The sequence below is a fragment of the Nonlabens dokdonensis DSW-6 genome, from assembly GCF_000332115.1.
Taxonomy (GTDB): Bacteria; Bacteroidota; Bacteroidia; order Flavobacteriales; family Flavobacteriaceae; genus Nonlabens; species Nonlabens dokdonensis.
The window spans coordinates 3431616-3546958 of record NC_020156.1; the positions used below are offsets into that span (position 1 = coordinate 3431616).

A 115343-nucleotide genomic window follows, 5' to 3' on the forward strand; every position below is an offset into this window, starting at 1 on the left:
TGGAAGAGTTAGGCTTTGAAAAAGCAGCAGAATGGGTAGAGTTTAAATTTAAACCACCTAATCCTATTCCTGATAAGATCAATCGTTTTGCAGATATTATTGCCGAACGTTATAAACTGAAGACGCTACAATTTAGTACTACCAAAGAGATCTTACCTTATGTAGATGAAATGTTTGACCTGCTGAACAAAACCTACAGTAATCTTGTGACATACGTTCCTATACAGCAATACCAAATTGATTTATATAAGGAAAAGTATTTGCCTTTTATCAATCCAGATTTTATAGAATTGGTTGTAGATCAACAGAATAAGCTTATAGGTTTTGCGATTACAATGCCTTCATTTTCTAAAGCTTTACAAAAGGCAAATGGAAAATTATTCCCATTCGGATTTTTACATTTATTAAAAGCCAAAAAGAAAAATAACGAAGCAGCTTTTTATTTGATAGGTATTGATCCAGAGTATCAAGGAAAAGGTGTGACTGCAATGATGTTTAGAAATGTTACTCAAAACTTTATGAATTACGGAGTAACAAAATGTGAGACTAATCCAGAACTTGAAGACAATCTTGCCGTGCAGGCATCATGGAAAAATTACGATCCTATTCTTCATAAAAGAAGAAGAACTTATAAAAAATCTTTGTAGGAATCTATTCTAAATTTGGGTAATCATAAAGTAATTACAATTTTGTAGAATATTGTAATGAACCACGTGATCGATTGACCTAGAAGAAAAAAATATGAAACTAACCTTACAACTAGCCGCTGTCTATAATTTAATTTGGGGCGCTTGGGTCGTACTTTTTCCCAATCATTTCTTTGAACTAGTAGGTATGGAACCATTAAACCATCCTATGGTATGGCAAGGTATGGGAATGGTGATAGGTGTTTATGGTCTAGGTTACTGGTGGGCGAGTTACAACCCTTTGAAACACTGGCCTATTGTAGCTGTAGGATTTCTAGGTAAGATTTTTGGACCCATAGGTTTCTTGTTTAATTATCTGCAAGACATCGTTCCTTTTGAGTTCATTTATACGTTGGTTACAAATGATTTCATTTGGTGGATTCCATTTTTCTTGATTCTTAAAAAAGTTCATACCGATTATAAATGGCAACTACGTTAAAAAGAAAGCTACTCCTCTACTCTTTTGTAGCGTTTTATGCGTTTGCAGGAATCATGCATTTTATTACGCCAGAAGTATATTTAAAAGTCATCCCAGACTGGCTAGGTAATAAAACACTTCTCAATTACGCAGCTGGAGCTGTAGAAATAGCGGTTGCACTACTAGCATTGTTTCCTGCTACAAGAAAGTTTGCTGGCTATCTAGCAATTGCTATGCTGGCCGCCTTTATTATTTCTCATGTATATTTTATTCAGTTAGGAAGTTGCGCTGGCGACCTTTGTATTCCAGAATGGATAGGATATTTCAGGTTAATTGTAATACATCCATTGTTGATGTACTGGGCATGGAAAATATCTAAATTATGAGCAATTTACCATTAATTCAGTTATTGATTGATTTTGGGCTTATTGTTCTTATTTGGATGGTACAGCTTATCATTTACCCTAGTTTCCTTCGTTATGAGAGTCATTCTTTAGGAAAATGGCATTTGACTTATACAGGGCGAATTACTGTTATTGTAGCTCCGTTGATGATTGCACAAATTGCATTAGCGTCCTATCTATTGATCAACACTGCTAGTTATCATTATTTAGAGATCATTGCTCTAGGTCTTATTATTTTGAATTGGTTGCTCACCTTTTCTATTTTTATTCCGTTTCATGAAAAAATTGATAAAGACCCAACCGATAGAAAAGTACAGCGTCGATTAGTGCAAAGCAATTGGATGAGAGTCGTACTGTTTTGTCTGACATTTATTTGTCATGTTTTCTATTATTTATTGGTCTGACAGGTTTTTCTCTATTTATTATTAATTTATTTCAAGTAAGATTGTTGAGATTCCGCTTTCGCGAAAGCGGGAAAAAGACCAGCCACATCCCTTTTCTTAGAAATTTTTAAAAATAATGTGGAGTCTTTATTCCCTTAAATCATAGGCTTTTTACTCAATTGTATAACATTATGCTAACTTTTACGTTACTTCATTTGTAACAGTTTTATATTTTTACCGACTTATAAAATGTAGTGAATGTCGCACTATTACTAGTCTGATCATATGTCAGAAAGAGTAGCTTTGGTATGATTTTTGCTATGTATAATACATCTGACAAAAGCTGTCAGGTCATTAATTTTTTAATCTTTATTATTTAAATGAGACAACTCAAAATCACCAAACAGGTTACAAACCGTGAATCAAAATCGCTGGATAAGTACCTACAAGACATCTCTAAAATTGACTTGATCACTGCAGAGGAAGAAGTGGAACTGGCACAGCGCATTAAGAAAGGTGATCAGAGAGCTCTTGAGAAGTTGACCACCGCAAACTTACGTTTTGTAGTTTCTGTTGCAAAGCAGTATCAAAATCAAGGGCTTAAACTTCCCGATCTCATAAATGAAGGTAACGCCGGACTCGTAAAGGCTGCAAAAAGATTTGATGAGACACGTGGTTTTAAATTCATCTCCTACGCGGTATGGTGGATACGCCAGTCCATCTTACAAGCACTAGCAGAGCAGTCACGTATCGTGCGTCTTCCATTGAACAAGATCGGTTCCATTAACAAGATTAATAAGGCTTTTTCTCATCTTGAGCAATTGCATGAGCGTCCACCATCACCAGAAGAACTTGCAAAAGAACTGGACATGACGGTAAGCGATGTAAAGCAATCCCTTAAGAATGCTGGTCGTCACGTATCCATGGATGCGCCTCTTAAAGAAGGAGAGACTTCTAACCTTTACGACGTTGTACGTAGTGGTGAGTCTCCTAATCCTGACAGAGAGCTATTGCATGAATCTCTTACACTAGAGATTACTCGTGCGTTAGAAACGCTATCTCAAAAAGAAGCAGACGTGATTTCTCTTTACTTCGGTATAGGAAATCAACAACCTATGAGTCTAGAAGAAATCGGTGAGACTTTTGATTTAACTCGTGAGCGCGTGCGCCAGATTAAAGAAAAAGGTATCAAAAGATTACGTCAAAACTCAAGAAGTAAAATCCTTAAGTCATATTTAGGATAGAAATTCCTGAAATAGTTAACTTAAGCGCTTTCTTTAATTAGAAAGCGCTTTTTTTATCACTAAATAATTATTGGGCCGAATTTTAATTTTAGGCTTTTCTACTAAACGACTTTAAGCATTCGCCCATTTCACTATCTGTCATAACATCAGTTCGATTTAAGGTTCGAATAAAATTACTGATCTTCAATTATTAACGAATTAGTCAAGTCGAGCGCAGTCGAGACTGTTTATAAATTTGCCATTATTACTCGTTTTCGACTTAAGTTTACACTGAGCGATAGTCGAAATGCTCAAACTGACCTCTCAACTCTTTATTTATTATTTAATTGATTGATATACATTGCAAACTTTTTTACAACGAACTCACGTTATTATAATAAATCAACTCATTTTATGAAGTTCTTGCTAGTAAGCCTCTTTATTTTAGCACCTATAACAGGCATACTCGCTTTTATAAAAGTAGTAGTATCTATGAATCATCGAGGAATTCAAAAACCTCCTATTTTTGAATTGATAGCCGTTTTCTTTAATTACGGTGGTTTATTATTAATAATCCTTTCAGAACTCGCTGATATATGGTCTGCACTTTCAACATTAGGCGCACTTTACATTGTATTTGTCGCGCCTATTGTAATGCTCGTTATCATCTATAGGTTGCAAAAAACTAAAAAGAATAGCAATTATCACTTGTATATATTCATCGCTTCGAGTTTGTATTTTATCATTATGCCTGCCACTTTTTATTTGCTTCTTTCTTAAAGTTGAATATAAATCAGCACAAGTATTATGCATGTTCTCTTATCATTTGCATCTTTTGAAGCGCAGTATCTGGACTAGATAAAGAACCCCAAGTTTGTTCCATTTGACGAATTTTATCTTCGGCGCCATTTTGTTTTAAGATGTTCAATACTGCATTGTAAGCCGAATCAAGCGCTCCAACAATCCAGCCATGATGCACAGAACAACATTCTCCGGCAAGCAATAAAGAACCTTCAAACTCTGGTGTCAAAAGCGTAGGATACAAATTCTTGAATTGGCCTGGCTTGAATAAAGCAAAAGCTCCACCATTAGCATGATTATCCCAAAACCAAGTTTTAGTCGTTTCCTCTGGCTTGTAACCAGCAAAGAATTGGTAAATATCTATTTCTGGATATAAGAATTGGATTCCTTTTAAACACTCATTAACACGTTCTTCATCGGTCAGAGCTCCCATGTGCTCTGCATCTTGTGCCCAGCAATAGACTTGCAATACACCACTTTCAGATTTATATCCATAAGAAGGATACACGATCTGTCTATTAGACCGGTCTGAAGTCCCTACTCCTAAACCAGAATCTTGTCTTTTCCCAAGAATCGCCCAAAACTGCTGTGTAAACGTGATAAATGCTTTAAAGGAAGGCATATAATTAGATTCTCTTATTGCTCTTGCTTTACTAAAAGACAATCCTTCAAAGAAATTGCTGTCTTTCTCTCCATTTAAATAAGCGCCATTAGGCAAAGTGCTGATTACATAAGGATATTGCTTTTCAATTGATTCACCTTTATGCTTGATTCGCATATTCATGCCGCCTTGACCATTAAATAACTTTGGATCATAAGTCACTCCAGAAACACGATGATTCATATGCACACGTTCTCTTTTATAAGAAGGCTTGCCTTTGACAGGATCGCCGGCATGAGCTGGAGGAACCGTTTCTGGTGGCTCTGCAGCTGGTGTTAGATTATCCGGTGAATAGCCTTTTTTACCATTTGTTCCAGAAATCATACCTACTAAAATTTGAGCTCTATTTCCGTCGTCTGGTAAAACTCCATCTTCCAGATTCAATACTTCTTTACAAGCATCAGGAAAATGCTGCATTCCTTTATCTAGGGTTACCATATAAATATTAGGATCTGTAGGATCGTAAGAGTTTTTACTTCCATCCCAATCATAAGTAGCCAGAATCATTTCTACAAAAGAAACCGAATACATTCCTGTTCCTACGTTCAATGTTTCTAGGTAACTCGCCACATTATAAGGTAAATGATCTGTTTTACTACCCATTGCCGGATCATAATATTCATCCAGATCTTTTAGCTCAAAAACATTAGTCAAGTAAGCCCACATGGAATAGTTATCATAATCCATGAGCATCTTAAAACCATCAGAAAATGACTGATTGATTTTCTTAATAAATGGCTCATTGACTTTATCTAAAATTTTGTTGATAGGCAAGTAAGCTGGTCCATCCTTAGGCTTTACTGCTGTCATCCATACTTCTGCAATGTCGCCACCTTGTTCTCTATCAAAATTGAGCGTGTCCAGCGTAGCATCTTGCGCCATGATAGGCTTTTCCATATTATTGTAACGCATGCGTTGCTCTGGTGAGCTGTAATAAAATTTTCTCCAGTTGAGCATTTTATCATTCATACCATTGCGTTGGAGCACCGCATTTACTGCAAGTGTCAACTGTTGCACTGGTAACATATCTTCAGAAAATTGAGGGATGCGCATTCCGCCTACTTCTCCATAAAGACCGGCTTTATTTTTATCATTGGCATCATATTTTGTGGAATACCAGGTGTCAATGCGTCCTCCTACTCGATCAGATCCTTCAAAAAGTTCAAATTCGATTCCTAAGGACTGTAAAATCAATCCAGCATACAATCCTGCAAAACCACCACCTATAATTCCTACTAAAGGTTTTTGAATCGCGTCAGTTGTTATAGCTTTAGTTACTTCAGGCGCCATTTTTAAAGAACGCTGTTGCATCAAGCTTTTTTCGTAGTCAGTACCGTAGTTTTCTATCAACCATTCTGAGAACGCTTTGCGTGCTTTCCCTGTCTTTTTACGGTCTATTTGTGACGGTTCATGTTCTGGATGAAAGGATAAATAACTCATATAATTTTTTTAAAAAAGTTGGTTTAAATTGATGGGCGATCTAACAAAGTAAGACTATTACTACCTCTTATACATGAGTATATTTCGCCATTTTATGATTGAGTATTTTTACAAGAGTTTACCTTTCAATAGGTTAAGATCTTTTGATAGTTTTCAAATTCCTCGTTTTCATAGAAATTTTGATTAGAATATCGCTTTCGCGAAAGCGGAATCACAACTACCACATTCCTCAATTCAGGCGGCATATTTTCAAACCAAATTCATATAAAGACTTGCTTACGAGCTTTCCAAACAGAATAAAGTGCATTATCCAACTTCTTTACTACTTTGATAAGATAGGTTTGCTAAATGAATTAGTGTCTTATGCTGATTTATATGTCTTACATATGTTCATAATTTTAATTTGTTTACTAAAAAGGAAACTTTTATCTTTGAATCAAATGAGTTTTTGAATGACTGAAAAATTTAAAGTTGAGTTTTTTAAAGAAGTTTTTGATTTTCTACACCATATTTATAAAAAGCTCGGGAGAAAATCCTTTTCAATATTGACAAAGCGAAAGTTATAACCGACAACACGCTTTTTGAAAAACTGAATTCAGATATATGGGAATTTAGGACGTTATACAATAAAAAGCAGTACCGTCTTTTTGCTTTCTGGGACAAAACGGACAATAAAGTAACCATTGTCATTGCAACTCACGGAATTGTTAAAAAAACGCAGAAAACACCAAAAAAAGAAATTGATAAAGCGACTGAACTAATGAATAAATATTTTGACAGTAAAAACAAGAAGCGATGAAAACATACACACTGGAACAAGCAAAAGACAAATACATTGGAAAAAAAGGCACTAATGAAAGAAATGCCTACGAAAATGAATTGCGACTTGACTTAATTGGTGAAGCAATTAAACAAGCTCGAAAAGAACGTAAATTGACTCAATCGCAGCTTGGAGAATTGATTGGCGTTAAAAAAGCTCAAATCTCAAAAATTGAAAATAATTTGACCGATGCAAGATTTGAAACAATTTTGAAAGTGTTCAAGGCATTAAACGCAAAAATAAATTTTAATGTAGAATTACTGAACCAAAAAATGGACTTGGCAACCGAATAGAAAAGCTCCATACTTCTTTACGGCAATGAGTTATTTTTACAGTCTAATATTGATTTCTATGATCCCAAAGCTTCATTTTATCTCCAATGCCAAAACTGCAGCAGCACACAAAGAACACATCCAGAAAGCCTGCAGCTCTGGAATCGAAGCCGTGCAACTGGATTTAAAACACATTGCTAAAAGCGAGCGATTACCACTAGCAGAAGAAATTCACAACATCACCTCACATTTTCAAACGCGTTTATTTATAAAAACCGATTATAAACTTGCCATACAACTAAAAGCAGATGGCGTTTTCCTAGATCAAAAAGATGCGTCTCCTACTCTAGTGCGCAAAGAACTATTAGCATGGCAAAGTCTAGGTGCTGCTGCCAGCACTTTAGAAGAATGTCAGGAATTGATAAAGAAAGAAGTCGATTACATCGCTTTAGGACCATTTAAAAGCTCACAAGCCTCTCAAAAAGCTTTAGGCATCGATGGTTTTGCTGCTATCGCAAACGCATTAGAAACTGAAACACCTTTATTAGGTTTTGGTGGGATTACTACAGAAGATGTAAATGATATTCTAAAAACTGGAGTTGCAGGAATCTTAGCCTCAAACGCCATTCTAGCCGACTTCTCTATTATCAAAGAGTTTCATAAGTTGTTAGATGCAGGAAGTAGTCTAGAGATGAAGCATAGGTTTTAGGTGCCACAATTATTTTAGCACAGGAATATTTGATTCGAATACTTCCTTTATTGAATTTAATTTAGTTTTTAGATTTGGGTTTTCATCATCTATTATTAAATTAAAAGCTATTAATTCAACTAATTTCGAATTTACTGCATTTCCAAGAGCACTGAAGCAACTACCAAGATTTTCAGGTAGTTTTATACCATTCAACGACTGAATTTTGGCTCCTTCTCTTGGAGTTATATATCTATTTTCCCATGATAAAATTGGTATCTGAGTACTAACTGTTACCAAGGAAGGGAAAAAATCCGTTTTCTTGACTCTCACACCAGAACCTCTAAACTGAATAATATATTTTGACAAATCCCTTTCACCTCCTTTAACATTCCATTCAAATTTTTGCCAACTTGAAACCCCCAATTTTTGTATTTTTTCAACAACTGGTGCTAATTCCTTTTCATATTTTTTATAAAAACTTCTATTACTTCTTATATAATGCTTTTTCCAATTAGGAAATTGAATATTATGTCCCTTTTCATCCACCTGATTCTTTTTAACATAGTTAGGTAGATTTTGAAACTTCTCCTCTCTTGTCATTCCTTTTAAAGGTATACCAAACTTACCTTTACTTCTTCCCAATGCATTTGACGAAGCTCTAAATGGTATTTCTTTTTCAAATGGATAAGTTGCTCCAAACTCCATACTCCAAATAGGAAAACTGGGAAGATTATCTTCTGGAGGAATTTTTTCAATAAATTCCTGCCACAACTTAAGAACTTCCATTTTTTCAGATTCTAATTTAGTTGCGTTGGTTGGATTCTTTTCTAAAAAGTTAAAAATAGAATCGGTAGAGTTTGAGGATTTTGGCCATTCAAAATGGTTCAAGCCAGTTCTAGAACCAATAATAAAAATTCTTTCTCTATGTTGAGGAATGCCGTAGTTGTGTGGTGACATTATCTTATCATCGATAGTGTATCCAAGTGATTTTTCGAGTTTGTTTTTAATATATTTCCACGTCGCAAAATTATCATGACTTTTAAGGTTTCTTACGTTTTCAAGTATAAAATACTCAGGCTTATGATAATCTAAGATTTCAACTATTTTATCAAAGAGGTTTCCATTCTTTTTATCATTTAAACCAAATTGATCTCCGGCCTTTGAAAAAGGTTGACATGGAAATCCGGCACACAGAATATTAAATTTAGGAATTTCAGAAATTTTAATTTTAGTTATATCTCTATTCACCTCGATACTAAAATTTTCAGCATAAAGATTAGCTAAATTTTCTTTTTTCTCACTTGCGAAAACGCATTCGTGACCTAATTTTTCCAATGCTACATGAAATCCTCCCAAACCAGCAAATAAATCTATAAACTTCATTAACTTGCTATTAAGGTTAATCTTTCATTGCACCATTCAATAACATCACTACGAAGAGACGCGTCTAGTATTTCATCTTTATTGATTAAATATCTAAAAATGCGTAATCTGTCGAAGACAATCCCTCCTTCTTTACCAGTCTCGAAAAACAGTTCATCATCTACTACATGCACAAAACCAAATGCCCTTGTTGGACTGCATGCAAAACGTATATAATCTCTCCATACTTCTGGCTGTAATTCAGTAGTTTTTCCTCTCCAGTCATTTCCAGCTGCACATTGCATCAGTATCATAAGCTTATTCTTCCTGCTATCAATTTTTTTCCAACCTACTACATCTAATTTTCTATCTTTATATCTTTTAGGCAATTCTTGTATGTAATCTTCCTCAATATCTTTGCAAATTTCTTTTACACTTACCTTTTGCGGAAAACCTACTACTTTGGCTTGACCTCCAATGTACTCTTCTAAAACCTCTTTACAGATTCGTTCAAAAATAACAGCTGTATTTTGAGTTTCCCAGCCATTCCCCTCTAGGCTTAAAATTAGCATTAAAACATATTCTGGACAATCTTTCCAATTAAAATTGGATGTTACTGAAACACCATCAATTTCCATCGGTGTTACATCGTTGTACCTACGATTCCGGATTTTTAGTTCTCGCCACATGGAGTCAATGTAATCTTCTGTGTCTCTAAAGTAATTATTGTTATTCAAAAAGTGATCTACCTCTGATTTAGTAATTTCTCCATTAATTGCAACACATAATTCTATCCAGTCACAAATTGCCTTTAATGAAGTGAAATTTTTTAATTCAATCTTCATTTCTAAGACTATTTTTTATGGATTTAATTCTTTTTCTGATTTTACTAAAATATACTCTTCCCTCATCTGTAATACCATTGTCAACAATCAAAAGAAAAGCTTTATCCAGATACTTTATTGCATTTGCAAAATATTTATTAAGTAAAAGGTCATCGCCATCACTTCTATCATATGCTCCTTCTAAATCATTATACTCTTCTAGATATTTAGTAGCTTCTTCAAAGTTTAATACAGGACTTAGTTTATTTGTAATGTCCCTAGATTCTGTGATTACTGATAATTTATCACCATCACCATAGATCCATCGAAAAACTCTTTTTAATTTTTTTAAATTTTCTTTGGTAATAATTTTATTTGGATCAATATCGTTCCATTTTTCAGGCAAACCAATATATCTTTTGATAGACCCTTGTCCTGTAGCTAGCATAAGAAAAGAAAAATTTTCTTTAGAATCTTGACTATCATAACTATACTCATCTTCCATAATTTCTATAAGTCTATATGATGTATAAGTTTTTCTTGCTGAATTCGAAGTATCCCCAATTCGTTTTTGAACTTCATCAATCGAAATACCATGTTGCTCTATCATTTGAGCAATATATCTAGCCTTTTCATAAGCGCCCCATTTTCTAACTGGGTTAATATGGCGTACGCCTAAATATGTAAGTACACTATCCTTATTTGGATAAATTATTACTGGCAAAATTTCTAAATCTTCTCTGATTGCTTGGCTAGATGAAGTGTAATTTTGAAAACCACCTGAAAGAAGGAGTTTTACAGTGCTTAACCTTCTATTTCCCTCTACTACGGTAAAAGTAGTTGTATCATTTGTTATAAAATTTAAATAATCTTGATTATGTTTCAATTCATTTTCAGCAATCGCTTCAAATTTCTTAGGTAATTTATTTGGTATTGCTACTAAAGGTTCTTCATCTAAATATCCATTAACAGACATTGACTGGGCAAGTTCCTCTAAATAATAAGCTTTTTTTATATACTTTATTAAATCTGCCTCTGATTTACCTTGAATCTTAGATGGTAACCTAGGATTATTTGTATCTAAAAAAAGGTTTTTATAAGATACATTTAACTGAGGTCTTTTACGACCAATTCCTGGAAAATCACTCATTATAGTTGGTATTTCTTTTTATTTTAAAATCAAATATATAATTTATTATATCTCGTCTAAGATATTTTTCAATAATTATGCATTAGTTTATCTCTTACTTTAAATGTTCTAATCTCTCAATATTGAAAGATTTATGAACTGCAACTGGAATCATTTCTGCTCCAGTAAGATAGGCGGCAATTGTTCTATGTCGACCATCAATAATCCTGATCTTTTCTTCGTTATTTGCTAATGAGATAATAGGTGGATCAATGAATAAACCAATTTTCCATCTTTCAATTATTTCTACATATCTAAAATCATTTATATCATCCGTTATTAGTTTGTTTGGGTTTAGTTCAATAAAATTCGTTGATGAGATTAATTTGGGTAAGTTAAGTTGTATTATTACATAATCGCTATCTGGAAAAAATTTAGGGTCAGTACATTTAAGATGATTTTTTCCAAAAGCCCACTTGGGGCTAATTCTAGACAAATCATCCTTAGTCAACTCTTTGATCCTATTATATCTATCCTGATCATCTTGTTCATATTCATTTAAATCAATTTTCATGCATTCATATTCTATAATTTGTAAGTTATGAAATAGTTTATAATTTTATTAAAAAAGATTAATCTTGTCAACTACAATGATCAGTTATTTTTGAATATTTAATAAAATCGACAATTACGCAGCCTTAAATTAAACTTAAATAGAATATCATTTGTTCGTTTGACCTGTGATCTAATTATTAAATAACGATAGTAAAAACAGAAACCTACTCGAACCCCAAAACCTCCATTGTGAATATCTCTACTAAAAAACTTTAAAACCACCACCACTTTCCCTTTACATTTACCGTCCTAAAAAATAAAACGATGAGCGCAACCTGGTATGAGTGTAAAGTAAAATATAGAAAATTTGATGAGGCAAGCGGTACTCATAAAATCAAAACAGAACCTTTCTTAGTAGATGCGATTTCTTATACAGAGGCCGAAAGTAGAATCACGCAAGAAATGGCAGCCTACTTGCCAGACGATGAGGAAATTAAAATAACCAATATCAAAGTAGCCAACTTTGCTGAGATCCATCCTTTTGAGAATACAGATCGATGGTTCAAATCTCGTGTGTCTTTGATTGCCTTTGACGAAGAAAGCGGCAAAGAACGTAAGACCAATATGTACTTGCTCGTTCAGGCAAACGATGTTAAAGAAGCCTTTGATAACACGGTAAGCACCATGAAGGACACGATGGGAGAATACACCATTCCTGCCATTGCAGAGTCTCCTATTGTGGATGTATTCCCATATTTTACTGGCGAAGAAGAAGATATGGAACGTTTAAAATCTTTTGTAGCGATCAAGGATTCTGTTCCTACTCGCAACGATATGGATGATCAACTGGAGCAAGAAGACGTTCTAGCGCACGCTATGGAAGAAGAATAGCGGGAACAGGTCTATAAATACAAAACTCTTGTTAACTCTTGTTGTGATTACGTTAATTGGACGCTTTTTTCTACTGTGTTGTTTATCTTTAAGAAAAACACAAAGAAAATGAAGAAAGATAACAGCACAAACGACAAAGATTTAAAGTACAATCCTGAAATTACAAAGGAAGATAAAGACTTGCTGAGACAAGATAATGCGCATTTACACAGCGATGCCAGCTCTGACGAGTTGCTGAGAAACCGAAAAGACAAAGTTGATTTTGCTGGTAAAGACCTTGATATTCCTGGAAGAAATGAAGCCAAAAAAGGAAATGGTCCTAACGGCCTAAATGACGAGGAGAATAAAATCCACAGTCAAGGCGGCGAGCGCAACAACAACCTAGAACGCAACGACGCGTCTAGATAGACCAATTCTTACGAATTTAAAACTGTCTAAAAAGTAGAATATCAAGCTAATTGGTTTGTGTTTTTTAGACAGTTTGCTTTTAGGGTATTTTTGGCTCGGTATTCTTCTGATATGATAAATTAAATAGGTGTGATGGATGATAATTCCGCTTTCGCGAAAGCGAGATAACATAAACACTTAGAAAGAAACACGATCTGAAAATAACTTATCTATCAACAGAACCTTATTTTTGTATTTCATCTTACGATATCTAAATGAATCTAGTTTTTCTATGAAAATCGAACATATATTATATGATTATTTGATTGAAACAGGCGTTTCGGAAGCTACTGCTGGTTACCTCAATGCCGCTGCCCTACTCATTGGTTTATTGATCCTAGCACTATTGCTGGACGTCGTGATTAAAAGAATTATTATAGGTGTTTTTGCTCGGTTTGCTGGTAAAACGAGAACCAACTTTGATGATTTACTGATTCAGAATAATGTGCCGCGTAATGTGGCGCATATTGTGCCTTTACTACTGGTTTTGGAATTTATACCGCAAGTCTTGGTAGATTTTCCTTATGTAGAAAATTTGATAGAAAAAGGACTGCAGGTTTTTGGTATTATTCTAACATTGTGGATTGTACGAAGTATTCTAGGTACGTTTAAGGATTACTTTAAAACCTTACCACGATTTAATGACAAGCCTATAGATAGCTACATTCAGGTATTTATGATTTTTGCATGGATCATAGGGACATTATCGGCTTTTGCGATCATTACAGGAATCGAGTTCATCAAATTTGTTACGACTATAGGAACGGCATCTGCTATTATCATTCTTGTTTTTAGAGATACGATTCTAGGTTTTGTCGCAAGTATTCAAGTTTCGGTAAACGATATGGTGCGTATAGGTGATTGGGTCACCTTTGAAAAATATGGCGCCGATGGTGATGTGATCGAGATCAATTTATCTACGGTAAAGGTTCAAAATTTTGATTTGACTATCACTACCATTCCTACTTATGCATTGATTTCTGACTCGTTTAAAAACTGGCGAGGCATGCAAAATTCTGGTGGTCGACGCATCAAACGTGCCTTAAGTATTAAATTAGATAGCATATCTTATTTAACTTCAAATGAAGTAGATAAGTTAAAAGAAATAGAACTTATCAGTAGCTATTTAGAATCCCGTCAAGCAGATATTAATTCCTTTAACGAGAACAACGAAATCAACAAAGCAGCACTCATCAATGGTAGAAATTTAACTAACATAGGTGTCTTTAGAAAATACATGCAAACTTATATAGAGAATCATTCTGGTGTGAATAAAGACATGATGATTATGGTACGACAACTACCGCCAGGGGCTCATGGAATTCCTATCGAGATGTATGCCTTCAGTAGTGATAAACGATGGAAAAACTACGAGTACATCATGGCCGATATTTTTGATCACCTGATTGCCGCAGTTCCATATTTTAATCTAGAACTTTATGAATTGCCTAGTAATTCTAGTTTTAAAGGACTCATTTCTGAGCCAACTTCTAAATAACTTTTACTCGTCCTTAGAGGTTTTCTTCACGTATTCCGTAAGAATGACAATGTTAATACCATTTACACGACCTTCCACTTGACCAGCATTATCATAAACTAAAGTAATGTTGCGTACTGGCGTACCACGTTTTGCGGTAAAACCAGCACCTTTTACGTCGAGATCTTTAATTAAAACGATACTATCACCTCTTTGTAAAATATTACCGTTTACATCTTTGTGAATGATTTTTGGACCGCGCTGGATACCGTCTTCAGCCCATTGTTTGGTATCCTCTTCCATATACATCATATCGATGAGATCTACCGGCCAGCCGTGAGGTCTTAATTGGTCTAACATACGATATACCACAACTTGAACCGCAGGAACTGGACTCCACATAGAATCATTGAGCGCTCGCCAGTGATTAGGATCTACTAGGCTTTCATCTTCTAGCTGCGTTCTACAAGTCTCACAAGCTAGAATAGATGTGTCTTTTACGTTTTTAGGAGAATCGGGCACTTCATAAACGTCTAGGTGAACTTTTTGCTCTAGACTATCTGTTGCGCCGCATAATTCGCAAGCGTTTCCTGATCGTTCTTCCAATTGTTTAAGCAGTTCTGACATGTGTTAAATTTTTAAGATTGCAATATTACATTTTCTCTTAACAGTTTTACAAGTGATCCAGCTATTTGTTCCTTTGAATTCTTACGTTTAAACAATTTGATTTTATGTTTTTACTAATCGGAATGAAATTCTTGCAACAATTCCGGTCTTTAAATTCACTCACGTTCAAAGTGAGATTCATTTATTATAACTAAATTTCTCTTTTTACAAACACTATGAAAAGAACTCTATTCATTATCCTCCTAATTTGTATCAGTTGCAAAGAGAAAAAAGAAGATACACCTAAAGATCCAGTGAACGTTGAAATCATCTCCACTGAAGATTATGAATTACACAAAGTAAAAAAATCGACAAAATTATTGATCGTTTTTCCTGGTGGCGGAACTACATCTCAGGAAACTAAAGCCGATTTTAAAATATTAGACAAAGCGACAAGTCAAGGTATGTCTGTTTTGTTAATGAACTTTGGTAGATTATATCTAGATGAATCCACCACAACAGCACTATCTTCTTTGCTAGAAAAAGCTGTTGAAGATCATCAATTACCGACAGATCATATTATCATGGGCGGCATGTCCATAGGTGGTTCTACTTCTCTAATGCTTGCTAATCATCTTCATAAAACCGAATCCAAAGTTGCACCAGACAAGACATTTATAATAGATTCTCCCATTGATTTGTATGCCTTGTACGAAAGTTCTAAAAAAGATGTACTAAGAACAGATTTTAGTGAACGCCGACTAGCCGAACCTAAATTTCTAGTAGACCTATTTGAAAACAATTTTAAAGGTACAACTACCGTACTGGATAATATTCAAGAAGTATCTCCTGTAACTTTGAAAACCGACAATTTTGAGAACATCAAATATTTAAAAAACGAAAGTCTGCTTTTTTACACGGAGCCAGATACCTTGTGGCTTAAAGAAACAAGACAAGTTGATTTTGAAAGCAGCAATGCCTACACCATTCAAAAAACTGCAGCTTTATTGAACAAAAGTGGCTGGGAAAATGTAGAACTCATACAAACTAAAAACAAAGGTTTCCGTAGCGATGGAACTAGAAATCCGCATAGTTGGTCTATCGTGGATGTGGATGAATTCTTAGAATGGGTGGAGAAGAAATGATTGCTAGTATCATTGCGGGAGTCTTAATTATTACAGCAATTGTATTGGCTTACATAGGTAAGTCATCTCGTAAACTTACAGAAGTTCATAAAAGCTTTGATTTATTAGAAAGGCAAGAGGAATTTGAAAAAGAATTACTGGAGATACTATTTGAGCATCCTATTTATAGAACAGTTATTGTAGAATTTAATTCTTATTACGTTCAGTATTTAGTTACAGAAATCAAGCAAGGAAGAGAATTCTATTGTGAAATCATGAGTGAAACCTATCTAAGAGAATTAAATTTCTCCATAGATAATATTGATCTTCCCTATTCAGAAACTCTTGGTTTTAGTAAAAATCAGGATTTTGTAGAAACCGTTAATTTCAATAAAATATATCATCCGAAAAAAGAAGGAAATCAAGAAGAAATATTAAGTGATTTATATTTTATTATGGAGAACGTTTATAAAGTCTCCAAATCTACTCTTGTGCTACTAAAATATTTCTAAATCCTTTACAACAAAACACTTCCATCTATTTTACTCATCACCGCTTGTGCTGCGGCTTTTCCGTTGAGCATGGCGGCATTAAGCGATCCATTACTTAAGTGATCACCAGCTAGAAAAACATGCTCAGTAAGCTGGGTTTCTGTAGGATGCATGCAATTGTTGAGTGAATTTAATTGTGGTAAAGCTTTGTTGATGTGAAACATTTTAATCAAGCTGCTTGCTTTGATATCTGTTTCTTCTCTTAATTCTTTAATTACTCGCTCGGTTAATTGCTCGTTGTTCAATGTGTGCTTTTTTACCACTGAAACACTAATGATGTTTTTATGATCATCAAAAACGTCTTGAAGAAAATGGAAGTTATTGATCAAAGAATCTTCGTTTGTGACAAGTCCAATGATAGCCTCGTCAAAACCTGTATGATCGGTATCTAAATAAAGAACCGTTACTTGATGCCAGTTTTGCTCTTGATTTGCCAGATTAGGAACTAATTTTCCTGCAGGCGTAGCGATTATGGTAAAGTCGGCCGTTGCTTTTTCTCCGTTTTCAAAGGTGATTTCATTACCAACTATAGAAGACACGTTCTTGCCCAAAATCAGCGATTCCTTAGGTAATTGAGCAGCTAATTGCTCTGGAATGGCTTTAATTCCTTGCGCTGGAATCGTCGCGTTTCCTTCGGTAAACATTTTAAATACAAATTCAAACATTCTGCTACTGGTAGCAAGTTCTGTTTCAAGAAAGATTCCCGCATAAAATGGTTTGAAAAAACTATTGATCATTTTAGCCGAAAAACCATAGTCTTGAAGGTAAGCTAAGGTTGTTACCTCAGGAGATGAAAATATCTCTTGAACCGATTTTTGTTTCAGCTTTCGCGAAAGCGAGAACACCAGCCATTTATCTTTTATACTTCCTACTCCAGCAACAATGGTGCTCCATAAAAAACTTGAATTTCTAGAAGCATCGCCTAAACGGTATTTTTTACCATCTTTGAAGACGATAGAACCAGGAACAAATTTTCTCAATTTGAGCGCTTCTACATCTAGAAACTCTTGAACTGCAGGATAAGCGTCCAGCATGACTTGAAAGCCGTGATCAAGAATTTGAGATCTAGAAACATCACTATGCACGCGACCACCTACAAAGGAGTTGGCTTCATAAATAGTGGTTTGATAACCTGCTTTTTGCAATGTGATAGCCGCTGTAAGACCGCTTACTCCAGCTCCTATGATAGCTATAGATGGTTGGTTTTCTTTCATGCCGTAAAAATACATGAGAGTTTTCTATTATAAAGTTTTTAATTAATGCTTAACATAAAGATTTACGCTACAATTTATCTTTACATTAAAACCATAAAATGCTTTTACCATCCCAACCAGAAGATGTTGATCTGTCTCAAACGATTACAGAAACTACTGTTTCTTACTACGAACAATTTATTGCGTTCATACCTAGACTAGGTTTAGGGCTTGCGATCATAATTTTAGGAATTCTTATTGCGACACTTTTAGGGAATATTACTCGTAAAAGTGTGCGTTTTAGAACCAAAGATCCGCTAATGAGTCGCTTTTTAGGCAAGGCGATACGTGTCATGTTTATCATTATTTTTATCATGATTGCATTGCGAGCGGCTGGTTTAGGCGATATAAGTGCTGGAATTCTTGCTACTGCAGGTGCAAGTGCGGTAGTTCTAGGTTTTGCTTTTAAAGACATCGGTCAGAACTTTATTGCCGGAATAATTTTAAGTTTTAATCGTCCTTTTAATGTAAATGATACAGTAGAAATAGGCGATAACTTTGGCCGAATTAAAGAATTAGGGTTCCGTCATACAAAATTGAAGACCTTTGATGGTAAAGATGTTTACATTCCTAATTCTGACGTGATCACCACACCAGTTACTAATTATACTGAAGACGGTTTCTTTAGATGGGATTTTATTGTAGGTGTTGATTATGATGATGATATCAACGGCGCCAAAGCCACCATCATGGAAGCTCTTAATGCAGATCCAAAAGTCGTTACTGATGAGGAACATGTTAATTATGTGATTGAAGATGAATTGGCCACCAGTACGGTCAATTTAAAAGTCTTCTTTTGGGTAGATACCTTTGACTTTGGCCGTATTGCAAACACTACTCGAGGTCGCGTAATAGGAAATGTTATGAGAGCACTTATGAAAGAAGGTTACTATTTACCAGCAGATATTCAGGAAATCAAGCTCTATGGAAGAGATTCTGAATTACCTTTGTCACTTCAAGATAAAAGAGATACTAAAAATGCTTAAATTCTTTAAATACCTAGCTATAGTAGAAGGATATTCCTTCTTATTCATTTTATTTTTGACCATGCCTTTAAAATATTTAGGCGGTATTTTATTACCTAATAAAATTATGGGAATGGCTCACGGATTTCTATTTCTAGCCTATGTGGTAGTTGCTATAGTCGTAGGTCAAATGCTGAAATGGAAATTTAAAGACCAATTAATCGTCCTTGCGATGTCTGTTGTTCCTTTTGGAACCTTCTGGATGGAAGAAAAATACCTTGAAAAAGAGATAGAAAAAGCAGCTTAAATAGCATGAAACATATTTCTAGTCCTCATAATGCGATCGTACGTCATGTAGAACAATTACAACGTAAAAGTAAAACACGTAAAAAAGAAGGGCTTTTTATTATCGAAGGACATCGCGAGATTCAACTAGCTGTACGCGGTGGTTTTGAGATTGAAAAATTGTTAGTTTGCGGTTCCATTTTGCTAGAAAATGAAGATTATACGCCTCAAGATGTGTATCAGAAATTAGATATTGATACCACACCAGAAGTCATTTCTGTGACCAGTGAAGTGTACGAAAAGATTGCTTATCGAAGTGGTACGGAAGGTTGTATCGCTTTCGCGAAAGCGAAATCATTATCACTATCAGATTTACAATTAACAGAACAACCATTAATCCTCATAGCAGAGTCCGTTGAGAAACCTGGTAATCTGGGCGCTTTACTAAGAACTGCCGATGCTGCAAAAGTCGATGCCGTAATCATTGCAAATCCTACTGGAGATTTATATAATCCTAATGTTGTAAGATCGAGTTTAGGCTGTGTATTCACTGTTCCTACAGCAATGGGAACTACTAAAGAGGTAACTGATTTCTTGAAAAAATCCTCGATAGATTTATATGCGGCTACTTTGCAAAGTAGCGAGCGATATGATGCAATCGATTATAAAAAAGGTAGCGCCATCGCCGTAGGAACAGAAGCAACTGGACTTTCTGAAGAGTTGAGAGCCGCTGCTACTGCTAACATTATTATACCTATGTCTGGTGAAATTGATTCCATGAACGTGTCAGTTAGTGCCGCAATTTTGATCTTTGAAGCAAAAAGACAACGAGATTTTAAATAAACTATTTTATAGCTGAATGACTTATACAACCATTTTTTACACCATCATAGGAATTTTAATATTTGATTTTCTTCTTGAGCGCATTCTAGGTTTTTTAAATTATACTTGGTATTCAAAACCAGTTCCTAAAGAACTAGAAGATGTTTATGATGACGCTGAGTATCAAAAATCTCAAGATTATAAAAAGACCAACTTTAAATTTGGACTTATTTCTAGTACGTTTTCGTTTATAGGAATCTTGGTGTTCTTGTTTTTAGATGGATTTGCATTTGTTGATGAGCTTGCAAGAAGTTATGTAGATCATGAAATATGGGTAGCTTTAGTCTTTTTTGGAATTATCATGCTCGCAAGTGAGATCATTTCACTTCCTTTTTCCATATATGGAATTTTTGTGATTGAAGAACAATTTGGGTTTAATAAAACAACCGTAAAAACATTTATTCTAGATAAAATTAAAGGCTATTTACTGACAGCCGTTTTAGGTGGTGGACTTATTGCTCTTATTATTTTTTGTTACAATTGGGCTGGAGACAATTTCTGGTGGTATGTGTGGATCTTGATATTTGCCATCTCTTTGTTCATGAATATGTTTTATGCTAAGTTATTTGTTCCGCTTTTCAATAAGCAAGCGCCGCTAGAAGATGGAACATTAAAGGATAAGATAAGCGCCTACACTCAAACAGTAGGTTTTCAACTAGATAAGATATTTGTGATTGACGGCAGTAAAAGATCTACTAAAGCAAATGCATACTTCAGCGGTTTTGGAAGTGAGAAACGCGTGACTTTGTACGATACTTTAATTGACCAATTAAGTGAAGAAGAAATTGTTGCCGTGCTTGCTCATGAGGTAGGACATTATAAAAGAAAGCACATTATTTACAACTTGATCGCTGGAACTTTAACCACTGGATTTACCTTATGGCTATTTTCTATTTTTGTAGACAATACAGTGCTTGCCGAAGCCTTGGGAGTTGGTATACCATCGTTTCATATAGGACTAGTCGCCTTCGGACTGCTCTACTCTCCTATCTCAACGGTTACTGGGATTTTAATGAGCTTGCTTTCTAGGAGATTTGAATATCAAGCAGATTATTATGCTAAATCTACCTATAAAAAAGAACCACTCATTAGTGGTTTAAAAACGCTTAATAAAACTAGTCTAAGTAATTTAACACCACATCCTGCCTATGTATGGTTTCATTACTCGCATCCTAGTTTGCAACAACGTATTGCCGCTATGAATAGCGATAACATTTATTAGTTATGAGTATCAAAACAAAAATACTTTTTGCCTTAGTAGCATCGTTAACTTTAGGATTAGCACCATTTAGACCAGAACCACATATCTGGGGAAAAATAAAATGGATCGCCGGTGGTGCTGAAGGGATGCAATTACTAGATTATTGGGATACTTTTTTACATGGTGCTCCATGGATAGCTTTAATGTTTTTTACCATACAATTCATAGCTAAATCAATAAAAACTGATGAAAAGTAGCACTTAATTGCAACATATAATTAACGTAGGTTAGACTGAAAAGGAAGTAACTTAGTTGCATGAAAATTTTTGATCTCCTACTCTACTTTACCATCGCTTCATTCCTGTTTTTTGGGACGACTTGTTTATTTTCTAAACACTTGAGATTAGAGTTTACTAGATTTGGGCTTAACACCTTACAACGCCTATTAACTGGTGTTTTACAGCTTATAGGCGCTATGGGATTAATTGCAGGGATATTTTACACTAAGATAGGAATAGCTGCCTCAGCTGGACTAGCTCTTCTCATGCTGGCAGGTTTTATAGTTCGCCTTAAAATAAAGGATGGTATATATAAATCATCGCCTGCTTTTATCTATTTATTTCTAAGTTGTCTAATTTGCTATAAGTTTATCAAATTACTTTAAACTTAAATATAAATCACAAGTAATGATAATACTAGAAAGATAGCTGCTGGCAAGGACTTTTTCAAAGGATCATTAATTTTAATATGCATGATAATGGCTCCAGTCATTAAAGCTGCAATTCCTAAAGCTGCATAAAGTTCCAATTCATAAAAGTAAATTGATAGAATCAATAGAACAGCAAATAAACATTTTAGGGCACCTACTACAACCATCATGTTTTTGGACAGTCCATAAGCTTTGAATTCTTCTTCCATGCTACTGGCATTGCCACCTCTCCACTGAGAATCTTTATTGCGATTTATGAGCCAAACATTTAAAATACTTGCTCCGACTGCGATTTTTATAACTACTTCAATAATTTCTGATAATTCCATTATTTCTTTTTTTAAATATATAATTACCTTGAATGGTTTTGTCTAAATTTATGTAAAAAAGCATTTATTTAACAATGAGCCATATGATTATTCCGCTTTCGCGAAAGCATCTATAAAATATAGAATCAGTTACAAATAATTATAAGAATCCTAAAATATCATTTCCTTGAGCCAGAGATTATAATTCTGGTAAATAATAGTTATAAATCACCATAAATACTTTTTATTTGTACTCGTAAAACTAATTAATGATTGCTCCTCCTACACCTGATAATGAGACTAAAAGACAAGCTGCTGTTGAAAAATACAAATTGCTTGACACCATGCCAGAGGAAAATTATGATAATATCACATCTATAATTTCAAGCATTTGTAATGCTCCTATCTCACTTATCACTTTAATAGATAAGGATAGAAATTTCTTAAAATCTAGACATGGGATCGATATGTCAGAATCACCAAGGGAGTTGTCCTTTTGTGGTCATGCGATTGCCGGTGAAGAAGAAATAATGATAGTTAAGGACGCTCGTAAAGATGTAAGATTTAAAGGAAATCCATTGGTGACCGATTTTAAAGCAATATTCTATGCAGGTGTTCCCTTAGTGGATAGTAATGGTTATAAATTAGGTACTCTCTGTGTTTACGATCATGAACCTAGAGAATTAGATCAACACCAGATCAAGTCATTAAAAGCCATGGCAAAACAAGTCATGTCCCTTTTTGAAGAACGATACAAAACTTTTGAGCTAGAAAAGCTTCAAATTAAGTTGCAGGATCGTAACAATGAATTAAAGGATTTTGCCGGGATCGTATCACACGATTTAAAAGCACCGCTTTCTAACATTATTATGATCACTCAATTACTTAATGATGGTGATGAAAAATTATCTAAACAAGCCAAAGAATACCTAGGCTATTTAAAAGAAAGCTCTACAAGTATGAGCCGTTACATTGACGGTATGTTAATGTTTTATAGAAGTGATGAACTCGTTACAGATGAATATGATAGCGTAAGCTATGTAGATTTAATTGAGGACGTTATTTCTATGACTGTTTTAGATGATAGCACAAAGATTCACTACATTCCTGAAAACGATACTACGTTATTAACTAATGAGATAGCGTTAAAACAAATATTAATTAACCTTGTTACAAATGCTGTAAAATACGGTGATAAAGAACAAACAATTATAGATATCACACTTAAGGATCACCTGCATGAGTACGAAATTATCATAAAAGATAATGGTCGTGGGATTCCTACTGATAAAATAGACTCTGTATTTAAACTATTTTTTGTCGCTGCTGAAGAAGATAGACATGGAAAACAAGGTACAGGAATAGGTCTAGCAACAGTTTCAAGACTTTTAGAACATATGGATGGAACTATAAGTGTAAGCTCTGAAGTTGGTAAATGGACAGAATTTATAATTCACCTTCCTAAAAGAGAAATTTAATTGTAGAAAGCAAACAGAACTACTTGCCTTTTACTTTAGTACCATCTTTACGATACATGACATCCATATTTTTACCTTTCTGTTTAAATTCAATATCATAAAATTCACCTAATGTAGCACTCATTACATGTTCTGCCTCGGTGATTTTTCGGTCAGGAAATTCTTTCTTGATTGCCTTTTGAATGGCTTTTGGAATTTCTTTATCTTTTATAGAATTCTCGGTCTCTCTCCAAGTACCATCTTCATAAAAGTCTGCGCGGTACTTTTCTCCGTCTTTTTTAAAATGCGCTTCCCAGTAACCATGAGCATCTTGCTCAAAATCTGGATCGTGCTCATCAGGGTATTTTATAGCAAAAGCTTCTAAAACAGCTTTGGGAGCTTTACTATCATCATTTTTTTGACAACTCGCCGTTAAAGAAAGAAATAAGCATAGTATTATAAAAGAAATATTGCGCATCATAAATTTTTAAGCAAATTACTTTTTTTAAAGGAAAAGTTATTTAATACTATACTAATCTTTGTAATCCTAATGTTAAAGCAACCTACCAGCTAATAGGTTTATAGTCCTTCAAAAACTTACCACACCAGTGTTTACCAGTATTAATTCCATCAAATAGTGGATCCATCACACGAGCAGCACCATCTACAATATCAAGTGGCGGCTGGAAATCATGAACGTCTTGTTTACGTTTAGAAAGTTCTATAGGATCTTCATCGGTTACCCAACCGGTATCAACTGCATTCATGTAAATACCATATTTAGCAAGAGTTCCTGCTGAGGTATGTGTTAGCATATTCAAGGCTGCTTTTGCCATATTAGTATGTGGATGACGGTCCTCTTTATGAAAAGTATGAAACTTCCCTTCCATCGCACTTACATTGATGATGTGTTTTTGACCTGTATTTTCTTTCTTCATTATTTCAGAAAGTCTATTGCACAACACAAAAGGAGCTACAGAGTTAACAAGTTGCACCTCAATCATTTCGGTCGTTTCTATCTCTCCTAGTTTTAAACGCCAGCTATTTGTTTTTCTAAGGTCAACTTGTTGTAAATCGGCATCAAGTTCACCCTCTGGAAATACTTCTTGTGCGACTAGAGCTTTATCAAAACTATATGGAATTTGAGAAAGTTTTGCACTAGCGCGCAATCCAATGCCTGGCTCTGGACCATGCCAGGTAACTGGCATATTTTTATTAGGTGATGAACTAGGTGCTAAAAGTTGTAACTCTTTTAGGCAATTGTAATGATCTGTGAGTGTTTCTTGGGCAAATTCTGGTAATTCTTCAAAGGAAAGCTCTTCATTAGGCATTAGATGAGCATAAAAACCAGAAGGCCTGCGTACTGTTTGTGCAGCATTATTGATTAAAATATCTAGTCGATCATATTTTTGCTCGATATAATTACAAAAAATCTCTACACTTGGTATGTGACGCAAGTCTAATCCATGAATGTGCAAATTGTGTCCCCATTCTTTAAAATCATCTTCTTGAGAAAAGCGCAACGCACTATCATGTGGAAAACGAGTAGTTGCAATTACTGTCGCGCCACCACGTAATAGCATTAAGGTAATGTGATATCCTATTTTCAAACGAGATCCTGTAATTACGGCCACCTGACCTTTAACATCGGCGTTTTGAAATCGCTTTGCATAATTAAAATCACCACAATCCATACACATTTGATCATAAAAATGATGCAATTTGGTAAACATGGATTTACACACGTAGCAGTTCCTAGGAGTTGAAAGTTCGCCAGTTTCCTTTTGAGAAAGGTCTGCCGCAGCCAGTAATTTAGGAGCTTTAAAAACCACATCTTCACGAGCGCTTCTGATACCAGTTTCTTTGCGAGCATGTTTATCGCGTTCTATTTCTTTTCTTCTAGCTGCTTTTTTGGCGTCCTTTTTAGAACGCTTGTAATCTGCTTTTGAAGGTCGGGAAAGTTGTCCAGCTGCTTTTATTAAAGCAATGCGCTGCTTCTCTGGAAGATCAAAAATTTGCTTGGGATCTTCTATGAACTTTTGAAGTGTTGCGATACACGTATCAACTTCAGTCATTGAAGAGTCGTTTGCAACAGCGTCATTTTGATCTTTCATAGCTTCCAATTAAGGATGCAAATTTAATGCTAATACTATGATATTAAGAAATAATAAGTTCTAGAGTTATAGAGATAATTATAGTTACGCTTTCGCGAAAGCGAGAATAAAACAATTCTTATCAAACTCAGATTACCTTGGTTTTAGAGCAGGCTTCATATCATTTTTATCTCTTTTCCTGCTATTAATGAAGTATACACCTGTAAGCATCACTGCGGCAGCAATAATGGATTGAGTCGTGACTTCTTCATCCAGAAAATACCATCCTAAAAGTAAAGCGATCACTGGATTCACATAAGATGATGTGGCGACCTTTTCTGTAGAAATATTCTTAAGCAAGAAGTTGAAAGCTGTAAAAGCAGCAATTCCACCGAAAATAATCAAACAAATCATAGCGATATAAGTTGATGAGCTCCAATTCAATGGCGATTTCCATTCTTCACCAAAAAGCGAACTTCCTAAAGCGAGTAACAAACTGGCAGTAAGCATTTGATAACCTGTTGAGACGAAGAAATTCTTAGGAACGTCGGCTTTTGCAACATATAAGCTGCCCGTACTCCAACTTAAAATACAGGTAAGTATCATTATGATTCCCAAAACCATATTTTCTTGAGTGGTAATTTCCTTCTGACTTACGAGAATATACATTCCAGTCAACCCTAAAACTACTCCTACAACAGACTTCCATTGCAAAGCTTTACGCTGCACCAGCCTCATGAGTAATAAAATAAATAAAGGTTGTAAAGCGGCAAGCAACGCTGCAAAGCCCGTATCAACATATTTTAATGCCCATACCATTACCCCATTTCCATAAGCTAAAAACAAAAAACCTACGATTATCGAGTTAAAGAGTTGTTTTCTAGTTACTCGCAAACTGTAGCCTAATAATCTAGCCATTATAAAAATTATGGTCCCAGCAGATGCAAAACGCACACTTGGCATCATTAATGGTGGTAATTCTTGAACAGCCATTTTATTCCACAAAAAGGTAGAACCCCAAAAAACGTAGGTAGCAAAAAATGCCAAAATGATTAAAATTGTCTTTCTATTCATGGGTGCAAAGCTAGTCCAATAAAGAATTGAAAAAAGTACAAAGTAAAACTATGTCACAAGAAACTAAGCATAAAAAAAAGAAGCTGTCTCATTAATTTGAGGCAGTTTTTTTGTTTTCTACTTTGATAAATTGATGTTTATTCGTATCTTATTGATTGATAATCAGATATATGAATACTAATTTCAAAGACTATAATCAGCAGCAAAACTGGCTTTTTCCACCTAGTATTGAAGAGCTTATTCCAGAAGATCATCCAGTGCGTGTAGTTAATGGCGTGGTAGAACAGTTAGACCTAAATTTATTGATATCAGAATATAGTAAAGATGGTCAACCAAGTTACCATCCCAAGATGATGCTTAAAATTATGGTTTATGCCTATATGGATAATACCTACTCCAGTCGTAAGATTGAGAAAGCCATGGGTGAGAATATTAACTATATGTGGTTGAGTGGAAAGCAAGTTGCTGACCACAATACTATAGCTAGGTTTAGAAGTAAGAAACTAAAAACCATATTTAAAGATATCTTTAAGCAGGTAGTCTTACTGCTTGCTGATGAAGGTCTGGTTACTTTAAAAGAGGTCTTTACTGATGGAACTAAGATAGAGTCTGTGGCTGGTCGCTATACCTTTGTATGGGGTAATGCTATAAAGACTAGAAAGAAAAAAATGGTTGAGCAGTTAGAACAGATGTGGCAATATGCACAAAGCATCGCAGATGATGAAGATAAAGATCCCACACCACCAGACTTCAAAGAAATAGACCAAGACAAGGTAAAGCAAACGGCAAAGAAGATTAATAAAATCTTATCTAACAACCCAAAGGCTGGTAGCAAGCAAAAAGCTAAACTACGTTACATTGAAAAGAACTTTGCTAGCAATCTAGAGAAGTATGAGCAACAAGAAAAAATACTTGCCAAACGCAATAGTTACAGTAAGACCGATCCTGACGCTACCTTTATGCGCATGAAAGAAGACCACATGAAAAATGGTCAACTCAAACCAGGTTATAATGTTCAAATAAGTTCAGAATCACAATTTGTAATCCATTACTCCTTACATCAACAAACTACGGATTATCATACCCTAAAACCCCATTTACAGACTTACCAATACCTTTATGAATCCATGCCTGATCGAGTTGTCGCAGATGCTGGTTATGGAAGTGAAGAAAACTATGAATACTTAGAAGATAATAATGTTGAAGCCTATGTGAAGTATAACACCTTTGACAAAGAACATAAAAACTATAAGACCAAGAAAAAGGCTAGCGGAAAAGATGATTTTCATAGAGATAGCCTACACTATAATGAAAAGGGAGATTATTATGTATGCCCTATGGGACAACGCATGGAAAAACAAAACGATAAAAAACAGAGAACTAAATCTGGATATCTTCAATACACCAGTGTCTATCAAGCACAAAACTGTAATGGTTGCCCATTAAGAAGCTTATGCCATAAATCTGCTAACCATAGAACTATACAGCGCAATCATAAATTAGAGCGTCATAAAGAAATAGCTAGGCAGCGACTTAATACTGAGTTAGGAGAACAAAAAAGAATACAGCGCACCGCTGATGTAGAACCAGTTTTTGCTCACATTAAATCTAACCGTAACTTTGAAAGATTTACTCATAAAGGCATCCAAAAAGCTGAATTAGAGTTCGGATTACATGCTTTAGCTCATAACCTTAAGAAGAAAGTGGCATAGACAAGTCTAATCTTATTCGTCCTTATTTAAAATCAAACAAATCTTGAAACAAAATTTACAAATCTTAAAAACCGCCTCATTAATCTAAATGAGACGGCTTCCTTGTACTAATAAATTAAAGAATCGAATTAGTCGATTACTCTAACATTAACGGCGTTTAAGCCTTTCTTTCCTTCTTTAAGTTCAAATTCAACTTTGTCACCTTCACGGATCTCGTCGATTAAACCTGTTACGTGTGCAAAATGTTCCTGACCTGATCCTTCTTCTGTGATAAATCCAAATCCTTTTGCGTCATTGAAAAATTTTACTGTACCTGTACTCATTTGTAATAATTTAAATTAATAATACTTCTTATTTAGCTTCAAAAGCCGTGCCACAAGAGTATTCACCATGACTAAGCTCGTTATAACTAGAAAAATGATAAAAATTAAATAAGAAATCCTACTAATCTTTATGATCATATACTCCAATCACATTGCAAAACTAATCTTTTTATTTGATCTGCAATAACTTTTCCTCAAAATACCTTGATAATTTTCAATTTAGTAACACTTAAGTGGTTAAACTACTGTTTACTAAACATTTGAACTAGAGATAATCAAGAGTAATTTGATTTCTAAGCTTCTTGTAAATCTTTCTTTGATTTACGGTACAAATAGCTGGTAAAAATGTTACGCTTTGCAAAACGGTAACGATTATCGGCATTTATAAGCTTTTTGAAAATCTTTACGTCCACACCAAAATATTCATAAGTCTTTCCATCAGTAAAGGTTACTTCTAGAACGCGTCCTTTATGATCAAAATCTTGGAATCCTGTGTTTGTAATCGTTTCTGTGTACTCGTCTAGTTGCGCCTCTTTAGTTTCTGGCGCGATACTTACAAGAAAATGATAACCATCTATAATCTGACGGCTCATTACTTCTGCTTCTTCTTTTTTAGGATCTCCATCTTGAAATTTATCAGGATGCCATTCTTTAACAAGATTGCGGTAACTTTTCTTTAATTCTTTAAGGTTGATGTCTTTCTCTACGTTAAACATCTTTTTGTACTGATTAATACGCTTCATGTGCTCCTCTTTTTAAGGCGGCGCAAAAGTACATCTTTAATAATCATGTGTACGTTAAAATTTACAAGTCTATTTAACTGATTTCAAACTTTCTGGATGAATCTGTTTTTGAGATGGTTTTACAACAAAAGGAGTGAACCAGTCCCAAGTAAAACCTATCGTGAATCGAGGGAAACTATCTAAAAATCTATAATTATAATCATCTCGACCAAAAGAAAATTGAGCCATAATACCCAAATCATTATCACGAGGATACAAAATAGCACTTGTAACAGATCTATAAGGATCACTAGATGGATGCGACCCTAAAGTAACATTTAACTGCTGACTTATGGTGTAACGCATTTTTTTAAGATGAGATGTAAATTCATAACCTAACTCAAACTGATGACGTCCATAGATATCTATATCTCGAGGGTTATATCCTCCAAAATCAGCTACTCCAATAAACTTATTATGATATAACTGATATGTAGTGGTAAACGAATGTATTTTTTGAGGTACATTTTGATCATTAAACGTATTGATCCTATAATTAAGGCTTAACCTTGTTAAGTTAGTAGAAAAATTACCAGTACTTCTATTCAGTAAGGCAGCTAGATCAGTATTATCAGTAAAGCTGTCATATATAGCTATGCTTTCTTCAGAATTATCTTCAAACTCAGTACTAAAAGCACTTCCAGCTTGTCCATTGCTGTAATGACCAGATTCAATTCCAGCAGTAAAAAAATTATCCTCATTAGTTTTAAAAATCTTCTGCCATCCTATTAGGATTTTATAAGATGGTGTTTTCACAGGTTTAGATTCTTCATCATAAATTCTAAATTGGGGTTGAAAAGAAAAATAAACCGCGTCACCAGTAGTAATTGTATCTCTATTTAAGGCTTGACGCATGTCATTATATAGTCCATAATAAACCACAGGACTTGCTTCAATCAATATTTGCTCATATTGGTTATTTCCCAATCCTACAGATACATCTGGTCGTACTGAAATAGGATAATAATCCTTAAAGCCGCCACGAGTTTCGTTTTGACCAGCTGAATGATTGCAAGTAACAATTGTGATAAGAAGAAAAATAAAAAGTAATTTTCTATGCATACATAAAATTATTAAAATTTAGAATAGGTAAGTGATAACTAAAATGGAAGATAGAATTAAATTGAAATAGAATCCGCTTTCGCGAAAGCGAATCAATAATATCTCAATAACCACTAAAGTATAATGAATAGCAATGCGTGATTATGAAATCAACCACTATTAATTGTCACAAAACTAATATAATAGCTAGCTTTAACCGTTAAAACGATCATAAGCGCGTTTATTAATCTGCAAATAAGATGATTGTTTACTTTACAAGTCTTCTCAACGCAACCCATTGTTTGAGCATATCTCGAGAGTCTGCAGCTGGATAGCCTAAAACGGTTTGACCTGCTTTTACATTATTCATCACACCACTTCCTGCGCCTACCGTAGCTCCAGATTCAATAGTAGTATGATCTTTAATACTTGCGCTTCCACCTATGACTACTCCATCGCCTAATGTTACTGATCCCGCAAGTCCACTATGACCTGCCATAATGCAAGATCTTCCCATGATGCAATTATGAGCTATTTGTACCAAATTGTCGATTTTACAACCGTCACCGATAATAGTAGAGTTAAATTTAGCTCTATCCACACAAGAATTTGCTCCTATTTCCACGCCATTTCCTATCACAACGTTTCCTATATGCGGAATTTTTACTAGTCCGCGACCATCGTCTGCAGGTCGGTAACCGAAGCCGTCTGCGCCTATACTTACATTATTATGAAAGATACACTGTGCTCCTATTTGAGAACGCTCTCTTATCACTGTACCTGACCAGGCAACAGTTTGAGGACCGATGGTAGAATCGTCAAAAACACTAACGTTGTGATACAATATAACTCCATCACCTAGAGTGACATTTTTGCCTACATAACAATGTGCGCCTATTTGAACTCCTTTTCCTATAGTAGCCGTTTCATGAATGACTGCTGTGGGATGGATTTCTGTTTCAAAAACTGGCGTTTCTGGCTGGAAAGCTTCTAAAAGCTTTGCCATAGCAAGATCAGCATTTTTTACTTTTACAAAAGCACGATTTTCTCCAGGTTCTAAATCTATAGTATCATTTATAATAGCAACCGAGGCGTTAGAGTCTGCCCAGAATTTAGCATACTTTCTATTGCCTATAAACGTAAGATCAGTTTTTTTGGCATTTCTTATCTCTTCTACTCCAGTGATAGAATGAGTCGTATTACCTACTAACTCGCCTTGAAGAACTTCGTTTATTTGTTGTACTGTAAATGAATGCATAGATTATTTTTTAGGTAGATTTTACCGAATGCGGTAAAACAAAAAAGCTGCTTAATTAAAGAAAACTTCAATAAAGCAACAAATTTAAGCTATAAATATATTATCAGCTTTTCAAACTCTCCATATCGATAACAAAACGATATTTCACATCACTATTTTGAACTCTTTCAAAAGCGTTATCAATATCTTGCATATTGATCATTTCTACATCTGACACAATATTATGTTCTGCACAAAAGTCTAACATTTCTTGAGTTTCCTTAATTCCACCTATTAGTGAACCAGCTAGTCTTTTTCTTCTTAAAATAAGATTACCACCGTGAACATTTTCTAGAGGTTCAATTGCGCCTACTAGACACATGGTTTTATCTCTTTTTAATAAAGCGAGATAAGGATTCACATCGTGACCTACAGGAATGGTATTTAATATAAAGTCAAAGCTGTTATTGTGCTCTTTCATTTGATCTTTATCCTTTGAAATGATCACACTATCAGCACCTAGACGTTTTGCATCTTTAGATTTTTCTTCACTTGTGGTGATCATAACTGTTTCTGCTCCCATTGCTGCAGCAAACTTGATTCCCATGTGACCTAAACCACCTAAACCTACAATTCCTACTTTATCACCTTTTTGAATATTCCAGTGTTTTAAAGGAGAATAGGTTGTAATTCCAGCACATAATAAAGGTGCAACCGCTTTGATATCCAGGTCTTCAGAAACCGATAAAACAAATTCTTCTCTAACCACGATTGTAGTAGAATAACCACCTAGAGTGTGACCATCTAAAAATTTATCTTTACTGTTATACGTACTTGTAGAACCATTTTCACACCACATTTCCATATCTTCTTCACAAGCACTACATTCTTGACAAGAGTCTACCATACATCCTACTCCTACAAGGTCTCCTACTTTATATTTGGATACTTTACTTCCTACTTCTGTAACTTTACCTATGATTTCATGACCTGGAACAATAGGGTATTTTGCATTTCCCCAATCGTTTAATTTTGCGTGAATATCACTATGGCAAACTCCACAATACAGTATGTCAATCTTTACATCTATATCATGTAAATCTCTTCTATCGATGGTCATTTCCCCAAAATTTGCATCTGCACTTGATGCTCCGTAAGCTTTAGCTTCTAACATTATCTTTCTATTTTATGCTTGCAAATGTAAATCTATCGGGAGCCACCTTCGGTTAAGAGTGCGTTAAAGAGTACATCTTGTAAGTTGCTGATTGTAATTCCGCTTTCGCGAAAGCGGGAACTCAAAAAGACCAGCTAACTATTATATTTGCTTAAAAAAAAGCATGCACATCGTTTTAGTGGAACCAGAAATTCATACCAATACAGGAAATATAGGACGTCTAAGTCTTGCTACCGGATCGCATTTGCATCTAGTGAAACCATTCGGATTTGAACTTACCGATGCTCGACTGAAACGTGCAGGACTGGACTACTGGCAGCATATTGAGTTAACGATATATGAAAACTTTTTAGAGTTTTTTGAGAAAAATAAAGATCGTAATATGGCTTTTTTAAGCAGTCATGGTACTAAGGATTATACCGAGATTCCGTTTGATAATGAGGTGATGTTGGTTTTTGGCAAAGAATCTAAAGGTTTGTCAAGCGAGATTACAAATCAGTTCAAAGATCAATTATATACAATACCGCAATACAGTAAACACATAAGAAGTATCAACCTTGCTAACGCAGTTGCAGTGATCACCTATGAAGGATTACGCCAATTGCGAGCATAAAAAAGTCGTCTCACGTGATGACGTAAGACGACCTCGTTAATTAGAAATCAAATTGATTTACTTAAGAGAAATCATTCTCTTAGGCTGCGGAAGCGCTTCTTCTTTTTTAGGAAGACTTATAGTTAGAATTCCATTATCGTAAGCGGCGTTAATTTTATCTTGGTTCACCGTTTCTGGTAAATTAAAGCTTCTTTTAAATGACTGCTTACTGAACTCCTTTCTAGTAAACTGCTCTGTAGTTTCTTCATTAGTTTTCTCTACCTCAGATGAGATCGTCAATAAATCGTGATCTACCTCAATAGAAACTTCTTCTTTCTTAAAACCAGGAATACTCATTTCTAAAGTAAAAGAGTCGTCTTTCTCTGATACATTTACCGCTGGTAAGAATGATCTATTTGCAGGCTCGGTGCCTCCTAAATAATCGTTGTTAAACATCTCATCTATTAAAGATGGTAACCAGTTGTTTGCTGTTCTTGTTGCTAATTTCATAATATAATTTTTTAAGGTTTTTATTAATTACAAAATCAAATAGTCAAAGAAAATACCAAAGTAAAAAAGCGACATAATGTCGCTTATAAATCAAAAACAACTGACTAAACGTCATTAATTACTATTTATAGTATGAATTTGCATCAATTCTGACGGTGGAATCTCACCATGCGGATATTTCAGCATCGTTGCTAATAGACTATCAACTGTAGATTTCCTAAAACCGTATTGCAATGCTACACTGTGCAGCAATTGTAATTCTAACTCATCTACATGACCATCTATATGCATCATTAACATCATTCTGTGAAAATGAAGAATGCGCTTTGCAAACTTTTTAGGAATAACTGTTTCTAATTCTTCTGGATGTTTCATCATATAAATCACATCACTAGCATCTAGTTCCATTCTTTTACCGACTGAAATTATAAAAGCAACTTCTTCACTTTTCAGCTGATTATCTGCGTGGGCCATTAGAATTAGCTCACTTATGATATGTTTTTTTTCTTGTGTTGTATAAGTCATGATATTCAAATTGTTTGTGAAAATAAGAATTTGTTGTGAGTAACTTCTTTGCATTACTCCTACTTTTATCAAATGAAAGCATTAATCATAAGAATACGTTCCTTTATAAATACCATAACTGGTAGTATTGCCTTCTATCCTACTTTTTATGCCATAAGCGCAGTAGTTTTTGCTCTTATAATGAAATGGGCAGAAGAAATGAACATCTCTTCTTACCTCCAAGAACATCTTCCACAACTCGTTATTAATGACATAGAAACAGCAAGAACTATATTGACCACTCTAATTGCTGGCGGTATTTCAATGCTTGTCTTTTCTTTCTCCATGGTGATGCTGTTATTAAGTCAAGCGGCAGCAAATTATTCACCTCGTGTATTACCTAATTTAATATCTAATAGAAGGCATCAATTCATTTTAGGAACTTTTCTTGCTACTATTCTTTATAATATAATCACTGTTATAGGTCTGGAACCAACAGATCAAAAATACCAATTACCTGGATTTTCTGTGTTATTGGGAATTATTTCAGCTTTTTTAGCATTGGGTGCATTTGTTTATTTCATCCATAGTATATCAACTAGTATTCAAATCAATAATATTTTAGAAGATATTTTCAAAAAATCTTCAGATCGGTTAAAAATACTTATTGATGAAGAAAAATATGCCGAAGATTTTCCTGATACTTCTGATTGGCACGTTTATAAAACTAAAAAGAGCGGTACGATTCAAAATATAAGCGTCAACGGACTTAAAGAAGCAGTTGAGGAATTTGAAACAAAATTTGAGGTGTTAATTGTTAAAGGTCAATACATATTAACAGACTCTGATATGTTTCTATCAGAGAAAGAATTGAAAGATGAAGAATTAGAAGAAATCTATAAGAACTTTAATTATTCCGAATCTGAATTAGTTAGTGATAACTATGCTCTAGGTTTTAAACAAATTACAGAAATAGGAATAAAAGCTATGTCTCCAGGAATAAATGATCCCGGAACTGCCATCGATACTATAGACTACTTGACGGAGCTAGTGAGAATAAGAATGCAAAAACAAGATCATAGTATAAGCTCTAATAAAGAAGACAAGCCTGTTTTAAAAGTAAAGGTTATTGCATTTGAAACACTTATTTACAACGTATTTGCGTCTTATCGCAATTATTGTAAACACGATCTTACGGTGATGCAAAAGCTATTACAATTGTTTTCTCGTTGCATAGAAAGAGAATCATGCCAGCGATCATATCACGAAGTACTTCATAATCAGGCAAAACTTCTCATTCACGATGCCGAAGAGTCCATTTCTAACCAACATGATTTAAACGTCTTGAAAAACCAATTTCAAGAAATAGAAGATAAAATTAAAAGCATTAACTGAATTAACCTGAGTTCAAGGTAAAAATGTCTGAAATAATATATTTATTGATAAGATATTAAATAAAGAGTTGAGAGGTCAGTTTGAGCGCAGTCGAAAACGAGAAAACATAATAAACCCTTAAACAGTCTCGACTGCGCTCGACTTGACTATTTTATTAATGTTTGAAGGTCAATAATTTATTTATGATCTCAGGTCGAACTGACATTTAATAATCGCTATCGCTATTTTAATCGTTCCCATGATTGAGTGCGATAGAAAAATGCAACATAACCACGCACCATCAATTTATTACTATCGTCTTCATTAAGCCAAATTTTGCAGGTATAAGATTTTCCATTCTCAGGATCTAAAATGGTTCCATTTTTATATTCGTCACCTTTCTTTTCTAGATCTTGAATGATTTCCAGACCGATGATCGGTGCGTCTTTTAAGTCTCCTTTGCACTCCACACATAATGGCTTCTCTGGAGCTTTATCATCAAGTACTTTAATCACTTTACCATAAACCTTTCCGTCGCGTTTATAGATTTCTACATGTGACTTTACCTCGCCACTATCATCATCAATCGTTTTCCATGTTCCTGTGATGTCTTGTGAGTTCGCTTTCGCGAAAGCGAAAACCATAAACAATACTGTAATAAAATATTTCATTTTTATAGATTAAAAAACCCATGTAATTGTCGTACATGGGTTTGATTTATTACTAATTAGTAAGGAATTACTTGTTTAACATTCCTTCTTTAAGATCCTCATCTGCTGGGTCATCACCTAACCAGATTCCGAATAATCCTTTTTTGAAATTAAGACCTTCAATAGTTCCTATTTTCTTGCCGTTTTTAGAAACCATTGTCCCAGTTCCAGGCAAGTAAGCAATTTCAAAGTGGTCTCCTTTTACGATAGCATCTTTAAAGAAGCCTATAAACGTATCGATCTCTTTTTTAATCGCTTTTCTTTCTTTACTTGTACAACTATCACCAAAACCATCTTCTACAGCCGTTTTCATTTTGTCTTGAGTAACAGCCTCGTCTGTGATGTCTAATGTGATTACCATAGCTTTATCTGCTTTTACAAGTGCATTTCCATCGCTTGATTTTTCAGTTAGATAAAGAGCACCCACATATAGATCATACCAAAGTTTTTCTCTCATACCAGCGCCGTTCAATTCTAGCTCTTGGCCAGATACTGTTATAGATTTCTCTACGCTTACACCGTTAATCGTTTTTTGAGCAGTAGCTGTATAGGTTCCTAAAATTGCTAAAGCCGCAAGAAGTAATTTTTTCATTTTTTAAATTTTAAGTTTTTAAAGATACTATGTTGTTTTCAAATTCCGTGCCTTTAATGCACGAAGTGATGCATTTAATTCAAATCCTAATAATAAAAGATTGGCATTGAGCCAAATATATACCATCAAAATTAATAAAGCTCCTATAGATCCATAGATTTCATTATAAGAAGCAAAGTTATCTATATACACTCCATAAAGGTATGAAAATAAGATAATTAAAAAGGTGGTAACTACTGCTCCTATAGAAAAGAATCTTGTGTTTCTACCTTCTTTAGTTCCAGTATAATATAAAGTGCAAACAAAAATAAATAACATGACCACAAGGGTAACGTAACGTATTAACTTTAACCAGACTTCCATTGAGTCTTCGGTCATGAAGTCTCTTGCTCTCAATTCTGAGATCCAATATTCTACGACACCAGCTAAAACAACTCCTAAAAATAAAAAGACAACAAGAATTACAGAAACTCCTAGTGACACAAAGTACTGTCTAAAAAAACCTCTATTTAGGTCAGAATGATAACTGCGTTCAAATCCATTAAAAATAGCGTTGACACCATTTGCCATTAAGAACAACGAAGTAAAAAAAGCAATGGTTAATAAACCTGTATTTTCTTGTAAAGCGATCTCCTTAAAAATTTCATCAAAAGCACCGGCAGCCTGTGCCGGCAACAAGTCGTTTACAAAAAAGAGTACTTCTTCTTGAAAGTTATCTATTTCTATAAAAGGAATAAGGTTTAATATAAACAGGATAAAGGGAAAAATAGCCATAAAAAAGCTGTAGGAAATAGAACTAGCTCTTGCAGAGAATGCTCCTTCCACAATTCCTACTGAATACGTTTCCCATAAATCCCAAGCGGTCATACCTTGAAAACCTGGTAATTTCCACCTGTTTGTTATGGCAACAAACCATGAAATTATAGGGATGCGATCTAATATTTGTTTAAACCTACTCATGCATCGCCTTAAGGCTTAGGTCAAGGTTATAAACGCTATGAGTAAGTGAACCACTAGAAATAAAATCTACTCCGCATTCGGCATATTTTCTAGCTGTATCAAGGGTAATTCCACCACTACTTTCGGTTAGGCATTGGTCTCCTATTAGTTCTACCGCTTTTCTTGTATCCTCGTAATTGAAATTATCAATTAAGATACGATACACACCTTCATTGGTTAAAATTTCTTTGATCTCTTCGAGGTTACGCGCTTCTACAATAATCTTTAAATCACGATTAGTGTCTTTAAGGTATTGCTTTGTTTTTTGAATCGCTTTAGAAACGCCACCAGCAAAGTCTATATGATTATCTTTAAGCATAATGACATCATATAACCCAAAACGATGATTCACTCCACCACCTATATCCACAGCCCATTTTTCAAGAATACGAATTCCTGGAGTTGTTTTACGAGTATCTAAAATTTGAGTTTTAGTTCCTTCTAGAAGATCTACAAACGACCTAGTTTTTGTTGCAATAGCACTCATACGTTGCATGGCGTTAAGTGCTAGACGTTCCGCTTTCAATATGGACTGAGAAGAACCAGAAACGTAGAATGCTTCATCACCATATTTTACGTGAGTTCCATCGTCTATTCTTACATCTACTTTTAAATTAGGATCTACTTCTTTGAATACCGCTTGCGCGAAAGCAACACCAGCAATAATCCCTTCGTCTTTTACTAGCAATCTTGCCTTACCAATAGCCGTTTCTGGAATACAGGACAAACTACTGTGATCTCCATCTCCTACATCTTCTCTTAATGCATTTTGAATAATACGTTTGATTTCTTTTTGAGCCTCTTGTGAGTTGTAGTCCATTTATAGTTATTTTCTCTTCAAAAATACAGATTTACTTTATTATTGAGTAGTGTTCATATAAGCTTATGTGTGGATTTCATAAGAAACTTACTGTAAAACGCTACTTTTAATATATGACTAGTATAATTAGTTGGTTCTTTTCCCTTTTCATTTGTTGTTCTAAATTCGCATCATGAAAATCACACTTCTAGCCGTAGGTAAAACAGACGACTCTCGCATCGATCAACTCACACAAATGTATGTAGATCGACTGGGTCATTATATCAATTTTGACCTTGAGTTCCTACCTGATTTAAAGAAAACCAAAAACCTAAGTGAAGACCAGCAAAAAAACGAAGAAGGAAAACTTATTCTCAATAAATTAGAGAAAAGTGACTTTGTAACGCTACTAGATGAAAAAGGAAAGAAGTACACCAGCATGCAATTTGCCGAGTTGATCAATAAACGTAGCATTTCTGGATTAAAACGATTGGTTTTCATCATCGGAGGACCTTATGGATTTTCTCCTGATGTGTACTCTAGAGCCAATTCAAAATTGTCATTAAGCGATATGACTTTTTCTCATCAAATGGTACGCTTATTTGCTGTAGAGCAGATTTATAGAGCGTTTACTATACTTAGAAACGAACCTTATCATCATGAGTGAAAGTCTAAATAGAAATTTATTTTAAATTTGATTGCTGAATATTTTGTCTTTGCAAAAGCGGAATTAATAAATACCAAATTACAAAATCAATTATCCATGAAATCATTTATACTAATTTTAGTTACACTTTTATCCTATAATTGTTATTCACAAGACCCTGGTCTTGAAATAGAGATAAACGAGATGGAATTAATGGAAGAAATAGGGATGGAAGAAGTTCCTTTATCAGAAATGAAAGATAAAGCTTCATACTTTACAAAAGGAGGTAAATATGGTTTTGTTTATCCAGAAGGCGTTTTTCAAGACCCAATTTATGATAAAATCTCTTTCGGTAAGGAGACTTACATCGTAAAAAAAGGCGAAAAGTATGGTTTAACAGATTTAAAAGGAAAAGAAATAAGTAAAATAGAATTTGACAGTATTGGTGGATTGTATAATGGTTTCATCATGAAGAAAAATGGACATTATGGTACATTCACTATTGCTGGCGAACCTATTTTACCTATCCAGTACAAAAAAATATTAGCTTTTAATAAGCAAATGACTTTCATAAAAAATAATAAAAACAAGATACAATTAATATTTAATAAGTCATTAAAAATATTTAAAGAGGATATTGAATATGTAGAATTATATGGAAATCTTGCTATCATGAAAAGCAATGGCAATTATGGAGTTATAAAAGAGCAACAAGTTTTGCCTTTTGTTTATGATAGTATTTCCTACGGTGTGTCAAAAAGTCCAGCAGCATTGAGAAGAATGAGAAAGAATAAATCTTATATTTTCGATCAGTTCAACCTGAGAAAAAATATCAAGGAACTTATTCTTTATAAAGACGATAAAAAAGGTATTGCTGACGATATGGGAAAAATTATTTATCCGCCTGAAAATGATGAGATAAGCATGAGAACCTCTTACAAATATTATCTCGTTAAAAAAGGCACTCTTAATAGTATATATTTTCCTATTTCTAAGAAAAAGACCGCATTCAATATTCAAAGAGCTTATGCTGATGGTGTAGGCTATGTTATGGCTGTTAAAAATGGTAAAACTGGTGTTTATGATCTTCAAGGTAACCTTATCATTCCTTTTTTATACGATAGCAGTTCTTCAATTAGGCAAGTTAGTAGTGGCTTGGGTTTTAAAGTTTCCAAGGATAAAAAAGAGGGAATCGTAGATAAAGAAGGAAATGTTCTCGTACCAGCCATTTATGATGAAGTGGGTTCTTTCTATGATAGTAATTTTCGCGATTATGTTCCAGTGCAATCTAATGGCAAGACAGGAGTGGTTAGTTTAGATGGCAAGTTAATTATACCTATAGAATATGAATGGATAGGTGTAGAAAATGATTTCTTCAATGTAATGACATCAAAGCCCGAACGTAAATTCGGTATTTACGATCGATTAGGAGAACTTATTGTGCCTGTAAAATATCAGTTTATTGCTCATACAGATACTCGCAACAGCTCACTAACCGTCTTAAAAAGTGGAGATAAATCCTTTAATTTTCTTAATGAAGAAAAGGAATTGATATTTAAGAATATTATCACAACTTATGGGTATGTATTAAAAGAAGATAGACTCTTTAATCCTTTAAATAGTAATGGTATAAGTCAGCTATATGTTCAAAATAATAAAGGTAAGTATGGTTTACTTAATGAATTTACAGGAAATTTAGATGTAGCTATAAAATATGATAGCATTATCCAAAAATTTGAAACTGTAGATCACACCTATTATAGTATTAAAAAGGGTAAGAAATATGGACTAATAAATGATGCTAACGAGATTATTTTACCTTTTAAATATAAGGATATAGACTTAGATTTTATATCAGCAAATCCTATTAATGGAAAAGGTGATAAATTTAGTATTGTGGTACGTAAAGGTAAAAAATACGGCGCTGTCAACTTAAAGAATGAGGTGGTAATACCTTTTCAATATGACTATTTAAAACGCCTTTCTTACCACAAGCTATTTAAGGCTCAGAAAAATGAAGCGTATGAAATCATAGGCGTTAATAATGAACCCATTGTAAAAGAAAAATTTGATGAAATAGCAAATTTTGAAATAATGGAAACCTCTTATTACAGTGATAAAACCACTTATAGAGCCTTAACTTTTAAGGATGGTAAAATGCGTGTTATTACAAATGATGGCAAATTTATAAGCAACCCAGTAACTATGGAACTACATCATGGTTATACAACTTTCAATGAATTAAAAGAAACATTAGTAAAGGCATTAAATAGCCCAGAGAACGTATTGCTAAAAGAATTTGTTGATAAAATTGCGCCGTCTCAACATATATTATTTTATTTGAAGAAAAATATCTTTAATGATCAATCGCTTTCTTTTACCAATATTGATTACATAAAAGAGAAATATCTTAAAGAATTATTGAGGTTCAAATATTCATATTGGAAACCTGAAAATGGAAATGGTTATAATAAATCTTCTCTTAATAAAGTTAACGATTACACTATATATAATAGTAACATAGTTACTAATAAGAGATATATAGATCATGCCTTTGGCAACACAAAATACATGGAGAAATTTCTAAGAAATTCTATAAAGGTAAATGGCTACTGGATCAGTACCTATTTTATGAAACGTGGATTTTGAAGGGAAATTTCTACTTTTAAAAATGGGGAATAAACTCTTTACCTAATAAATTCTAAAATCTCAAGTTTCACAAGTTTGTTGATTCAAACTATAATGTTGATAAAAGTTCATGAAAAAACTAAGATTTGCCGAGTTGATCAATAAACGCAGCATTTCTGGATTAAAACGATTGGTTTTCATCATCGGTGGACCTTATGGATTTTCTCCTGATGTGTACTCTAGAGCCAATTCAAAATTGTCATTAAGCGATATGACTTTTTCTCATCAAATGGTACGCTTATTTGCTGTAGAACAGATTTATAGAGCGTTTACTATACTTAGAAACGAACCATATCATCATGAGTAATCGAGTTTTTCCAATCTTTAAATTATCCTAATGTTCCAAGGAAGAAAACTTGTCATTGCAACAAAGCATCGTAAAGAAGAGGTCATCGCTCCTTTATTAGAAGAAGCCTTACAAGTTAAATGCTTTGTGAACGAAGGTTTTGACACCGATATTTTAGGTACATTTTCTGGTGAAGTAGAACGTAAAGAAGACCCCATTTCAACGGCAAGACAAAAATGCCTCATGGCAATGGAAGCAAGCGATTGCGATCTTGGTATTGCAAGTGAAGGTTCTTTTGGTGCGCATCCATCTGCTTTTTTTGCTAGTGCAGACGATGAATTCCTCATCTTCATCGATAAAAAAAATAATCTAGAAATCGTCGCAAGAGAGTTGAGCATGGAAACCAATTTTAATGGTCAAGAAATTACATCATTAAAAGAACTGATTGAATTTGCTAAGGAAGCTCAATTTCCTTCACATGCTTTAATCTTACGTAGATCCAAAGATGACACTACGGATATCATAAAAGGAATCACCAATGATGTTCAATTACAGGAAGCGTTTGAACAGCTTAGCACCATTTCAAACAAAGTTTACGTAGAAACAGATATGAGAGCGATGCATAATCCGAGTCGCATGAAAGTTATTGAAGCTGCAACTAAAAAAATTATCAAAAAAATTCAAACTGCATGTCCTAAATGCAATATGCCTGGTTTTGATATTACTGAGATTAAAAAGGGTTTACCTTGTGATCTTTGCAGTCAGCCTACTAATTCTATACTAAGCCATTTAAGTATGTGTAAGCATTGTTCTTTTACAAAAGAAGAGTTTTACCCTAATGATAAGCAAACAGAGGATCCCATGTATTGTGATTTTTGTAATCCATAAATTGGAGTAGTTTGTATAAATCTTATAAACCTTTTAAAATTCAAACTTTAATTAGAGTTTGTTATCAAATTCAGATTTGAGATCAAGTTCGAGTTAGATTCTAAACTCAAAATCTTTGGGGTTGTCTTACTTTCTTCTAGAAAACACCTACTTCTTGCTAAGGCGATACTTCACAGGTTAGCTAACGATTTTTTTAAATTTGAGTTCAAATTCTAGTTCGAGTTCAAGTTCATTCATTTGCTTCCTTAATTTATTCTAAAAAGCCTCAATTAAAATTCCCGCTGGCTTACTTTTGTAGAACTTTTATGAAAAAAATATCTACAAAAACAATTGAAGATTTAGAATTTGATGTAGTTCTTACTCAGGCTAGTGCTTATTGCGTTACAGAAGATGGAAAAGCAGCTATTACAAAACTACAGCCTTTCACGACTAAATTCCTAATTAATAGAGAACTTGCCTATACTAATGAGTATTTATGGTCCTTTTCTAGCGAGCACAGAATCCCTAATCATGGTTTTGATGTTATAGATAAGGAGCTTCAGTTGTTAGGTATTGAAAATAGCACCTTAGAAAAAGAAAGCATTAGAAAACTAGCCGTTTTACCACGCACCGTAAATGAGCATATCAAGTTTTTTAAAAAACTACAAGAGTATTTCCCACAACTACATAAAAGACTAGAACATATTGCCTATAACGAGATCATCCCAAATCAGGTAGATGCCGTAATGGACCGTTTTGGCGAGATCAAGGATGACGCTTCTCCTCTATTAAAGAATCTTAGAAGAGAAATGAACATTGTACGAGGGCAGCTCAATGGTAGTTTTGGCCAGGCATTGAGTCATTACAGCCAGCTGGATTATCTAGATGAAATAAGAGAAAGTGTTGTAGAAAACCGCCGTGTACTAGCTGTAAAAGCTATGTATAGACGCAAGGTAAAAGGTAAAATGATGGGAAGCTCTAGGACTGGAAGCATCTCCTATATTGAACCAGAGCGTGTGTTAACGCTTTCGCGAAAGCTGTCTGAATTAGAAATTGAAGAACTAGAAGAAATACAACGAATTTTAAAAGAGCTCACAGAGTTTTTAAGAGCTTTTATTCCAGAATTTGAAGAGTACAAAGAATATTTAACGCACACCGATGTGATTGCTGCCAAAGCAAAATACGGTAGGAAAATCAAAGGATGTTTACCCATGATGGTAGATCATCAAGAGCTGGAATTAGTAGATGCTTATCATCCACTGCTTTGGGTTGCTAATAATGAGCGAGGAGAAAAAACGTATCCACAAACGATACGACTAGCGCCAGATAATCGCATTATCGTGATCTCTGGTCCTAACGCTGGTGGTAAATCCATAACCTTAAAAACTATCGGTCTACTGCAGCTCATGATTCAAACCGGGATGCTGATACCAGTTCATGAGAAAAGTAGGATATGTATTTTTGAACATGTATTGACAGATATTGGTGATAATCAAAGTATTGATAATCATTTGAGCACCTACAGTTACCGACTTAAAAACATGCGTGGTTTCTTAAGAATCGCAAATGATAAAACGCTGTTTTTAATTGACGAATTTGGAACAGGATCTGATCCAGAATTAGGTGGAGCGCTGGCAGAAAGTATGCTGGAAGAGCTCAACGAGCGTAAATCTTATGGCATTATTACAACCCATTATACCAACCTTAAAATGCTGGCAAATGAGTTGCCAGAAATGACTAATGCAAACATGTTGTTCGACTCCAGATCGCTAGAACCTGTCTATCAATTACAATTAGGAGAAGCTGGAAGCTCTTTTACGTTTGAAGTTGCACAAAAGAATGGTATTCCTTATTCTTTAATTAATAAAGCCAAAAAGAAAGTAGAACGAGGCAAAATACGTTTTGATAAATCTATTGCCGCTCTACAAAAAGAGCGATCCAACTTAAGACGTAATAATGACAAGTTGCGAGATAAAGAGGTTCAAGCCACACAACGTGCAAATAAACTAGAAGATACTCAAGAAAGAGTGCATCAAAAGTTACAAGACTTTCAAGAGTTGTATGATGGTTACCAGCGTTTTATACAGTTAGGAAAGAAATTTGACAGCATTGCAGAAAACTTTGAAAACAATAAGAAAAAGAAACTTCTTGTGGACGAGTTGATGAAATTAGTCATCACTGAAAATATCAAGCGCAAGCCTAAGCAAAAGAAGAAAACTACGAATTCCAAGAAGGAAAAAGCTGTTAAAGGAAAGCAAAAACAAGTAGAAAACGAGGTGATTCAAAAAGTTCAAAAAATAAGAACCGAAAGAAAAAAGGCTAAAGTAGAAGAAGTAAAAAAAGAAGAAGAAAAGCCACAAATACCTTTAAAAATAAATGATAAAGTACGCCTAGCCGATTCTAAGTCGGTAGGTACTATCGATAGTATAAGTAAAGGAAAAGTAACTATTAATTATGGTTTTTTCACGACTATTGCGCCCATCGAGCAATTAGAAAAAGTAGGGAAATAAATGAATAAAGATCAAGATATCGTGTTATTTGATGGAGTTTGCAACCTTTGCAATGGCGCTGTCTTGTTCATCATAAAGCATGATAAAAAGGATCGTTTTCGTTTTGCAGCCTTAGAAAGTAAAATAGGTGAAGAGCTACTTGCTAGGCATCAAATAGACCCAACAAAGATAGATTCTATCGTATTGATTAGTGGAGATACCGCTTTCGCGAAAGCGGGAGCAGCATTACGCATCTCAAAACATTTAAGTGGTTTGTGGCCATTACTTTATGCATTTATCATTGTCCCTAAATTTATTGCTAATGCCGTATATGATTTCATTGCAAGAAACCGGTACAAATGGTTTGGAAAAAAGGAAAGTTGTATGATTCCTACGCCAGAATTGAAATCTAAATTTCTGTAATTCTACACCATAGCAAACAATTAGATTTATCATAGTATATTTAACCCAAAATATACAAATTGAGAAATTTTTTAACGGGACTAATTGTTTTTGCCTTATACGGTGTAGGTTGTTTATTTCTCATTAATACTGTTTTTTACGAAGAAATTGATGCTGTTAACGAAACAGCATCAATAGAGAATCATGCTGAGAACCTAAAGACTGCCAAAGAAAAACTTTCTAGCAAAACAAAGCAATCAGAATACTCACCACCGAAGTCTAATGAACCTTCACCTGAGACAGAACTTAATATAATAAACACAAAGGCTGTTGAAAATAATCTTCCTATTGAAAGTACTTCAAATGATTACGTAGCAAAAACTTTTTCTGTTTATTCAAAAAAGGGAACAACTGTCATCACTTGTGACTATTATGCTACGATTTTTAAAAATACTGCAACCGTTACCATTCCATATAGATGCGTGAACTATGGAAATCAAATTAAAAATATTCTGGCTAGCGATTCTACCGCAACGCTCTCAATTAAAGGATTTTATTCACCTCAGGAAAATTCTAATATAGGTAAAAAAAGGGCGGATTACATTAAGAAATTGCTTGTAAGCATAGGAATTGATTCATCAAAAATTACCACTAATCAAGTAAAGCAACCTATACAATTTGTGAATAGTAAAGCCCAAGGAGGAATATTAATGGAATTGAATAGCGACTTTACTGCCACAACTCATGCAAAATTAAGTTCTACCAGCTCCATTCCAACATCACAAAATGTTGCAAGTATTCAAAAAAGTTTACCAAAGGTTTTTAAAAGTAAAAAGTTTATTGAAGGGTTTAAAAATCAGTATTTTGTTGGGAATAATGAGTTTGACAGCTATCTGAAGTCTTTAAATAGACATTTAAAAAATTACCCTTATCAAAAGGTCAATGTCACTATTTTTCAAAAATCAAACAGCGATGATAAAGAGAAAGCTTACATCTCTCAAGTAAACGCTTTGAACGTTCAAAAAATGATGGCGCAAAAGGGAATTTCTCGCAAAAAAGTGATTCTGATTCAAAGTTCAAAACAAGAGGAAGAAAGCGACACATCTAGTAATTATATATTTATTTCAGTTAAATAACACTAAAACCATGGAAACATTAATTACTAATTGGATACTTTTTGTAGTGCTGTTTTTGATGCTTTTAGGCGCATATATCATAGGCTTTTTCTTTGGAAACAAAAAGAAACTTTCTACTATAAATTCAAGAGTAAAAGATGTAGAAATAAAGCATAATCATAAAGAAGGAGCTATAATCATTGAAGATCACCAACCTGGAAAAATAAGAGCTACAAAAACAAGAGAACGAGCTGGAATGTTAAGTGAAAGTTCTCCATTAAATAAAGAACAACTTCCAGAGACTGAAAATCAAAATATAGATGTTGAAGTCAATCAAAATGATCCTAAAGAAAAAGATGATCTAACATTGATTGTAGGTATCAATGATGATATTCAAAATAAGCTTAGGGATTTTGGGATTCATTCGTTTTCTCAAATCTCCAAATTAAGTAGTGAAGAAATAAGAAATTTATCCAAAGAAATTGATATTTTCCCTGGTAGAATACACCGCGATGACTGGAAAGGTCAAGCGAAAGAATTGATGAGAAAGGAATAGTTTATAATTTATTTATGTGATCTAAAAGGCCTTTCTAGTGTAGTCACAGGATATTTTTAAAAACAAAAATCAATTGCAATTCTTCATCAAATTAATGATTATAAAAAATAAACGCTTGCTGTTGATTTATAATATTCCAACAGCAAACGTTTTAAACTTTTTAACTCCCGATTTATAAACCTAGCCTCACTCCTACTTTATAATTTCTGCCTCGAGTTTGAAATCCTACAATTTCTTGAAAGTCTTCATTTAATACATTTGAAATTCCTGCAAAAAACGTCACATCTTTATTTTTGAGTTTATAAGTACCGTCTAGATCAACTAGCTGGTAACTATCTAGCTCGACATTTTGTGTTGTAAAAGTGTTAGCATCAAAGAAAGCATCACCACGCTGGTGATTGTACTGGTATCGTAGTGTAAAAAATGCTCCTTGAAACGCTTCTATTCTTGCACTCGCGTTTACTTTATGCTTAGGAATACGTCTTAGTAAAGGCTCACTATCTCTTTCGGTAAAAGTGTAGTTTGCTGTAAGGTTCAATTTGTCAAAAAGCAATGTTTGCCCCATGATCTCTACTCCTCTTGCGGTTAGATCCTTATCTTCATTTTGATATTGCGAGATGAAATTTACTGGATCAATAGTAATGAATTGTACGAGGTTTTTTTCTTGTCTTTGAAATACAGTTAATTCTAGACTAGAGTTCTTTTTACTCCAATAAACACCAGCTTCTAGTGTTGCATTTTCTTCTGGTTCTAGTTCTTCATTACCAAAACCGCTAGCATACAATTGAAACAATGACGGCGTGATATAAGCCGTACTGTAACTAGCATAAGCTTTCAATACATTTTCCCCTAGATTAAATCGATAAGAAGGATTTACATTGTAAACCAGTTTACCATCATAATTACTATGAAAATTATAACGTGCACCAACATTAACATTAAAGCCTTTACCAGATAAATAAACAACATTAAAGTAAGGATCATAAATCTGAAAGTTTACATCATCCTTATCGGCATTTTGAACAAATTCACTACTACCAAAAGGAATACTAAAATCCTCATAGGTCTGATTATTAAAATTAAAACCTACTATAGTCTTTAAACTAGCGTCATTCTCTAGGTCAAAAGTGTATTTGTTATAAAGGTCAAGAGAATAACCATCTGCATTAAAAAGCGACGGGAAATTGCTTCTTGTATCTCTACGTGTATGCGTGCTAACATCTGTGTAAACTAGTTCTCCTTTTTCAGAATAGTTCCAATTCATGTTAGTTCCCCATCTTACCTGACGATTATAAGTCTCGTTATCTCCGTCAACAAAAGCACCATTGTCAAATTCGGCTACGTTCTCATCAAAAGACAAATAACTCGTTATTTTAAAGTCTTTGTTATTGTTGTAACCTATTCGGCCTAGGATATTAATTCTATTGAATTCGTCTGGTTCAAATTGTTCGTTTTCGTTTGCACTTTCTGCGGCACTTAAACCGTTTGTACTTTGGTGGTTTAATCCTAAACCGTAAGTCAGTCCATTATTTGCTGTTCCTTGAATTTGAATACTATTATTGTACTCATCAAGACCATTATTTGCTTGCTCCGCACTTTTATTAGTTCCTATAAACGAGGCAACATTTACTCGTACACCGCTTTTAGGCGCCTTGCGCAGTTTAATATTGATGACTGCGGTGCTCGCATTTGCTCCATAAAGTGTGCTAGCTGCACCTTTTAATATTTCAATTTCTTCAATTTGATCAATATCTATTAATCGCAAATCAAATTCGCTAGAAATATTACTTGGGTCGTTAACTTGCGCACCATCGATTAAAATGGAAACCTGACGGCTGCTTCCACCTCGCACAAAGTAACTTTGATTTTGTCCAGCATTACTACGTGCACCATTGATTTCAATTCCTGCGTATTGATTAAGAAGATCTGCAATATTTGCACTGCGTTGTGCTTCAATATCTGATCGAGTGATTTTAATGACAGGTTTACCGCTGTCTTTGCGTTGCAGGTCAAATTTTGACGAAGCTGTGACGATCACTTCTTCCAGTTTTGTTGCTGTGGAGTCTTGGACTACCTGTGCTTTTCCCGACACAGTTACAGCAATCATAGCGCTCAAGGCGATGATTTGTTTTTTCATTTGTAATAAATTAATACGGGAAAAGAAGTTGAGGAGAATTTACGCAAGCTAGAAAACATGCAATAAAGAGGTCATGACTGCGCTCGACCTGACATATAAAAACCCATCGCTATCTCTATCCCGAAGATGAACAATTAATTGAATCATGGCAGGTCTCCTGACTTCAAAATAAAACCGCCTTCCCAAGAATGTACTCAGTGGCATTGATGATTTTATCCTAAAAATTTTAGGACGTTTCTAATAAACGTTTTGTCTACAGTTGCGGGAACAGTTCTAGAATCACACTAGATTCCCTTTTAATTCAAGTTCTTTTTTAATTCCGCTTTCGCGAAAGCGAGATCAACAAAAAACTAAAAACCATATTTCAAGCCACAATATTAGTCTATTTAGAAACTTATCGTAATCATTTTACAGATTATTTTATTCAAAATGGAAGGTGAAAATGAATTCTTCCTGAAGTAATGTTTTACTTTTGAAGGCTTATGAAAAAGAACTTTTTATATTTATTGATAGTTGCAGGATGTCTACAATCTTGTAAGAAGGTTGAAGATCAATCAAATGCACTGGAAAGGCAAGTTGAAGTAAACGATCAAATTGAAATTAAATACGCCAAAGGTTTTCAAATTGAAACCACAGCAACTGGTTATAAAATAAGTATTAGAAACCCATGGCCAGAGAGTGCTGAGAGATTCACCTTTGAGTTATTGCATGCGAAAGATGATGATTTTTGGAATAGCAACAATGTTTCTAACGCCATTCACATTCCTATAAAATCTATCGTCTTAACATCAACCACTCACATTCCACCATTAGTTTTATTAAATGAAGAAAAAAGTTTAAAAGGTTTTCCTTCTACCGATTATATAAGCGCTCCAGAGGTGAGAACTTTAATTGAAGATGGAAAAGTGGAAGAGTTGGGCGCCAATGAAACAATGAATGTAGAACGTACTATAATGCTGGCGCCAGACCTGGTAATGGGTTTTAGTATCGACGCAAGTAATCCTGTTTATCAAAAAATAGAAAAAGTAGGAATACCAGTAATTTATAACGGAGAATGGGTGGAAAAACATCCGCTAGCAAAAGCAGAATGGATCAAGCTATTTGGCGTTTTGTATGGAAAAGAACAACAAGCTGACTCCATATTTCAATCAATTGAAAATGAATATTTGAACACATTAGAGCTTGTTAAAAATGTGAAACGTCCCAAAGTGATAAGCGGTGCGACATGGAAAGAGCAATGGTATTTACCTTATGGAGATTCCTGGCAAGGAAAAATTTTAAATGATGCTGGTGCAAATTACATTTACCAAGAAACAACAGGAACAGGTTCTCTTGCCTATAATATTGAAAAAGTTCTCGTGGACGGAAACGATGCCGCTTTCTGGATTGCACCTGCACAATACACGAGTTATTCAAAAATGATAGAAGATAATAAGTCCTATCAATTATTTGATGCTTTTAAAAACAAACAAGTTTATACACATGCACTTACAGTGGGCGCAAAAGGTGGCGTCACCTATTATGAAGAAGCGAGTATGCGTCCCGATCTTGTCTTAAAGGACCTTGTTAAGATCTTGCATCCAGAATTAGAAATGGAACATGAACTGTATTTCTTCAAACCTTTAAAGGAATAAATTCAATTCCAAAAAAGAGAATAGTTAGAGTAAAATATTTTTGATAAGGTTAAATTAAAAGTCTGAATTAAAAAGCTTTACCTAATTCATGGTTAGAAATACTAGACAGACCTTATTTTTGATATTCTATAAAAAACGTTACTAGCCCATGACTTTTAAAATTATAAAGCGCATTGTCCTTTGGGTTTTTGTAGTACCCATTTTTATTTTTATCACAATTATTGCTGTTGCTTATTTGAAGCAAGACGCAATTGTACAATCTCAAATAAAAGAGCTCAATTCCAACTATGATGGTAAAATTATAGTTGGAGACTCTCATTTAGCTCCATTTGCAAATTTCCCAGACATTGCCGTTAAAATAGATAGTGTTAAGATTTACGAAAGTAAAGAAGACAAGGCTGCTGTGATTTTAGATGTGGCAGATATTTATATGGGTTTTAATTTTTGGGACATCATAGCCAGTAATTACGATATTCATTCCTTAATAGTCGAAGATGGAGTTTTTGATTTGGTACTGCATGAGGATGGAACAACTAATCTAGAAAATGCATTAGCTAGTAGCACAAAAAACACAGAAGAACCTCCTTTAAATATACATCTTCAAAAAATAGAACTTAAAAATTTAGATATCCACCAGAGAGAAGAAGCTACAAATATGGATATAGAAACATTCATATACTGGGCTAAAGGTGGATTTAAAACAAGTAATGGATCTATCGCTGCTCACGTAGATAGTGAGTTTGAACTGAATGTGATTCAGGATAGGGACACTACTTACTTTAAGCACAAGCACTTTGAATTTCATACGGACCTGATTTATAATGAAAAAAGTGGAGTGTTGGACTTTGAACCGTCTGGTATCACAATGGAGCATGGTGATTTTGAGATTCAAGGAAGTATAGATACTAAAAACGATATGAGCGTAGACATAACTCTTAATGGGACAAAGCCCAATTTTGATATGTTTATAGCTTTTGCTCCTACAGAAATTATTCCTGTTCTAGAGCGATATGAAAATGAAGGTAATATTTACTTAAACGCAACAATTAAAGGTCCTACCACTAAAGGGCGACAGCCTTTAATAGATGCTAGATTTGGAGCATCAGAAGCTTATTTAGAAAACTTTACAGTAAACAAACGGATTGACGAGTTAGGGTTTTCAGGTTATTTTACCAATGGCGCATCTAGAAATTTTCAAACTATGGAGATTTCTCTGAATGATTTTTCAGGGAAACTAGACAGAGGAAATTTTATAGGCAGTATTGTTGTAAAAAACTTTGAAGCACCAGAGATAGATATGCAGCTCAATGCAGATTTTGACATTCCTTTCTTGGTTGGTTTTTTGAATCTTACTGATGTTAAAAATACAAGTGGAAGTGTTGCAATGGAGCTTAAATTTCATGATATTATCGATTTAGATCATCCAGAAAGAGTACTTAGTGATTTGAACCAAGCGTATTTTGCAGAGCTAAAAATTGAAAATCTAACTTTTGATTCTAACGAGTTACCTGCACCATTAAAAGATCTCGATGCACATTTAATAATGAACGGTACAGAGGCTCAGTTAGATGTATTCCATATAACTCTAGGAGATTCTGACCTTTCATTGAACGGAACAGTATCTGATCTTCCTGCAATTGTTCACCATTCTGAGAGACCTGTGAAAGTCTCACTAGGTATTACTTCTAATGTAATAGATATTACAGAGCTTACTAGCTATTCAAAAGCTGATAGTTTAGGAATAGATGAGCGTATTGAAAACCTAAAATTAGATCTTTCATTTAACGCATTAGCAAATTCGTTTACTGAATCTGTCAATTTACCAAAAGGAGAGTTTTTTATTGAGAACTTCTATGCAGACTTAAAAAATTATCCGCACACGCTTCATGACTTTAAAGCAGACATTTTAATAAACGATACAGATTTGAGTATAGTGGATTTTTCAGGTTTTATTGATACTTCTGACTTTCATATCAATGGTAATGTATATGACTATGCCTCGTTGATGCAAGAAGAAATCAACGGAGATGTAGATTTTGATATTTCTTTGCAATCCGATTTAGTCAAATTTGAAAATTTATTTGCTTATCAAGGTGAGAACTATGTGCCAGAAGATTACCGTCATGAAGAAATAAAGAAATTACAATTGCATTTTAATAGCGTTTTACATTATCAGTCAGACGAATTGAACAGCATCAACCTGAACCTAGATAAATTTCAAGGCAAGATGAAAGTTCACCCATTAAAATTTGAAAACTTCAATGGTACTTTTCAATATGAAGACGATCATCTAATAGTGAACAACTTTAAAGGCAAAATAGGTCGCACTAATTTTGAAATTGGGCTCAATTATTACCTTGGAGAAGATCAAAGTATTAAGAAAAGAGATAATTCATTTAGCATAAAGTCTCCATTTATTGATTTTGATGCACTTTCAAATTACAATCTAAAAACAGACGTGCCTTCCAAGGTAAATACATCTCTAACAAGTAAAACGGCCGTGTCTGCACATGAGGAAGCTTTCAATATTTATGAAATTCCATTTACTGATATGCAATTCAATGTTGATGTAGGACATTTTATTTATCATAGACTTGATTTGAAAAATATGAAAGGTCAGTTGCGTACAACTCCAGATCATTTCATCTACGTAGATACGTTGAGCATGAATACCGCAGGCGGAGAAATAGCTTTGAACGGATTCTTAAATGGTAGCGATCCTAAAAATATTTTCTTAGAGCCTAACTTACAACTAACAGACGTAGACTTGGATCAACTATTATTCAAATTTGAAAACTTTGGACAAGATGTTATTCTATCAGAAAATTTACATGGGAAATTAACTGCTGCTATTACTGGTAAAATACGTGTTTATCCAGATATGACTGCAGATATTGATGAGTCAGAAGTTCACTTAGATGCTCAAGTTTTAAAAGGACGTTTAGAAAACTACGCGCCAGTATTAATGCTTTCAGATTACTTTGGTGATAAAGATTTAACTAAAGTCCGGTTTGACACGCTTCAAAATCATATGGATATTACCAATGGAAAATTATCGATTCCTAAAATGACTATTGAGTCTACTTTGGGTCATATGGAGATTTCTGGTTCACAAGATGTTGATGGTGAAATTGACTATTATTTACGCGTTCCTTGGCGAGTAGTTCTCAAAGCTACAAAAAACAGAATATTTGGAGCAAAAGAAAATGATCCTGATGTAGAAGATGAAATAATTAAAGTGAATACTAAAAAAAGAACCAGATACCTTAATTTGAATATCACTGGAACCCTTGAAGAATATGATATCAAATTGAAAAAAGATAAAACGAAATAAAATCATCATTCCTAAAGAAGTCAATCGCTACTTTGTAACGAGCTGTATGCACAAATGCAAAAAATCTCATGTCCATCCTTTTGCCTGAAACACTAGAAGAACTATTTTTTATAAAATAAAATGAATTCGCTTCAAAAAACATATCAAAATCTATCTGATGACGAGCTTCTTAAAGTTCTAGCAGAATCTCATAAATTCAACAAAGAAGCTATTCTTGTTGCAAAAGAAGAGTTTCATAAAAGAGCTCTTGACCCAAATCAGATTGAACTTGCTAAAGAGAAAATAAGTCTTAGATCAAGTAAAGTAAGTTTGTTTTCTAAAAAGAAAGAAACACAAAATATAGATAGTGATTTTGAAAAGTGGAATTCAGAGCATACTCTTGAAAAGAAACCACAGCTTCAAAGTCAGATCATAGTTATAGGTGTGTTTTCTATTCTTATTTCTATTTCTAACTGGTTCAACAACTGGTATCTATTGCTTAATGAATGGGCATTTGATTTAAATCATATCTTTTTAATAGAACCGCTGGTAAACATGTTTTTACTTCCTATCGCCGCTTTATTATTCTTACAAAAATATACTAGCGGCTGGGTCATATTAACATTCATTTATCTCAGAGCCTTGCTTCATGGAGTATTTTACATTGCATTTATGTATGAAGGAGATTACAGTATATATGCTCTTATTAGCGTTGGCTACTGTTTAGTTTACGGACTTGTGATTTGGTTTCTATTGGACCATAAAATGAAGACGACTTTCTCAGTAAATCAGACCACTTCATGTTTTACCGCGATATTTTCATTAATTTTCAGTTTTATAACGCTTCTTTTGATAGCTACTCAACATTAATAGAATGACTTATTTAGTAAACATTTCAATAGGTGCGATAGCATTGCTCCATTTGTACATCATGTATTTTGAAATGTTTGCTTGGGAAACTAAAGGTCGTAAAGTATTCCGTAATTTTCCTAAAGAATTTTTTAGTCAGACTACCGTTATGGCAGCAAATCAAGGATTGTATAACGGTTTTCTCGCCGTAGGATTGATCTGGACCTATTTTATAGAAAACGAAGAGTGGAAATTCAATGTATCTCTATTTTTTCTAGGTTGTGTAGCAATTGCAGGTATCTATGGAGCTTTTACGGCAAGCAAGAAAATCCTATTTGTACAAACACTTCCTGCGGTGATTGCTATGATACTTTTACTACTTACTAGATGAAAAACAACTATTTTCTTATAATGCTAGTATTGCTCTTATTATCTAGCTGTCAAAAGCAAATAACCAAGAGTGATGTGTTGGATACAGAACAATCAAAATATTCAATTAGAACGATTGATACTTTGATCAATTCAAAAGACTATCTAATATTAGGACATGAAAATGCAAAAATTAAAATTATAAATATTCAAGAGCGTGAAAATTTTCCAGATTTTAGAATCGTCGATCAGAAAAATAGTATCCTCATCATTGCAAAAAATTTAAATAATTCAAAACTTGAAATTTTTGAAAAATGGAATCCAAAATATAATTTTAATTATTATAAATCTTCCGTTTTTAAAGGAAAGTTAGCTGAGCCTGATTTCAATTCAAATCCTGCAGCTAAAAGATTTATTACAAGAATAAACGAGGAGTGTAAAAAGGGAATAAATTTTGCCGGAAAATATACACTAGTAATATGGGGATGTGGTACATCTTGTCAAAATGGAGTCATTGTAAATAGAATAAATGGTGAAATTTACGATGGTTATTCTTCTACTTTAGGGTCAAAGTTTAAAAAGGATAGTAAATTGATATTGTTCAATTCAAAACTTATTAATGAAGAAACGAAACTTATAAAATTCCATAATATGGTAGATTTAAGAATAGAAACCTGGAACGGATCTAAATTTGTAAAGGAAAGTAATTAAATTTCTTATCGCTCATTTGTAAAACATGTTTCCTTTACTCAATAATACTTAAAAAAAAGTCAATATTTCAATAATTAAGATAGATCTAAAAGCAAACAAATAATTGTTACAACAAAAAAACGTCTCACAAATAGTGAGACGTTTTAATTTCAGTTCAATGAAATAATAATTACTTCTTGAATTTTTTGTATTTGTTCTTAAACTTGTCAATACGTCCTGCAGTATCGATAAGTTTGCTTTCTCCAGTATAAAATGGATGAGAAGTACGAGAGATTTCCATTTTAATTAACGGATACTCAGTTCCTTCGTGCTCAATAGTTTCATTTGAATTAGCAGTAGACTTCGTAATGAAAATATCATCATTAGACATATCTTTAAATGCTACTAATCTATAATTTTCTGGGTGTATTCCTTTTTGCATGACTTAAATCTTATTCTTTTGCGGCTGCAAATTTAACAATTTTACTTTAAATAACAACCTTTTAATTCTAATTTAATTTTAAGCAAATCTAAACTATAAAAGCACATCTCCTAGCTTTATATTTGTGCTTTCTTAAAAGAAGTTATTTGTGGAACAATCTATTAAAAGAAATTCATTCATTATAGGTCTCATTGGAGCAGCTATCACATTTAGTATATACATCTATATGTGGCAGGCTCAAGATTATCTGAACTCCTTAGTAAATACTTCCATTTACATTTATCCTATAATACTAGGTGTCATCGCTCAAGTATGGGCACGATTTGTAATGAAAGGGAATGTATCCTTTAAACAAGTTATACTTGCTTATTTTATATGTATAGTGATGGTTTTTTTAACTGAGTCAATTACCTATTACACATTACTCAACTATGTAGATGTTAACGCAAAAGAGATTTTATTGAACGCATGGAGAGGTATTTCAGAACAAGGAACAAGCGACCTAGCACAAACTAAAGTGTTTAAAGAACCTACATTTAGCTTTTCAGAATTTGCTTTAGGATTTGCAACTAAAAGTCTTATGTTCACCGTTCCTGGACTGATAACTGGCCTTGTTATAAGTAAAATTCCGCAAGTAAATCAAGTAAACACTACGCATAAAGTACAAGACTAATAAGAAGCGACTTATCTTTACTTTTGAAAAAACAAATCACACAAGTTTGAATCATATCGACCTATCCATTATCATTCCTCTTCTTAATGAGGCAGATTCTCTTCCTGAACTTCAGGAATGGATTGATCGTGTTATGAAATCTAGGAGTTTATCCTACGAAGTAATTTATATCGACGACGGTAGCACAGATTCTAGTTGGGAGATTATAAGTTCGCTTTCGCGAAAGCGAGATACAACAAACTCACCTAACCCTATTAAAGGCATTAAGTTTCAAGCCAACTATGGTAAATCACAAGCGCTTCATGCAGGTTTTAATCAAGCCGATGGAAACGTAGTGATCACTATGGATGCAGATTTACAAGATTCTCCAGACGAGATTCCAGAACTTTATGCAATGATTGCAGAGCAGAATTATGATCTGGTAAGCGGCTGGAAGAAAAAACGTTATGATAGTGTCATTTCAAAAAATTTACCCAGTAAGCTATTTAATTGGGCGGCTAGAAAGACAAGTGGTGTGCAATTAAATGATTTTAATTGTGGATTAAAAGCATATAACAGTCAGGTAATCAAAAATATAGATGTCCACGGTGAAATGCACCGCTATATTCCTGTATTGGCTAAAAACGCTGGCTTCACAAAAATCACACAAAAAGAAGTCATCCATCAAGCACGTAAATATGGTACGACTAAATTTGGCTATGAGCGTTTCATAAACGGATTTCTAGACCTAATTACTATTGCTTTCATTTCAAAATATGGTAAGCGTCCTATGCATCTTTTTGGATCTTTAGGTGTGATCATGTTTCTTATAGGTTTTACAACTGCTGGATATGTAGGTGGTTCAAAACTATATAGAATGTACAACGACATTCCGTATCGTCTTGTAACTGACAATCCATGGTTCTACATCGCATTAACGACCATGATATTAGGTACACTTTTCTTTATCGCTGGTTTCTTAGGGGAGTTGATACTGAGAAACGGTAATCAGAAAGATCGATATAATATCTCTGAGAGAATTTAGTAGGTTTAAGTTTGCAGTCGCAGTTTGCAGTCGCAGTTTTAAGCAAAGCTAAAAACTTCTTTATGATATACTTTTCAAAAGAAAATACTGTGACTGAGACTGAATACTGATCACTGAGACTGCCTACTTATTCCTATATTTGTGTAAGAACTTTTATAGAACAGACATGAACAAAGACCATATCCTTAAAACTGCACAGTCCTGGACTCAAGCACCATTTGACGAGGCGACTATAACTCGTACATTAGCTTTAATAACCGCAAATAATGATGAATTCCAAGAATCTTTCTATAAAAATTTGGAATTTGGTACTGGCGGAATGCGCGGTATTATGGGTGTCGGCACTAACCGTATAAATAAATATACGTTAGGAAAGAACACACAAGGACTTTCTCAATATTTAAACGCTCAATTTCCAGATGAGCAAGTAAAAGTAGCTATTGCCTATGATTGCCGTCGCAATTCTAAGGAACTGGCACAGGTCGTTGCAGATGTATTTAGCGCAAATGGTATTCATGTATACCTGTTTGCAGAGTTGCGCCCTACTCCACTACTCTCTTATACCGTTAAAGCAAAAAACTGTCATGCTGGAATAGTATTGACTGCAAGTCATAATCCGCCAGAGTACAATGGTTATAAGGTATACTGGCAAGATGGCGGGCAATTAGTGCCACCACAAGACCAAGAAATTCTAGATCTAATCAGTTTATTAGACTTTAAAGACATCAATTTCAACGGGAAACCAGAATTAATAGAATTGCTAACAGAAGATGATGACAACGCCTTTATTGAAGACAGTATCAAAGCTGGTAAAATCGCTGGTGATGTAGATCGTTCTCGATTAAAAATAGTATTTACCAGTCTTCATGGTACGAGCATCACGCTTATTCCAGAAACCTTGAAACGTGCTGGATATTCTGATTTACATGTGGTTAAAGAACAAGCCTTTCCAGATGGAGAATTCCCAACGGTAAAATCTCCTAATCCAGAAGAGCCAGAAGCACTAAAAATGGCAGTAGATCTTGCTAACAAAGTGAATGCTGACATCGTGATAGGAACTGATCCTGACTCTGACCGTTTAGGTGTTGCCGTGAGGGATAATGATGGAAACATGGTATTGCTTAATGGTAATCAAACCATGATTGCCATGACCGACTTTTTATTAAAACAAACTGATTTAAAATCCCTTAACGATCCATTTATAGGTTCTACCATTGTTTCTACGCCTATGATGCACGATCTAGCCAGATCTTATAATGTAGAATGTAAAGAAGGATTAACTGGTTTTAAATGGATTGCCAAAATGATTAAAGACCATCCACAACAAGATTTTGTAGGTGGTGGCGAGGAAAGCTTTGGTTATATGGTAGGTGATTTTGTACGTGACAAAGATGCTGTGACCGCTTGTTTATTAGCTTGTGAGATGTACGCTTTCGCGAAAGAAAACAACTCCACCGTCTATAAAGAATTAATGAAGCTCTACGTAGAGCATGGTGTTTATCAAGAAAAGTTGGTATCACTAGTTAAGAAAGGAATTTCTGGCGCGGCAGAAATCAAACAAATGATGGTAGATTTAAGGGAAAATCCGCCGGCGCAAATAGGAGGACAAGATGTCACTATCGTAGAAGATTATGCTGCAAGTACTAGAGAAAACAAGCAATTGCAAAAAACAGAAACTATAGGTATTCCTAAATCTAACGTTTTAATCTTCTATCTAGCAGATGGCTCAAAGATTGCAGCACGACCTAGCGGGACAGAACCTAAAATAAAATTCTACATCTCAGTTAAATCAACGCTAGACCATGTGGATGATTATTCTAAAGTTCAAGGCCAACTAGAAGAAAAAATAAATGGCATTCTTGCCAGTTTTGACATGTAAATTAATGAATTATTTTAAAGAGATTCTTAAGTATGCTAAGCCCTATAAAAGCTATGCGGTTCTTAATATAATCAGTAATGTTTTTTATGCACTTTTTGGTGCGCTAAGTTTTGTTTCCTTAATTCCCATGCTCGATGTTCTTTTTGATAAGACTCAAGCAGTTAATGTTGCACCAGCCTGGGAAGGAATCAACAACACCATGGATTACATAAAAGGATATTTAGGTTATTACATCACCACTCAAACTGATGGAAAAGAACAGGCTTTAATCATTGTAATCGCTCTCGTGTTAATTTTATTTTTTCTCAAAAATCTATTTGGTTATTTAGGAATGTATTTTATCGCCTACCTAAGAAATGGTGTTCTTAGAGACATACGCGATGATTTATTTAAAAAGATAGTACACCTACCTATTTCTTTCTTCTCTGAGAAACGTAAAGGAGATGTGATTGCTAGAACTAGTGCTGATGTATTACAAATTCAAAATAGCTTTTTGTCCATATTAGAGTTGATCATAAAAGAGCCTTTAAACATCATTTTTACACTAGCCATAATGCTAGTAATGAGTGCAAAGCTTACTATCTTCATGCTTATCTTCTTACCTATTTCAGGATTTTTAATTTCTCGATTAGGTAAAAAGCTCAAAAAGCGTAGTGGCCAGGTTCAAAAAGAGCAAGGCTATTTTCTATCCCTATTAGAAGAGACATTGAGTGGCTTGAAGGTTATTAAAGGTTTTAATGCAGAAGATCGTTTGACAGAGAGTTTTCAAAACAGTACGAACAGAATGTATCGTTTTGCTGTGAAATTAAATCATCGTAAAGGTTTTGCCAGTCCTGTAAGTGAGTTTTTAGGTATTTTAGTTATAGGAATTCTGTTATGGTTTGGTGGTCGTTTAGTATTGATTGAGGAATCAATTGATCCTACAACATTCATAGGATTCATGGTACTTGCTTATAATATATTAACTCCTGCAAAGGCACTTTCTAAGGCGAGTTATCAAATTAAAGAAGGTAATGCGAGTGCTGAGCGTGTTCTAGAAATACTCCATACGAAGAACGAAATTGAAGATAAAAAGGGTGCTATTGCTGTTCTCGCTTTCGCGAAAGCGATACAAGTCAACAATGTTACTTTTTCTTATGAAGAAGAACCTGTTTTAAAGAACTTCTCCTTAGATATTCCAAAAGGAACCAGTGTTGCGTTAGTAGGACAAAGTGGTTCTGGAAAAAGTACGATTGCAAATTTACTCACCAGGTTCTACGACGTTGAGAATGGAACTATTACGATAGATGGTACTAATATAAAAGATGTCACGCTCCAAAGTTTACGTGATCAAATGGCGCTTGTGACACAAGATTCTATTCTTTTTAACGATACGATCGCTACAAACGTGGCGTTGAGTGATAAAACTGCAAGCGAAGAACAAATCGTAGACGCATTAAAAATTGCTAACGCTTGGGAATTTGTAAAAGATCTTCCTAAAGGGATTCATACTAACATAGGTGATAGTGGTGGAAAATTAAGCGGTGGACAAAAGCAACGTCTATCTATTGCTCGTGCGGTTCTTAAAAACGCTCCTATATTAATTCTAGACGAGGCAACCAGCGCACTAGATACAGAAAGTGAACGTCTAGTACAAGATGCGCTAGAAAAAGTAATGAAGAACAGAACTTCCATTATTATAGCTCACCGACTGAGTACCATTCAGAATGCAGATCATATCGTAGTCATGAAAAAAGGAGAGATCGTAGAGCAAGGAACACATACAGATTTGTTAGCAAAAGAAGGTCTGTATCATGGACTTGTAGGGATGCAGAGTCTGGCTTAATAATAATATTAAATCTTTTATCATGAGAAAATTCACTTTACTTTTCGCTTTATTAATTGGGTCTTCTACAGTAGCAAACGCCCAAGAAACCGTTGAGGTTCTAATGGAAGACGCTTTGAATGAAGCCGCAGAGTCTAACAAGCATGTTTTAGTGAAATTTGAAGCGTCTTGGTGTGGCTGGTGTCATAGAATGACAAGACAAATCAAGGATCAAAAAGTAAGTACTTATTTCTCTGACAACTACGTGGTTTTACCAATTGTAGTCTTTGAAAACGGTGATAAGGTAAAATTAGAAAACCCTGGTTCAAGAGAATTAATTGCCAAATATAAAGGCGCTAATGCCGGTTTACCATTTTGGGTAATATTAGATGCCACAGGAAAAATAGTTACCGACTCTTTTAATGAAAAAGCACAGAACTTAGGTTGTCCAGCATCCAAAGAAGAAGTAGCCGTTTTTATAGAAAAACTTAAGGCAACTTCAGAAATGACTGAAAAAGATGTAAAAAATGTAAAGCTAGTTTTTACAGATAAATAAAACATCAGCGATAACTATACTTAAAAAGTAACCTTTTCTCCGCGAGTTTTGAGATATTTCTTGAATATATTTTCAATTGTTTTCGGCTTGATTGGTTTGGTAATAAAATCATCAGCACCAGCTTTAAAAGCTTGTTCCCTATCTTCTGCGGTGGAATAAGCCGTTTGGATAATAATAGGAATACTAGGATGGCTTTTTTTAATAGCGGTTGTGGCTTGATAGCCGTCCATAACTGGCATCTGGATATCCATGAAAATTATATCTATATCCTTTTCTCTCAGTACTAAGTCTATTGCCTCTTGTCCATTCACAGCTCTGATGAATTGAAAATCAAAATCTACAACTTTATCCAATAGAGATTTAAGAAACAAATAGTTGAGATTTACATCTTCAGCAATTAAAACTTTATGAAAGGAATGTGACCTCTCTTGAGGTTCCATCTCTTCTTTTTCACATAATTGTTGTTGATCTATAACATCTACAGGAAGATAAACGTTTACAGTAGTTCCTTTACCTAATTCTGAGTCTATATTTATTTTACCATTTAACAAGCTCACATAGGCTTTACAAATAGTAAGTCCGAGACCTAAACCATCATACAAATCTTTCATATCTAGATTTGATTTTGAATAACCGTCGTAAACAGTCTTTAGTCGTTCTTCTGAGATACCTATTCCAGTGTCTGTAATTGTAATAATTAATGTGTCACCATCGATTGTTGAGTTAAACGTTACTTCACCTTTTGACGTGAATTTGATCGCATTGTCAAGTAAATTATCAACTATCTTTTGGAGCTTGCTTTGATCCATCACCACACAATTCTGTTCTTCAGAAATGTCAATAACACAATTACAATCAATTTTTTTTAATTTGACATTCTCTTCATGTTTATAAACGACGGTTTTTAATAAATCATCAAGTAACACAGTGTTCTTTTGGACAGATACATCACCTGTTTGAAGTAAGGAGACTTCAAGTACATTGTCCATCATGTTCATTAACCTTAAACAGGCATTATTAATGATCTCTAGGTAATTACTTCTTTGAGTGTCGGTCAGTACTTCTTTACTTAACAAACCAGAAAACCCCATTATAGCGTTCATAGGTGTACGCATTTCATGAGTGATATTATTAATAAAAGATGTTTTTAATTTATTGTTCCTTTCTGCTATAGTCTTAGCCTTTTCAAGCTCTTTTGTATTTTCTCGTATGACGTATTTCAAATAGCGGTTGATTCCTAAAATAATTATCATTAAAAAAATAGCAATACCTAATAGTACGATCCAGAAAAAAGATTTTTTGTAGAATGGTCTTTTAAATTGAGATAACCATCTATCTTTAATTTCTTTTTTCTCTTCATAACTTACGCTCTGAACGAGGTTATAAATGACATCGTTCAACATGGAATCATCCTTAACTACCGCTAAGGAAGGTTGATAATCTTTGCCTAAATTCTTTATGATTTTTAAATTACTTAGGTTATTGGACTCGATATGGTAATTAGTAACTGCTCGCGGTCCTATAAAAAAAGCATCATTTTTTTGAGCAATCATTTTCAAACAATCAAGATCATCTTTACACGGACTAGAAATTTTTGCATTTGGAAATTGTATTTTCAAATTTTCAACTATAGCAACATCCTCTGGTAAGTAAAACGTTGCCGTTTCAAAGTCTTTCCTTGATTTAGGAATATTAGGAGTCTTTTTACCAACTATCACGTACGGCGACTCAAAGAGCTTAGAGTAAAAATTTAAATACTTATTTCTTGAAGGAGTTTCTTGGATTTCTAAAATCAGATCTAACTCTCCAGCTTTTGCATCATTCATAAGAGCAGTAAAATTATCATACTCTTTAATTTGAAATTTATAAGCTGCTTTTTTCTCAATTAGTTCAAGGTAATCCATTAAAATCCCTTCAGAATCTCCGTTTTTGTCTTTAAAAAGATAGGGAGGATAATTATAATTTGGATAAACAGCTACTATGATTTCTTCTTTTCCATTGATCCATTTGCGCTCCTCTTCGTTAAGAATATCTTGTTCTTGACACGACATCAACGACAATAGCATTAATAGGAATAACGAGAGAAAATTAGTATTCTTCATTTTAAGAATTTGCATATCTTAATGTACAAAAAGATAATCAACTTAACAAGGGTAACAGTAGGTATAAAGAATTGGTATTAATTCCGCTTTCGCGAAAGCGAACTAATCATCTTACTCTTATGAGTCAGTAACTTGTCTTTACGCAGTATATTTGTCCTCTTAATTGAGTAATTTAAATGGCCTCTATTTTTCATTTTTTCGATTTAGATAAAGGGTTTCATTTACCTGAGAAATTCACATTTCCATTTCTTTATGAACCGCATCCACTCGCTGTAGAAGCGGCTGAGCAATTAAAATCATACTTAGATAGTTTTGATAATTGGTTCTATGATTTAAACTTGGGACCAGAAAATTACCAGCATCCGTTGGGGAAAATGTTTGGGGTTCTTGTGGTTCAAGATCAAGATGGCAATTTGGGGCATCTTTGGGCCTATTCTGGTGTGATTACTGGCGAGCAGAAGGATTCTCAATTTGTGCCTCTAGTTTTTAATATGTTTGCTGAGGACAGTTTATATGCGCGAGAGAATTCAAAACTGGACGACCTCAATGCTCAAATAAATGTTTTGGTAAACGATTCTGACTACTTAAAAACATTAAAAGCTTTAAAAAACCTAAAAAAAGAAAACGAGCTCCTACTCTACAATCAGCGTAAAAAGCATGCTAACCTTAAAGCAATCCGTAAAGCCGAAAGACAAAAGGCTTCAGAAACTTTAAGCGATCAAGCATATAAAAAATTACTTGATCAACATCAAACGCAAGGAATGCATGCTAAGTTTTTGCTTAAAGAATATAAAATCTACCTTGAGAACAAAATTTTACCTTTAGAACACTTTATTTCTAAACGAGAAAATGAAATTAAGGAACTCAAACAGCAACGTAAAAATTTATCTAACCAACTGCAAAAATGGATTTTTGAACAATACAGTTTTTTAAATGCAAAGGGCGATCGCAAAAACGCAATGGAGCTTTTCCAGAACATTCCGCCATATGTACCACCATCTGGAACTGGAGATTGTGCCGCACCTAAATTACTTCAATACGCTTATCTCCACGATTTAAAACCACTCGCAATGGCCGAATTTTGGTACGGAGAATCCTTACGTTCACAAATTAGAAAACACGGTCATTTTTATCCTTCTTGTCGATCTAAATGTGAACCAATTCTAGAACATATGTTGCAAGGCCTTGAGGTAGATGACAATCCCATGCTAGAAAATCCTGCTGAAGACAAGGAACTTCATTTGATATATGAAGATGATTATATTATGGCAGTCAACAAGCCAGAAGAATTTCTCTCGGTAAGAGGTAAAACCATCGAAGATTCTGTAGAGACCAGAATGAAGCAACGTTTTCCTGGTGCGTCTGGACCTTTGATTGTTCATCGATTAGACATGAGTACTTCTGGGATTTTAGTACTTACTAAATCACTTGCAGTTCATAAAAAACTACAAAATCAGTTTGAAAAACGCACCGTTAAAAAACGATATGTAGCGCTACTTGATGGATTAGTAAAAGACGATAGTGGTTTTATAGATCTGGCTTTACGAGTAGATCTGGACAACAGGCCGTTCCAATTAGTAGATGCAGAAAATGGAAAAAGTGCTAGAACTCGTTATGAAGTCATCGAGCGTAAAGATGGTAAAACCAGAGTTCACTTCTACCCTATTACTGGTCGCACGCACCAGTTGCGCGTTCATGCGGCGCATCCATTAGGATTAAATTGTCCTATAATCGGTGATGATCTTTATGGTCATAAAAAAGACCGATTATATCTTCATGCAGAGCAACTGGTATTTATCCATCCGGTAACTTTAAAGCCAGTGGTACTAAAAGTTCCTACGCCGTTTTAGATAAAATCTATTCTTGTGAATAACTCAGACAGATTCTTATTTTAAGCAAGGATAGAGGATTGTATTTTTACATAAATCTTCTTTTATGTCTTCAGAAATTTCTTGGTTGCTATTCTTATTATTAGGTGTTGTCATAGGTGCTGTTGTGGCATGGTTTTTTGCTAAAACTCGTTTCTCTGGAAGTTTAAACCTATTAGAATCTGAAAAAAGTCAGTTGAATGCACAGCTTTCTCAATTGCAACCTGCTATTGAAGAACGTGATAAATTACGTCATGAAAACAGTCAGTACAGCGCGCAATTAGAGCAAAGAATAGAAAGTAATCAGGAGTTGAGTGCCCGATTACAAAAGCTGGACAAAGAATATCGAGATGTCGCTATTGAGAAAGAAAACCTAAATGTGTTACTGGCTGAGCAACGTACCGCTTTCGCGAAAGCGGAAGAAAAACATACTGAAGCCCAAGGAGAGATCGAGAAATTAAACGAAAAATTCACCAAAGAGTTTGAAAATCTCGCTAACAAAATCCTAGACGAGAAAAGCACCAAATTTACCGATCAAAACAAGAAAAACATCGAGCAGATTTTAAGCCCGCTGCAGGATAAAATCAAAAGTTTTGAAAAGCGCGTAGAAGATACTCACAAAGATACTATCGATAGGCAAAGTGCTTTGAGACAGCAAATTATAGGACTGAAAGAAATGAACCAGCAAATGAGTAAGGAAACAACTAACCTTACCAAAGCCTTGAAAGGAGATGCTAAAATGCGTGGTAATTGGGGTGAGCTAGTTCTAGAGCGCGTTCTTGAAAAATCTGGATTGACTAAAGGCTCTGAATATGAAGTCCAGCAAACGATTAAAACTGATGAAGGAAAAACCTTGTTTCCTGACGTGGTGATCAATCTGCCTGGCGGCAAGAAAATGGTTATCGATTCTAAGGTATCACTTAATGCTTATGAACGATTTATCAATGAAGAAGATGACTCCTTACAAGAACGATATTTAAAAGAACACGTTGCTTCACTTAAAAAACACGTCTCAGATTTATCCGGTAAAAGTTATCATGATTATCAAATCGACAGCCCTGATTTTGTTTTGCTTTTTGTGCCTATAGAACCAGCTTTTGCCATGGCTTTAAATCACGATAGCAATTTATATAGTGATGCATTTGACAAGAATATAGTAATTGTTACACCTACTACGCTATTGGCAACATTACGCACCATTGATACCATGTGGCAAAATGAAAAACAACAAAAAAACGCATTAGATATTGCGACTGCAGCTGGTGCATTATACGATAAGTTTGTAGGACTGACTGAAGATTTAATCAAAGTTGGTTCTCAACTGGATACGGTAAAAAAATCTTATTCTTCTAGCATGAACAAGCTTACTGAAGGTTCTGGAAATTTAGTAGGACGCATCGAGCGATTAAAAAGACTAGGTGCCAAAGCAAATAAATCTCTAAATGAAAAGCTTGTAAATCGTGCTATAGATAGCGATCCTGACTTTTTAGAGGCCAGCGATGAAGAAGGTAGGTTGAATTTGTAGTTGTTAGGTTGTTAGGTTGTTAGGTTGTTAGGTTGTTAGGTTGTTAGGTTGTTAGGTTGTTAGGTTGTTAGGTTGTTAGGTTGTTAGGTTGTTAGGTTGTTAAAGTTTGAAAAAAATGATCCTTATGAAAATTTAACTAGTTAAAATTTCAATTCCTAAAGCGGAATTTATTCCGCCTTGCATCGTGTTCAGATTCGATTTCAAATTCAAATTCAAGTTCAAGTTCAAGTTCAAATTCAAGTTCTACTTTTAAAATTATTACATATTTACGTAATAAAGTATATTTATTACGCTTTTACGTAATAATATAGAGTATTACATAATAATGTAATATATTTGATTTATTACGCTTTTACGTAATAATATAATTAGTCGTATATGGAAGTAGTACTTGCTGGTGATATTATTGGTTCTAAAAAGAACCAGCCTAATGATTATTTGACAATCATTGAGCCTATTTTGAAGAAACATTCTAAGAAAGGAATGTATCAAATTTATCGTGGGGATAGTTTTCAATCCTGGATGGAGGATCCACTATTGGCGCTTGATTGCGCTATTGAACTAAAAGCTGCACTAAAACGATCATCTACTCTAGATGTACGTATCGCCATAGGGCTCGGTAGAATAAATTTAATAGAAAATAATATTGCCAAATCAAATGGTAGCGCACTGACATACTCTGGAGAACTACTTGATCAATTAAAATCAAAAGAACAAGAAATAATGGTACGTAGCGGTAATGAATTAGATCATTACATGAATATTATTTTAAAACTAGCTTTGCTATATATGAACAGCTGGACAGAAAATGGTGCTGCTACTATTTATGAAATGTTTAAAACTCCTCATATTACCCAAGAAGAATTAGGGAAAAAACTAGGTGTCCAACAGGCTACCGCAAGTCGCAGACTAGACCGAGCAAACTGGCAAGAGACCCAAGAGTTACTAAATACCTATAAAAGATTTTATAAAGATGTGAGCCATGGAAATACTAATTAAACTACTCATTGTTCATTTTCTAGGTGATTTTGTCTTACAGACAGACAAATTCAATAAAAAGAAAGAAAAACACAAGCTGCGTTCTTATCACCTTTATATTCATGCCTTAATTCACGGATTATTATCTTGGTTGTTATTATGGAAACTAGAATACTGGTACATTGGACTCCTCATATTTATCACACATCTAATCATAGATGCTGGAAAACTGTACTTCAGTACTAAAAAGAATCAACGCTGGTTATTTGCATTAGATCAATTGGCGCACATTATTATCATAGTATTGCTTGCGTCATCCGTCTCGCAAATCAACTTTATAATAAGTGATCGCGTATTAGAATTCATATGGCCATTGCTTCTTTGTGTTGTATTTCTGACCAGTCCTGTGGCCATAATGCTCAAGGTATTCTTTACCAGATGGAAATTGACAGATGATGATACTGGTATTTATGGCTTAAAGAATGCTGGGAGATGGATCGGTATGATCGAACGGTTACTCATCTTTCTATTTATAATAACAGATAACTTTAGTGCGGTAGGTTTACTCCTGACTGCAAAATCAGTGTTTAGATTTGGTGATTTGAGTAAAGCGAAAAATATGAAGTTAACAGAGTATGTATTAATAGGCACATTGCTTAGCTTTGGCATCGCAATTCTCATAGGGCTGCTATTCAAAAACTATATGATATGAAAAAGATTTTAGGAGTTATACTGGCCACTATTTTAATCATGATGGTGTTATGGTATACCGCCATATATTTTATCAATTATTCAACTGGAGAGCGCAGTGGCGAGTTAATTAAATTCTCCCATAAAGGTTTTGTAGTAAAAACGTGGGAAGGAGAAATTTCTCAAGGAATAAGTGGTGCTCAAATATTTTCTTTTTCTGTGATGGATAATCAGCCAGAGGTAATTGAAGCACTGAAAGAGTATCAAGGAGAATATGTAAAATTAAGGTATGAAGAGAAGTTTGGTACGTTTTTCTTTTGGGGCGATACCAAATACTTCATTACGGAAGTCACGAGAGAACAAAGCCCTCATTTTAATCGCAATTAAATAGTGTGGTTCTCGCTTTCTATTTTATTTCTAAATAGAAGTTTATCATGAGGTAGCTCAGGGCGAAAGCGAGAATAACAATATCTACTTTTAACTATTCAAAATGAAAGACCAATTCAAATCTCCAGAACAGTCCAGAGTAATGTTATCCTTGCTCATGTTACCGTCACATGCAAATTTTTCGGGCAAAATTCATGGTGGTTACGTATTATCTCTCATTGATCAAATAGCATTTGCTTGTGCGTCAAAACATTGTGGGAATTACTGCGTCACGGCTAGCGTAGATGTGGTTGATTTTCTAGCACCTATTGAAGTAGGCGAAATGCTTACACTCAGAGCCTCGGTCAACTACGTTGGTAACTCTTCTATAGTTGTAGGAATACGTGTGGATGCAGAAAATATTCAAACTGGAGTTACAAAACACTGTAATTCTTCGTTTTTAACGATGGTTGCCAAGGATGAAAATGGAAACACGGTTCCAGTTCCTGGACTTAAAATAAGTAGTGAAACTCATGTTAGAAGATTTGCTAGAGCCATCAAACGAAAAGAAATCAAACAGCACAGTAATTCTGAAATTGCAGCTGCTAATTTCTCCGATCCTAAATACAGGGAACAATTAAAGAAATATAAGGTGGAGATCAACCTTTAAAATTCTACCAGTTCTTCCTGCGATTCAAACACATAACCTTGAAGTTTGCGTAAAGTCTCTTTTTTATCTGCTGTGTTGATAAGTAGCGATATGTTGTTATTACTACCGCCATAGGCTATCATCCTTACAGATACATCCTGCAGAATTTGAAATAAACGTGGCGTGTCATGATGGTAAATAATATTATTACCTACCAGACAAACGATGCTCATAGCCTCATCTACTTCCACAGTGGCTATTTTTTCTAAATCTTGAACAATAGCATCTAAATACAATGCATTATCAATGGTAAGTGAAACCGCAATTTCTGAAGTGGTCACCATATCTATAGGCGTCTCGTATTTTTCAAAAACTTCAAATACACGTTTAAGAAAACCATGCGCCTGAAGCATTCTAGCAGATTTAATTTTTATGGCATAAATACCATCTTTAGCAGCTATAGCTTTAATCCCTTCTCCGTGAACCTCTTGTGTAATTAATGTTCCAAAAGAATCTGGCGACAAGGTGTTTTTTAATCGCACAGGAATATTAAGAGCTCGTACTGGCATCACCGTTTGTGGATGTAAAATTTTTGCTCCGAAATAAGCCAGCTCTGCCGCTTCATCAAAAGAAATCTGAGAAATAGCTGTAGTATTTTCAACAAAACGTGGATCGTTATTATGGAAACCATCAATATCTGTCCAGATCTGTACTTCTTCTGCTTTGATTGCAGCTCCTATTATTGAAGCAGTGTAATCACTTCCACCACGCTGTAAGTTGGAGATTTGCCCTTGAACATCAAGGCAAATAAAACCTTGTGTAATAAAAATATCTATTTCGTTATTATCGTTTAGAATCCGTTGAAGGTTCTGTTTGATATAGAATGCATCTGGTTCATTATTGTTATCTACTCGCATAAAATCAAGTGCAGGAAGTAATGCTGCATTAATTCCTTCTTGAATCAAAAACCTACTAAACAAAAAAGTAGAAAGCAATTCTCCTTGAGCTACAATTTTATTATAGATCAACTCTGTATGATCTAAATCAACTAGCTTTTTTAAATCCTCAAAAACTGCGCTTACATAATTTTGGGTTTCAATTGCTAATTCATGATTCTGAAGTAATTGATTTATGGTTACTAGATATTCATGGTGTAATTCATTAATGAGCTCAAAAGCTGCTTCTACTTTTTGCTCTCGTATATATTCTGATAGTTCTACTAAGGCATTTGTCGTTCCTGACATGGCAGATAGTACTACTACTTTCTTAGAGCCGTCTGCAATAATATTTTTTACATGATTCATGTTTTTTACAGAACCTACTGATGTACCACCAAATTTTTGAACTAGCATTTAAATCAATTTTTGCGCAAACATACACTTGCGAATGGCACAAATTGAAAAGATTAATAAAATTAATGTAATTTTACACAACTTGTTAAATAGTTAACAACATGAAAACAGTTGCAGATTGTGTTGAAGAGATTCTTGTCACACAACCATTTCTTGAAGAAGCACTTTCCAGACGGATTATTAACTTCTCTGCGCTTGCAGAAGAATTGCAAAATACTATCAGTGAGATGCTTAGAAAGCCTGTTAAAACTGGGGCAATTATGATGGCTTTAAGACGCTATCATCCACCCAAAGATTTAAGGCATTCTAACAATTTAAAATCGATATTAAAGAATCTCGGAGATATTACCGTTAGATCTAGCCTGACTGATTTTACTTTTAAAAATTCTAATACCTTAATCTTGAATCATAGCAAGGTTTTAGAAACCATAAATCCTAATGTTTTCTATGGTTTTTCTAGAGGGGTTCATGAAAGTAATTTGGTGATCTCTACAAGTGAAAAGGAACACATTTTAAGTGAATTTAAGAACGAAACCATGACCAGTATGCAAGATAATTTATGTGCCATAAGCCTTGCTTTACCTACTAATAATACTCAAATACCAGGTTTATACTATCAGATTTTCAAGCGCTTTGCTTGGGAAGGTATTTCCTTACATGAAGTCATTTCCACGACTAATGAGTTTAGCGTTTTAGTAGAAGATCATGCTGTTGATAAGGCATTTTCTGCCATTAAAAAGCTAGGTAATTAAGAGTTAGCATTTATACTATGAAAATAATCTTCCGAATATTTATTCTTACTTTTCTTTGTAGTTGTAACGACTCTGTACAGAAAAACAAACCTGAAGAAAGTTTAACACCTTCAGGAAAACTTATTCAGACGAACGAGGAAACCTCATTGAAAATTTACGATTTCGATACCCTTTTGACTAATGGATATCACTTAAGATTTGATGTATATGAAAAATCAAACGAAAAAAGTTTAGCACAGTCCCTTACTTTAATGAAGGGCGAAACTACAATACAAAAACTAAATGAGACGTCCTACCCATCGCTTTCTAAGAATTTAGGTTACATAGGTGCAGATTTCAAAAACCATTTTCTTTTTGTTCAGTCTTATGGCTCTGGAAATCCGAATTTATTTCAACTAATCGAGAAACGAACAGGAAACGAAATCGTAGAAGGAACTTTTGTCGATGTAGATGAAAAACAAGAGGTTTTCCTATATATTAAGGATGAACATTCTGATCATGTAAAAACTTTTCTATATGACTTGCGAAATGGAAATGAAAGGAGATTAAAGGAATTTGAGAATAAAGAATGTTCTGGTGCTATCACTAGTATAAGAAATTGTATAGAAATTGTAACAGCTGATGAGAATGAAGTTGTAGTAGAATGGAAGAACCAAAATGAAAAACGGCGCGAAACGTACAACCGCTAATACAGGCTATACTGTTACAAGCAGTAATTATTTTAGTTGTTGTTTAAAATCCCGCTTTCGCGAAAGCGGAATAAAAAAGCAAATTTTCACTCTAAAATACGCGTACTAGATTGAACCCAAAGTAAAACCTGCCATCCAACCAATCGCCAGTGCCTTGACTTAAGAAACCATTAGTAAGCATAGGTTGCGCATTTGTGAAATGCATTTGAAACACGTGTCCACCAGTTTCTAGATCTACACCTATACTTAGTGGGTTAACGAAAGGACTACCGTCTGCTCTATTCAAATGAGCTCCATAATCTGCATTGAGACTCCATCGATTTGTCAATTTGTAACGTGCACCTATACCTAAAGCATACTGCGTATTATCTTGAGGATCAAAAGGAACAAAGTTTTGATGAAAAAATGTAGGACTTATTTGGGCTGATAATCTCTTGGATATTTTTCTAGCGATGATTAATTGAGCCGTGTAGCCCAATCGATCGACAAATTCTAATTTTGGAAAAATTGCGTCGTCTAAATCTGTATTTGCATCAATGGCAGTAAATAATGCTATTGAGAAAGGGAAGCCTTCTTTTTCTTGACGTTTTAGTTTAAATTTTGAAGCCAATTGATAGGTTTTATTAAAACCACTACGACTCGCTTCTATATGCATCCAGTCAGTTAATCCATAAACAAATTGAAATCTAGTTACTGCATTATCAAGGCCAAATAGATCGTCTATCCCATTCTCTACACTACCAAAACGGTGCGATATAACTACTTGAAGTTCCTTGGGAGCGACTAACTTAGTGGTTTCAAAGTTGACCACTTTTAGCGATTTCCAGGTAGATGTTACCTCGTTGTCTTCTTCTATTTCTATTCCTTCCAGTAGGTCTTCTTGAGCAACTGCAATGGATGCGAGTAATGCAAATAATATGGTATATAGATATTTCATAATAACAAAAAAGCCGCCTGATGGAGCGGCTTTCAATAAAGATTAATATTTATTTCTTTATAAATTTCTGTGTAGAAATTTTATCATCTACAAGTACTTGACTTATATAGACTCCAGTAGAAAGTGAGGATACATCAATTTGATTTTGTCTTCCTATTTTACTGCGCAACACCGGTTGACCGCTCATATTATAGATAAGTAATTCTCCATCTTCAGAATGTGCAAGTTCTATATTGATATCACTAACTGCGTGCGTAGGGAAAAGCTTAAAAGAACTGATGATCGCTTCTTCATTTGTAAGTATGGCGTTAGACTGACCAGAAACCATTTGATCACCGCCATTACCATTTGCGTTATTTGCCTGAATAGTTGCGTAGTAAAAGGTCACATCACCTAAGTCCGATGCTGGAGCTGTCCAAGAAAGGTTCCAGTTATTACTAGCACTTCCTGAACTATTATGAGTTAATCCATTACTATCTGACCTTAAACGTGTTCCTGTACCAGCGGTCCAGCTTCCTACTTTTGTTCCACCAGCTGTTTCTGCAGTGATATTGAAGCCAAATTTAGAAACGGAAGAACCATTAATAGCAAGGTTTAAATTATAGGTTTGACCAGCTGCATAGGCAGTCGGTACATTAGTTAAAGCTGGTGTCCCACCATGATTTGCTCCAGGTGCGTGACAATTTGTACAGGTACTACCGCCATCACCTGGCGATCCAGAAAACTGGCCTGGTTGTCCACCAGTAAAAGCTACTAATGCAAATAGAGCAATTGGGATTGCTGTTAATATGCTGTAAAAAGGGTAATTTTTTTTCATTTCATTTTATTTAGGGTTCTCATTTTCTAATATAGCTTGATCCATTTTTACTTCTTCTAAAAGATCATCATATCCCAGGCAACGTCCTTTAATGGTGTATGTCTCGTTAACTTTAAATATATATTTAAAAGTCTCATCATCTTTATGATTAAATTCGATGAAAATTTTATCGTCTAAAGTAACTGTATAGGCAGATTTACTAGTAGCCACTCCAGTTATCAAAATTACTTGGTCTAAGATTTCTTTGTCGTTCTCGATATCTGCATCTTGAAATATGCTTAATAGTTCGCTAGAGTTAAAGGAGTTTGTGGCAACTGTTGCGTTTACATCTCTGTGGTCTTGGTACAAATAGAGGTAACCTGCTATGAAAATAAACAGGAATAGAAGTATTATTACAGATACAATTTTCTTCATGAAAAAACAAAGTATGAGTAAATTTAAACTATAAATATCACAGTATTGTTGATATTTATGAATTATATTGCTTTATGAAAAAGATTACAATACTTTTATTTTCAATCATTTTGTCAGTTTCTTGTAGTGAAACAAGCCCAGAAGACCTTATTGATGATACTCCTATTACTGAAACTGTAAAATATACAACAGACGTTTTTCCTATTGTTCAAAGTCAATGTTTATCTTGTCACAACGATAATTTTTCATCTGGAAATAATAGTTACAGTTCTTATAGCCAGTTTAGAGATGCGACAGAAAATGGTAACGTTATTGATCGTATAACAAGAAGTGTTGGTGATCCATTATTGATGCCTCAAGGAGGTCAACTGCCCCAAAATAGTATCAACCTGATTTTGCAATGGCAAACAGATGGTTATCTAGAAAACTAAAACTTATGAAAACTATCCTATTTTCCATTCTGTCTTTGCTATTAATATCTAATAGTTCATCTGATAATATTACAGAAAGATTTCAAACTCGCACAGGAACAGTTGCTTTCAAAGCTTCTGTAGGTACTTTTGAACCTATAGAGGCCGTAAATAAAAGCACGACTATAGTGTTAGATGTTAACTCAGGTAATATCGCTGCTTTAGCTCTTGTGAATGGATTTCGTTTTCCAGTAGCACTGATGCAAGAACATTTTAATGAAAACTACTTAGAAAGCGATGAATTTCCTAAAGCCGTTATAAAAGGAAAATTATCAGGATTTAAAGCAACAGCAATTACTCAAAACTTTTCTAAAACATATATTTTAGATGGAACACTAAAACTGCATGGAGTAACTCAAATCATTTCCATACCAGTTAATGTAAATAGAACAGGCAAAAGTATTATTATAAGTTCCAATTTCATCATCAGGCCACAAGATTATAATATCGTAATTCCAAAAATAGTTTCCGATAAAATTGCAGATGAAGTCTTAGTAAACGTTAATGCCGAATTATTTAAAGACTATTAGTCCATTACTTTTTTTGCATTCAATTCATGCATTAAAAAGTCATCGTTTGGAATATCAAAAGAAATCCCTGTAACATTATTATATGCATCTTTCTCAAATTCTACTGTTCCGAAACTAAACCATACTTGTGGATGATCCCACACAATTTCATAGGCATCGTAATTAAAATGCTTCAACGTACTACTGAGCAAAGGACTGTGTTCCCAAGTCAATTTTAACTTACCATCCGCTTCTTTTACATAAAAATTTCCATAGGCTGGTGTATAATAAGTACCTGTTATTTGTTCCTTTGGTAAAGATGGTACCGTATTTTGAACTTGCTTTGCTTTTTTATCTGCGATTCGTGTATCGCCTTTTTTCCAGTCGTCATAACCTTTAAGCATTTCTTTACTCCAGTCTTTTTGATCCCTACCTAAAAACCGATCAAAAATATAATAGGCAATTGCGTTAGTCGGAGCCTTGACTCCATTAGTTAGAACTACTACACCTAGGTTTTCGTCAGGTAACATTTGTACAGTAGATATCATTCCATCATAACCACCGCCGTGTCTTACTCTATAATGACCGTGATAATCTCCTATAAACCATCCTAGACCATAACCAGAATAATGCATTCCTGCACTGTTGCGATTTACCTGATCAGTACCAAAAGAATTATTGATGTTCCACATTCTATTGCGACTATTGGTATTAAATAAGGTATCGTTTTGTGAAGTAACGCCATGATTCATATTAAAAATCATCCATTTACTCATATCATGAACACTAGAAATAATTCCTCCAGTAGATTGAACGTTATCCCAAGCCACATATGGTATCGCATAATTTTTACCATCTTTCAATCCGTGAGGCGTCGCAACATTTGTGTTTGAACCAAAATCGTTTACACTTACCACGGTACGATCCATTTCTAGAGGTTGTAGAAAACGCTCTGTGACATTAGCTTTAAAACTTTTACCAGTTACTTTTTCAATAAGGTCTCCAGCCGTGATAAACATAAGGTTAGAATAGCCATAACCATCTCTAAATTCGTAAGCTGGTTTAAAATATTTAATTCGTTTTACAATTTCTTCGGTAGTCAAATCGCTTTTATACCATATGGCATCGCCAGAAAAAGTCCCTAATCCTACATTATGACTTAATAAATCCTCAATAGTTACCATTCTACTAATCGCTGGATCATAAACGTCAAAGTAGGGTAAATAATCTTGTACCTTATCTTTCCAATTAATTTTTCCTTCTTCAACTAGTTGAGCAATAATAGCAGCTGTAAAAGCCTTTGTATTACTAGCAATAGCATAAAGCGTATGCTCGTCTGGTGTACGACTTTCGTTTACATTCATTTTACCATAACCACGTTCAAAAACAATCTTGCCATCTTTAACTACAGCAACACTCAATCCAGGAATATTCCAGTCCTTTTGAGTTTGTGAGATGTATTTATCTAATTTTTTATAGTCAACTTTTTGTGCAAATAAAGCCGTAGAGATGAATAATACCGAAAGAAACAGAACTTTTTTCATGAGTTTGATTTATGGTATGAAGATAGTGGTTGTTTCGCTTTCGCGAAAGTGTACAACCTTACAAAAACGAAGTTACTTTGCTTAAGTAATTAAAATAGTGAAGGTATATACTATTTAAGGCAACATAGGCTAACAATTTTTATTCATCTTATCTGCATAAAAACAGCCTAGATCTAGAATACACATTGTAAGAAACATCGTGTTTAAAATACCTAGGAACACAACTTTTAGCCATGGTCAATATCATCCGAAGTAAGCCCTATTAAGTAAAGATGTAGATAATAAAACCCTTTATTAGTTAAGCTATATTCTATTTTTTTAGACGATCCGTTTTGGTGTTCAGAACTTTGTATTATTTGTCGAGATAAAAATAATTTTATTAAAGCACTATTATATTTTGTTCTTTTGAAATCTTCTCGTTCAATGTAGCTTACCACTTTAATAAATTCTGTTAAAAACCCTTCTTCTTTTTTATAAACAGTCCATTCACGATACCATTCTATTTGTTCATCGTTATTTATATTATTTTGATTATTTGAGTGGTTAAATCTAATAAGATTCTTTAGCTCATCGTTTTTGATTGCTTCTGTTAATGATGTAGCGTTCTCAACCCTAAAATGATCTGTAATAAATTTCATTTGTTCTTTTAACATATTCAGTTCAGAAATTGTTTCGTCCCTCCGATTTCTTAAACTAGACTTTTCAATTTTGTTGTTTTTTAAATCAGCATAGCTTTTTATCACCTCGGCATTCAAGTTGGAATTAGCCTCTTCTAAATTAATATTTTTCTCTTGTATTTTTGAAAAATCCAAAGTTCTTTTAGAAAGTTCCTTTGTAACCTCGGCTATATTCTATCAGCATACTTATTTACATCCTCTGATAAAGCGTTTATACTATTGTCTTTTACCTCAATTTCATTTCTTAAAACTTCAATCTTATCATTTAAAGATTTAGTACTAAGCTTACCAGATCTCTCTTGTTCTAAATCAAAGTCTTTTTGCGCAACTTTAATTTTACGACCGTAATCTGCAATTTGTAATTCATTTAACAAATCTTTACGCTTAGTATTTGACCATTTTGTTGAAAAGTCAAAACCGTACATTAGAAAAGGTAGAGCAACTAGGTAAAATGTAGCTACCAATAACGGAATTATTAAATTACTCCACCAACTGACATAGTTTTCATCAATAAAGATAATTTTTTCCTTTATAATATCATTTGAAAAAATAAAGTAACTTATTGTTTTCCAGTTAAATACAATCCAAGATATTAAGAACGATCCAATAAAAGGATTCTTTAAGCGATCGCTTGTAGTGGTAAGTATGTTATTAACTATTTCAGAAAATGTCATTTTTAATCTTAAGCTTGTTAACTGTGAATTTATACATTTTTTAACTATTTAATTTTAAGTTTTAATAATCTCCTAAAAAAATTAACAAATAATAAGATTGTTCTAAATTGAATAAGACTAAAAACCCTCTAAAAAATACTAATTTTTAGAGGTATTTCTGTTTAAAAATATTAACCAACGTCGTTAACTGCACCATTGATTTAATAAATTTAACCAACTTAAAGGTTGCTATTCTTCAAAAATTGAATACGACACATTAAAATTGATGTAGGTATTTCTAACATTCAGACCGGAATCACCTCTAAAAGCAGGACCAAATTCAAATAAATTAGTAAAACCTTGATAAAAAAAGCTTTCTACTCGTATTCTACCAAAATCATAACCAAATCCAAGATTAGCTCCTAAATCTAACGCACTTTCTGGATCACCAAAATCATAGTTATTTGTTTTGTAGTCTAGTAAAACATTTACCTGTGGCCCTAAAAAAACATAAAATTTATTGAAAAACTTAACATTTAAAGGTATCGATAAATAGCTTAATCTATAGTCCACATTATCGATAGACACACGGTCTCTTCTGTCGTCATTTTTACGGTCACCAATTTGAATATATTGAAATTTCCCGTATAAACTAATCGTTTCATTTATTGAGTAATTAGCATATCCACCTAAACTTATTCCAGGATCATTTAAATTAAAATAAGAACCATTAATGGTTTCAAATTCATTAGAAAATCTAGAGCTGTTAATACCGGCAGTTACTCCATACTCTAATTGAGCACTTGCTTGAATAACAAAAGCAAAAACTAAACTAATTAATAATAGCTTCTTCATATTATTTCTAATAATTTACTTACTCAAATACATTCTACGTCTCGAATACAAATCGTAAAACGCATCGTCTTTTAAACTATCTATAAATAAAATACTTTCTCCAGTAGATTTCATTTCTGGCCCTAGACGTTTATCAACGTTAGGGAATTTGTTAAATGAAAATACCGGTTGCTTGATGGCATAACCGTCTAACTTAGGGTTAAAGTCAAAATCTGTTACTTTATTATGACCTAACATTATTTTAGTAGCATAGTTCACATAAGGTTCACCGTAAGCTTTTGCGATAAAAGGAACCGTACGCGACGCACGCGGATTTGCCTCAATAATATAAACTTTATCGTCCTTCACGGCAAACTGGATATTAATTAATCCTACTGTTTCTAAGGCAAGAGCAATTCTTTTAGTGTGATCCTTTATTTGTTGCATCACCAAATCACCTAATGTAAACGGTGGTAACAAAGCATTGGAATCTCCAGAGTGAACACCGCAAGGCTCAATATGCTCCATTATCCCTATGATGTAAACATTCTCTCCATCACAAATAGCGTCAGCCTCTGCTTCTATCGCTCCATCGAGATAATGATCAAGAAGTAGTACATTATTAGGTATTTTCCTTAGAATATCTACCACATGCTCTTCTAACTCATCTTTATTAATCACGATTTTCATTCCTTGCCCACCTAAAACATAAGAAGGTCTTACAAGAATAGGAAAGTCTAATTTATCTGCGGCGGCAAGAGCTTCTGCTGGTGTTGTCGCAGTAGCAAATTCTGGATAAGGGATATTATTTTCTTGTAACATTCTAGAAAACTCTCCTCTATCTTCTGCAAGATCCAGCGCTTTGTAGCTGGTTCCCATAATTTTTATTCCATAGCGATCAAGTTTTTCCGCAAGCTTTAATGCCGTCTGACCACCTAATTGAACGATTACTCCTTCTGGCTTTTCATGACGTATGATGTCATAAATATGTTCCCAGAAAACTGGCTCGAAATACAATTTATCTGCCGTATCAAAATCAGTTGAAACTGTTTCTGGATTACAATTGATCATGATGGTTTCATAACCACATTCTTGCGCCGCATAAACTCCATGCACACAACAGTAATCAAATTCAATCCCTTGACCTATCCTATTAGGACCAGATCCTAAAACAATTACTTTCTTTTTATCAGAAACGATGCTCTCATTCTGAACGTGGCGCTTCCCATCTGCTGTTTCAATATCTGCTTCAAAAGTGGAATAATAATAAGGTGTGTTTGCAGTAAATTCTGCTGCACAAGTATCAACGAGTTTATAAACTCGATTTACGTTCATTTCCTCACGTAAGTTATACACTTCTGACTCCAGACATCCTAGCATATGCGCGATTTGACGATCTGCAAATCCCTTTTGTTTAGCTTCTAGTAGTAGCTTTCGCGAAAGCGTGCCTACATCATACTTCTCTATCTCTTTTTCTAGCAAGAAGAGTTCTTCAAACTGTTTCAAGTACCACATGTCTATTTTAGTGATATCGTGGATACGGTTTAACGAGATTCCCATTGCAACCGCATCATACAAGGCAAAGACACGATCCCAACTTGCGTTAGTAAGCTTTTCAATTACCTGATTGTAATCGGTATAACCTTTCCCATCTGCGCCTAGACCATTGCGCTTTATTTCCAAAGATTGAGTTGCTTTATGCAGTGCTTCTTGGAAAGAACGACCTATTCCCATAACCTCTCCTACAGCTTTCATCTGAAGACCTAAAGTACGGTCAGACCCTTCAAATTTATCAAAATTCCATCGAGGGATTTTAACAATTACATAGTCTAATGTAGGTTCAAAAAGTGCAGACGTATTTCCAGTAATTTGATTATTTAACTCATCAAGCGTATAACCTAGAGCTAATTTAGTGGCTACTTTTGCAATTGGGTAACCGGTTGCTTTACTCGCTAAGGCAGAAGATCGAGATACACGAGGATTGATTTCAATCGCTATAATATCTTCTTTTTCGTCGGGACTTACGGCAAATTGTACATTACAACCACCTTCAAATTCTCCTATACTACGCATCATATGAATGGCCATATCGCGCATTTTTTGAAAGGTGCGATCTGACAATGTCATTGCTGGAGCTACTGTTATGGAATCTCCTGTATGGATTCCCATAGGATCCATATTTTCTATAGTACAAATGATTACGACATTATCATTTTTATCACGAAGCAATTCTAACTCATATTCTTTCCAGCCTAATAATGCTTTGTCAATCATAACTTCATGAATGGGAGAAACCTCAAGACCCAAAGTCAGTAACTCGTCATAGTCTTCTTCTTTATGAACAATGGCTGCTCCAGCACCACCGAGTGTAAATGAAGAACGTATACATAAAGGAAAACCAAATTCTTGAGCAATTTCTTTACCCTTCAAGAACGAAGTAGCTGTAGCTTGAGGAGCCATTCCTACTCCTATTTTACCCATTAGTTCTCTGAATTTTTCTCTATCCTCAGTAATATTGATAGCGTCTATATCTACTCCTATTAAATCAACATTATGATCTTGCCATATTCCTTTTTCTTGAGCTTCAATACATAGATTTAATGCCGTCTGTCCACCCATGGTAGGTAAAACCGCATCAATTTGAGGATGCTCTGAAAGGATTTCCCTTAAGGAGTTTGTGGTAAGAGGTAAAAGGTACACATGATCTGCCATGCTAGGATCTGTCATGATCGTTGCTGGATTAGAATTGATTAAGATGGTTTCAATTCCTTCTTCTCTTAATGATCTTAATGATTGTGAGCCAGCATAATCAAATTCACATGCTTGACCGATTATAATAGGTCCACTACCGATTAATAATACGGATTTGAGGTCTTTTCTTTTTGGCATTATGGGTTGTTTTTCAGGAGCTTAAATATCGTGTTTTTGGATACAAAAAAAGGCGTCAATTCTAAGAATTAACGCCTTATATATTAACAATAATTGAACATTATCGTTTGTGTCTTCTTTCAGTAGAAACAGATAGTTTTTTACGTCCTTTTGCTCTTCGACGTGCAAGAACCTTACGACCGCTCACAGAAGCCATGCGCTCTCTGAAACCGTGCTTGTTTCTTCTTTTTCTTTTACTTGGTTGGTATGTTCTTTTCTGTGCCATAGCTTGAAATCTGTATCAGTATATAAAAAGGTTTGAACCTTAATTTTTAATCGGCTGCAAATATAACAGTTCTTATTTTACCTACAATAGCTAATTAAATATTTTTTGAAAATAATTTACTGCAATACAACTTAGTGAAAAAGGTATTTACTGGCTCATTATCCTGCAGTCGTTTTTTCATGGTAGTAAATGCTCTGGCACATTGTAAAGTTTTGAAATTACAACATACTTAGATTTATGAAGGTTGTGAGTAAAGAACTGGCCTTATCCTAACTAAAAACTGTGTCTGTGACTATAACCTAAAACCTACTAAATACTTATCTTTGCAAACTTTAAAATACACCTTATAATGTTCAACAAGAATATCAAATTAGTTATTACTGCTTTAATAGTAGCCTATGCTATATATCAATTTACTAGGAATGAGATCATGACAGGAATTTTCTTAATTCTCTTTTCTGGTATATTTATCTTTTTATATTTTAAAAACGAGTTGATACTTCTAGCATTTTGGAAATTAAGAAAACAAGATTTTCCAGGAGCAAAAAAATGGCTGGACAAAATTTCAAATCCAGAAACCGCTTTAGTTCAAAAGCAACAGGGATATTACAACTACCTTCACGGACTAATGATTTCACAGGAAAACATGACTAAAGCAGAGAAGTACTTTAAAAAAGCGATCTCATTAGGACTTTCTATGGATCAAGATTTGGCTGTTGCAAAACTTAATCTTGCTGGAATATCTATGATGAAAAGGCGTAAAAGGGAAGCAACTATGCTTCTCGCTGAAGCAAAAAAGCTGGACAAACACGGGATGCTAAACGATCAAATCAAAATGATGAAGCAGCAAATGAAAAAGATTTAAAATCTAGGTCATATAAATCAACTTTACAATCTAAATAATAGGAAAGCCCGATCTTACGATCGGGCTTTGTTGTTACTGATCATGAATCGAGTAACTGATAAAGATTAAAAAAAAGCTCAATGGTTATAAAACATTGAGCTTTTTTGTAAAATTATTTTCAAATAGCAAAAAGCTGATTTGTAAATAAATTAAAATAATTATTCCTTAAAACATTTCACGACCTGAGAAATGAAATGCGCTTTCAATTGCTGCATTTTCATCACTATCACTACCGTGAACAGCATTTTCTCCCATGCTTTTTGCAAACATCTTTCTGATGGTACCATCAGCAGCATCTGCTGGGTTTGTTGCACCAATTAAAGTACGGAAATCTGCAACAGCATTTTCTTTCTCTAAAACTGCAGCAACTATAGGACCTCTAGTCATAAACTCTACTAATTCACCAAAAAACGGACGCTCGTTGTGAACTGCATAAAATTCCTGAGCATCAGCAACAGTCATTTGTGTTTTTTTAAGAGCTACGATTCTAAAACCGCTTGCTGTAATCTTTTCAAGTATAGCACCTGTGTGACCGTCTTCAACGCCGTCAGGCTTAATCATTGTAAATGTTCTATTAGTTGCCATTTTTATATCTTTTTTAAAATGCGCTGCAAAAATAAGTCTTTTACTACGTTTACGATCTCGTTACTGACTGTTTTTTATGATCATATCATAGAAAACGTTTAAATTATGAATGAATTCCACAAAATTACAATTCAAAAAACTCAACGCTCTAACCTATTCTAAATAATGAGTAAATAACTACATTTGCTACCCTATGAATGAAGAACAAATTCTAAATTTAAAAAAAGAGCTTTCTAGCCCAAAGAAAATAGTAATTGTGCCTCATAAAAATCCTGATGGGGACGCTGTAGGATCTGTTACGGCTTTGTACGGATACCTTATTCAATCGGGACATCATGTTGCAATGGTCAGTCCAAATGACTTTCCGTTATTTCTCAAATGGATGGAATACAGCGACCTATTCATTAATTATGAGCAAGATCAATTAAAAGCAGATACATTGTTACAAGAAGCAGATCTTATTTTTAATCTTGACCATAATGCATTTCATCGAGCAGGAATGATGGAAAAAGCACTTGAAGAAGCAACTTCCACTTTTGTAATGATCGATCATCACCAGCAACCAGATGACTTTGCTACTTATATGTATAGCGATACGTCTATGAGCTCTACTTGTGAAATGATATATCATTTTCTTGATATGATGGAAGACACTGACAAAATAACTCCTGAGATGGCTACCGCTATGTATACAGGGATATTAACCGATACCGGGAGTTTTAAGTATAAATCTACTACTTCTACAACTTTACGAGTTGCTGCTCATCTTGTAGACAATGGAGCTAATAGTGAAGACATAAATCGAAAGATTTATGATGTCAACACTCCTTCTAGAATGAAACTTCTAGGTGTCGCTTTGAGTAACTTAGTAATATTAGAAAAATACCGTACGGCTTATATCACACTTTCTCAAAAAGAGTTAGACGATAATAACTTTAGAAAAGGAGATACCGAAGGGTTTGTGAATTATGCGTTAAGCTTAGACGGAATCGTTTTTGCTCAAATTTTTATTGAAAAAGCTAGCGAATCAATTATTAAAACTTCCTTGAGATCAAAAGGAGATTTTGACGTGAACAAAATGGCTCGTGAAAACTGGGATGGCGGTGGTCATCAAAACGCTGCTGGTGGTAAATCTGAACTCTCTATGGAGGAAACGGTGAACAAATTAATTAGTATCTTGCCTACTTATGAAAATGAGCTCCATGCAGTGGTTATATAACGCAGTGAAAATCGTTTTTGTGTTGGTTTTGCTTCCAGGTTGTTCTAATAAAGTAGAGCCTAGAAAACCTATCACAAACTCGTCTAGTTCTACAATAGAGCAGTCTATTGAAGATAATAAGAAAAGGTATGCCGCCGAAGAAAAAGCTATTGAAAAGATTCTAGAAACCATAGACACTACAAGAACCTATCAACGTAGTGCAAATGGTTTTTACTATACATTTATCAGAAAAGATTCTACAAATGGAGACTTTCCCAAATTTGGAGATCGTGTTACTTTTGAATATGATGCGGTCGCTTTAAATGGAGACACCATTTACACAAAAGAAGAATTGTCACCTATTACGAAAAGTCTTGATCAAGAATATGGAATTTTCAGGGGCATGCGAGCATCTTTGAAATTAATGAAAACCGGTGATGAAATGATAGTGTATTTCCCTTCCTATGCAGCTTACGGTTATTATGGTGATAATAATAGAATAGGCGCAAATACTCCTTTCAAAAGCCGAGTTAAATTATTAGGAATCAATTTAGAAGAAAAATAAATCAATTATAATTAAAATAAAAAAGTAAAATGAGAAAAATTCACGGACTCCTAGCCATCTTAGCCCTAGTACTTATGGCGTCTTCATGCGAGGATAAATATCCTGATGTAGCAGATGGAATCTACGCAGAAATTGAAACAAATAAAGGAACCATGTTTGCAGAATTGTACTATGAAGCAGCACCAGTGACTAGTGCAAACTTTGTTGCTTTGGCTGAAGGGAAACATCCTTTAGTAAATGATACTCTCAAAGGGAAACCTTTCTATGATGGTTTGATTTTTCATAGAGTAATGAAAGATTTTATGATTCAAGGAGGAGACATGACAGGAACTGGATCTGGAGATGTAGGTTATAAATATGATCAAGAAGTAAACGATACCTTAAAGCATGATGCAAAAGGAGTATTATCTACCGCAAACAGTGGACCTGATACTAATGGAAGTCAATTTTTTATTATGCATAAGGAAAGTCCTGATCTTGACATGCGTTACAATGTTTTTGGTAAGGTAATTAAGGGATTAGAAGTGATTGACTCCATTGCATTGACTCCTGTAAATCAAACACGGCCTGTTGATTCCATGATTATGAAAAAGATCTCTATCATAAGAAAAGGTAAAGAGGCTAGAAAATGGGATGCTGTACAAACTTTCTTAGATGGTCAAGAAGCTTCAAAACTAAAAAAAGAAGAAAAAGCCAGAAAACTTGCAGAAGTAACGGAGCAAAAAGCTAAAGAACTTGCTGAATACAAAAGCAAGGCTATCAAATTACCTAATAGTGATGTGATGGTATATGTAAAAAAGAAAGGAGAAGGCGGTACACCAGAAAATAATGCACAAGTACTTTTAGATTATAGTGGCTACTTTGAAAGCGGTAAATTATTTGATTCTTCTATCCTTGAAGTTGCTGAACAATTTGATAATGTAAATATGCAAAAGGTAAAAATGAATGCATATAAACCACTTCCATTACAATATAGTCCTTCAGTAGGAATGGTTCAAGGTTTTAAAGATGCGATGTTGAGTATGGATTATGGCGATGAAATTGTAGCTTTTATTCCATCAGGATTAGCTTATGGAGAGCGCGGTGCAGGTGGAGTAATTCCTCCTAATACTGATCTTGTTTTTGAGATGAAATTAAACGACAAACAATAAAATTTTAATTAAGTTAAAAAAAGTGTGTTACATCCCGTGACACACTTTTTTCATTTACAACGGCTCGACACACTTGGGCTTTTAAAAATGAGTAGATTAATTACATTACATGATAACTAAGAATTATGAAAAGAATTATTTATACAGATCTTGCTCCTAAACCTATAGGACCTTATAATCAAGCTGTCTATTATAAAAACGATTATGAAGCTACGCTTTACACAAGCGGTCAGATTGCTATGGATCCTCAAACAGGAGAATTAAAAATCGAGGATCTTAAAGAAGAGACACACTTAGTAATGAAACATTTAAACAGTTTATTGAGTCAGGTAGGAATGACTTTTGAACATGTCCTTAAAACGACAATTTTCTTAAGTGATATGAATAACTTCTCCATAGTAAATGAAGTATATGGTAGCTATTTTAATGAAAGTACAGCTCCCGCAAGAGAAACTGTAGAAGTGGCTAACTTGCCTAAGTACGTTAACGTGGAGATTTCACTCATCGCAAAACTAGAGTTATAATATGCCCATAGCAAATTCAGAATTAATCATAAATCCAGATGGAAGTATTTACCATCTAAATTTGAAGCCATATCAACTAGCCCAGACCATTATCACTGTAGGAGATCCTGAGCGTGTGAAGGAGATTTCAAAACACTTTGATGTTATAGAGCTCAAAGTAGGAAAAAGAGAATTCCATACACATACTGGAATTTATAAAAATAAACGCATCAGTGTTATTTCTACTGGAATTGGTACCGATAATATCGATATTGTTTTCAATGAGTTAGATGCATTGGTCAATGTAGATTTTAACACGAGAGAAGTTAAAAAAGAGCTTACCCAACTTGATATTGTTAGAGTGGGAACAAGTGGTGCTGTTCAAAGTGATATTCCTGTAGATAGCTTTTTATTGTCTCAACGAGGTATCGGTTTTGACAGTTTGATGCACTGGTATGATAGTGATGGTGGTGATCTCGCTTTCGCGAAAGCGGTATCTCAACAAATAAAAAGATCAAATGTTCATGCTGCACCTTATGTAGTTTCCTGCAACAAAGACTTAGCAAAGAAATTCCAAACCATAGAAATGCAAAATGGTAATACCATAACAAACGTAGGATTCTATGGACCTCAAAGTCGCAAAATACGATTAGAACCAGCAGAAAAAGATCTCAATTCACAAATTGCAGATTTCAACTATGAAGGAAGCAAAATAACAAACCTGGAAATGGAAACCGCTGGTATTTACGCCATGGCTTCTCTTTTAGGCCATAGAGCAGTATCACTCAATGCAATTTTGGCAAATAGAGCAACCGGTGAGTTTTCTGATAAACCGAAGGATACAGTCGAGAAATTAATCAAGTTCACGTTGGACTGTCTAGTTGCATAAAGTGAAAATTTGAAGTAGTATTACAAAGAAGATTCCTTAATATTTTGTCTTTAAAAATGAACGTATTAAGCGCAACACTTAAACAAATAATGTTTTTTTAACGTCGCTTTATCTATACGAGTTAGTAAATGTGATTATTTTCAATTTATGAATAAGACCGATAAATTTCCTTTACAACATCGTGACATCAACTGGTTAAGTTTTAATGACCGCGTATTGCAGGAAGCAGCAGATGAGTCAAATCCGCTATACGAGCGATTGAAATTTATTGCCATATTTTCATCAAATCTAGACGAATATTTTAGAGTACGTGTCTCACAATTGCGTCAATTAAAGCGAGTAGATAAAAGCATAAGAAAAAAACTTGCGCTGCGCCCTTCTAAGTTTGTAAAACAGCTTCTGGTTAAAGTGGCAGCTCAACAAGAAGAATTAGGCACAATTTTCTTTGACCAAATTGTTCCTGAATTAAAAGAAAACAACATTCATTTGATGGATTTTGAAACGCTTCAAGGAAAGTATGAGAAACTTGCTCAAAAATACTATCTCGATCAACTCAAAAAGTCACTTCATATAGACATTGTTGAGGCTTCAAAAAGCAGTGAAATATTTCTAGAAAATCAGCATTTATATTATTTGGTAACCTTTGAGAATGAGCAAGAATATGGAATTGTGAATATTCCATCTAGCGATCACGAGCGTTTTATAGAATTAGCTCAGGAGAAAGAAACTCATTTTATTGCCTTTTTAGATGATTTGATCAAGCTCAACCTTTTGGACTTGTTTCCTGATAAAGAAATTACCAACTGCTATGAGATTAAATTATCACGAGATGCAGAGTTGTATCTAGATCAAGAATTAGAAGGTACTCTAGCCGATTTAATTCATGAATCGCTTTCTCAAAGAGATAAAGGACAAGCTACTCGCCTATTGTATGATAAAAGAATGCCTAAAAAGGTAAAAAAGAATTTGAGAAAAAGTTTGGGCTTAGGTAAAATAGATATGGTTGCGGGCGGCACTTATCATAACTTTGATGATTTCTTTAGTTTTCCTGACCCCACAAAAAATAAGCAACTTCACGCAGCTCCATTAAAGGTAATAAAACATAAAGCATTAGAAAATGCTACCTCTTATTTTGATTTGATTTCTGAAAAAGATCAATTGGTTCATTTCCCATTTATGTCTTTTGATTATGTTCAGAACTTTATAGATCAAGCTTCACAAGACGACGCGGTTGAAGAGATTAAAATCTCACTCTATCGAGTAGCAGATGAGTCTGCTTTAACAGATGCCTTACTAAGAGCCTTAAAAAATGGTAAAAAAGTTACTGTTTTTGTTGAGGCAAAAGCACGATTTGATGAAGAAAACAATATCAAATGGGGACGTATTTTTGAAGAACATGGAGCACGAGTTATTTATAGTTATCCTAGAATTAAGGTACACAGCAAGGTTCTATTAGTCTTAAGAAATGAAAATGGTAAATTAAAACGATATGCTTACATAGGAACAGGAAATTTTAACGCCAAAACTTCCAAAATTTACTGTGATCATGGACTTTTTACGGCACATAAAAAAATTACAAAAGACCTTTTAAGAACTTTTAAAGTTCTTCAAGGTGAACTTATCATTCCTAGAGCTAGCCATTTATTAATAAGTCCTTTTACTACAAGAAGCACGATAGAAAGTCTTATAAGAAGAGAAATTGAACTTGCTGATACCGGTAAAGGTGGTTTCATAACTGCGAAGATGAATCAGCTGGAGGATCCTGGAATGATCAAACTACTTTATAAGGCAAGTCAGGCTGGAGTTAAAATAAAACTTATCGTTAGAGGATTTTCTCGTTTAATACCGCAACTCACTGGGATTAGTGAGAACATAGAAATGACTTCTATTGTAGATCGATTTTTAGAACACGGCCGAATTTATAAATTTCATAACGATGGCGACCCTATAATGTATACTGGTAGTGCAGACTGGATGAGTAGAAATCTAGATCGTAGAATTGAGGTTCTAACACCGGTTTATGATCAAGATATTTTTAAAGAATTAGATGATATTTTAAATATTCAACTCCAAGATAATGTTAAGGCTAGACTTCACACTCCTGAAGAAGATAATCCTAAAGTACAAGCTACTACTGATCAAAAAAAGATAAGATCTCAGGTAGAAATCTATAATTACCTTTTAGAAAAACATAAGTAAAGCTACTTCATTCTCTTTAATTCTATGGTCTAAAACAACTACTTAAATTGTGGTTTATTGCAAAGTTCTAATTTGCTGTTTTGAATACCTTATGAATTAGCTACGATTATTTCGAGATGGTTTTTTAAAAAAAAGATGCCTTGAAATGTTTCAAAATAATAGATTAATTACCTCAAATACAAACAAATAGTTCAATGAGAAGACACTTATGACCTTGCTCCTATTCTATCGTGAAATTATAGCGATGAATAAGAATTCTATCGTCTGTTTCAATTGTCCTTATAGTTACAGATTGCAAACCAGTAAATGAATCTAAAGGCTTAAAAGTAAAGAAATTCATTTCTTCACCTTGGGAATTAGTGATGGTTTTAATTTCACTGATTTCAAACAATTCGGCTTGATTTGTAATACTATGAGTTCTTTGATCTCTTTCTAGACTCAATAAAATTTCATATTCTTCGTTGCTATTTATTTTTATATTGGATTCACCCACTATATCATCGGTGCTTCCTGGTGAACAAGACATTATGGTTAAACAAAATAAAAAGAATGGTAGTATGTTTTTCATAATTATAAACTTAAATAAAAAGAGCGAATATTGAAACCAACAGATCAATTAATGAGCCATACTGCTTAAGATATAAAATAATTTCTAATGATTATACCATCAATAACTATTGAACTTCATATTTTGTGGATTGAAAAATAATAATTTCAATATCATAAAAGAGTGCTAAATCATCATTTTTAAAGAGTATAACAAAAGTGAAGTTAAAAGTACTGCACTATCTTTGCCTCAATGGATAAAAAAACAACCATAAAAATAGGTGGTGTACCAGAGCACTTTAACTTGCCATGGCACTTAGCTCTTGAGGATGACGCTTTCGCGAAAGCGGGAATAGACCTACAATGGGAAGACATTCCAGAGGGAACTGGTCGCATGAGCAAACTCCTACGAGAAGAAAAACTAGATGTAGCTTGCATATTAACTGATGGAATAGTGAAGGACATCATTGCTGGCAATAAATCTCGTATTCTTCAAGTTTATGTCTCCTCTCCTTTACTTTGGGGCGTTCATGCACCAGGGAAAATAGAAGCAGATCGCACAGAGCAGCTAGAAGATGGTAAAATTGCCATAAGCCGATACGGAAGTGGTTCTCATTTAATGAGTTATCTATTAGCCAAAAAACATGGCTGGGAAACAGAAGAGATTGAATTTGAGTTGATCAACACGCTTGACGGCGCAGTTGAGGCGTTGAGTAATAATAAAGCGCAACTTTTCCTATGGGAACGTTATATGACACAACCCATAGTAGATCAAGGTGTTTTCAAAAGATTAGAAACTATTGCAACGCCATGGCCTAGTTTTGTAATTGCTGCTACTGAGAGTTGTATCAAAGAAAAAGAAGAAGCACTTTCAAAAATGCTGTACATCATCAACACCTACACTGCAGATTTTAAAAACATACCTAGCATAGACAGAACGATTGCTTCTCATTACGATCTTCAAGTAGGAGATGTACAACAGTGGTTGCTGCGCACAGAATTTAGTGATGACCAGCTCTGGAAAAGCACGGTAGATACCATTCTAGAAGAATTTACGGCAGTAGGAATTATAGAAAAACAAGTAGCTTTAGAGGATTTGATTTATGATTTACCTAAATTTGGTGAGGAAGAATAAATAAATATTTTTCAACGTTATTAGATTTTATTTCTCATTATGCTCAAGAAAATCTTACTTCAATTACCAGAATATTACTTTATTATCATGATTTTCTTGGCTGGTTACACACCGCCGTTTTCTATCCAACTGTTTCACATCATTTTAATAGTTATTCTTGCTTTACAGATTTACTTTGCTAATATAGTTAGTGGTCTTTTATTTAGTGGATTAATTTTCTTTTTCAATCTGTTTTTTCTGGTTGCAGTCATTTCTGAATTTAACGATTTCACAGAATTCAATTCTGAAGCACAACAACTTCTTTTTGTGGGTTTATCCATCTGGATTTTTAATATGATTGCATCTATAGCAATGATGTATCGTTATGGAAAAATGAAAATTAGGAGTAGCCAAAGGATCAGGTTTAATTAATTAAATTATAATAAATGAACTATAAAATTATTTTCTATTTTTTATTGACTCTAGCTTTCTTAGGTTGTAAAGACGCTATAGTAAATACAAAACCTAAGGTAATCATAGAATCGGGAACTGAATCAACCTATAACGAAATGGACTCTTTACCTCCAAAAGAAATTAGAAAATCTATTCCTGTGAAACCTAAAAACCTAGATAAAGGTGAACCTTATACTATTGAAAATGTTTCAATGTGGTCAGGAATGTTTGATAATGCTAACGAAAACTGGGATAATTCACTGTACGTAGATGAAGGATTTATCTGGAGAAAAAACAACAAAATAACTTTAGTAATTCTTAAAACTACTGACTCAACCGTTAACGGCTATTCTGTGGTAGCAGGAAATAAAAGACCTTTTAAAGGTATCAGAGAAGCTGTTTACGAAAACGGAAAAATAGCTTATCATAAAAATTTTGTAAACGAACCTGGAGATGACAAATTTGATGGACAATTTCAGTTCAAGCAATTTGAAGATAAAATAGAAGGAACTTGGGACAGTTACAATGGAGATCTAGAAGTTAATGAAAGAAAATACGAACTTGTACCAGCTCGTTTCGAATATGATCCTGAACAGAATCTAAGCGAAAATTCACTTTTTGTAGATTGGACTAAATCAAAATCTAAGTATGAAGAAGTTTATTACGGAGATGACCCTACAGAAGCTGAAATAGAAGAATACACAGAATATGCATCGACAACTGATGCTATTTATGATATCAATGCTTCAAATACGATACTAACTAAACGTGATGTAGAAAACTTATCCAAATCAGATTTACGAATTATACGTAACGCAATATTTGCCAGACATGGCTATTCCTTTAAAACAAGAGTTTTACGCGTTTACTTTGATGCACAGCCTTGGTATGTACCCATGTCAACAGACGTAAGGCAACAACTAACCGATTTAGAAAAACATAACATAGAATTACTTCTCAAATATGAAAAAAATGCTGAGGAATACTACGATTACTTTGGTCGCGGTTAAGCATTAAGAATATTTTGAAAAAATATCTAACCTTACTATACTTCTTTAAAGTCCTGTTATACTTAGTACTCTGTTTCTTTACTTATCTCATGGTACTTATCACATTACAATATGTTCCTATAGATTTTAAAGCTGCTTTTTTAAGCTTAAAAGAAGAAGAAATAGCACTACCCTATTATCAATGGACATTTTTTGGTCATGTTTACTCTAGTATTTTTGTATTGATTATAGGAATGTTTCAATTATCAAAATCGTTTAGAAATCAATTTACATATATTCATCGTCTTTTTGGTAAAGTTTATATTGGATTGATTTTACTAATTGCAGCTCCTTCTGGATTTGTAATTGGTTATCATGCAAACGGGCATTTATCAAGTCAGTTGTCCTTTATGATTCTTGCAGTTTTATGGTTTTATTTTACTTATAAATCTTTTATTCAGGCCAAAAATAAGAACTGGATCAAACATCGTAACTTTATGTGGCGTAGTTATGCATTAACATTGAGCGCTATAAGTTTACGGTTATTTAAATGGATAATCGTCTCCACAATAGAATTAGGTCCTATGGATACCTATCAAATCGTTTCTTGGACAGGATGGCTCGTCAATTTAATAATTGTAGAAAGCTACATTTTATATTTGAGCAAAGACTAACTTTGCCATGTAATAAATATCATGTCTTTTACCCTACTTTCATCGCCATTACAAGGTTTTACAGAATTTAGATTCCGCAATGCAGTGCATGAATTTTTTGGTGGAATTGATACTTTTTACGCGCCTTATATCAGGTTCAATAACAAGCCAGAAATAAGCGCTAAGTACCAACGAGATTTACAACTAGAAAACAATCGTGTACCAGAATTAATTCCTCAAGTCATGACTAACGATGCAGAAGAATTTCTTATCGCCGTGCGTTACATTAGATCTTTAGGTTACAAAGAACTCAACTGGAATTTAGGATGCCCGTATCCTATGGTGACTAAAAAAGGAATGGGATCTGGATTGATTTGCGATCCTAGTAAAATTGACCATATTCTAGATCGCGTACATGCAGAAACTGATGTGATCGTTTCTATGAAAATGAGAATGGGGTATCTCGAGCCTACTGAAATTTTGGATACGTTCCCCATTCTAGAAAAATACCCCATTAAAAGCATTGCGATTCATGCGCGTATAGGAAAACAACTCTACAAAGGTGGTGTGGACCTTGATTCTTTTCAAACTTGTCTGGAGACGTCAAAACACAAACTCTATTACAACGGTGACATCACTACGGTAGCCGGTTTTAGAGAAATGCAGGAACGTTTTCCTAAAATAGACCACTGGATGCTAGGTCGTGGACTCATTGCAGACCCATTCTTACCGAGCATGATTAAAGCAGATACAGAAGAATATCCAGAGAACCGCTGGGAAATCTTCCGTGAATTTCACGATACCATATATGGGCAATACGACGCCTTTCTTCAAGGTCCTACACCTATAAAAATGAAGATGCAGGGTTTTTGGGAATACTGGTCTCAAACCTTTCCTAATCCTCAAAAGGCTTTTAAGGCGATCAAAAAAGCAAACAATCCTAGAGCATATGCCCTAGCGGTAAATGATAATTTGAAGACGGTTTCTTAAAACCTTATGATTATTTTATCAACGTTTTACATTATTTGATCATCATATTATTTTGTATGTTTCGATTAAAATACTTTATCATATTGTATTTAAAACAGTGGAAACTTTTGAATGAGGATTTTTCTACTTACTTTTAGTTATGAATTAGGTTTTATACTTGTCGCTAGTATTGATAATAAATCGCCTAATTTCATTCAATTAACATGAAGAAGGCAATTGAAATGTAAGTAATTGATCACCTGATGTATTAAAAAAACAGAATTTAGATTAGTTATTTATAATTATAGATGAATTGACAACAAGCAAACGTCAGATTTCACCATACTTTTAAAAGAATTAATAATGATAAGATTATCGCATTTCAATAAAAACATACTCAGTCTACTGAGTATATTCATACTATTAGGTTGCAATAGCGATGATAGCATTGAAGAAAATGAAGAAATTTTAATAAATAATCCTATTAGCGATTATTGGGACGACGCTAGAGAGATTTATCAACTTGAAATAATTGATGACATAAATCATTTTAATTATGCTCTCGAAGACTTAGACTCCTTACAAATTCTTGAAATTGCTAAAAATATTCGTTCTGTTGATCAACTTTCTATACCAGAACAAGATAGTATCTTTAATCAATATCAAATTAAACCTAACACAGGTTACAGAAGAACAAGACTTACATTTAAAGCTGTAGACAATGGAAGTATTGGAGCTCAAGAAACCATTAATTTAATTCTTCCATCGTCAAATGCAAATGAATTGTATAATTTTTATAGTACTAATCCATTTGTTTTCACTCAGTCTGCTCCTATTATTACCAATTGGGTGGATATAGAATTTCTGGAAAATAAAAACCAGATCTACTTAAAAAATAGGTTAGAAAATATTTCATTTATACCTCAGGTTATTGTAAGTCCTTCAATTGCAGGAACTTCATCAAAGATTAAGTTTGAAAGATTCCCCAATTTTAACATAATTACCTTTAGAATGGGATGGGGCGATTGTTTTTCTGGTTGCATCACTAAAAGATACTGGAAATTTGAAACAACTGAACAGTCTGCCGTTCTTATTGATTCCTATTTCGCAAATGATTTCTAGATTTTATTAGGTCCGTTTAATTTCGATTTCTATATATTTTCAAATTTTACTTGTTTGTTTCCGCTTTCGCGAAAGCGGAAACACCACATACCTTAAATTTGCAGCTCACATTTATTCATGCAAAAAGACCTTTTCCTTTTTACGCCTCCTTTTACACAGCTAAATACGCCCTATCCAGCGACGGCGTATATCAAAGGATTTTTGAATACAAAGGAAATTGATTCCTATCAAATGGATTTGGGAATTGAAGTGATTTTAAAGTTGTTTTCTAAAACTGGAATGACTGAGCTATTTGATCATGCACTCGATCAAAATAGTATTGTAAGTGAGAACAGCCAGCGTATCTACACATTAAAAGACGATTACATCAAACCTCTAGATGAAGTCATTTCTTTTTTACAAGGTCATAACGATACTTTTGCAAGGCAAATTTGTACGGATAACTTTTTACCACAAGCTTCACGTTTTGATCAAGTAGATGATCTGGAATGGGCGTTTGGAACTATGGGAATGCAAGACAAGGCAAAACACCTTGCAACGCTATATTTAGAAGACCTTTCTGACTTTATTGTAGATTGTGTGGATTCTCATTTTGGATTTAGTCGCTACGCAGAGCGTCTAGGCATGAGCGCAAATTCCTTTGACGAACTCTACACAGAGTTACAACAACCGCTTACTTACGTAGATAGAATTACAATTTCTATTCTCAAAAAACGATTAGTACAAACACAGCCTAAGCTAGTCGTAATGTCAGTTCCTTTTCCTGGTAATTTATATAGCGGTTTTAGATGTGGTCAATACATCAAAAACAACTTTCCTGATATAAAAATCGCCATGGGCGGCGGATTTCCTAATACGGAATTGCGATCTTTAAAAGATCCTCGTGTATTTGAGTTTGTAGATTTTATCTGTTTAGATGATGGTGAATTACCTCTGGAACTAGTTACCGATTATGTTTTAAACAACTCTTCAAAACATATTGAAAAGCAAGAGTTTAAAAGAACCTTTGTTTTAGAGAATGGTAATGTTACGTATAAAAATAATGCCACAAAACCAGATTACAAACAGCTTCAAGTAGGAACACCAGACTATTCTGATTTACTTCTTGACAAATACATTTCTGTCATAGAAGTCGCAAACCCTATGCACAGTTTATGGAGCGATGGAAGGTGGAATAAACTAACTATGGCGCATGGTTGCTACTGGGGAAAATGTACCTTTTGCGATATTTCTTTAGATTATATTTCTCTATACGAGCCTGTAGCTGCAAATGTTCTTGTAGACCGCATGGAACAATTGATCAAGCAAACTGGAGAGCGCGGTTTTCATTTTGTTGATGAAGCAGCGCCACCAGCCTTAATGCGATCGGTCGCTTTAGAAATTTTAAAACGAAATCTTACCGTAACCTGGTGGACCAACATACGATTTGAGAAAAATTTCACTCAAGATCTGTGTCATTTATTAAAAGCTTCTGGTTGCATAGCAGTTTCTGGTGGACTAGAAGTTGCTTCAGATCGACTTTTGAAACTAATTGATAAAGGTGTAACCGTTGAACAAGTAGCTCAAGTGACTAGAAATTTTACTGTAGCTGGGATTATGGTGCATTCTTATTTAATGTATGGTTATCCCACGCAAACCATACAAGAGACTATTGATAGTCTAGAAATGACAAGACAGTTGTTTGAATTAGGCATCATTCAAAGTGGTTTCTGGCATCAATTTGCTTTAACGGCTCACAGTCCTGTGGGAATGAATACTAAGGATTATGGCATTACTCCACATTTAAAAGAAATAGAATTTGCCAATAACGACGTGCAATTTACCGATGCTACTGGAATCGATCATGATAAATTTAGTGAAGGATTAAAGAAATCCTTATTCAATTTTATGCATGGAATCGGTTTTGATATGTCACTGCAAGAATGGTTTGATTTTGAAATTCCGCCTACTAGTATTGAACCATATTATATTGAAGATTGTTTAAATAATGAAAACTTCAAAGCTGTAAAAAGCAATTCTAAAATCATCTGGTTAGGCAATTTACCCTTGATTGGTTCTTTTGTGAAAACTAAAAAAGGAAAAGAGACCTTGTTTTTAAACATGGTTTTTCATAATAAAACCAGCTCCTTTGAAATTGCTTTGCCCGAAGAAGAAGGAAACTGGTTACTAGACCAACTAGAATTGTGTGCTCCTAATCAAAAAACTCTTACTTTTTCCCAGTTAAAAAATTCTTACGAATCGAATTTTGGAGTTTTTGAGCCGTTTTGGTATTCTGAAGAATTGGATATTTTAAGAGCGAATGGTCTTTTAGTTTTATAATCCCTTAAATAACAGTTTGAATATGTGGTATTTACATCTTATTAAAAAATGATTTTTATTTTTTTAAGAAAAAATTTGGATTTAGGCTGGAGTACGTTACATTTATCCAAGGTTTATACTTAATAATTCTGAATACATTAGCTCGCATATCATCTATTTCTACAACTGTTTGTACAACAGCTACTTTTAAGTGGAATACAGCTGCCACAAGTAATACCCTTTTGGGTTACTAGCTATTTAATTCCGTCCGTATGATGCAGTTTATCGCATCCTTTTCAAAATAAAATTTTCAATTCTTAAAGCTTTTCAATTATGAAAGTCTTAAAATTCGGTGGTACTTCTGTAGGAAGTGCTCAAAACATAAATCGTGTTATATCAATAGTTGAAGAATTATCTTCAAATCATCAAATCATTTGTGTTGTAAGCGCTGTAGGTGGCATCACTGATCAATTGCAACAAACGGGACAGTTAGCACAACTAGGTGACACTTCGTATCTAGATATTCTTGCTGATATAGAAAAAAAGCACTTTCAACTACTAGATGAATTAATCCCAGTAAACTCTTATCAAGTAAAAACAGCTTTAGAAGAAAAACTTAAACACCTCAAAAGTTTACTCAGTGGAATTTACTTGATCAATGAATTGTCACCTAAGACTCTTGATAAATTATTGAGTTTTGGTGAGCAGCTTTCTTCATTCATTATCAGTGAAACCTTAATCGTTAGAAATCTTGACGCTTCACTTAAAAATACTCAAGACTTAATCCTTACAGACGAAAACTTCATTAAAGCTCATGTTTTCATAAGAGAAAGTAACGAGAATATTACTAATTACTTTAGATCATCCAAACATAAGATTACCATTTTGCCTGGTTTTGTAGCGCGCTCTCATAATGGGAATAGCACTACTTTAGGTCGCGGCGGTTCTGATTATACAGCAGCTTTGGTGGCAGCAGCTTTGAAAAGTAAAGAATTAGAGATTTGGACAGATGTAAGTGGCATGTACACAGCAAACCCTAAACTGGTAAAACAAGCTTACCCTATTGAACAAATCAATTATCAAGAAGCGATGGAGTTATCGCATTTTGGTGCAAAGGTTTTGTATCCACCATCCATACAGCCCGTTCTAGAACTGAAGATTCCGATTGTTATTAAAAACACCCTACAACCACAAGATAAAGGAACCTACATTTCTTCAAATGCCTATCAATCTGGTCAGAGTGCCACTGGAATAAGCAATATTGATAACATTGCATTATTGACGCTACAAGGATCTGGAATGGTAGGAATTCCTGGTTTTTCTAAGCGATTATTTGAGCAGTTAGCATTAGATAAAATCAATGTTATACTAATTACCCAGGCATCTTCTGAGCATTCTATTTGTATAGCCATTGATCAAACCGATATCGCAAAAGCAGAAAGCGGAATCAATCACATGTTTTCCTATGAAATAGAACAAAAGAAATTGAATCCTGTTCTGGTAGAAAACGACCTAGCGATCATTGCCTTAGTAGGAAGCAATATGAAGCATTTGCAAGGTATGAGTGGTAAAATGTTCGGTGCTTTAGGAAGAAATAATATCAATATTGTTGCCATTGCACAAGGTTCTTCAGAAATTAACATCAGTGCTGTGATTGATCAAAAAGATGTCAAAAAAGGACTGAACACACTTCATGAGCGTTTCTTTGAGGGCAACCATAAACAAGTTAATTTGTTTATTGCAGGAGTAGGAAATGTAGGAGAAAAACTTATCGCTCAAATCCGACAACAGCGTAAATACCTAAAAGAAAAACTAAAATTAAATCTCAGAATAATAGGTGTTTCCAATTCTAGAAAAATGTATTTTAATTCTGATGGAATCGATCCTAAAACTTGGAAAGAAGGACTTCAAAATGGTGAAAATGCTAGTCTTGAGGGCTTTTATGATAGAGCCGTAGAGCTTAATTTACGTAACAGCGTTTTTGTAGATGTTACTGCTAGTGCAGCTGTAGCACAGCAATATGAACATTATTTAAAAGAAAGTATCGCTGTAGTAGCTTGTAATAAAATCGCTTGTTCTGCTGCTCTTGAAAATTACCAAAAACTTAAAAACTATTCCTTAAAATACAACGCTCCATTTTTATTTGAAACTAATGTGGGCGCTGGTTTACCCATTATTGATACATTACAAAATCTTATTTCTTCTGGAGATAAAATTGTTTCTATTCAAGCTGTTTTATCTGGTAGTCTCAATTTTGTGTTCAACAACTTTACAAATGAGACTAAATTTCATGACATCGTAAAACAAGCGCAAGAACAAGGTTTTACAGAGCCAGATCCTCGTATTGATTTGAGTGGTGTAGATGTAGCAAGAAAGATTTTGATTCTCGCCAGAGAAAGCGGTCTTGCCATGAATTTGAAAGATATTAAAAACAATTCTTTCCTTACTGATAAGAATAACGCCAGCGACACCGTAGATGATTTTTACCGCACACTGTTAGAAGATGAGCAGCATTTTCAGTCTTTGTACGCTTCCGCGAAAGCGAAACAACAACAACTCAAATACGTAGCAACACTAACTGAAAATGAAGCCAGCGTAGGTTTACAAGAAATTCCCGTAGGTCATCCTTTTTACAACCTAAAAGGAAGCGATAACATCGTTATGTTTTATACAGCGAGATATCCTGAGCAACCGCTAATTGTAAAAGGTGCCGGTGCAGGAGCAGATGTTACAGCATCAGGATTATTTGCAGATATCATAAGAATAGGAAATAACTAAAAGATGAAAGAGATAAGAATATTTGCACCAGCAACCGTGGCAAATGTTGCCTGCGGATTTGATGTTTTGGGATTTTGCCTAGATTCTGTAGGTGACGAAATGGTAGTAAGACAAGTCGCAAAAAAAGGAATAGTAATCACAAAATCTATAGGTTATGATTTGCCAACAGAAATAGAAAATAACGTGGCAGGAGTTGCTGCACAAGCCTTTATTAATGATTTTGATCCAGATCTAGGAATAGAAATTGAGATTTATAAAAACATCAAACCAGGTAGCGGTGTAGGAAGCAGTGCCGCCAGTGCTGCTGGAGTTGTAGTGGCTCTTAATGAACTATTGGGCAAACCATATAATAAAGAACAATTAACTGCTTTTGCCATGAAAGGAGAAGCGGTTGCCAGTAATTGCGAGCATGCTGATAATATTGCGCCAGCGATTTATGGCGGTTTTACATTAGTTAAATCTTGTAAGCCAGTAAAAATTCTGGAAATCCCTACTCCATCAAATTTATTTGCCGTAATTATACATCCGCAAATAGAAATAAAAACTGCCGATTCTCGTGCAGTACTTCCTCAAGAAATACCTTTAAGTCAAGCTATTGAACAATGGGCAAATGTGGGCAGTCTCATTCATGCTTTACATACCTCAGATTATGGATTAATTAAAGAGTCTCTTCATGACGTTGTGATTGAAACACATAGAAGTAAATTGATACCTCATTACGATGCTGTAAAAAAAGCAGCTTTGAAAGCAGGCGCATTGGGCTGTTCTATTTCTGGTTCTGGCCCTAGTATTTTTACTTTAAATAAAGGAAAAGCAACTGCTTTACATGTAGAACACGCCATGCGTAATGTGTACAAAAAAACAGGGATTGAATTTGAAACCTATATCTCACCTATTAACCAAAATGGAATTAAAGTTCTAAATATGTAGCTTATGAAATATTACTCATTAAATAAAAAAGCTCCTAAAACTAGTTTTGAACAGGCCGTTGTTAAAGGACTTGCGCCTGATAAAGGTCTTTATTTTCCAGAAGAGATTCAGCCGCTGGATAAGTCTTTCTTTGATAATATAGAGCAAATAAGCCGTGAAGAAATTGCATTCCAAGCTATTCAACAATTTGTAAGTCCAGAAATACCAAAAAAAGTTCTACGGCAAATTATTAAAGAAACAATTGATTTTGACTTTCCTATCGTGTCATTGAATAATGAGATTTCTACCCTTGAATTATTTCACGGCCCTACCATGGCATTTAAAGATGTAGGAGCTCGGTTTATGGCAAGATGTTTAGGCTATTTCAATCAAAATAATAAAGAAGAGATAACAGTACTTGTAGCTACATCTGGTGATACAGGTGGAGCTGTAGCTCACGGATTTTTAGGTGTAAAAGGAATTAAAGTAGTGATCCTTTACCCTAAAGGAAAAGTAAGCAATGTGCAAGAAAAACAGTTAACTACCTTAGGACAGAATATCACAGCATTAGAAGTAGATGGTGTTTTTGATGATTGTCAAGATATGGTTAAACGTGCTTTCTTAGATCAAGATCTGACCTCAAAAATGCAATTGACCAGCGCCAATTCTATTAACGTGGCACGATGGTTACCTCAAATGTTTTACTTCTTTTTTACCTATCAACAGCTAAAAAGTAAATACAAGCAATTGGTCTTTTCAGTACCTAGCGGAAACTTTGGGAATATTTGTGCAGGAATGATTGCAAAAAAACTAGGACTTCCTATTGAACATTTTATAGCTGCTAATAATGAGAATAATGTGATTACTAAGTTTCTCAAGACAAAAGAATATGTTCCAGAGCCTACTATTGCAACTTTAAGCAATGCGATGGATGTTTCTAATCCTAGTAATTTTGTACGTATTCAAGAAATTTACGATCAGGATTTTGAAGTTCTAAAAAAAGACCTCACCTCCTATTTTTACACCGACAAGGCAACCGAGAAAGCATTAATAGAAATCAAAGAGAAATACAATTATATCGCCGATCCTCATGGTGCTATAGGTTATTTAGCTTGTAAAGATTATTTAAAAGAAAATGAAAATGTTCATTGTGTTTTTCTAGAAACCGCACATCCAACGAAATTTTTACCTACCGTAGAGCGTGTTCTTAATGAGACCGTCGCACTTCCAGATCAAATAAAAGAATTAATGAATAAGAAGAAGGTAGCTATAGAAATCAGCAATTATGGTGGTTTAAAGAACTTTCTACTTTCTAAATAGACGTGAGTTCGACGTAATAATGATTGATATTCAGTAAGTTATTTTGATTTTTATTTTTATAATAAATAGAATTGAATTCTTTCAACGGTTTGGGACTTTCAACCACTCCTGATTGCATCGTCGCTGGTGCGGCGAGGTCAATCTGTCCTCGCCTTTTCTAAAGCGAGGAGTTGAACATCAATATTTTAAACTTTAAATGTCTAGTATTCTTATATCGAACTCACGTTAAATAGTTAAGTTAAGAGCAAAAAAAAAGAGAGGACTTCTCCTCTCTTTCTAAGCGATCTCCACCGCTTTATTTTAATAAACAACTTTGTCTTTTAACTAATTTGCTTATTTACTTAAACCGATACAAATATAACAGAATTGCTTAGTTCATCTACTAAAAAAGACGGTCTTTGAACGATGAAACACTCTATTAAACTACAAGTGTTTGATTTTAAACTATTTATAAAAAACCGTTAAACTGTATTTCGTCGATAAAATATTTTCTGATAAAAAATGAATGCTTATTGAAGTGAGAAACTACTTATTTTGTTTCGGCCCGCAAGATATCCTTCATTTCGATTGATCATTCTTACGGTATAGAAACCTTCTTCAGTAAGCTTTATCCAGTCATCACCTTGAGAACCGCTCCACCATATTCCCTCAGATCCTACGGCAAACAATTCTTTACCATCTGTTTCCGGAACAAAAACAATATCACTACAGTAACCAGGACCATTACCAGAACTCATAAGCTTCCAGTTTTTCCCACCATCAAAGGTTATTGCTTTGTTATAAAGATTATCTTCCTTCTTATTCCAGTCACCTCCTATCATAATACCACGCTTCTCATCTATAAAATCTATAGCAAATATTCCTGCCATTTGACTTCCTGCAATCATAGGCGTAGCATATTCTTCCCAGGTAGAACCGCGATCCTTACTATGTAAGATGCGTGCAGCAGCTCCACCAGTGGCCAGCCATACATTATCCTTATAGATAGAAATATTAGAATTACTTGCTGCAAAGGCTGCCTCATCTTTTATAAATTCTGGTAGATAAGTACACTTGCACTTTGCCCAGCTTTCTCCGCCATCAAAAGTTTTAATTACTGATAAGCAGTCTTCTGTAGGATCACCAAAAGCAATTCCTTCTTGATCGTTCCAAAATTTCATACTGTCATAAAAAACACGCTCTTCTACCTCAGTATAAACCAGTTTTACGTCATTGTTTGCATGTGTAATTTTATATACTAATGCAGGATTACCAGCACTTAAGATGTAAGTATATTGGTCGGTAACAGCAATAGACCTGTATTCGATGTTTTCATTTTCATCAAAGGTTACCTTCGACATTTCTACCTTTCCTGTTGTTGCATCTATCCTACCATATTGCCCATTATTTCCAGAAAACCAGTAGTCGCCATCACCATAGTCAAGCGCTCTTATACTTATAGTGTCCGTTAAAACTTCAGTCATTTCTATTGTGACGTCGTTTCTACTTTCTTGTTTGTCCTCCTTTTGCTCAGAAGTTTCAGTGTTTTCTTTACAAGCTGTGCTCAAAACAATTAGAGCAAAAAATAAAATTTTCTTCATGCAGTAAAAATAAGTTAGAAAAAGTAAATAGGATGGTGGAGATCTCGCTTTCGCGAAAGCGAAATTCTTATAGAAATTAATAGAAAAATAATATCCCTTCTCATGAGTTCCATAGGAATAAACGTATTTTTGCAAAATGAGATTTCACCATAATTTAGTGCTCGCAACCGTTGATGCTTTGCACAATATATTTAACGACGGTAAGTATGCCGATCAAGCTATTCAAAAGATTTTAAAAAGAGATACTCGATGGGGTTCTAGAGATAGAGGTTTCATTGCAGAAACTACTTATGATATTGTAAGATACAAGAGGCTTTTTGCCTCTATTGCAAAGGTAAGTGAACCTTTTAATAAACAAGACCTATGGAGACTAACTAGTGTATGGATCGTGCTAAAAGGTCATGATTTACCAGCTTGGGAAGAATATTTCAACACACCAGTAAGACGCATAAAAGGTGGACTGGACGAAGTGCGCAATAATCGTAAAATGCGAGAATCTATTCCAGACTGGCTAGATGAAATGGGCGTTGAAGAGCTAGGAAACATTTGGGAGCAAGAAATAACAGCTTTAAATGAACAAGCTCCTGTAGTACTACGAGCAAATACATTAAAAACTGATGTTGCGACATTAAAGGAGAAACTTATTGCTGAAGAAATTCTAACAACGACTCATGAGCGTTTTCCTGATGCTCTTGTTTTAAATGAACGTGCAAATGTTTTCCGCACGAAGTTGTTCACCGATGGTTTTTTTGAAGTTCAAGATGCTGGTTCGCAACTTATTGCGGCATATCTAGAGCCGAAACCAGGAGAACGTATAATGGATGCCTGCGCTGGTGCTGGTGGTAAAGCATTACATCTTGCTGCTATGATGGAAAACAAAGGTCAAATCATTGCGACTGACATCTATCAAAGCAAATTGAATGAATTAAAAAGACGCACACGTCGTGCAGGAGTGCACAATGTGGAAACACGTTTGATCGATTCTACAAAGGTGATTAAAAAACTGCAAAATAAAATGGATGGTATACTAATAGACGCGCCATGTAGCGGTTTAGGAGTATTAAGACGTAATCCCGATGCCAAATGGAAATTACAACCAGAGTTTATTGAAAATATTAAAGAAACGCAGCAAGAGATTTTACAATCATACAGTCGTGTGGTAAAATCTGGAGGAAGAATGGTTTATGCTACATGTTCTATTTTTCCTTCGGAAAACGAGATGCAAGTGGAAAAATTTTTGAAATCAGAAGCTGGAGCTGACTTTGAATTAGAAGATTCTCAAACTTTATATGCTCATAGAGACGGTTTTGACGGTTTCTTTATGGCAAGAATGAAGAAAAAATAATTACCATCTACTTTTAAATGTAATCATCTAAAATTTCTTAAGACTAAGGAATTTACAATAAACACATATGAAGAATATTACCCTATTGTTCTTATTACTATCTGTAATGGGAATTGCTCAAATTCCGCCAGGATATTATAATAGCGCTAATGGACTCACAGGATATCAGCTAAAGTCAGAATTAAGCAACATTATCTCTACTGGCTATAACGGGCAAAGCTATGGTTCTTTAATCACTCTCTATAATACGTCAGATAACGATGAGTATTTTGATAATGGTACACAAACGAATACAATTCTTGATATGTATTCTGAGAATCCCAATGGACCAGATCCTTATAATTGGGTCATAGGTGTGAATGCAAACTGTGGTAATTTTAATAGTGAAGCAGACTGTTATAATCGAGAACATATTTATCCGCAGGGTTTCTTTAGTCAGAATGAGCCTATGCGCAGCGATGCTCACCACGTTATTCCTACTGATGGATGGGTTAATGGAGGAAGAAGTAATTTGCCTTTTGGAGAAGTAAATCCTAATGGTGCATCGATTACCACTTATATGAATGGTAGTAGAAAAGGTCCTTCTATAACGACAGGTTTTAATGGACAAGTATTTGAACCTCTAGACGAATTTAAAGGTGATATCGCTAGAATGTTGCTCTATTTTGCCACGCGTTATGAAAATAATATCAATGATTCTGGTTGGGATGCAGCAAACGCAAGTGCTAACAATCCAAGAGATGGATCTAGTGATCGCTTTTATGAGCAATGGTATATTGATTTACTACTTGACTGGCATACACAAGATCCAGTAAGTCAAAAAGAGATAGACCGTAATAATGATATCTATGTACATCAGAACAATAGAAACCCATTTGTCGATAATCCGCAATATGTGGATATGATATGGACCACGACTAATAATCCTTCTGGTAGATTGTTTGCTACCTTAAAAGATACATTCGTAGATGTAGACATGGATGGTTTTGCTAGCGCTGGTGATCAAATTACCTATGAATACGAAATCAATAATATCGGGACGACAGATTTGTTTAACGTGACCGCTGTTGCAGATTTTGGAACATTTAATTCTCCAGGACAAATTGCACAACTTAATGCTGGAATTAATAGTACGGATGCCTTTGGAACACTTACTTACACCTTAACGGCAGCAGATATTTCAAGTTCTTGTAATTGCGTGATCAATAAAATTACTGTCACAGCAGATTTCAACTCTGCTGGTACTAATGGCAGTTTTTCAAAAGAAAGCGACGATCCTGATAATTTTGCCAATGTAGACGGAAACGGTGACATGTTACCTGATGACGATACTAGAACAAACCTAAATGTTCAAATGCCATCTGGTGCTGCAACAGAATTATTTATTTCAGAATACATAGAAGGTGGTGGAAATAATAAAGCTTTAGAAATTGCAAATTATACCGGTTCTTCGGTAAATCTAGCTGACTATTCTATCCAACTAAGTCAAAATGGAAGTGGTACGTGGAACGTCACTGAGACACTATCTGGAACGCTTCAAGATCAAGAGGTTTATGTATTAGCGCGAGGAAATGCAAACGCAGCAATTCTAGCTGAAGCAGATTTATTGCTAGGTAGTAGTAGTGTTTTGAATTTTAATGGTAATGATGCCATCGGATTGTTTAAAGCTGGAATTTTACTAGACGTAGTCGGTGATCCTAATAGTAATGCAGATGATATTCAGAATGAAACTTTAGTGCGCAAGTCTAATGTGACAGGTCCAAATACGACATTTGATAAAGCTGGAGAATGGAATGTTTTTGCACAAGACAATTCTAGCGACTTAGGTATGCATACCTTCGACAATACAGCAAGTAATGATGATTTTGCATTTCAAAATATAAGCATCTACCCTAACCCATCATCAGGTACGTTCTATATTGGGAATTTAGAAAATGAAATAGAGCAATTAGATATATATGATTTATCTGGTAGACAATTAGAAATTGCTTTAAACAACAATTATTTTTATATAAATAGAACTGGTGTTTTTATTGCACGACTACAAGTAAACGGTGTTTCAAAAACATACAAACTTATAGTCAAGTAAAATCTTACACTAATTAAAAAAAAAGAGCCTTAACAGGCTCATTTTTTAATCGTACTATACTGTGATGATGGTCTATTTAGACATATTTAAAACACCTCTAAAACGCAATTCATTATTCATCATTTTATCAAAACCTTCTTTGGCATTATCTAGAGAGAATTCTTCAATCATAGGCAATGCTCCTGTACGCGAGCTAAACTTTAATGTATCTTCACTGTCTGGTGCTACTCCACTAGGCCAACCTTTCAGTGATTTTCTAGCTTGTAATAATTGTAATGGTGAAACTTTTACATCATCTCCTGCTGCTGCAATTAATAACATCGTACCATCTATTCCTAAACCGTCGATAACGCTAGAAATAGCATCTGCGTGAGGTGCTGTTGCGACTATAAGATCTGCGCCACCTAATTTTTGTAATTGTTCTACGGCATCTTCATCTTTAGTAGCAATAAAATGGTCGGCACCTAATTCCATAGCCAATTCTTTTTTATCATCTGTAGTACTCAATGCGATTGTTTTCATTCCCATTTTATGAGCAAATTGTATCGCTAGATGACCCAATCCACCTATTCCTTGAACCGCAACTGTATCGCCAGCTCTCAATCCTGCATTACGCATTCCGTTAAACACCGTGATTCCAGCACATAATAATGGTGCTGCCTCAGTACTTTTTAAATCTTCAGGAACTCTCGCCGCTGCCTCATATGGCGCAGTCATGTATTCTGCATAACCACCATCGTAAGAAATACCAGAAACTTTGGCATTCTCACAATTAATAAATTTACCTCTACGGCATGGATCACAGTCAAAACAATGTCCACCATGCCAACCTATTCCTACTCGTTCTCCTTTTTTGAACATAGAAACATTGCTGCCCAGCTCTTCAATAATTCCTATAACCTCATGACCTGGCGTTCTCGGGAAATCATTTCCCATAGCACCTGCCTGAGTAAAGGCGTCGCTGTGGCATATTCCACAAGCTTCTACCTTTAGTAAAATCTCGTTTTCTTTTGGTGAAGGTTTATTCATTTCTACCACGGTTAAGTCACCGCCTTGTTCTATAAATCTTGCTGCTTTCATAATTGTTTAGTTTTATTTTCAATATACGGAAGTTAGCGTCCCAAGTGTGTTAGGGTTTGGTTAAGAGTTAAAACATTAAATTTGAAATCAAACTATTTATTTTGAAATACACCTTTCTCCTATTTCTTGCGGTGATCTCATGTCAAACCAACAAAAACTGTAAAGACTATAAGACAGGTGTGTTTAAGTTTGCAAATCCTAAATATGCAGAATGGACGGTTTACAGAACAGATTCTACACAAATAGAGGTCAGCAATATCACCAGTACAGAAATTCACAATAATGTAAAATGGATCTCAGATTGTGAATATCATTTAGGAAAAACTAAAATTATCAATAATAAACTTAACTTTCAAGAGATGGACACCATGAAGGTTGAGATTTACAAAACCGAAGATGATCGGTATTTCTGCTATTCTAAGAGTAATCGACTCGATTTAGAACTGGAAATGATTAAAATACGAGAAATTGATGATTAATAATGTTTTAAAATGGCTACCTATGATTTTAGGAGCAGCTTTTTTATATTTATTAATAATTGCTTTACAAAATTTTTAGTTCCTGATCCTTGTAATAATCATTGTCATGAGCCTCATATTATTAATGAATTGTTTTATAATTTTGGGGAAAGCTCTAATAATCACCCAGAACCCAATCTATTTAATTTTATCATTATCTTACTCTAAGGTGGTTTCTTAGGATGCTACAATTATAGAATCTTTAAATTATTAATTAAATGAGATTAGTATCAGTAATCTTTTGTTTGATTTTCACCTTGAGTAATTTCAATCAATCTGCCAATAAACTCAACCAAATCAAAGCAAAAGTTGAGGCTATAGAAAATAATACTTCATTAACTGAGCACTACTTTGACTGGACTAAAATTAGTGGGATCACCTTAGATGGTGGTGGTATTTTAAGAGTCTGGAAAGATGATAATAGTGAGGTTCATAAAATTTATCGTGAATTAGGTTTGTCTTATGGAAGAACTAGACTAACCATCTATTTAGAAAAAGGAGTTCCCATTAAAATAGAAGAAATTGAGGAAAACTTCGGTCGTACGGAACAAGGAATGAATTATAAAGAATTGAACGAGGTGTTCAGAGTTGATATTTACGTTTACGACTGGGAAATGGATGAAAGTAAAATAGAACGTAAAGGAAAACGTGTTATGACAGAAACACCATGTTCAACTTTTGATTATGAACCTACTTTGAAAAGAGCCCTTAAAGCTGTTGACTGATAATTCAAACCTATAACTATTGGAAAATGAATAGTAAAATCAATTACACTACATTAAGAATAATGTGAGATACAGAGTACATTTTTATTGTAAACAACTCCGTTAATAATTACGTTTTCGCGTAAGCAAAATGCATCAATTTAAAACACTAAAAAAGTATCTTTGCAACAGCCCACAAAAGCGCTTACAATGATTCATTTTTACGGAAACCCTACCAAGTCTTTATACGCAGTTCAAACCCAAACAGCTATCTCTCCAGAAGATGATATGAAATTGCAATGGCTGTTTGCAAATGCTCCTAAATTAGAAGCCGATGCGGTATCAGGTTTCTATACTGGGCCGCGTGCCACTACCATTACTCCATGGTCCACGAATGCGGTCGAGATTACTCAGAACATGGAAATCAAAGGCATCTTGCGCATCGAAGAATTTCATGCCTGCACAGCAGATTCTGACTATGATAAAATGCTATTGCAAAAATTTGATGGACTCAATCAATCGCAATTTGACATTAATGTAGAAGCTGAAGGAGTACTAGAAATAGATGATATTCCTGCTTACAATATGCAAGAAGGATTGTCGCTAAGCGATGATGAAATTGATTACCTAATCCAGCTTTCTGAAAAATTAGACCGTAAGTTAACCGACAGTGAGGTTTTTGGATTCTCACAAGTGAATAGTGAGCACTGCCGCCACAAAATATTTAATGGAACTTTTATTATTGATAGAGAAGAGATGCCTACTTCTCTATTCAAGCTTATTAAAGAAACTTCTAAGCGCTGGCCTAATGGTATCGTAAGTGCTTATTCAGATAACGTAGCTTTTGTAGAAGGACCAAAAGCAGAACAGTTTGCTCCTAAAACAGCAAATAAACCAGACGTTTATCGAACCAGCTTATTTGATTCGGTTATTTCACTAAAGGCAGAAACACACAACTTCCCTACTACCGTAGAGCCATTTAACGGCGCTGCAACAGGATCTGGTGGAGAAATACGCGATAGACTTGCTGGTGGACAAGGATCTTTACCACTAGCAGGAACAGCCGTTTACATGACCAGCTACTCGAGATTAAATGAAGAACGACCATGGGAAAACGGTTTTGAAGCACGCAAGTGGTTGTATCAAACACCGATGGACATCTTAATAAAAGCATCAAATGGTGCGAGTGATTTTGGTAACAAATTTGGTCAACCGTTGATCACAGGTTCTGTTTTGACATTTGAACACAACGAACACTCAGACGTCATTGCGAGCGAAGCGAAGCAATCTGCTGATAACGAGCAGATAACCACGTCGCAAACTCCTCGTTATTTAGGTTTTGATAAGGTCATCATGCAAGCTGGCGGAATAGGTTATGGAAAGAAAGACCAAGCTTTAAAGAAAACTCCAGACGCTGGCGATGACATCATCGTTATGGGTGGAGATAATTATAGAATAGGAATGGGCGGCGCTGCAGTAAGTAGCGCAGACACTGGCGCACTAGATTCTGGTCTAGAATTGAATGCCGTACAACGTTCCAATCCAGAAATGCAAAAACGTGCTGCAAACGCGATACGTGGACTCGTAGAAAGTGATAACAATCCTATCAAATCTATTCATGATCACGGTGCTGGTGGACACTTGAATTGTCTATCAGAATTAGTAGAAGAAACTGGCGGAATTATAGACGTAGAGAAATTGCCAGTTGGTGATCCTACACTATCTCGTAAAGAATTAATCGGTAACGAGTCCCAAGAACGTATGGGATTAGTTATGGATGCAAAAGACTCACCTGTACTAGAAGAAATTGCTGCTCGCGAGCGTGCACCTTTTTATAAAGTAGGTAAAGTTACCGGAGATAATAAGTTCACGTTCAGTGAAAAAGACGGTCGCAGCCCTATGGATCTGGCGCTAGAAGATATGTTCGGTTCTAGTCCTAAAACCATAATGGATGACAAGACCATCGAGCGCATTTATGACGCTGTTCCTTATGATGGGAAAGATTTTAAACTTTATTTATACAACGTTTTACGCATGGAAGCTGTCGCTTGTAAAGACTGGCTGACTAATAAAGTAGACCGATGTGTAACAGGTCGCGTTGCCAAACAACAGACTTGTGGAGAATTGCAATTGCCATTAAAT

The 115343-nt window shown here is 34.4% G+C and carries 112 protein-coding genes, 1 pseudogene and 1 riboswitch (2 of these 114 cut by a window edge); of the genes and pseudogenes, 74 read left to right on the forward strand and 39 right to left on the reverse strand.

Translation table 11 applies throughout. The features are described from left to right. The 6 genes from DDD_RS15070 to DDD_RS15095 all read left to right on the forward strand — a co-directional run. Positions 1 to 647 carry the 3' portion of a GNAT family N-acetyltransferase gene (locus tag DDD_RS15070; RefSeq protein WP_015363805.1) on the forward strand. It extends 472 nt beyond the left edge of the window, so the window shows 647 of its 1119 coding nt (coding positions 473–1119); its start codon lies beyond the left edge, outside the window; its stop codon occupies positions 645 to 647. A 94-nt stretch (positions 648 to 741) separates the two neighbouring features. Further along, complete coding sequence (locus DDD_RS15075) at positions 742 to 1125, forward strand: hypothetical protein (RefSeq protein WP_015363806.1); 384 nt, start codon at positions 742 to 744, stop codon at positions 1123 to 1125. Continuing rightward, positions 1110 to 1490 carry a DoxX family protein gene (locus DDD_RS15080; protein WP_015363807.1) on the forward strand — a complete coding sequence of 127 codons (381 nt, stop codon included), beginning with the start codon at positions 1110 to 1112 and terminating at the stop codon, positions 1488 to 1490. Before DDD_RS15075 ends, DDD_RS15080 begins: the two co-directional genes overlap by 16 nt. Beyond that, positions 1487 to 1912, forward strand: a complete 426-nt coding sequence (locus DDD_RS15085) for a DUF1772 domain-containing protein (protein ID WP_015363808.1) — start codon at positions 1487 to 1489, stop codon at positions 1910 to 1912. The genes DDD_RS15080 and DDD_RS15085 overlap by 4 nt, the downstream gene beginning before the upstream one ends. A 359-nt stretch (positions 1913 to 2271) precedes the next feature. Beyond that, on the forward strand, positions 2272 to 3135 hold the full coding sequence (locus DDD_RS15090; RefSeq protein WP_015363810.1) for a sigma-70 family RNA polymerase sigma factor: 864 nt from the start codon (positions 2272 to 2274) through the stop codon (positions 3133 to 3135). A 393-nt stretch (positions 3136 to 3528) separates the two neighbouring features. Beyond that, positions 3529 to 3894, forward strand: coding sequence for a hypothetical protein (locus DDD_RS15095; protein ID WP_041567209.1), 366 nt, complete (start codon positions 3529 to 3531; stop codon positions 3892 to 3894). A gap of 25 nt (positions 3895 to 3919) precedes the next feature. Here DDD_RS15095 and DDD_RS15100 read toward each other — a convergent pair whose 3' ends face one another. Beyond that, positions 3920 to 6016 (reverse strand): flavin monoamine oxidase family protein, encoded by a 2097-nt coding sequence (locus tag DDD_RS15100; RefSeq protein ID WP_015363812.1) that lies wholly within the window; start codon positions 6014 to 6016, stop codon positions 3920 to 3922. Between the two features lie 562 nt (positions 6017 to 6578). Between DDD_RS15100 and DDD_RS17765 the strand changes: the two genes are divergently transcribed. Genes DDD_RS17765 through DDD_RS15110 form a run of 3 tightly spaced genes read left to right on the forward strand, consistent with a single transcriptional unit; the run spans position 6579 to position 7817 of the window. Continuing rightward, on the forward strand, positions 6579 to 6815 hold the full coding sequence (locus tag DDD_RS17765) for a type II toxin-antitoxin system RelE/ParE family toxin (protein WP_407635539.1): 237 nt from the start codon (positions 6579 to 6581) through the stop codon (positions 6813 to 6815). After that, positions 6812 to 7129, forward strand: a complete 318-nt coding sequence (locus tag DDD_RS15105; RefSeq protein WP_015363815.1) for a helix-turn-helix domain-containing protein — start codon at positions 6812 to 6814, stop codon at positions 7127 to 7129. The genes DDD_RS17765 and DDD_RS15105 overlap by 4 nt, the downstream gene beginning before the upstream one ends. Positions 7130 to 7187: 58 nt before the next feature. After that, entirely contained in the window at positions 7188 to 7817 is a 630-nt protein-coding gene (locus tag DDD_RS15110; protein WP_015363816.1) for a thiamine phosphate synthase, read from the forward strand. Between the two features lie 9 nt (positions 7818 to 7826). On the opposite strand, the gene DDD_RS15115 is transcribed toward DDD_RS15110, so the two are convergent. The 4 genes from DDD_RS15115 to DDD_RS15130 form a co-directional block, all read right to left on the reverse strand. Further along, positions 7827 to 9182: a DNA cytosine methyltransferase gene (locus DDD_RS15115; RefSeq protein ID WP_015363817.1), complete on the reverse strand. Its 1356-nt coding sequence runs from the start codon at positions 9180 to 9182 to the stop codon at positions 7827 to 7829. Next, positions 9182 to 10006, reverse strand: coding sequence for a hypothetical protein (locus DDD_RS15120; protein WP_015363818.1), 825 nt, complete (start codon positions 10004 to 10006; stop codon positions 9182 to 9184). The genes DDD_RS15115 and DDD_RS15120 overlap by 1 nt, the downstream gene beginning before the upstream one ends. After that, positions 9996 to 11135, reverse strand: coding sequence for a hypothetical protein (locus tag DDD_RS15125; RefSeq protein WP_015363819.1), 1140 nt, complete (start codon positions 11133 to 11135; stop codon positions 9996 to 9998). Before DDD_RS15125 ends, DDD_RS15120 begins: the two co-directional genes overlap by 11 nt. A gap of 94 nt (positions 11136 to 11229) precedes the next feature. Then, the gene (locus DDD_RS15130) at positions 11230 to 11688 is read right to left on the reverse strand and encodes a ParB N-terminal domain-containing protein (RefSeq protein WP_015363820.1); all 459 of its coding nucleotides are present in this window, start codon (positions 11686 to 11688) and stop codon (positions 11230 to 11232) included. A gap of 305 nt (positions 11689 to 11993) precedes the next feature. Between DDD_RS15130 and DDD_RS15135 the strand changes: the two genes are divergently transcribed. The 3 genes from DDD_RS15135 (at position 11994) to DDD_RS15145 (ending at position 14505) form a co-directional block, all read left to right on the forward strand. Then, positions 11994 to 12560, forward strand: coding sequence for a DUF4494 domain-containing protein (locus tag DDD_RS15135; protein WP_015363821.1), 567 nt, complete (start codon positions 11994 to 11996; stop codon positions 12558 to 12560). 108 nt (positions 12561 to 12668) lie between these two features. Continuing rightward, positions 12669 to 12968 carry a hypothetical protein gene (locus tag DDD_RS15140; RefSeq protein ID WP_015363822.1) on the forward strand — a complete coding sequence of 100 codons (300 nt, stop codon included), beginning with the start codon at positions 12669 to 12671 and terminating at the stop codon, positions 12966 to 12968. A gap of 271 nt (positions 12969 to 13239) precedes the next feature. Beyond that, a complete protein-coding gene (locus DDD_RS15145; RefSeq protein ID WP_015363823.1) occupies positions 13240 to 14505 on the forward strand; it encodes a mechanosensitive ion channel family protein in 1266 nt (421 codons plus the stop codon). 3 nt (positions 14506 to 14508) lie between these two features. On the opposite strand, the gene DDD_RS15150 is transcribed toward DDD_RS15145, so the two are convergent. After that, the gene (locus DDD_RS15150) at positions 14509 to 15111 is read right to left on the reverse strand and encodes a PhnA domain-containing protein (RefSeq protein ID WP_015363824.1); all 603 of its coding nucleotides are present in this window, start codon (positions 15109 to 15111) and stop codon (positions 14509 to 14511) included. Between the two features lie 215 nt (positions 15112 to 15326). Between DDD_RS15150 and DDD_RS15155 the strand changes: the two genes are divergently transcribed. Continuing rightward, positions 15327 to 16235, forward strand: coding sequence for an alpha/beta hydrolase (locus tag DDD_RS15155; protein ID WP_015363825.1), 909 nt, complete (start codon positions 15327 to 15329; stop codon positions 16233 to 16235). Then, complete coding sequence (locus DDD_RS15160; protein WP_015363826.1) at positions 16217 to 16726, forward strand: hypothetical protein; 510 nt, start codon at positions 16217 to 16219, stop codon at positions 16724 to 16726. The genes DDD_RS15155 and DDD_RS15160 overlap by 19 nt, the downstream gene beginning before the upstream one ends. Before the next feature lie 5 nt (positions 16727 to 16731). Here the strand turns inward: DDD_RS15160 and DDD_RS15165 are convergent, their stop codons facing one another. Next, positions 16732 to 17979, reverse strand: a complete 1248-nt coding sequence (locus tag DDD_RS15165) for an NAD(P)/FAD-dependent oxidoreductase (RefSeq protein WP_041567498.1) — start codon at positions 17977 to 17979, stop codon at positions 16732 to 16734. Between the two features lie 98 nt (positions 17980 to 18077). Between DDD_RS15165 and DDD_RS15170 the strand changes: the two genes are divergently transcribed. From DDD_RS15170 to DDD_RS15195, 6 genes are read left to right on the forward strand one after another with little or no spacing between them, the layout of a single operon-like run. Further along, positions 18078 to 19004 carry a mechanosensitive ion channel family protein gene (locus DDD_RS15170; protein ID WP_015363828.1) on the forward strand — a complete coding sequence of 309 codons (927 nt, stop codon included), beginning with the start codon at positions 18078 to 18080 and terminating at the stop codon, positions 19002 to 19004. Next, positions 18997 to 19290, forward strand: a complete 294-nt coding sequence (locus tag DDD_RS15175; protein ID WP_015363829.1) for a DUF3817 domain-containing protein — start codon at positions 18997 to 18999, stop codon at positions 19288 to 19290. The genes DDD_RS15170 and DDD_RS15175 overlap by 8 nt, the downstream gene beginning before the upstream one ends. 5 nt (positions 19291 to 19295) lie before the next feature. Beyond that, positions 19296 to 20111, forward strand: coding sequence for a TrmH family RNA methyltransferase (locus tag DDD_RS15180; protein ID WP_015363830.1), 816 nt, complete (start codon positions 19296 to 19298; stop codon positions 20109 to 20111). Between the two features lie 16 nt (positions 20112 to 20127). Continuing rightward, positions 20128 to 21372, forward strand: coding sequence for a M48 family metallopeptidase (locus tag DDD_RS15185; RefSeq protein WP_015363831.1), 1245 nt, complete (start codon positions 20128 to 20130; stop codon positions 21370 to 21372). Positions 21373 to 21374: 2 nt separating this feature from the next. Continuing rightward, positions 21375 to 21608 carry a hypothetical protein gene (locus DDD_RS15190; protein ID WP_015363832.1) on the forward strand — a complete coding sequence of 78 codons (234 nt, stop codon included), beginning with the start codon at positions 21375 to 21377 and terminating at the stop codon, positions 21606 to 21608. A 59-nt stretch (positions 21609 to 21667) separates the two neighbouring features. After that, a complete protein-coding gene (locus DDD_RS15195) occupies positions 21668 to 22015 on the forward strand; it encodes a DoxX family protein (protein WP_015363833.1) in 348 nt (115 codons plus the stop codon). A 2-nt stretch (positions 22016 to 22017) separates the two neighbouring features. On the opposite strand, the gene DDD_RS15200 is transcribed toward DDD_RS15195, so the two are convergent. After that, positions 22018 to 22389: a DoxX family protein gene (locus DDD_RS15200; RefSeq protein WP_015363834.1), complete on the reverse strand. Its 372-nt coding sequence runs from the start codon at positions 22387 to 22389 to the stop codon at positions 22018 to 22020. Positions 22390 to 22637: 248 nt separating this feature from the next. Here DDD_RS15200 and DDD_RS15205 point away from each other — a divergent pair, with 248 nt between their 5' ends. After that, complete coding sequence (locus DDD_RS15205) at positions 22638 to 23846, forward strand: GAF domain-containing sensor histidine kinase (RefSeq protein WP_015363835.1); 1209 nt, start codon at positions 22638 to 22640, stop codon at positions 23844 to 23846. A gap of 19 nt (positions 23847 to 23865) precedes the next feature. Here DDD_RS15205 and DDD_RS15210 read toward each other — a convergent pair whose 3' ends face one another. From DDD_RS15210 to DDD_RS15220, 3 genes are all read right to left on the reverse strand, one after another. After that, complete coding sequence (locus tag DDD_RS15210) at positions 23866 to 24303, reverse strand: PepSY-like domain-containing protein (protein ID WP_015363836.1); 438 nt, start codon at positions 24301 to 24303, stop codon at positions 23866 to 23868. 85 nt (positions 24304 to 24388) lie between these two features. Then, the gene (locus tag DDD_RS15215) at positions 24389 to 25939 is read right to left on the reverse strand and encodes an SDR family NAD(P)-dependent oxidoreductase (RefSeq protein ID WP_041567210.1); all 1551 of its coding nucleotides are present in this window, start codon (positions 25937 to 25939) and stop codon (positions 24389 to 24391) included. 132 nt (positions 25940 to 26071) lie between these two features. Beyond that, on the reverse strand, positions 26072 to 26992 hold the full coding sequence (locus DDD_RS15220) for an EamA family transporter (protein ID WP_015363838.1): 921 nt from the start codon (positions 26990 to 26992) through the stop codon (positions 26072 to 26074). Between the two features lie 170 nt (positions 26993 to 27162). Here DDD_RS15220 and DDD_RS15225 point away from each other — a divergent pair, with 170 nt between their 5' ends. After that, positions 27163 to 28704, forward strand: coding sequence for an IS1182 family transposase (locus DDD_RS15225; protein WP_015363644.1), 1542 nt, complete (start codon positions 27163 to 27165; stop codon positions 28702 to 28704). Positions 28705 to 28832: 128 nt separating this feature from the next. On the opposite strand, the gene DDD_RS15230 is transcribed toward DDD_RS15225, so the two are convergent. The 5 genes from DDD_RS15230 to DDD_RS15250 all read right to left on the reverse strand — a co-directional run bounded on the left by DDD_RS15230 (position 28833) and on the right by DDD_RS15250 (position 33261). After that, positions 28833 to 29027, reverse strand: a complete 195-nt coding sequence (locus DDD_RS15230; RefSeq protein WP_015363839.1) for a cold-shock protein — start codon at positions 29025 to 29027, stop codon at positions 28833 to 28835. A 293-nt stretch (positions 29028 to 29320) separates the two neighbouring features. Then, a complete protein-coding gene (locus tag DDD_RS15235; RefSeq protein WP_015363840.1) occupies positions 29321 to 29770 on the reverse strand; it encodes a KTSC domain-containing protein in 450 nt (149 codons plus the stop codon). 69 nt (positions 29771 to 29839) lie between these two features. Then, on the reverse strand, positions 29840 to 30871 hold the full coding sequence (locus tag DDD_RS15240) for a hypothetical protein (protein ID WP_015363841.1): 1032 nt from the start codon (positions 30869 to 30871) through the stop codon (positions 29840 to 29842). A 247-nt stretch (positions 30872 to 31118) separates the two neighbouring features. Next, the gene (gene lpxD, locus DDD_RS15245) at positions 31119 to 32108 is read right to left on the reverse strand and encodes a UDP-3-O-(3-hydroxymyristoyl)glucosamine N-acyltransferase (RefSeq protein WP_015363842.1); all 990 of its coding nucleotides are present in this window, start codon (positions 32106 to 32108) and stop codon (positions 31119 to 31121) included. A gap of 103 nt (positions 32109 to 32211) precedes the next feature. After that, entirely contained in the window at positions 32212 to 33261 is a 1050-nt protein-coding gene (locus DDD_RS15250; protein ID WP_015363843.1) for an NAD(P)-dependent alcohol dehydrogenase, read from the reverse strand. 163 nt (positions 33262 to 33424) lie between these two features. On the opposite strand from DDD_RS15250, the gene DDD_RS15255 reads away from it, so the two are divergent. Beyond that, the gene (locus tag DDD_RS15255) at positions 33425 to 33874 is read left to right on the forward strand and encodes a tRNA (cytidine(34)-2'-O)-methyltransferase (protein ID WP_015363844.1); all 450 of its coding nucleotides are present in this window, start codon (positions 33425 to 33427) and stop codon (positions 33872 to 33874) included. A 57-nt stretch (positions 33875 to 33931) separates the two neighbouring features. On the opposite strand, the gene DDD_RS15260 is transcribed toward DDD_RS15255, so the two are convergent. Further along, positions 33932 to 34363 (reverse strand): Hsp20/alpha crystallin family protein, encoded by a 432-nt coding sequence (locus DDD_RS15260; RefSeq protein ID WP_015363845.1) that lies wholly within the window; start codon positions 34361 to 34363, stop codon positions 33932 to 33934. Positions 34364 to 34477: 114 nt separating this feature from the next. Beyond that, positions 34478 to 34942 carry a tellurite resistance TerB family protein gene (locus DDD_RS15265; RefSeq protein ID WP_015363846.1) on the reverse strand — a complete coding sequence of 155 codons (465 nt, stop codon included), beginning with the start codon at positions 34940 to 34942 and terminating at the stop codon, positions 34478 to 34480. An 18-nt stretch (positions 34943 to 34960) separates the two neighbouring features. Here DDD_RS15265 and DDD_RS15270 point away from each other — a divergent pair, with 18 nt between their 5' ends. Next, positions 34961 to 36262, forward strand: coding sequence for a DUF2254 domain-containing protein (locus tag DDD_RS15270; RefSeq protein WP_015363847.1), 1302 nt, complete (start codon positions 34961 to 34963; stop codon positions 36260 to 36262). A gap of 221 nt (positions 36263 to 36483) precedes the next feature. Here DDD_RS15270 and DDD_RS15275 read toward each other — a convergent pair whose 3' ends face one another. From DDD_RS15275 to nadC, 4 genes are all read right to left on the reverse strand, one after another. After that, entirely contained in the window at positions 36484 to 36912 is a 429-nt protein-coding gene (locus DDD_RS15275) for a DUF2147 domain-containing protein (RefSeq protein ID WP_041567211.1), read from the reverse strand. A gap of 67 nt (positions 36913 to 36979) precedes the next feature. Beyond that, positions 36980 to 37543: a chalcone isomerase family protein gene (locus tag DDD_RS15280; protein ID WP_015363849.1), complete on the reverse strand. Its 564-nt coding sequence runs from the start codon at positions 37541 to 37543 to the stop codon at positions 36980 to 36982. 27 nt (positions 37544 to 37570) lie between these two features. Further along, complete coding sequence (locus DDD_RS15285) at positions 37571 to 38503, reverse strand: YihY/virulence factor BrkB family protein (RefSeq protein ID WP_015363850.1); 933 nt, start codon at positions 38501 to 38503, stop codon at positions 37571 to 37573. Continuing rightward, positions 38496 to 39362: a carboxylating nicotinate-nucleotide diphosphorylase gene (nadC, locus tag DDD_RS15290; protein WP_015363851.1), complete on the reverse strand. Its 867-nt coding sequence runs from the start codon at positions 39360 to 39362 to the stop codon at positions 38496 to 38498. The genes DDD_RS15285 and nadC overlap by 8 nt, the downstream gene beginning before the upstream one ends. 172 nt (positions 39363 to 39534) lie before the next feature. Between nadC and rlmH the strand changes: the two genes are divergently transcribed. From rlmH to DDD_RS17395, 8 genes and pseudogenes are all read left to right on the forward strand, one after another. Then, positions 39535 to 40008, forward strand: coding sequence for a 23S rRNA (pseudouridine(1915)-N(3))-methyltransferase RlmH (gene rlmH, locus DDD_RS15295; RefSeq protein ID WP_015363852.1), 474 nt, complete (start codon positions 39535 to 39537; stop codon positions 40006 to 40008). Between the two features lie 96 nt (positions 40009 to 40104). Continuing rightward, on the forward strand, positions 40105 to 42636 hold the full coding sequence (locus DDD_RS15300) for a WG repeat-containing protein (RefSeq protein ID WP_146250810.1): 2532 nt from the start codon (positions 40105 to 40107) through the stop codon (positions 42634 to 42636). Positions 42637 to 42760: 124 nt separating this feature from the next. Then, positions 42761 to 42982 (forward strand): annotated as a pseudogene (locus DDD_RS15305) (23S rRNA (pseudouridine(1915)-N(3))-methyltransferase RlmH); the annotation flags it as partial. Positions 42983 to 43012: 30 nt separating this feature from the next. Further along, on the forward strand, positions 43013 to 43849 hold the full coding sequence (locus DDD_RS15310) for a DUF6671 family protein (protein ID WP_015363855.1): 837 nt from the start codon (positions 43013 to 43015) through the stop codon (positions 43847 to 43849). 305 nt (positions 43850 to 44154) lie between these two features. Further along, positions 44155 to 46338 carry an endonuclease MutS2 gene (locus DDD_RS15315; RefSeq protein WP_015363856.1) on the forward strand — a complete coding sequence of 728 codons (2184 nt, stop codon included), beginning with the start codon at positions 44155 to 44157 and terminating at the stop codon, positions 46336 to 46338. Continuing rightward, positions 46339 to 46740 (forward strand): thiol-disulfide oxidoreductase DCC family protein, encoded by a 402-nt coding sequence (locus DDD_RS15320; protein ID WP_015363857.1) that lies wholly within the window; start codon positions 46339 to 46341, stop codon positions 46738 to 46740. It abuts the gene before it with no gap. A 59-nt stretch (positions 46741 to 46799) separates the two neighbouring features. Then, entirely contained in the window at positions 46800 to 47855 is a 1056-nt protein-coding gene (locus tag DDD_RS15325) for a hypothetical protein (RefSeq protein ID WP_015363858.1), read from the forward strand. Positions 47856 to 47865: 10 nt separating this feature from the next. Continuing rightward, a complete protein-coding gene (locus tag DDD_RS17395; protein WP_015363859.1) occupies positions 47866 to 48390 on the forward strand; it encodes an NADH-quinone oxidoreductase chain E in 525 nt (174 codons plus the stop codon). Positions 48391 to 48562: 172 nt separating this feature from the next. On the opposite strand, the gene DDD_RS15335 is transcribed toward DDD_RS17395, so the two are convergent. Next, the gene (locus tag DDD_RS15335) at positions 48563 to 50527 is read right to left on the reverse strand and encodes a TonB-dependent receptor plug domain-containing protein (protein WP_015363860.1); all 1965 of its coding nucleotides are present in this window, start codon (positions 50525 to 50527) and stop codon (positions 48563 to 48565) included. 130 nt (positions 50528 to 50657) lie between these two features. After that, positions 50658 to 50880, reverse strand: a riboswitch (cobalamin riboswitch). 129 nt (positions 50881 to 51009) lie between these two features. Between DDD_RS15335 and DDD_RS15340 the strand changes: the two genes are divergently transcribed. The 5 genes from DDD_RS15340 (at position 51010) to DDD_RS15360 (ending at position 57403) form a co-directional block, all read left to right on the forward strand. Continuing rightward, positions 51010 to 52161 (forward strand): ABC transporter substrate-binding protein, encoded by a 1152-nt coding sequence (locus DDD_RS15340; protein ID WP_015363861.1) that lies wholly within the window; start codon positions 51010 to 51012, stop codon positions 52159 to 52161. A gap of 148 nt (positions 52162 to 52309) precedes the next feature. Further along, positions 52310 to 55495, forward strand: a complete 3186-nt coding sequence (locus DDD_RS15345) for an AsmA-like C-terminal region-containing protein (protein WP_015363862.1) — start codon at positions 52310 to 52312, stop codon at positions 55493 to 55495. Between the two features lie 120 nt (positions 55496 to 55615). After that, the gene (locus DDD_RS15350; protein WP_015363863.1) at positions 55616 to 56344 is read left to right on the forward strand and encodes a hypothetical protein; all 729 of its coding nucleotides are present in this window, start codon (positions 55616 to 55618) and stop codon (positions 56342 to 56344) included. Positions 56345 to 56348: 4 nt separating this feature from the next. Continuing rightward, complete coding sequence (locus tag DDD_RS15355; RefSeq protein WP_015363864.1) at positions 56349 to 56714, forward strand: DUF1304 domain-containing protein; 366 nt, start codon at positions 56349 to 56351, stop codon at positions 56712 to 56714. Next, the gene (locus DDD_RS15360; RefSeq protein WP_111474757.1) at positions 56711 to 57403 is read left to right on the forward strand and encodes a hypothetical protein; all 693 of its coding nucleotides are present in this window, start codon (positions 56711 to 56713) and stop codon (positions 57401 to 57403) included. Before DDD_RS15355 ends, DDD_RS15360 begins: the two co-directional genes overlap by 4 nt. Positions 57404 to 57572: 169 nt before the next feature. On the opposite strand, the gene DDD_RS15365 is transcribed toward DDD_RS15360, so the two are convergent. Continuing rightward, entirely contained in the window at positions 57573 to 57824 is a 252-nt protein-coding gene (locus DDD_RS15365; protein WP_015363866.1) for a type B 50S ribosomal protein L31, read from the reverse strand. 148 nt (positions 57825 to 57972) lie between these two features. Here DDD_RS15365 and DDD_RS15370 point away from each other — a divergent pair, with 148 nt between their 5' ends. From DDD_RS15370 to DDD_RS15390, 5 genes are all read left to right on the forward strand, one after another. After that, positions 57973 to 58497, forward strand: a complete 525-nt coding sequence (locus tag DDD_RS15370) for a DUF4199 domain-containing protein (RefSeq protein WP_015363867.1) — start codon at positions 57973 to 57975, stop codon at positions 58495 to 58497. A gap of 55 nt (positions 58498 to 58552) precedes the next feature. Beyond that, positions 58553 to 59521 (forward strand): glycosyltransferase family 2 protein, encoded by a 969-nt coding sequence (locus DDD_RS15375; protein ID WP_041567501.1) that lies wholly within the window; start codon positions 58553 to 58555, stop codon positions 59519 to 59521. A gap of 166 nt (positions 59522 to 59687) precedes the next feature. Then, entirely contained in the window at positions 59688 to 61400 is a 1713-nt protein-coding gene (locus tag DDD_RS15380; protein WP_015363869.1) for a phospho-sugar mutase, read from the forward strand. Positions 61401 to 61404: 4 nt separating this feature from the next. Next, the gene (locus DDD_RS15385; RefSeq protein WP_015363870.1) at positions 61405 to 63225 is read left to right on the forward strand and encodes an ABC transporter ATP-binding protein; all 1821 of its coding nucleotides are present in this window, start codon (positions 61405 to 61407) and stop codon (positions 63223 to 63225) included. A 22-nt stretch (positions 63226 to 63247) separates the two neighbouring features. Next, positions 63248 to 63760: a thioredoxin family protein gene (locus tag DDD_RS15390; protein WP_015363871.1), complete on the forward strand. Its 513-nt coding sequence runs from the start codon at positions 63248 to 63250 to the stop codon at positions 63758 to 63760. A 20-nt stretch (positions 63761 to 63780) separates the two neighbouring features. On the opposite strand, the gene DDD_RS15395 is transcribed toward DDD_RS15390, so the two are convergent. Beyond that, entirely contained in the window at positions 63781 to 65862 is a 2082-nt protein-coding gene (locus DDD_RS15395; RefSeq protein ID WP_158441691.1) for a hybrid sensor histidine kinase/response regulator, read from the reverse strand. Positions 65863 to 66038: 176 nt separating this feature from the next. Here DDD_RS15395 and DDD_RS15400 point away from each other — a divergent pair, with 176 nt between their 5' ends. The 6 genes from DDD_RS15400 (at position 66039) to DDD_RS15425 (ending at position 71959) form a co-directional block, all read left to right on the forward strand. After that, positions 66039 to 67712 carry an RluA family pseudouridine synthase gene (locus DDD_RS15400; RefSeq protein ID WP_015363873.1) on the forward strand — a complete coding sequence of 558 codons (1674 nt, stop codon included), beginning with the start codon at positions 66039 to 66041 and terminating at the stop codon, positions 67710 to 67712. Positions 67713 to 67797: 85 nt separating this feature from the next. Next, the gene (gene rmuC / locus DDD_RS15405; protein ID WP_015363875.1) at positions 67798 to 69255 is read left to right on the forward strand and encodes a DNA recombination protein RmuC; all 1458 of its coding nucleotides are present in this window, start codon (positions 67798 to 67800) and stop codon (positions 69253 to 69255) included. Positions 69256 to 69633: 378 nt separating this feature from the next. Further along, positions 69634 to 70254, forward strand: coding sequence for a hypothetical protein (locus DDD_RS15410; protein ID WP_015363876.1), 621 nt, complete (start codon positions 69634 to 69636; stop codon positions 70252 to 70254). Further along, complete coding sequence (locus DDD_RS15415) at positions 70238 to 70945, forward strand: DUF3307 domain-containing protein (RefSeq protein WP_015363877.1); 708 nt, start codon at positions 70238 to 70240, stop codon at positions 70943 to 70945. The genes DDD_RS15410 and DDD_RS15415 overlap by 17 nt, the downstream gene beginning before the upstream one ends. After that, entirely contained in the window at positions 70942 to 71310 is a 369-nt protein-coding gene (locus tag DDD_RS15420) for a hypothetical protein (protein ID WP_015363878.1), read from the forward strand. The genes DDD_RS15415 and DDD_RS15420 overlap by 4 nt, the downstream gene beginning before the upstream one ends. 103 nt (positions 71311 to 71413) lie before the next feature. After that, complete coding sequence (locus tag DDD_RS15425; protein WP_015363879.1) at positions 71414 to 71959, forward strand: acyl-CoA thioesterase; 546 nt, start codon at positions 71414 to 71416, stop codon at positions 71957 to 71959. Here the strand turns inward: DDD_RS15425 and DDD_RS15430 are convergent. Further along, positions 71956 to 73290: an aspartate kinase gene (locus DDD_RS15430; protein ID WP_015363880.1), complete on the reverse strand. Its 1335-nt coding sequence runs from the start codon at positions 73288 to 73290 to the stop codon at positions 71956 to 71958. The genes DDD_RS15425 and DDD_RS15430 overlap by 4 nt on opposite strands. Before the next feature lie 101 nt (positions 73291 to 73391). Here DDD_RS15430 and DDD_RS15435 point away from each other — a divergent pair, with 101 nt between their 5' ends. Continuing rightward, positions 73392 to 74042, forward strand: coding sequence for a hypothetical protein (locus DDD_RS15435; protein ID WP_015363881.1), 651 nt, complete (start codon positions 73392 to 73394; stop codon positions 74040 to 74042). A gap of 17 nt (positions 74043 to 74059) precedes the next feature. Further along, positions 74060 to 74731 carry a hypothetical protein gene (locus tag DDD_RS15440; protein WP_015363882.1) on the forward strand — a complete coding sequence of 224 codons (672 nt, stop codon included), beginning with the start codon at positions 74060 to 74062 and terminating at the stop codon, positions 74729 to 74731. Positions 74732 to 74822: 91 nt separating this feature from the next. Here DDD_RS15440 and DDD_RS15445 read toward each other — a convergent pair whose 3' ends face one another. From DDD_RS15445 to DDD_RS15455, 3 genes are read right to left on the reverse strand one after another with little or no spacing between them, the layout of a single operon-like run. After that, the gene (locus tag DDD_RS15445; RefSeq protein WP_041567212.1) at positions 74823 to 75668 is read right to left on the reverse strand and encodes a DUF5777 family beta-barrel protein; all 846 of its coding nucleotides are present in this window, start codon (positions 75666 to 75668) and stop codon (positions 74823 to 74825) included. Between the two features lie 49 nt (positions 75669 to 75717). After that, on the reverse strand, positions 75718 to 76485 hold the full coding sequence (locus tag DDD_RS15450; protein ID WP_015363885.1) for a choice-of-anchor V domain-containing protein: 768 nt from the start codon (positions 76483 to 76485) through the stop codon (positions 75718 to 75720). A gap of 6 nt (positions 76486 to 76491) precedes the next feature. Then, positions 76492 to 76899: an OB-fold protein gene (locus tag DDD_RS15455; RefSeq protein WP_015363886.1), complete on the reverse strand. Its 408-nt coding sequence runs from the start codon at positions 76897 to 76899 to the stop codon at positions 76492 to 76494. Between the two features lie 74 nt (positions 76900 to 76973). On the opposite strand from DDD_RS15455, the gene DDD_RS15460 reads away from it, so the two are divergent. Then, positions 76974 to 77330, forward strand: coding sequence for a hypothetical protein (locus DDD_RS15460; RefSeq protein ID WP_111474758.1), 357 nt, complete (start codon positions 76974 to 76976; stop codon positions 77328 to 77330). Positions 77331 to 77335: 5 nt separating this feature from the next. After that, positions 77336 to 77899: a YceI family protein gene (locus tag DDD_RS15465; RefSeq protein ID WP_015363888.1), complete on the forward strand. Its 564-nt coding sequence runs from the start codon at positions 77336 to 77338 to the stop codon at positions 77897 to 77899. On the opposite strand, the gene DDD_RS15470 is transcribed toward DDD_RS15465, so the two are convergent. The 6 genes from DDD_RS15470 to rpmH form a co-directional block, all read right to left on the reverse strand. Then, on the reverse strand, positions 77896 to 79422 hold the full coding sequence (locus DDD_RS15470; protein ID WP_015363890.1) for a serine hydrolase: 1527 nt from the start codon (positions 79420 to 79422) through the stop codon (positions 77896 to 77898). The two genes, DDD_RS15465 and DDD_RS15470, sit on opposite strands and share 4 nt — an antisense overlap. Before the next feature lie 227 nt (positions 79423 to 79649). Then, positions 79650 to 80234, reverse strand: a complete 585-nt coding sequence (locus tag DDD_RS15475; protein WP_015363891.1) for a hypothetical protein — start codon at positions 80232 to 80234, stop codon at positions 79650 to 79652. A gap of 32 nt (positions 80235 to 80266) precedes the next feature. Beyond that, on the reverse strand, positions 80267 to 80773 hold the full coding sequence (locus tag DDD_RS15480; RefSeq protein WP_015363892.1) for a hypothetical protein: 507 nt from the start codon (positions 80771 to 80773) through the stop codon (positions 80267 to 80269). Positions 80774 to 81001: 228 nt separating this feature from the next. Then, positions 81002 to 81607 carry an outer membrane beta-barrel protein gene (locus tag DDD_RS15485; protein ID WP_015363893.1) on the reverse strand — a complete coding sequence of 202 codons (606 nt, stop codon included), beginning with the start codon at positions 81605 to 81607 and terminating at the stop codon, positions 81002 to 81004. Between the two features lie 15 nt (positions 81608 to 81622). Next, positions 81623 to 84475, reverse strand: coding sequence for a carbamoyl-phosphate synthase large subunit (gene carB / locus DDD_RS15490; protein WP_015363894.1), 2853 nt, complete (start codon positions 84473 to 84475; stop codon positions 81623 to 81625). Between the two features lie 100 nt (positions 84476 to 84575). Next, the gene (rpmH, locus tag DDD_RS15495; RefSeq protein ID WP_015363895.1) at positions 84576 to 84740 is read right to left on the reverse strand and encodes a 50S ribosomal protein L34; all 165 of its coding nucleotides are present in this window, start codon (positions 84738 to 84740) and stop codon (positions 84576 to 84578) included. 349 nt (positions 84741 to 85089) lie between these two features. Here rpmH and DDD_RS15500 point away from each other — a divergent pair, with 349 nt between their 5' ends. Continuing rightward, the gene (locus DDD_RS15500; protein WP_015363896.1) at positions 85090 to 85605 is read left to right on the forward strand and encodes a hypothetical protein; all 516 of its coding nucleotides are present in this window, start codon (positions 85090 to 85092) and stop codon (positions 85603 to 85605) included. Positions 85606 to 85809: 204 nt separating this feature from the next. Here DDD_RS15500 and DDD_RS15505 read toward each other — a convergent pair whose 3' ends face one another. Continuing rightward, complete coding sequence (locus DDD_RS15505) at positions 85810 to 86229, reverse strand: nucleoside-diphosphate kinase (protein WP_015363897.1); 420 nt, start codon at positions 86227 to 86229, stop codon at positions 85810 to 85812. Between the two features lie 193 nt (positions 86230 to 86422). Between DDD_RS15505 and DDD_RS15510 the strand changes: the two genes are divergently transcribed. The 6 genes from DDD_RS15510 (at position 86423) to ppk1 (ending at position 92734) form a co-directional block, all read left to right on the forward strand. Next, a complete protein-coding gene (locus DDD_RS15510) occupies positions 86423 to 87448 on the forward strand; it encodes a DHH family phosphoesterase (protein WP_015363898.1) in 1026 nt (341 codons plus the stop codon). Next, entirely contained in the window at positions 87432 to 87992 is a 561-nt protein-coding gene (gene gldI, locus DDD_RS15515) for a gliding motility-associated peptidyl-prolyl isomerase GldI (protein WP_015363899.1), read from the forward strand. Before DDD_RS15510 ends, gldI begins: the two co-directional genes overlap by 17 nt. A 29-nt stretch (positions 87993 to 88021) precedes the next feature. Next, complete coding sequence (locus DDD_RS15520) at positions 88022 to 89143, forward strand: peptidylprolyl isomerase (RefSeq protein ID WP_015363900.1); 1122 nt, start codon at positions 88022 to 88024, stop codon at positions 89141 to 89143. A gap of 125 nt (positions 89144 to 89268) precedes the next feature. Then, on the forward strand, positions 89269 to 89667 hold the full coding sequence (locus tag DDD_RS15525; protein ID WP_015363901.1) for a Rid family detoxifying hydrolase: 399 nt from the start codon (positions 89269 to 89271) through the stop codon (positions 89665 to 89667). A gap of 1 nt (position 89668) precedes the next feature. After that, positions 89669 to 90535 (forward strand): nucleoside phosphorylase, encoded by an 867-nt coding sequence (locus DDD_RS15530; RefSeq protein WP_015363902.1) that lies wholly within the window; start codon positions 89669 to 89671, stop codon positions 90533 to 90535. A gap of 147 nt (positions 90536 to 90682) precedes the next feature. Next, positions 90683 to 92734 carry a polyphosphate kinase 1 gene (gene ppk1 / locus DDD_RS15535; protein WP_015363903.1) on the forward strand — a complete coding sequence of 684 codons (2052 nt, stop codon included), beginning with the start codon at positions 90683 to 90685 and terminating at the stop codon, positions 92732 to 92734. Between the two features lie 220 nt (positions 92735 to 92954). Here the strand turns inward: ppk1 and DDD_RS15540 are convergent, their stop codons facing one another. Further along, positions 92955 to 93302 (reverse strand): hypothetical protein, encoded by a 348-nt coding sequence (locus DDD_RS15540; RefSeq protein ID WP_146250811.1) that lies wholly within the window; start codon positions 93300 to 93302, stop codon positions 92955 to 92957. 231 nt (positions 93303 to 93533) lie between these two features. On the opposite strand from DDD_RS15540, the gene DDD_RS15545 reads away from it, so the two are divergent. From DDD_RS15545 to thrC, 10 genes are all read left to right on the forward strand, one after another. Continuing rightward, complete coding sequence (locus tag DDD_RS15545; protein ID WP_015363905.1) at positions 93534 to 94415, forward strand: substrate-binding domain-containing protein; 882 nt, start codon at positions 93534 to 93536, stop codon at positions 94413 to 94415. A 39-nt stretch (positions 94416 to 94454) separates the two neighbouring features. Continuing rightward, positions 94455 to 94826 carry a hypothetical protein gene (locus tag DDD_RS15550; RefSeq protein ID WP_015363906.1) on the forward strand — a complete coding sequence of 124 codons (372 nt, stop codon included), beginning with the start codon at positions 94455 to 94457 and terminating at the stop codon, positions 94824 to 94826. Positions 94827 to 94840: 14 nt separating this feature from the next. Continuing rightward, on the forward strand, positions 94841 to 95857 hold the full coding sequence (locus DDD_RS15555; RefSeq protein WP_015363907.1) for a YARHG domain-containing protein: 1017 nt from the start codon (positions 94841 to 94843) through the stop codon (positions 95855 to 95857). Positions 95858 to 95946: 89 nt separating this feature from the next. Next, a complete protein-coding gene (locus DDD_RS15560) occupies positions 95947 to 96510 on the forward strand; it encodes a DUF2306 domain-containing protein (protein ID WP_015363908.1) in 564 nt (187 codons plus the stop codon). A gap of 21 nt (positions 96511 to 96531) precedes the next feature. Further along, positions 96532 to 97479 (forward strand): tRNA dihydrouridine synthase, encoded by a 948-nt coding sequence (locus DDD_RS15565; RefSeq protein WP_015363909.1) that lies wholly within the window; start codon positions 96532 to 96534, stop codon positions 97477 to 97479. Between the two features lie 342 nt (positions 97480 to 97821). Then, positions 97822 to 98580 carry a hypothetical protein gene (locus DDD_RS15570; protein WP_015363910.1) on the forward strand — a complete coding sequence of 253 codons (759 nt, stop codon included), beginning with the start codon at positions 97822 to 97824 and terminating at the stop codon, positions 98578 to 98580. Positions 98581 to 98697: 117 nt separating this feature from the next. Next, a complete protein-coding gene (locus DDD_RS15575) occupies positions 98698 to 100899 on the forward strand; it encodes a B12-binding domain-containing radical SAM protein (protein ID WP_041567213.1) in 2202 nt (733 codons plus the stop codon). A gap of 312 nt (positions 100900 to 101211) precedes the next feature. Then, positions 101212 to 103656, forward strand: a complete 2445-nt coding sequence (gene thrA, locus DDD_RS15580) for a bifunctional aspartate kinase/homoserine dehydrogenase I (protein ID WP_015363913.1) — start codon at positions 101212 to 101214, stop codon at positions 103654 to 103656. A 3-nt stretch (positions 103657 to 103659) separates the two neighbouring features. After that, positions 103660 to 104586: a homoserine kinase gene (locus DDD_RS15585; protein WP_015363914.1), complete on the forward strand. Its 927-nt coding sequence runs from the start codon at positions 103660 to 103662 to the stop codon at positions 104584 to 104586. A 3-nt stretch (positions 104587 to 104589) separates the two neighbouring features. Next, positions 104590 to 105885: a threonine synthase gene (gene thrC / locus DDD_RS15590; protein ID WP_015363915.1), complete on the forward strand. Its 1296-nt coding sequence runs from the start codon at positions 104590 to 104592 to the stop codon at positions 105883 to 105885. A 509-nt stretch (positions 105886 to 106394) separates the two neighbouring features. Here the strand turns inward: thrC and DDD_RS15595 are convergent. Then, positions 106395 to 107600 (reverse strand): WD40/YVTN/BNR-like repeat-containing protein, encoded by a 1206-nt coding sequence (locus DDD_RS15595; protein ID WP_015363916.1) that lies wholly within the window; start codon positions 107598 to 107600, stop codon positions 106395 to 106397. A gap of 1 nt (position 107601) precedes the next feature. Between DDD_RS15595 and DDD_RS15600 the strand changes: the two genes are divergently transcribed. Both DDD_RS15600 and DDD_RS15605 read left to right on the forward strand, forming a co-directional pair. Beyond that, positions 107602 to 108810, forward strand: coding sequence for an RsmB/NOP family class I SAM-dependent RNA methyltransferase (locus DDD_RS15600; protein WP_015363917.1), 1209 nt, complete (start codon positions 107602 to 107604; stop codon positions 108808 to 108810). Between the two features lie 67 nt (positions 108811 to 108877). Next, the gene (locus DDD_RS15605; protein ID WP_015363918.1) at positions 108878 to 110899 is read left to right on the forward strand and encodes an endonuclease; all 2022 of its coding nucleotides are present in this window, start codon (positions 108878 to 108880) and stop codon (positions 110897 to 110899) included. A gap of 72 nt (positions 110900 to 110971) precedes the next feature. Here DDD_RS15605 and DDD_RS15610 read toward each other — a convergent pair whose 3' ends face one another. Beyond that, entirely contained in the window at positions 110972 to 111979 is a 1008-nt protein-coding gene (locus DDD_RS15610) for an alcohol dehydrogenase (RefSeq protein ID WP_015363919.1), read from the reverse strand. A gap of 101 nt (positions 111980 to 112080) precedes the next feature. Here DDD_RS15610 and DDD_RS17400 point away from each other — a divergent pair, with 101 nt between their 5' ends. The 3 genes from DDD_RS17400 to purL all read left to right on the forward strand — a co-directional run. Further along, positions 112081 to 112458: a hypothetical protein gene (locus DDD_RS17400; RefSeq protein WP_052329278.1), complete on the forward strand. Its 378-nt coding sequence runs from the start codon at positions 112081 to 112083 to the stop codon at positions 112456 to 112458. Positions 112459 to 112715: 257 nt separating this feature from the next. Further along, positions 112716 to 113222: a hypothetical protein gene (locus tag DDD_RS15620; RefSeq protein ID WP_015363921.1), complete on the forward strand. Its 507-nt coding sequence runs from the start codon at positions 112716 to 112718 to the stop codon at positions 113220 to 113222. A gap of 189 nt (positions 113223 to 113411) precedes the next feature. Beyond that, positions 113412 to 115343, forward strand: partial view of a phosphoribosylformylglycinamidine synthase gene (gene purL / locus DDD_RS15625; protein WP_015363922.1) — the 5' portion only. It continues 1776 nt past the right edge of the window; the window shows 1932 of its 3708 coding nt (coding positions 1–1932); it begins with the start codon at positions 113412 to 113414; the stop codon falls past the right edge of the window.

Coding starts and splice junctions, on each gene's coding strand:
- gldI (WP_015363899.1), top strand. CDS start 87,432: ATGCAGTGGTTATATAACGCAGTGAAAATCGTTTTTGTGTTGGTTTTG.
- DDD_RS15525 (WP_015363901.1), top strand. CDS start 89,269: ATGAAAAGAATTATTTATACAGATCTTGCTCCTAAACCTATAGGACCT.
- DDD_RS15340 (WP_015363861.1), top strand. CDS start 51,010: ATGAAAAAGAACTTTTTATATTTATTGATAGTTGCAGGATGTCTACAA.
- DDD_RS15480 (WP_015363892.1), bottom strand. CDS start 80,773: ATGACATTTTCTGAAATAGTTAATAACATACTTACCACTACAAGCGAT.
- DDD_RS15265 (WP_015363846.1), bottom strand. CDS start 34,942: ATGCAAAGAAGTTACTCACAACAAATTCTTATTTTCACAAACAATTTG.
- thrA (WP_015363913.1), top strand. CDS start 101,212: ATGAAAGTCTTAAAATTCGGTGGTACTTCTGTAGGAAGTGCTCAAAAC.
- DDD_RS15460 (WP_111474758.1), top strand. CDS start 76,974: ATGAAAAAGATTACAATACTTTTATTTTCAATCATTTTGTCAGTTTCT.
- DDD_RS15335 (WP_015363860.1), bottom strand. CDS start 50,527: ATGAAAAAACAAATCATCGCCTTGAGCGCTATGATTGCTGTAACTGTG.
- DDD_RS15085 (WP_015363808.1), top strand. CDS start 1,487: ATGAGCAATTTACCATTAATTCAGTTATTGATTGATTTTGGGCTTATT.
- DDD_RS15105 (WP_015363815.1), top strand. CDS start 6,812: ATGAAAACATACACACTGGAACAAGCAAAAGACAAATACATTGGAAAA.
- DDD_RS15465 (WP_015363888.1), top strand. CDS start 77,336: ATGAAAACTATCCTATTTTCCATTCTGTCTTTGCTATTAATATCTAAT.
- DDD_RS15200 (WP_015363834.1), bottom strand. CDS start 22,389: ATGGAATTATCAGAAATTATTGAAGTAGTTATAAAAATCGCAGTCGGA.
- DDD_RS15185 (WP_015363831.1), top strand. CDS start 20,128: ATGACTTATACAACCATTTTTTACACCATCATAGGAATTTTAATATTT.
- DDD_RS15445 (WP_041567212.1), bottom strand. CDS start 75,668: ATGAAATATCTATATACCATATTATTTGCATTACTCGCATCCATTGCA.
- DDD_RS15345 (WP_015363862.1), top strand. CDS start 52,310: ATGACTTTTAAAATTATAAAGCGCATTGTCCTTTGGGTTTTTGTAGTA.
- DDD_RS15315 (WP_015363856.1), top strand. CDS start 44,155: ATGAAAAAAATATCTACAAAAACAATTGAAGATTTAGAATTTGATGTA.
- DDD_RS15165 (WP_041567498.1), bottom strand. CDS start 17,979: ATGAAAGAAAACCAACCATCTATAGCTATCATAGGAGCTGGAGTAAGC.
- rlmH (WP_015363852.1), top strand. CDS start 39,535: ATGAAAATCACACTTCTAGCCGTAGGTAAAACAGACGACTCTCGCATC.
- rmuC (WP_015363875.1), top strand. CDS start 67,798: ATGTCTTCAGAAATTTCTTGGTTGCTATTCTTATTATTAGGTGTTGTC.
- DDD_RS15575 (WP_041567213.1), top strand. CDS start 98,698: ATGCAAAAAGACCTTTTCCTTTTTACGCCTCCTTTTACACAGCTAAAT.
- DDD_RS15610 (WP_015363919.1), bottom strand. CDS start 111,979: ATGAAAGCAGCAAGATTTATAGAACAAGGCGGTGACTTAACCGTGGTA.
- DDD_RS15420 (WP_015363878.1), top strand. CDS start 70,942: ATGAAAAAGATTTTAGGAGTTATACTGGCCACTATTTTAATCATGATG.
- carB (WP_015363894.1), bottom strand. CDS start 84,475: ATGCCAAAAAGAAAAGACCTCAAATCCGTATTATTAATCGGTAGTGGA.
- DDD_RS15520 (WP_015363900.1), top strand. CDS start 88,022: ATGAGAAAAATTCACGGACTCCTAGCCATCTTAGCCCTAGTACTTATG.
- DDD_RS15115 (WP_015363817.1), bottom strand. CDS start 9,182: ATGAAGTTTATAGATTTATTTGCTGGTTTGGGAGGATTTCATGTAGCA.
- DDD_RS15415 (WP_015363877.1), top strand. CDS start 70,238: ATGGAAATACTAATTAAACTACTCATTGTTCATTTTCTAGGTGATTTT.
- DDD_RS15140 (WP_015363822.1), top strand. CDS start 12,669: ATGAAGAAAGATAACAGCACAAACGACAAAGATTTAAAGTACAATCCT.
- DDD_RS15235 (WP_015363840.1), bottom strand. CDS start 29,770: ATGAAGCGTATTAATCAGTACAAAAAGATGTTTAACGTAGAGAAAGAC.
- DDD_RS15620 (WP_015363921.1), top strand. CDS start 112,716: ATGAGATTAGTATCAGTAATCTTTTGTTTGATTTTCACCTTGAGTAAT.
- DDD_RS15275 (WP_041567211.1), bottom strand. CDS start 36,912: ATGAAATATTTTATTACAGTATTGTTTATGGTTTTCGCTTTCGCGAAA.
- DDD_RS17395 (WP_015363859.1), top strand. CDS start 47,866: ATGGAAACATTAATTACTAATTGGATACTTTTTGTAGTGCTGTTTTTG.
- DDD_RS15510 (WP_015363898.1), top strand. CDS start 86,423: ATGAATGAAGAACAAATTCTAAATTTAAAAAAAGAGCTTTCTAGCCCA.
- DDD_RS15355 (WP_015363864.1), top strand. CDS start 56,349: ATGACTTATTTAGTAAACATTTCAATAGGTGCGATAGCATTGCTCCAT.
- DDD_RS15545 (WP_015363905.1), top strand. CDS start 93,534: ATGGATAAAAAAACAACCATAAAAATAGGTGGTGTACCAGAGCACTTT.
- DDD_RS15395 (WP_158441691.1), bottom strand. CDS start 65,862: ATGAAGAATACTAATTTTCTCTCGTTATTCCTATTAATGCTATTGTCG.
- DDD_RS15380 (WP_015363869.1), top strand. CDS start 59,688: ATGAACAAAGACCATATCCTTAAAACTGCACAGTCCTGGACTCAAGCA.
- DDD_RS15550 (WP_015363906.1), top strand. CDS start 94,455: ATGCTCAAGAAAATCTTACTTCAATTACCAGAATATTACTTTATTATC.
- DDD_RS15095 (WP_041567209.1), top strand. CDS start 3,529: ATGAAGTTCTTGCTAGTAAGCCTCTTTATTTTAGCACCTATAACAGGC.
- DDD_RS15175 (WP_015363829.1), top strand. CDS start 18,997: ATGCTTAAATTCTTTAAATACCTAGCTATAGTAGAAGGATATTCCTTC.
- DDD_RS15400 (WP_015363873.1), top strand. CDS start 66,039: ATGGCCTCTATTTTTCATTTTTTCGATTTAGATAAAGGGTTTCATTTA.
- DDD_RS15365 (WP_015363866.1), bottom strand. CDS start 57,824: ATGCAAAAAGGAATACACCCAGAAAATTATAGATTAGTAGCATTTAAA.
- DDD_RS15285 (WP_015363850.1), bottom strand. CDS start 38,503: ATGAGTAGGTTTAAACAAATATTAGATCGCATCCCTATAATTTCATGG.
- DDD_RS15150 (WP_015363824.1), bottom strand. CDS start 15,111: ATGTCAGAACTGCTTAAACAATTGGAAGAACGATCAGGAAACGCTTGC.
- DDD_RS15130 (WP_015363820.1), bottom strand. CDS start 11,688: ATGAAAATTGATTTAAATGAATATGAACAAGATGATCAGGATAGATAT.
- DDD_RS15225 (WP_015363644.1), top strand. CDS start 27,163: ATGAATACTAATTTCAAAGACTATAATCAGCAGCAAAACTGGCTTTTT.
- DDD_RS15160 (WP_015363826.1), top strand. CDS start 16,217: ATGGGTGGAGAAGAAATGATTGCTAGTATCATTGCGGGAGTCTTAATT.
- DDD_RS15145 (WP_015363823.1), top strand. CDS start 13,240: ATGAAAATCGAACATATATTATATGATTATTTGATTGAAACAGGCGTT.
- DDD_RS15250 (WP_015363843.1), bottom strand. CDS start 33,261: ATGTTAGAAGCTAAAGCTTACGGAGCATCAAGTGCAGATGCAAATTTT.
- nadC (WP_015363851.1), bottom strand. CDS start 39,362: ATGGACTACAACTCACAAGAGGCTCAAAAAGAAATCAAACGTATTATT.
- rpmH (WP_015363895.1), bottom strand. CDS start 84,740: ATGGCACAGAAAAGAACATACCAACCAAGTAAAAGAAAAAGAAGAAAC.
- DDD_RS15240 (WP_015363841.1), bottom strand. CDS start 30,871: ATGCATAGAAAATTACTTTTTATTTTTCTTCTTATCACAATTGTTACT.
- DDD_RS15570 (WP_015363910.1), top strand. CDS start 97,822: ATGATAAGATTATCGCATTTCAATAAAAACATACTCAGTCTACTGAGT.
- DDD_RS15230 (WP_015363839.1), bottom strand. CDS start 29,027: ATGAGTACAGGTACAGTAAAATTTTTCAATGACGCAAAAGGATTTGGA.
- DDD_RS15125 (WP_015363819.1), bottom strand. CDS start 11,135: ATGAGTGATTTTCCAGGAATTGGTCGTAAAAGACCTCAGTTAAATGTA.
- DDD_RS15585 (WP_015363914.1), top strand. CDS start 103,660: ATGAAAGAGATAAGAATATTTGCACCAGCAACCGTGGCAAATGTTGCC.
- DDD_RS15560 (WP_015363908.1), top strand. CDS start 95,947: ATGGTACTTATCACATTACAATATGTTCCTATAGATTTTAAAGCTGCT.
- DDD_RS15600 (WP_015363917.1), top strand. CDS start 107,602: ATGAGATTTCACCATAATTTAGTGCTCGCAACCGTTGATGCTTTGCAC.
- DDD_RS15385 (WP_015363870.1), top strand. CDS start 61,405: ATGAATTATTTTAAAGAGATTCTTAAGTATGCTAAGCCCTATAAAAGC.
- DDD_RS15410 (WP_015363876.1), top strand. CDS start 69,634: ATGGAAGTAGTACTTGCTGGTGATATTATTGGTTCTAAAAAGAACCAG.
- DDD_RS15455 (WP_015363886.1), bottom strand. CDS start 76,899: ATGAAGAAAATTGTATCTGTAATAATACTTCTATTCCTGTTTATTTTC.
- DDD_RS15195 (WP_015363833.1), top strand. CDS start 21,668: ATGAAAATTTTTGATCTCCTACTCTACTTTACCATCGCTTCATTCCTG.
- DDD_RS15565 (WP_015363909.1), top strand. CDS start 96,532: ATGTCTTTTACCCTACTTTCATCGCCATTACAAGGTTTTACAGAATTT.
- DDD_RS15190 (WP_015363832.1), top strand. CDS start 21,375: ATGAGTATCAAAACAAAAATACTTTTTGCCTTAGTAGCATCGTTAACT.
- DDD_RS15280 (WP_015363849.1), bottom strand. CDS start 37,543: ATGAAAAAATTACTTCTTGCGGCTTTAGCAATTTTAGGAACCTATACA.
- DDD_RS15530 (WP_015363902.1), top strand. CDS start 89,669: ATGCCCATAGCAAATTCAGAATTAATCATAAATCCAGATGGAAGTATT.
- DDD_RS15215 (WP_041567210.1), bottom strand. CDS start 25,939: ATGAAAGATCAAAATGACGCTGTTGCAAACGACTCTTCAATGACTGAA.
- DDD_RS15350 (WP_015363863.1), top strand. CDS start 55,616: ATGAATTCGCTTCAAAAAACATATCAAAATCTATCTGATGACGAGCTT.
- DDD_RS15555 (WP_015363907.1), top strand. CDS start 94,841: ATGAACTATAAAATTATTTTCTATTTTTTATTGACTCTAGCTTTCTTA.
- DDD_RS15425 (WP_015363879.1), top strand. CDS start 71,414: ATGAAAGACCAATTCAAATCTCCAGAACAGTCCAGAGTAATGTTATCC.
- DDD_RS15255 (WP_015363844.1), top strand. CDS start 33,425: ATGCACATCGTTTTAGTGGAACCAGAAATTCATACCAATACAGGAAAT.
- DDD_RS15180 (WP_015363830.1), top strand. CDS start 19,296: ATGAAACATATTTCTAGTCCTCATAATGCGATCGTACGTCATGTAGAA.
- DDD_RS15210 (WP_015363836.1), bottom strand. CDS start 24,303: ATGCGCAATATTTCTTTTATAATACTATGCTTATTTCTTTCTTTAACG.
- DDD_RS15485 (WP_015363893.1), bottom strand. CDS start 81,607: ATGAAGAAGCTATTATTAATTAGTTTAGTTTTTGCTTTTGTTATTCAA.
- DDD_RS15500 (WP_015363896.1), top strand. CDS start 85,090: ATGTTCAACAAGAATATCAAATTAGTTATTACTGCTTTAATAGTAGCC.
- DDD_RS15205 (WP_015363835.1), top strand. CDS start 22,638: ATGATTGCTCCTCCTACACCTGATAATGAGACTAAAAGACAAGCTGCT.
- DDD_RS15300 (WP_146250810.1), top strand. CDS start 40,105: ATGAAATCATTTATACTAATTTTAGTTACACTTTTATCCTATAATTGT.
- DDD_RS15100 (WP_015363812.1), bottom strand. CDS start 6,016: ATGAGTTATTTATCCTTTCATCCAGAACATGAACCGTCACAAATAGAC.
- DDD_RS15310 (WP_015363855.1), top strand. CDS start 43,013: ATGTTCCAAGGAAGAAAACTTGTCATTGCAACAAAGCATCGTAAAGAA.
- DDD_RS15220 (WP_015363838.1), bottom strand. CDS start 26,992: ATGAATAGAAAGACAATTTTAATCATTTTGGCATTTTTTGCTACCTAC.
- DDD_RS15450 (WP_015363885.1), bottom strand. CDS start 76,485: ATGAAAAAAAATTACCCTTTTTACAGCATATTAACAGCAATCCCAATT.
- DDD_RS15470 (WP_015363890.1), bottom strand. CDS start 79,422: ATGAAAAAAGTTCTGTTTCTTTCGGTATTATTCATCTCTACGGCTTTA.
- DDD_RS15135 (WP_015363821.1), top strand. CDS start 11,994: ATGAGCGCAACCTGGTATGAGTGTAAAGTAAAATATAGAAAATTTGAT.
- DDD_RS15605 (WP_015363918.1), top strand. CDS start 108,878: ATGAAGAATATTACCCTATTGTTCTTATTACTATCTGTAATGGGAATT.
- DDD_RS15090 (WP_015363810.1), top strand. CDS start 2,272: ATGAGACAACTCAAAATCACCAAACAGGTTACAAACCGTGAATCAAAA.
- DDD_RS15440 (WP_015363882.1), top strand. CDS start 74,060: ATGAAAATAATCTTCCGAATATTTATTCTTACTTTTCTTTGTAGTTGT.
- DDD_RS15270 (WP_015363847.1), top strand. CDS start 34,961: ATGAAAGCATTAATCATAAGAATACGTTCCTTTATAAATACCATAACT.
- DDD_RS15320 (WP_015363857.1), top strand. CDS start 46,339: ATGAATAAAGATCAAGATATCGTGTTATTTGATGGAGTTTGCAACCTT.
- DDD_RS15120 (WP_015363818.1), bottom strand. CDS start 10,006: ATGAAGATTGAATTAAAAAATTTCACTTCATTAAAGGCAATTTGTGAC.
- DDD_RS15540 (WP_146250811.1), bottom strand. CDS start 93,302: ATGAAAAACATACTACCATTCTTTTTATTTTGTTTAACCATAATGTCT.
- DDD_RS15260 (WP_015363845.1), bottom strand. CDS start 34,363: ATGAAATTAGCAACAAGAACAGCAAACAACTGGTTACCATCTTTAATA.
- DDD_RS15170 (WP_015363828.1), top strand. CDS start 18,078: ATGCTTTTACCATCCCAACCAGAAGATGTTGATCTGTCTCAAACGATT.
- DDD_RS15080 (WP_015363807.1), top strand. CDS start 1,110: ATGGCAACTACGTTAAAAAGAAAGCTACTCCTCTACTCTTTTGTAGCG.
- DDD_RS15390 (WP_015363871.1), top strand. CDS start 63,248: ATGAGAAAATTCACTTTACTTTTCGCTTTATTAATTGGGTCTTCTACA.
- thrC (WP_015363915.1), top strand. CDS start 104,590: ATGAAATATTACTCATTAAATAAAAAAGCTCCTAAAACTAGTTTTGAA.
- DDD_RS15430 (WP_015363880.1), bottom strand. CDS start 73,290: ATGCTAGTTCAAAAATTTGGTGGTACATCAGTAGGTTCTGTAAAAAAC.
- DDD_RS15155 (WP_015363825.1), top strand. CDS start 15,327: ATGAAAAGAACTCTATTCATTATCCTCCTAATTTGTATCAGTTGCAAA.
- DDD_RS15360 (WP_111474757.1), top strand. CDS start 56,711: ATGAAAAACAACTATTTTCTTATAATGCTAGTATTGCTCTTATTATCT.
- DDD_RS15110 (WP_015363816.1), top strand. CDS start 7,188: ATGATCCCAAAGCTTCATTTTATCTCCAATGCCAAAACTGCAGCAGCA.
- DDD_RS15075 (WP_015363806.1), top strand. CDS start 742: ATGAAACTAACCTTACAACTAGCCGCTGTCTATAATTTAATTTGGGGC.
- ppk1 (WP_015363903.1), top strand. CDS start 90,683: ATGAATAAGACCGATAAATTTCCTTTACAACATCGTGACATCAACTGG.
- DDD_RS15505 (WP_015363897.1), bottom strand. CDS start 86,229: ATGGCAACTAATAGAACATTTACAATGATTAAGCCTGACGGCGTTGAA.
- DDD_RS15435 (WP_015363881.1), top strand. CDS start 73,392: ATGAAAACAGTTGCAGATTGTGTTGAAGAGATTCTTGTCACACAACCA.
- lpxD (WP_015363842.1), bottom strand. CDS start 32,108: ATGCATTCATTTACAGTACAACAAATAAACGAAGTTCTTCAAGGCGAG.